Annotated in this window: 116 protein-coding genes and 2 tRNA genes (1 of these 118 running past the window's edge); 44 read left to right on the top strand and 74 right to left on the bottom strand. The window is 64.8% G+C overall.

Features of this window, described 5'->3' with window-relative positions; genetic code table 11:
- The 3 genes in view from H7F35_RS23510 to H7F35_RS23500 are tightly spaced (at most 14 nt apart) and all read right to left on the bottom strand, a layout consistent with a single transcriptional unit that may run on beyond the window.
- Window positions 1–18, bottom strand: the 5' portion of a protein-coding gene (locus H7F35_RS23510) for a homoserine dehydrogenase (RefSeq protein WP_187108971.1). 1,305 nt of this gene lie to the left of the window's left edge; the window shows 18 of its 1,323 coding nt (coding positions 1–18); the start codon lies at window positions 16–18; its stop codon lies beyond the left edge, outside the window.
- A 14-nt stretch (window positions 19–32) separates the two neighbouring features.
- Complete coding sequence (locus H7F35_RS23505; RefSeq protein ID WP_187108970.1) at window positions 33–1,061, bottom strand: DUF1176 domain-containing protein; 1,029 nt, start codon at window positions 1,059–1,061, stop codon at window positions 33–35.
- Window positions 1,058–2,290, bottom strand: a complete 1,233-nt coding sequence (locus H7F35_RS23500; protein WP_187108969.1) for a pyridoxal phosphate-dependent aminotransferase — start codon at window positions 2,288–2,290, stop codon at window positions 1,058–1,060. Before H7F35_RS23500 ends, H7F35_RS23505 begins: the two co-directional genes overlap by 4 nt.
- Window positions 2,291–2,402: 112 nt before the next feature.
- Here H7F35_RS23500 and H7F35_RS23495 point away from each other — a divergent pair, with 112 nt between their 5' ends.
- From H7F35_RS23495 to H7F35_RS23460, 8 genes are all read left to right on the top strand, one after another.
- Window positions 2,403–2,786, top strand: coding sequence for an Mth938-like domain-containing protein (locus tag H7F35_RS23495; RefSeq protein WP_187108968.1), 384 nt, complete (start codon window positions 2,403–2,405; stop codon window positions 2,784–2,786).
- Between the two features lie 143 nt (window positions 2,787–2,929).
- Entirely contained in the window at window positions 2,930–3,406 is a 477-nt protein-coding gene (locus H7F35_RS23490; protein WP_007830801.1) for a peroxiredoxin, read from the top strand.
- Window positions 3,407–3,618: 212 nt separating this feature from the next.
- Window positions 3,619–5,394, top strand: coding sequence for a PhoH family protein (locus H7F35_RS23485; protein ID WP_187108967.1), 1,776 nt, complete (start codon window positions 3,619–3,621; stop codon window positions 5,392–5,394).
- Window positions 5,395–5,543: 149 nt separating this feature from the next.
- Window positions 5,544–5,915, top strand: coding sequence for a VOC family protein (locus H7F35_RS23480; RefSeq protein ID WP_187108966.1), 372 nt, complete (start codon window positions 5,544–5,546; stop codon window positions 5,913–5,915).
- A gap of 6 nt (window positions 5,916–5,921) precedes the next feature.
- Window positions 5,922–6,371, top strand: a complete 450-nt coding sequence (locus H7F35_RS23475; RefSeq protein ID WP_187108965.1) for an EVE domain-containing protein — start codon at window positions 5,922–5,924, stop codon at window positions 6,369–6,371.
- A gap of 39 nt (window positions 6,372–6,410) precedes the next feature.
- On the top strand, window positions 6,411–6,860 hold the full coding sequence (locus H7F35_RS23470) for a GyrI-like domain-containing protein (RefSeq protein WP_187108964.1): 450 nt from the start codon (window positions 6,411–6,413) through the stop codon (window positions 6,858–6,860).
- Entirely contained in the window at window positions 6,857–7,324 is a 468-nt protein-coding gene (locus H7F35_RS23465) for an MGMT family protein (protein ID WP_187108963.1), read from the top strand. The genes H7F35_RS23470 and H7F35_RS23465 overlap by 4 nt, the downstream gene beginning before the upstream one ends.
- The gene (locus H7F35_RS23460) at window positions 7,324–8,037 is read left to right on the top strand and encodes a helix-turn-helix transcriptional regulator (protein WP_187108962.1); all 714 of its coding nucleotides are present in this window, start codon (window positions 7,324–7,326) and stop codon (window positions 8,035–8,037) included. Before H7F35_RS23465 ends, H7F35_RS23460 begins: the two co-directional genes overlap by 1 nt.
- 39 nt (window positions 8,038–8,076) lie before the next feature.
- Here H7F35_RS23460 and dnaB read toward each other — a convergent pair whose 3' ends face one another.
- The 7 genes from dnaB to ppsA all read right to left on the bottom strand — a co-directional run bounded on the left by dnaB (window position 8,077) and on the right by ppsA (window position 14,328).
- Window positions 8,077–9,483, bottom strand: coding sequence for a replicative DNA helicase (gene dnaB / locus H7F35_RS23455; protein ID WP_187108961.1), 1,407 nt, complete (start codon window positions 9,481–9,483; stop codon window positions 8,077–8,079).
- Between the two features lie 178 nt (window positions 9,484–9,661).
- Window positions 9,662–10,114 carry a 50S ribosomal protein L9 gene (gene rplI, locus H7F35_RS23450; protein WP_187108960.1) on the bottom strand — a complete coding sequence of 151 codons (453 nt, stop codon included), beginning with the start codon at window positions 10,112–10,114 and terminating at the stop codon, window positions 9,662–9,664.
- Window positions 10,115–10,126: 12 nt separating this feature from the next.
- Window positions 10,127–10,408 carry a 30S ribosomal protein S18 gene (rpsR, locus tag H7F35_RS23445; RefSeq protein ID WP_007830781.1) on the bottom strand — a complete coding sequence of 94 codons (282 nt, stop codon included), beginning with the start codon at window positions 10,406–10,408 and terminating at the stop codon, window positions 10,127–10,129.
- 21 nt (window positions 10,409–10,429) lie between these two features.
- Complete coding sequence (gene priB / locus H7F35_RS23440) at window positions 10,430–10,744, bottom strand: primosomal replication protein N (protein ID WP_187108959.1); 315 nt, start codon at window positions 10,742–10,744, stop codon at window positions 10,430–10,432.
- A 4-nt stretch (window positions 10,745–10,748) separates the two neighbouring features.
- A complete protein-coding gene (rpsF, locus tag H7F35_RS23435; protein WP_124458694.1) occupies window positions 10,749–11,123 on the bottom strand; it encodes a 30S ribosomal protein S6 in 375 nt (124 codons plus the stop codon).
- A 115-nt stretch (window positions 11,124–11,238) separates the two neighbouring features.
- The gene (locus H7F35_RS23430; RefSeq protein ID WP_187108958.1) at window positions 11,239–11,718 is read right to left on the bottom strand and encodes a hypothetical protein; all 480 of its coding nucleotides are present in this window, start codon (window positions 11,716–11,718) and stop codon (window positions 11,239–11,241) included.
- A 216-nt stretch (window positions 11,719–11,934) separates the two neighbouring features.
- The gene (ppsA, locus tag H7F35_RS23425) at window positions 11,935–14,328 is read right to left on the bottom strand and encodes a phosphoenolpyruvate synthase (RefSeq protein WP_187108957.1); all 2,394 of its coding nucleotides are present in this window, start codon (window positions 14,326–14,328) and stop codon (window positions 11,935–11,937) included.
- A gap of 190 nt (window positions 14,329–14,518) precedes the next feature.
- On the opposite strand from ppsA, the gene H7F35_RS23420 reads away from it, so the two are divergent.
- Window positions 14,519–15,340, top strand: coding sequence for a pyruvate, water dikinase regulatory protein (locus H7F35_RS23420; protein WP_093237002.1), 822 nt, complete (start codon window positions 14,519–14,521; stop codon window positions 15,338–15,340).
- 61 nt (window positions 15,341–15,401) lie between these two features.
- Here H7F35_RS23420 and H7F35_RS23415 read toward each other — a convergent pair whose 3' ends face one another.
- The 7 genes from H7F35_RS23415 to ahpC all read right to left on the bottom strand — a co-directional run bounded on the left by H7F35_RS23415 (window position 15,402) and on the right by ahpC (window position 23,882).
- The gene (locus H7F35_RS23415) at window positions 15,402–16,211 is read right to left on the bottom strand and encodes a heme ABC transporter ATP-binding protein (protein WP_261803323.1); all 810 of its coding nucleotides are present in this window, start codon (window positions 16,209–16,211) and stop codon (window positions 15,402–15,404) included.
- Window positions 16,208–17,245, bottom strand: a complete 1,038-nt coding sequence (locus tag H7F35_RS23410) for a FecCD family ABC transporter permease (RefSeq protein WP_187108956.1) — start codon at window positions 17,243–17,245, stop codon at window positions 16,208–16,210. The genes H7F35_RS23415 and H7F35_RS23410 overlap by 4 nt, the downstream gene beginning before the upstream one ends.
- A complete protein-coding gene (locus tag H7F35_RS23405; protein WP_187108955.1) occupies window positions 17,242–18,141 on the bottom strand; it encodes a hemin ABC transporter substrate-binding protein in 900 nt (299 codons plus the stop codon). Before H7F35_RS23405 ends, H7F35_RS23410 begins: the two co-directional genes overlap by 4 nt.
- 5 nt (window positions 18,142–18,146) lie before the next feature.
- A complete protein-coding gene (locus H7F35_RS23400) occupies window positions 18,147–19,244 on the bottom strand; it encodes a hemin-degrading factor (protein WP_187108954.1) in 1,098 nt (365 codons plus the stop codon).
- A 45-nt stretch (window positions 19,245–19,289) separates the two neighbouring features.
- Window positions 19,290–21,500 carry a TonB-dependent hemoglobin/transferrin/lactoferrin family receptor gene (locus H7F35_RS23395; RefSeq protein WP_187108953.1) on the bottom strand — a complete coding sequence of 737 codons (2,211 nt, stop codon included), beginning with the start codon at window positions 21,498–21,500 and terminating at the stop codon, window positions 19,290–19,292.
- Window positions 21,501–21,671: 171 nt separating this feature from the next.
- The gene (gene ahpF / locus H7F35_RS23390; RefSeq protein ID WP_187108952.1) at window positions 21,672–23,228 is read right to left on the bottom strand and encodes an alkyl hydroperoxide reductase subunit F; all 1,557 of its coding nucleotides are present in this window, start codon (window positions 23,226–23,228) and stop codon (window positions 21,672–21,674) included.
- A gap of 90 nt (window positions 23,229–23,318) precedes the next feature.
- On the bottom strand, window positions 23,319–23,882 hold the full coding sequence (gene ahpC / locus H7F35_RS23385; RefSeq protein ID WP_013540513.1) for an alkyl hydroperoxide reductase subunit C: 564 nt from the start codon (window positions 23,880–23,882) through the stop codon (window positions 23,319–23,321).
- 251 nt (window positions 23,883–24,133) lie between these two features.
- Here ahpC and bfr point away from each other — a divergent pair, with 251 nt between their 5' ends.
- The 12 genes from bfr to hemP all read left to right on the top strand — a co-directional run bounded on the left by bfr (window position 24,134) and on the right by hemP (window position 32,590).
- Window positions 24,134–24,610, top strand: coding sequence for a bacterioferritin (gene bfr, locus H7F35_RS23380; protein WP_081270476.1), 477 nt, complete (start codon window positions 24,134–24,136; stop codon window positions 24,608–24,610).
- Window positions 24,611–24,740: 130 nt separating this feature from the next.
- Window positions 24,741–25,385 (top strand): PepSY-associated TM helix domain-containing protein, encoded by a 645-nt coding sequence (locus H7F35_RS23375; protein WP_187108951.1) that lies wholly within the window; start codon window positions 24,741–24,743, stop codon window positions 25,383–25,385.
- Between the two features lie 64 nt (window positions 25,386–25,449).
- Complete coding sequence (locus tag H7F35_RS23370; RefSeq protein WP_187114384.1) at window positions 25,450–25,950, top strand: DUF2271 domain-containing protein; 501 nt, start codon at window positions 25,450–25,452, stop codon at window positions 25,948–25,950.
- Window positions 25,951–26,005: 55 nt separating this feature from the next.
- A complete protein-coding gene (locus H7F35_RS23365) occupies window positions 26,006–26,815 on the top strand; it encodes a DUF4198 domain-containing protein (RefSeq protein ID WP_187108950.1) in 810 nt (269 codons plus the stop codon).
- Window positions 26,816–26,829: 14 nt separating this feature from the next.
- The gene (locus H7F35_RS23360) at window positions 26,830–27,834 is read left to right on the top strand and encodes an FAD:protein FMN transferase (protein WP_187108949.1); all 1,005 of its coding nucleotides are present in this window, start codon (window positions 26,830–26,832) and stop codon (window positions 27,832–27,834) included.
- A complete protein-coding gene (locus H7F35_RS23355) occupies window positions 27,831–29,198 on the top strand; it encodes a sulfite reductase subunit alpha (RefSeq protein WP_187108948.1) in 1,368 nt (455 codons plus the stop codon). The genes H7F35_RS23360 and H7F35_RS23355 overlap by 4 nt, the downstream gene beginning before the upstream one ends.
- Window positions 29,199–29,273: 75 nt before the next feature.
- Window positions 29,274–29,954, top strand: coding sequence for a Fe2+-dependent dioxygenase (locus tag H7F35_RS23350; RefSeq protein ID WP_187108947.1), 681 nt, complete (start codon window positions 29,274–29,276; stop codon window positions 29,952–29,954).
- Window positions 29,955–30,068: 114 nt separating this feature from the next.
- On the top strand, window positions 30,069–30,341 hold the full coding sequence (locus H7F35_RS23345) for a bacterioferritin-associated ferredoxin (RefSeq protein WP_187108946.1): 273 nt from the start codon (window positions 30,069–30,071) through the stop codon (window positions 30,339–30,341).
- Window positions 30,342–30,445: 104 nt separating this feature from the next.
- On the top strand, window positions 30,446–31,129 hold the full coding sequence (locus H7F35_RS23340) for an energy transducer TonB (RefSeq protein ID WP_410010800.1): 684 nt from the start codon (window positions 30,446–30,448) through the stop codon (window positions 31,127–31,129).
- 22 nt (window positions 31,130–31,151) lie between these two features.
- Entirely contained in the window at window positions 31,152–31,868 is a 717-nt protein-coding gene (locus H7F35_RS23335; RefSeq protein WP_124458678.1) for a MotA/TolQ/ExbB proton channel family protein, read from the top strand.
- 2 nt (window positions 31,869–31,870) lie between these two features.
- A complete protein-coding gene (locus H7F35_RS23330; protein ID WP_187108944.1) occupies window positions 31,871–32,284 on the top strand; it encodes an ExbD/TolR family protein in 414 nt (137 codons plus the stop codon).
- A 93-nt stretch (window positions 32,285–32,377) separates the two neighbouring features.
- Complete coding sequence (gene hemP / locus H7F35_RS23325) at window positions 32,378–32,590, top strand: hemin uptake protein HemP (protein ID WP_056520696.1); 213 nt, start codon at window positions 32,378–32,380, stop codon at window positions 32,588–32,590.
- 178 nt (window positions 32,591–32,768) lie between these two features.
- On the opposite strand, the gene H7F35_RS23320 is transcribed toward hemP, so the two are convergent.
- Window positions 32,769–33,176: a GlcG/HbpS family heme-binding protein gene (locus H7F35_RS23320; protein WP_093236987.1), complete on the bottom strand. Its 408-nt coding sequence runs from the start codon at window positions 33,174–33,176 to the stop codon at window positions 32,769–32,771.
- A 165-nt stretch (window positions 33,177–33,341) separates the two neighbouring features.
- Between H7F35_RS23320 and H7F35_RS23315 the strand changes: the two genes are divergently transcribed.
- A complete protein-coding gene (locus H7F35_RS23315) occupies window positions 33,342–34,043 on the top strand; it encodes a Bax inhibitor-1/YccA family protein (RefSeq protein WP_187108943.1) in 702 nt (233 codons plus the stop codon).
- A gap of 48 nt (window positions 34,044–34,091) precedes the next feature.
- Here H7F35_RS23315 and rlmD read toward each other — a convergent pair whose 3' ends face one another.
- The 5 genes from rlmD to surE form a co-directional block, all read right to left on the bottom strand.
- Entirely contained in the window at window positions 34,092–35,528 is a 1,437-nt protein-coding gene (gene rlmD, locus H7F35_RS23310; RefSeq protein WP_187108942.1) for a 23S rRNA (uracil(1939)-C(5))-methyltransferase RlmD, read from the bottom strand.
- Window positions 35,529–35,591: 63 nt separating this feature from the next.
- The gene (locus tag H7F35_RS23305) at window positions 35,592–36,635 is read right to left on the bottom strand and encodes a sigma-70 family RNA polymerase sigma factor (RefSeq protein ID WP_187108941.1); all 1,044 of its coding nucleotides are present in this window, start codon (window positions 36,633–36,635) and stop codon (window positions 35,592–35,594) included.
- A gap of 4 nt (window positions 36,636–36,639) precedes the next feature.
- Window positions 36,640–37,542 carry a peptidoglycan DD-metalloendopeptidase family protein gene (locus tag H7F35_RS23300; protein ID WP_187108940.1) on the bottom strand — a complete coding sequence of 301 codons (903 nt, stop codon included), beginning with the start codon at window positions 37,540–37,542 and terminating at the stop codon, window positions 36,640–36,642.
- 11 nt (window positions 37,543–37,553) lie between these two features.
- Window positions 37,554–38,327 carry a protein-L-isoaspartate(D-aspartate) O-methyltransferase gene (locus H7F35_RS23295; RefSeq protein ID WP_187108939.1) on the bottom strand — a complete coding sequence of 258 codons (774 nt, stop codon included), beginning with the start codon at window positions 38,325–38,327 and terminating at the stop codon, window positions 37,554–37,556.
- Between the two features lies 1 nt (window position 38,328).
- Window positions 38,329–39,087 carry a 5'/3'-nucleotidase SurE gene (gene surE, locus H7F35_RS23290; protein WP_187108938.1) on the bottom strand — a complete coding sequence of 253 codons (759 nt, stop codon included), beginning with the start codon at window positions 39,085–39,087 and terminating at the stop codon, window positions 38,329–38,331.
- 128 nt (window positions 39,088–39,215) lie between these two features.
- On the opposite strand from surE, the gene H7F35_RS23285 reads away from it, so the two are divergent.
- Window positions 39,216–40,202, top strand: coding sequence for an NADPH:quinone oxidoreductase family protein (locus H7F35_RS23285; protein ID WP_187108937.1), 987 nt, complete (start codon window positions 39,216–39,218; stop codon window positions 40,200–40,202).
- A gap of 84 nt (window positions 40,203–40,286) precedes the next feature.
- On the opposite strand, the gene H7F35_RS23280 is transcribed toward H7F35_RS23285, so the two are convergent.
- Window positions 40,287–40,631 carry an H-NS family nucleoid-associated regulatory protein gene (locus H7F35_RS23280; RefSeq protein WP_187108936.1) on the bottom strand — a complete coding sequence of 115 codons (345 nt, stop codon included), beginning with the start codon at window positions 40,629–40,631 and terminating at the stop codon, window positions 40,287–40,289.
- Between the two features lie 468 nt (window positions 40,632–41,099).
- On the opposite strand from H7F35_RS23280, the gene H7F35_RS23275 reads away from it, so the two are divergent.
- Window positions 41,100–41,423, top strand: a complete 324-nt coding sequence (locus H7F35_RS23275) for a hypothetical protein (protein WP_187108935.1) — start codon at window positions 41,100–41,102, stop codon at window positions 41,421–41,423.
- Between the two features lie 76 nt (window positions 41,424–41,499).
- Window positions 41,500–42,018 carry a nucleoside 2-deoxyribosyltransferase gene (locus H7F35_RS23270; protein ID WP_187108934.1) on the top strand — a complete coding sequence of 173 codons (519 nt, stop codon included), beginning with the start codon at window positions 41,500–41,502 and terminating at the stop codon, window positions 42,016–42,018.
- Here H7F35_RS23270 and H7F35_RS23265 read toward each other — a convergent pair.
- From H7F35_RS23265 to H7F35_RS23160, 22 genes are all read right to left on the bottom strand, one after another.
- Entirely contained in the window at window positions 41,990–42,538 is a 549-nt protein-coding gene (locus H7F35_RS23265) for a DUF2514 family protein (RefSeq protein WP_187108933.1), read from the bottom strand. The genes H7F35_RS23270 and H7F35_RS23265 overlap by 29 nt on opposite strands.
- The gene (locus tag H7F35_RS23260) at window positions 42,538–43,053 is read right to left on the bottom strand and encodes a glycoside hydrolase family protein (protein WP_222621964.1); all 516 of its coding nucleotides are present in this window, start codon (window positions 43,051–43,053) and stop codon (window positions 42,538–42,540) included. The genes H7F35_RS23265 and H7F35_RS23260 overlap by 1 nt, the downstream gene beginning before the upstream one ends.
- Entirely contained in the window at window positions 43,050–43,346 is a 297-nt protein-coding gene (locus H7F35_RS23255; protein WP_187108932.1) for a holin, read from the bottom strand. Before H7F35_RS23255 ends, H7F35_RS23260 begins: the two co-directional genes overlap by 4 nt.
- A gap of 295 nt (window positions 43,347–43,641) precedes the next feature.
- Complete coding sequence (locus H7F35_RS23250; protein ID WP_187108931.1) at window positions 43,642–56,343, bottom strand: PLxRFG domain-containing protein; 12,702 nt, start codon at window positions 56,341–56,343, stop codon at window positions 43,642–43,644.
- On the bottom strand, window positions 56,340–57,020 hold the full coding sequence (locus tag H7F35_RS23245) for a hypothetical protein (RefSeq protein WP_187108930.1): 681 nt from the start codon (window positions 57,018–57,020) through the stop codon (window positions 56,340–56,342). The genes H7F35_RS23250 and H7F35_RS23245 overlap by 4 nt, the downstream gene beginning before the upstream one ends.
- A 7-nt stretch (window positions 57,021–57,027) precedes the next feature.
- Window positions 57,028–58,599 carry a hypothetical protein gene (locus H7F35_RS23240; RefSeq protein WP_187108929.1) on the bottom strand — a complete coding sequence of 524 codons (1,572 nt, stop codon included), beginning with the start codon at window positions 58,597–58,599 and terminating at the stop codon, window positions 57,028–57,030.
- Between the two features lies 1 nt (window position 58,600).
- The gene (locus H7F35_RS23235; RefSeq protein ID WP_187108928.1) at window positions 58,601–60,007 is read right to left on the bottom strand and encodes a methyltransferase domain-containing protein; all 1,407 of its coding nucleotides are present in this window, start codon (window positions 60,005–60,007) and stop codon (window positions 58,601–58,603) included.
- A complete protein-coding gene (locus H7F35_RS23230) occupies window positions 60,007–60,768 on the bottom strand; it encodes a hypothetical protein (RefSeq protein ID WP_187108927.1) in 762 nt (253 codons plus the stop codon). The genes H7F35_RS23235 and H7F35_RS23230 overlap by 1 nt, the downstream gene beginning before the upstream one ends.
- Window positions 60,769–60,850: 82 nt before the next feature.
- The gene (locus H7F35_RS23225) at window positions 60,851–61,504 is read right to left on the bottom strand and encodes a GNAT family N-acetyltransferase (protein ID WP_187108926.1); all 654 of its coding nucleotides are present in this window, start codon (window positions 61,502–61,504) and stop codon (window positions 60,851–60,853) included.
- A gap of 101 nt (window positions 61,505–61,605) precedes the next feature.
- The gene (locus H7F35_RS23220) at window positions 61,606–62,277 is read right to left on the bottom strand and encodes a hypothetical protein (RefSeq protein ID WP_187108925.1); all 672 of its coding nucleotides are present in this window, start codon (window positions 62,275–62,277) and stop codon (window positions 61,606–61,608) included.
- Window positions 62,277–62,432, bottom strand: a complete 156-nt coding sequence (locus H7F35_RS23215; protein WP_187108924.1) for a hypothetical protein — start codon at window positions 62,430–62,432, stop codon at window positions 62,277–62,279. Before H7F35_RS23215 ends, H7F35_RS23220 begins: the two co-directional genes overlap by 1 nt.
- A gap of 119 nt (window positions 62,433–62,551) precedes the next feature.
- Window positions 62,552–63,838, bottom strand: a complete 1,287-nt coding sequence (locus tag H7F35_RS23210; RefSeq protein WP_187108923.1) for a hypothetical protein — start codon at window positions 63,836–63,838, stop codon at window positions 62,552–62,554.
- A complete protein-coding gene (locus H7F35_RS23205; protein ID WP_187108922.1) occupies window positions 63,838–65,529 on the bottom strand; it encodes a hypothetical protein in 1,692 nt (563 codons plus the stop codon). The genes H7F35_RS23210 and H7F35_RS23205 overlap by 1 nt, the downstream gene beginning before the upstream one ends.
- A 3-nt stretch (window positions 65,530–65,532) precedes the next feature.
- Entirely contained in the window at window positions 65,533–66,069 is a 537-nt protein-coding gene (locus tag H7F35_RS23200) for a hypothetical protein (RefSeq protein ID WP_187108921.1), read from the bottom strand.
- A 9-nt stretch (window positions 66,070–66,078) separates the two neighbouring features.
- Window positions 66,079–66,963, bottom strand: a complete 885-nt coding sequence (locus H7F35_RS23195) for a hypothetical protein (RefSeq protein WP_187108920.1) — start codon at window positions 66,961–66,963, stop codon at window positions 66,079–66,081.
- A gap of 9 nt (window positions 66,964–66,972) precedes the next feature.
- Window positions 66,973–67,524, bottom strand: a complete 552-nt coding sequence (locus tag H7F35_RS23190; RefSeq protein ID WP_187108919.1) for a hypothetical protein — start codon at window positions 67,522–67,524, stop codon at window positions 66,973–66,975.
- 8 nt (window positions 67,525–67,532) lie between these two features.
- Window positions 67,533–69,068, bottom strand: a complete 1,536-nt coding sequence (locus H7F35_RS23185) for a hypothetical protein (protein WP_187108918.1) — start codon at window positions 69,066–69,068, stop codon at window positions 67,533–67,535.
- A 13-nt stretch (window positions 69,069–69,081) separates the two neighbouring features.
- On the bottom strand, window positions 69,082–69,642 hold the full coding sequence (locus tag H7F35_RS23180) for a hypothetical protein (protein ID WP_187108917.1): 561 nt from the start codon (window positions 69,640–69,642) through the stop codon (window positions 69,082–69,084).
- The gene (locus tag H7F35_RS23175; protein WP_187108916.1) at window positions 69,639–70,259 is read right to left on the bottom strand and encodes a DUF6682 family protein; all 621 of its coding nucleotides are present in this window, start codon (window positions 70,257–70,259) and stop codon (window positions 69,639–69,641) included. Before H7F35_RS23175 ends, H7F35_RS23180 begins: the two co-directional genes overlap by 4 nt.
- A 4-nt stretch (window positions 70,260–70,263) precedes the next feature.
- Complete coding sequence (locus H7F35_RS23170) at window positions 70,264–70,947, bottom strand: hypothetical protein (RefSeq protein WP_187108915.1); 684 nt, start codon at window positions 70,945–70,947, stop codon at window positions 70,264–70,266.
- Between the two features lie 83 nt (window positions 70,948–71,030).
- The gene (locus H7F35_RS23165; protein WP_187108914.1) at window positions 71,031–71,477 is read right to left on the bottom strand and encodes a hypothetical protein; all 447 of its coding nucleotides are present in this window, start codon (window positions 71,475–71,477) and stop codon (window positions 71,031–71,033) included.
- 70 nt (window positions 71,478–71,547) lie between these two features.
- A complete protein-coding gene (locus H7F35_RS23160; protein ID WP_222621963.1) occupies window positions 71,548–72,675 on the bottom strand; it encodes a N4-gp56 family major capsid protein in 1,128 nt (375 codons plus the stop codon).
- A gap of 161 nt (window positions 72,676–72,836) precedes the next feature.
- Between H7F35_RS23160 and H7F35_RS23155 the strand changes: the two genes are divergently transcribed.
- Window positions 72,837–73,421, top strand: a complete 585-nt coding sequence (locus tag H7F35_RS23155; RefSeq protein ID WP_187108913.1) for a hypothetical protein — start codon at window positions 72,837–72,839, stop codon at window positions 73,419–73,421.
- On the opposite strand, the gene H7F35_RS23150 is transcribed toward H7F35_RS23155, so the two are convergent.
- From H7F35_RS23150 to H7F35_RS23080, 15 genes are all read right to left on the bottom strand, one after another.
- Window positions 73,402–73,608: a hypothetical protein gene (locus H7F35_RS23150; RefSeq protein ID WP_187108912.1), complete on the bottom strand. Its 207-nt coding sequence runs from the start codon at window positions 73,606–73,608 to the stop codon at window positions 73,402–73,404. The genes H7F35_RS23155 and H7F35_RS23150 overlap by 20 nt on opposite strands.
- Entirely contained in the window at window positions 73,605–74,588 is a 984-nt protein-coding gene (locus tag H7F35_RS23145; protein ID WP_187108911.1) for a hypothetical protein, read from the bottom strand. The genes H7F35_RS23150 and H7F35_RS23145 overlap by 4 nt, the downstream gene beginning before the upstream one ends.
- Window positions 74,585–76,975: a portal protein gene (locus tag H7F35_RS23140; protein ID WP_187108910.1), complete on the bottom strand. Its 2,391-nt coding sequence runs from the start codon at window positions 76,973–76,975 to the stop codon at window positions 74,585–74,587. Before H7F35_RS23140 ends, H7F35_RS23145 begins: the two co-directional genes overlap by 4 nt.
- Window positions 76,975–77,463, bottom strand: coding sequence for a hypothetical protein (locus H7F35_RS23135; RefSeq protein ID WP_187108909.1), 489 nt, complete (start codon window positions 77,461–77,463; stop codon window positions 76,975–76,977). The genes H7F35_RS23140 and H7F35_RS23135 overlap by 1 nt, the downstream gene beginning before the upstream one ends.
- Window positions 77,460–77,867: a hypothetical protein gene (locus H7F35_RS23130; protein WP_187108908.1), complete on the bottom strand. Its 408-nt coding sequence runs from the start codon at window positions 77,865–77,867 to the stop codon at window positions 77,460–77,462. The genes H7F35_RS23135 and H7F35_RS23130 overlap by 4 nt, the downstream gene beginning before the upstream one ends.
- Window positions 77,864–79,342, bottom strand: a complete 1,479-nt coding sequence (locus H7F35_RS23125; RefSeq protein WP_187108907.1) for a terminase large subunit domain-containing protein — start codon at window positions 79,340–79,342, stop codon at window positions 77,864–77,866. Before H7F35_RS23125 ends, H7F35_RS23130 begins: the two co-directional genes overlap by 4 nt.
- Complete coding sequence (locus H7F35_RS23120) at window positions 79,335–80,096, bottom strand: hypothetical protein (RefSeq protein WP_187108906.1); 762 nt, start codon at window positions 80,094–80,096, stop codon at window positions 79,335–79,337. The genes H7F35_RS23125 and H7F35_RS23120 overlap by 8 nt, the downstream gene beginning before the upstream one ends.
- 235 nt (window positions 80,097–80,331) lie before the next feature.
- The gene (locus H7F35_RS23115; RefSeq protein ID WP_187108905.1) at window positions 80,332–81,048 is read right to left on the bottom strand and encodes a hypothetical protein; all 717 of its coding nucleotides are present in this window, start codon (window positions 81,046–81,048) and stop codon (window positions 80,332–80,334) included.
- A 103-nt stretch (window positions 81,049–81,151) separates the two neighbouring features.
- Entirely contained in the window at window positions 81,152–81,337 is a 186-nt protein-coding gene (locus H7F35_RS23110; RefSeq protein WP_187108904.1) for a hypothetical protein, read from the bottom strand.
- 10 nt (window positions 81,338–81,347) lie between these two features.
- Window positions 81,348–81,935: a hypothetical protein gene (locus tag H7F35_RS23105; RefSeq protein ID WP_187108903.1), complete on the bottom strand. Its 588-nt coding sequence runs from the start codon at window positions 81,933–81,935 to the stop codon at window positions 81,348–81,350.
- 2 nt (window positions 81,936–81,937) lie between these two features.
- On the bottom strand, window positions 81,938–82,414 hold the full coding sequence (locus H7F35_RS23100) for a hypothetical protein (protein ID WP_187108902.1): 477 nt from the start codon (window positions 82,412–82,414) through the stop codon (window positions 81,938–81,940).
- A gap of 14 nt (window positions 82,415–82,428) precedes the next feature.
- Entirely contained in the window at window positions 82,429–83,019 is a 591-nt protein-coding gene (locus H7F35_RS23095; protein WP_187108901.1) for a hypothetical protein, read from the bottom strand.
- Window positions 83,016–83,492, bottom strand: coding sequence for a hypothetical protein (locus H7F35_RS23090; RefSeq protein WP_187108900.1), 477 nt, complete (start codon window positions 83,490–83,492; stop codon window positions 83,016–83,018). The genes H7F35_RS23095 and H7F35_RS23090 overlap by 4 nt, the downstream gene beginning before the upstream one ends.
- Window positions 83,489–83,785, bottom strand: coding sequence for a hypothetical protein (locus H7F35_RS23085; protein WP_187108899.1), 297 nt, complete (start codon window positions 83,783–83,785; stop codon window positions 83,489–83,491). The genes H7F35_RS23090 and H7F35_RS23085 overlap by 4 nt, the downstream gene beginning before the upstream one ends.
- 59 nt (window positions 83,786–83,844) lie before the next feature.
- Complete coding sequence (locus tag H7F35_RS23080; protein ID WP_187108898.1) at window positions 83,845–84,177, bottom strand: hypothetical protein; 333 nt, start codon at window positions 84,175–84,177, stop codon at window positions 83,845–83,847.
- Window positions 84,178–84,197: 20 nt separating this feature from the next.
- Here H7F35_RS23080 and H7F35_RS23075 point away from each other — a divergent pair, with 20 nt between their 5' ends.
- From H7F35_RS23075 to xerC, 12 genes are all read left to right on the top strand, one after another.
- Window positions 84,198–85,205: a hypothetical protein gene (locus tag H7F35_RS23075; protein WP_187108897.1), complete on the top strand. Its 1,008-nt coding sequence runs from the start codon at window positions 84,198–84,200 to the stop codon at window positions 85,203–85,205.
- Window positions 85,206–85,227: 22 nt separating this feature from the next.
- Window positions 85,228–86,439, top strand: a complete 1,212-nt coding sequence (locus tag H7F35_RS23070; RefSeq protein ID WP_187108896.1) for a recombinase RecT — start codon at window positions 85,228–85,230, stop codon at window positions 86,437–86,439.
- Window positions 86,440–86,460: 21 nt separating this feature from the next.
- On the top strand, window positions 86,461–87,291 hold the full coding sequence (locus H7F35_RS23065) for a lambda exonuclease family protein (protein ID WP_187108895.1): 831 nt from the start codon (window positions 86,461–86,463) through the stop codon (window positions 87,289–87,291).
- 36 nt (window positions 87,292–87,327) lie between these two features.
- Entirely contained in the window at window positions 87,328–87,687 is a 360-nt protein-coding gene (locus H7F35_RS23060; protein ID WP_187108894.1) for a hypothetical protein, read from the top strand.
- Window positions 87,684–88,499 (top strand): DUF2303 family protein, encoded by an 816-nt coding sequence (locus H7F35_RS23055; RefSeq protein WP_187108893.1) that lies wholly within the window; start codon window positions 87,684–87,686, stop codon window positions 88,497–88,499. The genes H7F35_RS23060 and H7F35_RS23055 overlap by 4 nt, the downstream gene beginning before the upstream one ends.
- Window positions 88,500–88,502: 3 nt before the next feature.
- The gene (locus H7F35_RS23050; protein ID WP_187108892.1) at window positions 88,503–88,697 is read left to right on the top strand and encodes a hypothetical protein; all 195 of its coding nucleotides are present in this window, start codon (window positions 88,503–88,505) and stop codon (window positions 88,695–88,697) included.
- Window positions 88,694–89,620, top strand: a complete 927-nt coding sequence (locus H7F35_RS23045) for a phage Gp37/Gp68 family protein (protein WP_187108891.1) — start codon at window positions 88,694–88,696, stop codon at window positions 89,618–89,620. Before H7F35_RS23050 ends, H7F35_RS23045 begins: the two co-directional genes overlap by 4 nt.
- On the top strand, window positions 89,620–89,946 hold the full coding sequence (locus tag H7F35_RS23040; RefSeq protein ID WP_261803322.1) for a hypothetical protein: 327 nt from the start codon (window positions 89,620–89,622) through the stop codon (window positions 89,944–89,946). The genes H7F35_RS23045 and H7F35_RS23040 overlap by 1 nt, the downstream gene beginning before the upstream one ends.
- Entirely contained in the window at window positions 89,943–90,626 is a 684-nt protein-coding gene (locus H7F35_RS23035) for a zinc-finger-containing protein (RefSeq protein ID WP_187108890.1), read from the top strand. Before H7F35_RS23040 ends, H7F35_RS23035 begins: the two co-directional genes overlap by 4 nt.
- Window positions 90,623–91,285 carry a hypothetical protein gene (locus tag H7F35_RS23030; RefSeq protein ID WP_187108889.1) on the top strand — a complete coding sequence of 221 codons (663 nt, stop codon included), beginning with the start codon at window positions 90,623–90,625 and terminating at the stop codon, window positions 91,283–91,285. Before H7F35_RS23035 ends, H7F35_RS23030 begins: the two co-directional genes overlap by 4 nt.
- A gap of 101 nt (window positions 91,286–91,386) precedes the next feature.
- Window positions 91,387–91,635, top strand: a complete 249-nt coding sequence (locus H7F35_RS23025; RefSeq protein WP_187108888.1) for a DUF4224 domain-containing protein — start codon at window positions 91,387–91,389, stop codon at window positions 91,633–91,635.
- Between the two features lie 80 nt (window positions 91,636–91,715).
- Window positions 91,716–92,696, top strand: coding sequence for a tyrosine recombinase XerC (gene xerC, locus H7F35_RS23020; protein WP_261803321.1), 981 nt, complete (start codon window positions 91,716–91,718; stop codon window positions 92,694–92,696).
- Between the two features lie 82 nt (window positions 92,697–92,778).
- Here xerC and H7F35_RS23015 read toward each other — a convergent pair.
- Window positions 92,779–92,854, bottom strand: a tRNA-His gene (locus H7F35_RS23015).
- 80 nt (window positions 92,855–92,934) lie between these two features.
- Window positions 92,935–93,567 (bottom strand): YbhB/YbcL family Raf kinase inhibitor-like protein, encoded by a 633-nt coding sequence (locus H7F35_RS23010; protein WP_187108886.1) that lies wholly within the window; start codon window positions 93,565–93,567, stop codon window positions 92,935–92,937.
- 157 nt (window positions 93,568–93,724) lie between these two features.
- Between H7F35_RS23010 and H7F35_RS23005 the strand changes: the two genes are divergently transcribed.
- Window positions 93,725–93,973, top strand: a complete 249-nt coding sequence (locus H7F35_RS23005) for a GlsB/YeaQ/YmgE family stress response membrane protein (RefSeq protein ID WP_187108885.1) — start codon at window positions 93,725–93,727, stop codon at window positions 93,971–93,973.
- A 93-nt stretch (window positions 93,974–94,066) separates the two neighbouring features.
- Window positions 94,067–94,399, top strand: coding sequence for a hypothetical protein (locus H7F35_RS23000; RefSeq protein ID WP_187108884.1), 333 nt, complete (start codon window positions 94,067–94,069; stop codon window positions 94,397–94,399).
- A 15-nt stretch (window positions 94,400–94,414) separates the two neighbouring features.
- Here the strand turns inward: H7F35_RS23000 and H7F35_RS22995 are convergent, their stop codons facing one another.
- The 6 genes from H7F35_RS22995 to H7F35_RS22970 all read right to left on the bottom strand — a co-directional run bounded on the left by H7F35_RS22995 (window position 94,415) and on the right by H7F35_RS22970 (window position 99,803).
- On the bottom strand, window positions 94,415–95,089 hold the full coding sequence (locus H7F35_RS22995; RefSeq protein WP_187108883.1) for a histidine phosphatase family protein: 675 nt from the start codon (window positions 95,087–95,089) through the stop codon (window positions 94,415–94,417).
- A gap of 121 nt (window positions 95,090–95,210) precedes the next feature.
- Complete coding sequence (locus H7F35_RS22990; RefSeq protein WP_187108882.1) at window positions 95,211–97,127, bottom strand: SurA N-terminal domain-containing protein; 1,917 nt, start codon at window positions 97,125–97,127, stop codon at window positions 95,211–95,213.
- Window positions 97,128–97,203: 76 nt separating this feature from the next.
- Window positions 97,204–97,279 (bottom strand) — tRNA-Val (locus tag H7F35_RS22985).
- A gap of 29 nt (window positions 97,280–97,308) precedes the next feature.
- A complete protein-coding gene (locus tag H7F35_RS22980) occupies window positions 97,309–97,581 on the bottom strand; it encodes an HU family DNA-binding protein (RefSeq protein ID WP_099796196.1) in 273 nt (90 codons plus the stop codon).
- Window positions 97,582–97,791: 210 nt separating this feature from the next.
- On the bottom strand, window positions 97,792–98,877 hold the full coding sequence (locus H7F35_RS22975) for a tartrate dehydrogenase (protein WP_187108881.1): 1,086 nt from the start codon (window positions 98,875–98,877) through the stop codon (window positions 97,792–97,794).
- Window positions 98,874–99,803 carry an alpha/beta fold hydrolase gene (locus H7F35_RS22970; protein ID WP_187108880.1) on the bottom strand — a complete coding sequence of 310 codons (930 nt, stop codon included), beginning with the start codon at window positions 99,801–99,803 and terminating at the stop codon, window positions 98,874–98,876. The genes H7F35_RS22975 and H7F35_RS22970 overlap by 4 nt, the downstream gene beginning before the upstream one ends.
- 70 nt (window positions 99,804–99,873) lie before the next feature.
- On the opposite strand from H7F35_RS22970, the gene H7F35_RS22965 reads away from it, so the two are divergent.
- Window positions 99,874–100,833, top strand: coding sequence for a LysR substrate-binding domain-containing protein (locus H7F35_RS22965; protein WP_261803320.1), 960 nt, complete (start codon window positions 99,874–99,876; stop codon window positions 100,831–100,833).
- Window positions 100,834–100,847: 14 nt separating this feature from the next.
- Here H7F35_RS22965 and H7F35_RS22960 read toward each other — a convergent pair whose 3' ends face one another.
- From H7F35_RS22960 to uvrC, 3 genes are all read right to left on the bottom strand, one after another.
- Window positions 100,848–101,735: a DMT family transporter gene (locus H7F35_RS22960; protein WP_187108879.1), complete on the bottom strand. Its 888-nt coding sequence runs from the start codon at window positions 101,733–101,735 to the stop codon at window positions 100,848–100,850.
- Window positions 101,732–102,298, bottom strand: a complete 567-nt coding sequence (pgsA, locus tag H7F35_RS22955) for a CDP-diacylglycerol--glycerol-3-phosphate 3-phosphatidyltransferase (protein WP_187108878.1) — start codon at window positions 102,296–102,298, stop codon at window positions 101,732–101,734. The genes H7F35_RS22960 and pgsA overlap by 4 nt, the downstream gene beginning before the upstream one ends.
- Before the next feature lie 67 nt (window positions 102,299–102,365).
- Window positions 102,366–104,330: an excinuclease ABC subunit UvrC gene (gene uvrC / locus H7F35_RS22950; protein ID WP_187108877.1), complete on the bottom strand. Its 1,965-nt coding sequence runs from the start codon at window positions 104,328–104,330 to the stop codon at window positions 102,366–102,368.
- Window positions 104,331–104,476: 146 nt separating this feature from the next.
- Between uvrC and ggt the strand changes: the two genes are divergently transcribed.
- Entirely contained in the window at window positions 104,477–106,552 is a 2,076-nt protein-coding gene (gene ggt / locus H7F35_RS22945) for a gamma-glutamyltransferase (RefSeq protein ID WP_187108876.1), read from the top strand.
- Window positions 106,553–106,588: 36 nt separating this feature from the next.
- Here the strand turns inward: ggt and H7F35_RS22940 are convergent, their stop codons facing one another.
- Together H7F35_RS22940 and H7F35_RS22935 are read right to left on the bottom strand one after the other, a co-directional pair.
- On the bottom strand, window positions 106,589–107,473 hold the full coding sequence (locus H7F35_RS22940) for an alpha/beta fold hydrolase (protein WP_187108875.1): 885 nt from the start codon (window positions 107,471–107,473) through the stop codon (window positions 106,589–106,591).
- An 8-nt stretch (window positions 107,474–107,481) separates the two neighbouring features.
- A complete protein-coding gene (locus H7F35_RS22935) occupies window positions 107,482–108,936 on the bottom strand; it encodes a M20/M25/M40 family metallo-hydrolase (protein WP_187108874.1) in 1,455 nt (484 codons plus the stop codon).
- 86 nt (window positions 108,937–109,022) lie between these two features.
- On the opposite strand from H7F35_RS22935, the gene earP reads away from it, so the two are divergent.
- Complete coding sequence (gene earP / locus H7F35_RS22930; RefSeq protein ID WP_187108873.1) at window positions 109,023–110,120, top strand: elongation factor P maturation arginine rhamnosyltransferase EarP; 1,098 nt, start codon at window positions 109,023–109,025, stop codon at window positions 110,118–110,120.
- A 161-nt stretch (window positions 110,121–110,281) separates the two neighbouring features.
- Complete coding sequence (gene efp, locus H7F35_RS22925) at window positions 110,282–110,836, top strand: elongation factor P (protein WP_187108872.1); 555 nt, start codon at window positions 110,282–110,284, stop codon at window positions 110,834–110,836.
- Window positions 110,837–110,858 lie beyond the last annotated feature (22 nt).

The following is a 110,858-nucleotide window of genomic DNA, read 5'->3' as shown; positions in this document are numbered from 1 at the left end:
TACTTGGATGGGTTTCATTGGGAGAGTCGCGTTCATGGTTTGGATGGGGTGGTGGACGATGCGCCCACGATGCGGCTGACGTAGCGCGGCAAGGACCAGGCGCCGCCGGCGAAGCCACGGCACATGCCGTCGCCGATGGCACTGGTGCGCACGAATACACGGCCGTTGAAATGCCAGGTCTCGCTGGACCAGCAGTCGCCGATGCCACGGCCCTTCATGGCCGAGGTGACGCTGGCCTCTTTTTCGTCGAAGTCGCCGTTCGCTTCGAGGGACACAGGCGCATAGGGCGGCTTGTCGTTGGCGATCCAGAGCAGGCTCGAATAGTTGTACGCGCCCATGCCACAGCCCAGCGACAGCAGCACCTTGCTGCCGCTCAGGCGGACGACTTCCAGCGCCTTGGCACTGATGTCGCTGCTGTTGTTGCACTGCTCCTTCACTGCGGCGATGTCGAGCGACGGAAAGATGCGCGCGGGCAGCGCGGCGTCGCCGGGCTTCGCCTTGGGCGGCTTGACCACGTTGACGACGGGGGCCGGCACGGGAGGCAGCACGGAAGATTCGGGCTTCGCGCCGCGGCGCACCAGCGCGCCCGGCGTTCCGATGCGGCCCTGCGCTTCGTCCATCTTCAGCAGCACGGCGTTGAGGCCAGCGAGTGACAGCGTCCACTTCTTGCCACCGTTGGCGGTGACTGTCGCTTCATCGCTCTTGAGCAGCTCGGGAAGGATGGTGCGGACCTGTTCCGCGTCGAGGCTGGCGGTGTCGCCCTGGAGGCCGGAAACGGTGGCCTTGCCGACCTTGAACCGCAGCGGTCCCTTGACCTCGCCCTCGCCGCCAACCTGCAGCTGGACCTCAACGGCCTTGTCGGGCCCCGCGGCGCGGGTGAGGAGCATCGACACCGGCTCCGAGGGCCCGCTGTCCGCCTGGTAGCCTGCGGCGCGGCAGGTGCGCGTGTTGTCGCAGACCAGTTCCCAGTCGTTGTGCGAGAACGTCACCAGCGCCTTGTCGGCAGCACCGGCAGACAACACGACCAGCGACAGCGCCGCAGCGAAGCAGGCAGATTTCATGGCCCCGTCTTGTTGCGCAAGCGGTACTGCTCAAGGAACTTCGCGATGCGGTTGATGGCCTCGCGCAGGTCGTCTTCGTGGGGCAGGAACACGATGCGGAAATGGTCCGGCGTGGCCCAGTTGAAGCCGGTGCCCTGCACCAGCATCACACGGGTTTCCTTCAGCAGTTCGAGGAAGAACTGGCGGTCGTCCGCAATCGGATAGACCTCCGGGTCGAGCTTGGGGAACATGTAGAGCGCGGCACTGGGCTTGACGCAGCTCACGCCCGGAATGGCAGTGATCAACTCGTAGGCCAGGTCGCGCTGGCGGCGCAGGCGGCCGCCGTCGCACACGAGGTCGTTGATGCTCTGGTAGCCACCCAGCGCCGTCTGGATGGCCCACTGGCCCGGCACGTTGGCGCACAGGCGCATGTTCGAGAGCATGTTCAGGCCCTCGATGTAGTCCAGCGCGGAACGCTTGTCGCCCGACACCACGAGCCAGCCGGCGCGATAGCCACACGAACGGTAGCTCTTGGAGAGCGAATTGAAGGTCAGCGTGAGCACGTCGCTCGACAAGCTGGCAATGGCCGTGTGCTTGACGCCGTCGTACAGCACCTTGTCGTAGACCTCGTCGGCGAAGATCACGAGGCCATGCTCGCGCGCAATGGCCACGATGCTCTTGAGCAGGTCATCGGAGTAAAGCGCGCCGGTGGGGTTGTTCGGGTTGATGACCACGATGCCCTTGGTGCGCGGCGTGATCTTGGCGCGGATGTCGTCCAGGTTGGGCATCCAGCCATTGGCTTCGTCGCACAGGTAGTGCACCGGCGTGCCGCCAGACAGGCTCGTGGAGGCGGTCCACAGCGGGTAGTCGGGGGCTGGCAGCAGCAGCTCGTCGCCGTCGTTGAGCAGCGCGTTCGTGGACATGGCGATCAGCTCGCTGGCGCCGTTGCCCAGGTAGATGTCGTCGAGGGTGACGCCCGCAATGCCCTGCTTTTGCGTCTCGTGCATGACGGCCTTGCGCGCGGCAAAGACACCCTTGCTATCGGAATAGCCCGCCGAGTTCGGCAGGTTGCGGATCATGTCCTGCTGGATTTCCTCGGGTGCATCGAAGCCGAACACGGCCAGATTGCCGATGTTGAGCTTGATGATCTTCTGGCCGTCCTCTTCCATCTGCTTGGCGGCGTCCATGATGGGGCCGCGGATGTCATAGAGAACGTTGGCCAGCTTGGCCGATTTCTTGAGCTGCTTCAAAGGGCCCTCCCGGGCGCAGAGTTGGTGGGTTGCTTACTCGAAGTCAAAGGCCCTTGCGAGCCCCGTGGCACTAGGGAAAACCTATAATTTGACCACAGTTCCCAGTGCACCGATGAAGCTCCAGCCCGACAAATCCGACGTCCAGTCCCTCACCGCACACGGCCCCGGCTGGGTGGCGATCAACAACGAAAAGGTCGAGGGCAGCGTGGTGGTTGGCTCGCGCGGCGAACGCTTCGAATGGAATTGCACCCGCTTCGAGGAGCTGGGCCCCGAGCATTTCGCCCAGCTTGCGTCGCTGGGCGCGGAATTGATCATTTTCGGCAGCGGAAAGCGCATCCGTTTTCCCCAGCCCGCGTGGCTCCAGCCCCTGATGGCAAAACGCACCGGAGTTGAAACAATGGACACCCCTGCGGCCTGTCGGACCTACAACATCCTGGCCGGCGAAGGCAGGCATGTGATTGCCGCTCTGCTGGTCGAGAGCCCGGCGGCTGACTGATGAAGGTGTTTTCGGGGTAAAATACTGGGTTGCGAACAGGCCAGCTACCCAAGTTAGCAACGACCAATCCTCCATTCGTCGAGCAAGCCCGAAAAAGGCTGAGAGGGCTCGGAGAACGGAATCTAACGGAGAAAACAAGTTTCATGGCGATCGTTGTCAACAAACCCATTCCTGAATTCGACGCCAACGCCACGGGCGGCCTCAAGGTCTCGAATACCTCGCATCTCGGCCACGTGCTGGTCATGTATTTTTACCCGAAAGATAACACTCCGGGTTGCACCACCGAAGCCATGCAGTTTCGCGACCGCTACAAGGACTTCGAAAAAGCCGGCGCCACCGTTTTCGGCGTGTCCCGCGACAACATGAAGTCGCATGATGAATTCAAGGCCAAGCTCGAGCTGCCCTTCGAACTGATCGCTGACACAGAAGAAAAAATGTGTCACATGTTCGGCGTGGTCAAGAACAAGATCATGTACGGCAAGAAGGTCAAGGGCATCGAGCGCAGCACCTTCCTGATCGGCGCGGACGGCATCCTGAAGGCCGAATGGCGCGGCCTCAAGGTGCCGGGCCACGTCGACGACGTGCTCAAGGCTGTCAAGGCGCTCAAGAAGGCCGCCTGATAGTCACGCTGGCCGCCGGTTCTGCGCATTTGCGCCATTGCGTGGGTAATGCCCAACGCAGCGGGTTAATGAGCAGCCGGCGTGTCATCTGCGATGTGCATAATGGCCTCATGCCGTTGAGCTCCACGACCGCATCCCCCGAACAAAGCCGCCTTGGTCTTCAGGCGGCTTTTTCGTTTTCTGGTTCCCACTTCCTGCGAGCGATCTGACACATGCCATTGCCTCCCGCCCCCACGAAACGCGCCGCATTGCTCTCGCCGGACGCGCTTGATGCGCCTGCCCGGTCTTCGCACAGGGGTTCGCGCCGCTCCGGCGACCAGCGGGCCGACGAAACCACAGCGCGCAGCCCGCAGCCGCTGGAATTGTTCGACAGTCTCGGCACCGAAGGCGCCGGCGGCACCGATACCGCACGCCCACCGCGCCGGGCCAGGTCAAAACCCGCGCCCAAGCCCGTGGTGAGCACACCACAGCCGCAGGCCATGGTGCAAGTCGAAACGAAGGTCCAGCCGCCTGTCGCCGCCGCGCCCGCCCCGGCGCCGCAAGCACCCGCCGCGCGCCCCAAGCGCAAGTCCACCGGCCCGGCCAAGCTGTTCGTGCTCGACACGAATGTCCTGCTGCATGACCCGATGTGCCTGTTCCGCTTCGAAGAGCACGACATCTTCCTGCCGATGATCGTGCTGGAAGAGCTCGACGGCCACAAGAAAGGCACCACCGAGGTCGCGCGCAACGGTCGCCAGACCAGCCGCACACTCGACGCGTTGGCCGCTCCGCAAGGTGCCGACATCGCCAAGGGCCTGAAGCTCGACACCACCGGCCATCGCGAAGCCGGCGGCAAGCTGTTCTTCCAGACCGCCCCACTCGACTACTCGTTGCCGCTGAGCCTGCCGCAAGGCAAGGCCGACAATCAGATCCTCGGCGTGGTGCAGGCCCTGCGCGACCTCTACGCCACGGACCAACCCGGCCACCCGAAACAGGAAGTGGTGCTGGTGTCGAAGGACATCAACATGCGCGTCAAGGCGCGTGCGCTGGGCCTGGCCGCCGACGACTACCAGAACGACAAGACGCTGGAAGACGGTGACCTGCTCTACGCAGGCTCGCTCGCGCTGCCACCCGATTTCTGGACCCGCCAGAGCAAGACGGTCGAAAGCTGGCAGAGCGGCAGCAACACGTTCTATCGCATCAGCGGTCCGATCGTGCCCAACCTCTATATCAACCAGTTCGTCTACTTCGAGGCACCCGGCGAGCCGAGCATGTATGCACGCGTCACCGAAATCCGCGACAAGACCGCGGTGCTCAAGACGCTCAAGGACTACAGCTCGGGCAAGAACGCGGTGTGGGGCGTGAACACGCGCAACCGCGAGCAGAACTTCGCGATGAACCTGCTGATGGACCCGGACATCGACTTCGTCACGCTGACCGGCACCGCCGGCACCGGCAAGACCCTGATGGCGCTGGCCTCCGGCCTCACGCAGGTGCTCGACGATCGCCGCTACACCGAGATCATCATGACCCGCGCCACCGTGAGCGTGGGCGAAGACATCGGCTTCCTGCCCGGCACCGAGGAAGAAAAGATGGGCCCCTGGATGGGCGCGCTCGACGACAACCTCGAATTCCTGGCCAAGGGCGACGGCGGCGGTGCGGGCGAATGGGGCCGCGCGGCCACCAATGAGCTGATCCGTAGCCGCATCAAGGTCAAGAGCATGAACTTCATGCGCGGACGCACCTTCCTGAACAAGTACGTGATCATCGACGAGGCGCAGAACCTGACGCCCAAGCAGATGAAGACGCTGATCACCCGGGCCGGCCCGGGCACCAAGATCATCTGCATGGGCAACCTGGCGCAGATCGACACGCCATACCTGACAGAAGGCTCTTCGGGCCTGACTTTTGCGGTCGACAAGTTCAAGGGCTGGCCGCACGGTGGGCACATCACGCTGGCGCGCGGCGAACGCTCGCGCCTGGCCGACTTCGCGAGCGACGTGCTCTAAAGTCACCCTGCTGCCAAAAAGCCCGCACATGCTCCAAGGAGCATCGCGGGTTTTTTTTCGCCCGCCATGACAGGCTCCTGACAAGACGCTGTCAGGAGCCGGGTCGCACCATCACGGCTCCTTTCAACGACACCAAAGAGAGCCCCGAAATGCAAAACGCCATCACCTGGTTCGAAATCCCGGTTGCCGACATGGACCGCGCTCAGACCTTCTACGAAACCGTTCTGGCCCGCAAGCTGCGCCGCGAAAATTTCGGCGGAGAACCGCTGGCCGTGTTCCCCTATGACGACCCCGCCACCGGCGGCGCACTGAAGGCCGGAGCGAACACCAGCGCACGCGCCGGCAGCGGCATTCGCATCTACCTCGATTGCATGCCCAGCATCGATGCGGTGCTCGCACGGGTCGAAGCCGCGGGCGGACAGATCGTGGCGCCCAGGTCCGATTTGCCCCCAGGCATGGGCTTCATCGCCCATCTGCGCGACACCGAAGGCAACGAAGTCGGCCTGCACTCGCTGGGCTGATTCGCCATGGCACAACGCAACTGGATCGCCGTGGCAAGCGCCGAGCATGCGCGGCGCGGTCGCGACCACCGGCCGCTCGGCTTCATGCAGGTGGGCCACGGCAAGCATGCGCCGCTCAAGCGGGTCGCCGCGGGCGACCGCGTTGCCTATTACTCGCCTGCCACGGTGTTCGGCGGCACGGACAGGCTCCAGAGCTTCGTGTCGATCGGCGTCGTACAGCCTGGCGAGCCGTACGAATTCGACATGGGCAAAGGCTTTGTCCCATGGCGCCGCGACGTGGCTTACGCAACCGGCCACGAAGCGCCGATTGCCCCGCTGATCGAGCGCCTCGCCTTCATCGAGAACCCCAAGCAGTGGGGCTATAAATTCCGCTTCGGGCTGTTCGACGTCACGGACGCCGACATGACACTGATCGCCCGAACAATGCAGGCCGACCTCAGAGCGCTTGCTCTTTGAGATGCACCCTCACCCAACAAACAAAAGGAGAAGAACCCAATGGAACCCATTCGCCAACGCCACGACGCCTTCCGCGTCGCAGGCCCCACGGTCCGCACCACCAACCACGGAGAAAGCACCCCCGCCACCGCTCGCATCGGCGCGCTCTGGGGCCGCTTCTTCGGCGAGCAGATGGCCGAATTGATGCCCCGCCGCACCAGCGACGCCCGCATCTTCGGCGTCTACTCGGCCTACGAATCAGACGCCCACGGTGCTTTCGATGTGACGGCGGGCCTCGCCGTTGCGGACAGCGAAGACTGCGTGGCCATCGAGGCCGGCAACTACCTCGTGTTTGCCGACCAGGGCGAGATGCCGCACATGGTGATCGCCACCTGGCAGCGCATCTGGCAGTATTTCGAGGCGCATCCGGAAATCGCGCGCAGCTACCGCAGCGATTTCGAAGCCTACGAAGGGCCGGACAAGGTGGCGATCCACATCGGAGTTGCATGAGCACAAGGAAGAGCTGGCACGACCGGCTCACGAGCTACCCTCACCTGCCGAGCGTCAAGGAGATCCCCGCCGCCATGCGTGCCCGCCGTGGCGAAGGGACCATCGCCACGCCGTCGCCGCAAGAGGTCGAGGCCGCGATGCGCAGCATTCCGGAAGGTCGTCTCGTCACGGTCATGGGCATCGGCGAGGACATCGCCACGCGCCACAGCGCGACCATCGGCTGCACCGTGACCACGGCGATCTTTGCGCACATGGTCGCGCATGCGGCCGAAGAAGCACCCAAGGCGGAGGGCCAGACGCCCTGGTGGCGCACGCTCAAGATCGGCGGGGAGCTCAACACCAAATACCCCGGCGGCATTGAGGCGCAGATGTCGAAACTCGAAGCCGAAGGCCACACGGTCGTGCAGCGCGGCAAGCGCTACTTCGTCGAAGACTTCGCGAAGAAGCTCACCGGAACGCACTGATGCGCCGCGCCGACCGCCTGTTCCAACTCGTGCAGATCATCCGTGGGCGCCGGCTCACCACCGCGGCCTTCCTGGCGCAACGCCTCGAAGTGTCGGAGCGCACGGTGTACCGTGACGTGGCCGATCTGCAGCACCAGGGCGTGCCCATCGAGGGCGAAGCCGGTGTGGGTTACAGGCTGGGCGCAGGCTTCGAGCTGCCGCCGCTGATGTTCACTCAGGACGAAGCTTCGGCGCTCGTGGCCGCGGCGCGGCTCGCACAGAGCTGGGTCGATCCGGCGATGGCACGGGACATCGAAACCGGGCTGGGCAAGATCCTGTCCGTGCTGCCGCCGGCTGCGCGCGTTTCGGCCGAGGCACTGGCGCTCTATGCGCCTGCGATGGGCCTGGACGATGCCCTGCGCGCGCGGCTGCAGACGTTGAGGGAGGCAGTCCAATCGCACAACAAGCTGCGTCTTGACTACCGCGATGTGTCGGGCGACGCCAGCGCACGCACCGTGCGGCCGCTCGGCTGCTTCTACTGGGGCAAGGTCTGGACGCTGTCGACCTGGTGCGAGCTGCGCAATGACTTTCGCGGCTTTCGCCTCGACCGCATGAACGCCATCGAGTTGCTGCCCGAGCGTTTTCGCGACGAGCCCGGCAAGACGCTGGCCGACATGCTGCGACAGCTGAAGGCCGAGAAGGCCCAGGGCAAGGCGGCGCAGCCAAAGAAGTAACCCTTCTTCGCGCCGCGCGCCTTGCGCGGACCGATCGTGTCAGTACTGTTCGTTGTGGCTGTAGCTGGCCAGGTTCTCGAACTTGGTGATCGGCTTCAGGAAGGCCAACTTGATGGTGCCGGTGGGGCCGTTACGGTGCTTGCTGATGATCACCTCGGCCACGCCCGGCTCCTTGCTGTTCTTGTCGTAGTAGTCGTCGCGGTAGATGAACATGATGATGTCCGCGTCCTGCTCGATGGCGCCCGATTCGCGCAAGTCGCTCATCATGGGGCGCTTGTCGGTCCGGCTTTCCACGCCACGGCTGAGCTGCGACAGCGCGATCACCGGGCACTTGAGTTCCTTGGCCAGCATCTTCAGGCCCCGCGAGATTTCGCCCACGGCCGTGGCGCGGTTTTCGTCGCCCGAGCTGCTGGTCGACATCAGCTGCAGGTAGTCGACCACGATCAGGCCGAGGCGCCCGTATTGGCGCGCCAGCCGGCGCGCATTCGCACGCAGTTCGCTGGTAGACAGGCCCGGCGTTTCGTCGATGTGCAGCGACACGGTGCGCAGCTTCTCGATGGCTTCGGTCAGGCGCGGCCACTCTTCGTCGCTGAGCTTGCCGGTGCGCAGGTGGCCCTGGTCGATGCGGCCGATCGAGCCCACGATACGAACCGCCAACTGCGAGGCGCCCATTTCCATCGAGAATACCGCGACCGGCAGCCCCTCTTCGAGCGCCACGTGTTCGGCAATGTTGATCGCGAGCGAGGTCTTGCCCATCGATGGACGCGCAGCCAGCACGATCATGTCGCCCGCCTGCAGGCCGGAGGTCATCTTGTCGAAATCGTGGAAACCGGTGCGGATGCCCGTGATGTCGTTCGGGTTCTCGGCCATCTCGGTCACGCGGTCGAGCAGTTCGACCACCAGGGCATCCATGCTCTGGAAGCCCTGCTTCATCCGCGTGCCTTCTTCGCCGATGTTGAAGATCTTCTGCTCGGCTTCGTCGAGGATCTTGTCAACCTGCTTGCCCTGCGGGTTGAAGGCCTGCGTCGCGATTTCGTCGGCGGCGGACACGAGCTTTCGCAGGATGGAGCGCTCGCGCACGATCTCGGCGTAGCGCCGGATGTTGCTCGCGCTCGGCACGTACTGCGCCAGCGAGTTCAGGTAGACCAGCCCGCCGATCTCGTCGGCCTTGCCGAGGTTCTGCAGTTGCTCGTAGACCGTGATCACGTCGGCCGGCTTGGTGGCGTTGATCAGGCCGCCGATCGCAGCGTAGATCAGCTTGTGTTCGTGGCGATAGAAGTCGCCGTCGACCAGCAGGTCGCCCATGCGGTCCCAGGCGCCGTTGTCGAGCAGCAGGCCACCGAGCACACTCGATTCGGCCTCGATGGAGTGAGGCGGAATGCGCAGTTGGGCGATCTGGCGGTCGGCCGACGAATTACCGTCGGGATAGGAGAAAACGGCGGACATGGACTTCCCTTGCAACCCTGCATGCTAAGCCGCGCACAGCGCTGCGCGTGTGGACAAGGTTGTGAATAAACGGTGATCTTCCAGTGCACTACCACCGGAGAACTTCAACTTCGGTCGCGGAAAAACAAAAGCCGCCCGGAGGCGGCTTTTTCGACAGCGCACGAGACGCTGTTCGGGATCAGGCGGTTTCGCCGTAGACCGTGACAGTGATGTCGACCACCACGTCGGTGTGAAGCGCAACGCTCACGGTGGTGTCGCCGACGACCTTGATCGGGCCGTTGGGCAGACGCACTTGCGACTTGGCAACCTTGTAGCCTTGCTTGCCCAGTTCTTCGGCGATGTCGCCGTTGGTGACCGAACCGAACAGGCGACCGTCCACACCAGCCTTTTGCGTGAGCTTGACGGTCGAACCGCCGAGCTTCTCGCCTTGGGCTTGCGACTCGGCCAGCTTGGCGGCCGCAGCCTTTTCGAGTTCGACGCGCTTGGCTTCGAATTCGGCCTTGTTGGCAGCGGTGGCGCGGCGAGCGCGGCCCGAAGGGATCAGGAAGTTGCGTGCATAACCGTCCTTGACCTTGACGATATCGCCCAGGCCGCCGACGTTCAGAACCTTGTCCAGAAGAATGATTTGCATGGTGTCGACTCCTTAGACGCGGTGCTGGTCGCTGTACGGCACCATGGCCAGGAAGCGAGCGCGCTTGATCGCGGTGTTCAGCTGGCGTTGGTAGATCGCGCGCGTGCCGGTCAGGCGTGCGGGGATGATCTTGCCGTTTTCGCTGATGAAGTCACGCAGCGTGTCGATGTCCTTGTAGTCGATCTCTTCGACGCCAGCGACGGTGAAGCGGCAGAAGCGCTTGCGCTTGAACAGCAGCGACTGGGTGTTGCGCTTCGGGCGCTTGTCTTTGTTGAATTTCTTGAACGTGGCCATTTGAGGACCTCTTGTCGAAAATTAATCTTGCTGAAAATCCTGGATGTGCAGGACCGGATGCTTGCCGTTGCCCGGTGTCGCGAGAAACCCCTGGAAACGCCAGAGACTTCCCATCGACTGCTTTGCGAGCCGTTCGGCGATGGCGCCGAAGGCAACGGCCTTGAGGGCTGTCTTCACCTGCCTGGCTTTTCCTGCCTCTTGAAGCGTCGACTCATGGTCGAGCTTCAGGTCGATGGCGGGCAAGCCGGCTGGCGTGAATCGCAGGGCTCCGAGTTCGGCAACAGAGGCGGTCAGCAAAAGCTGGTTGACCCCGGTTGCCGCAGCGGCAGCAGTCACGCCATCAGTTGTTGTTGGCGGCGTATTCGGCCTGCTGGGCCTTGCGAGCCTCTTCGCGCTCGACCGTCTTCATCATCGACGAAGGACCGGTGTCGGCCTTCTTCTTCTGAACGGTCAGGTGGCGCAGCACGGCGTCGTTGAACTTGAACGCGTGTTCGAGTTCGCCCATCACGGTTTGCTCGGCTTCAATGTTGACGCACAGGTAGTGGGCCTTGTTGAGCTTGTTGATCTGATAGGCCAGCTGACGACGGCCCCAGTCTTCAACGCGGTGGATCTTGCCGCCGCCGGCCGTGATCAGGCCCTTGTAGCGCTCCAGCATTGCCGGAACTTGTTCGCTCTGATCCGGGTGGATCAGCAAAATGATTTCGTAGTGACGCATGGCACTCCTTGTGGATTCTTCCGTAGAAGAGGAAAAGCCACCTGCAGCGTCGGGCGCAGTGTGGCAAGGCAAAGCCGGCGATTATAGCCCTGGAATTTGCATTCCGGCAAGGCGCTCAGTCGTTCAGGGCCTTGTCGAGGGCGGCCGCCTTCTCGGCACCGACCGCCGCGCGGATCTTGGGCGCCAGCGCCAGCAGGTCTTCATAGCTCCCCGTGCCTTCGACCTGCAGGTTGAGCCGGAACCCCATGAGGCCCAGGCTGCCGGTCAGTTGGGTCGCGATGGGATAGGCATCCTTGTAGCGCTGCTGCTTGCTGCGGCCGGAAGGCGGCGCCGCTGCCAATTCAGCCGGTTTGGCGGCCTCGGCGTGCGTCTCGCCCGCCACGGGTGGCGCAGCCCTCCCGCCCACAGGCTCCAGCACACCCAACTCGATCATCTGGTCGATGTCTTCGCGGGCGATGCCCATGCCAGCGGCAAGCACGTCGTCCACCGAGCGCTTGCCGTCGAACAGGATGAATGCCGAACGCTGGCGCGGCGACAGCGGCACCGAGCGGTCCTTCAGGGCCTGGTGGCCCGCTTCCGTCTTGACAAGAATCATGGAGGTCTCCCCGCGAGGTGCTGGCAAGTCGCCGCGACGACCGAGGTCGCCTCAGGCAAGCTGCCGGGATGCGCCGCCCTGTGAATTGTCACAAGTCTGACACCAGAAACACACTTTGATTCAATGTCATGAAGCTGACACGGGGAATCCCCCGATGGGGATTTCCGCAGTCTGCCGCGCGACGGGCGCAGCGCGCACCCGCCGCCGGGCGATCAATCAGCGATTGGCGAGTTGCTGCCAGGTGTCGATCACGCTGTCGGGATTGAGGGAAATCGATTCAATCCCCTCCTCCGCCAGCCAGAGCGCAAAGTCCGGATGGTCGCTGGGGCCCTGGCCGCAGATGCCGACGTACTTGCCCTGCGCCTTGCAGGCCTTGATGGCGCGGCTGAGCAAAGCCTTGACGGCCGGATCGCGCTCGTCGAAGTCGGCTGCCAGCAGCTCGAGGCCCGAATCGCGGTCCAGGCCCAGGGTGAGCTGGGTCAGGTCGTTCGAGCCGATCGAGAAGCCATCGAAGAACTGCAGGAACTCGTCGGCCAGGATGGCGTTGCTGGGCACCTCGCACATCATGATCAGCTTGAGTTCGTTCTCGCCGCGCTTCAGGCCGTGCTCGCCCAACAGCGTGGTCACGCGCTCGGCCTGACCCAGGGTGCGCACGAAGGGCACCATGATCTGCACGTTGGTCAGGCCCATGTCGTTGCGCACGCGCTTCAGGGCTTCGCACTCCATCGCGAAAGCTTCGCCGAAATCGGCGCTCAGGTAGCGCGCGGCACCACGGAAGCCGAGCATCGGGTTTTCTTCTTCCGGCTCGTAGCGGCTGCCGCCGATCAGCTTGCGGTACTCGTTCGACTTGAAGTCCGACAGGCGCACGATCACCGGCTTGGGCCAGAAGGCCGCGCCGATGGTGGCGATGCCTTCGGCCACCTTGTCGACATAGAACGCACGGGGCGAAGCGTGGCCACGGGCCACCGACTCGACGGCCTTCTTCAGGTCGTTGTCGACGTTCGGGTAGTCGAGGATCGCCTTCGGGTGCACGCCGATGTTGTTGTTGATGATGAACTCGAGCCGGGCCAGGCCCACGCCGTGGTTCGGCAGTTGCGCGAAGTCGAAGGCGAGCTGCGGGTTGCCCACATTCATCATGATCTTCAGATCGATCTCGGGCATCACGCCGCGCTGCACTTCGGTCACTTCGGTTTCGAGCAAGCCGTCGTAGATGAAGCCGGTGTCGCCCTCGGCGCAGCTCACGGTGACCAGCGTGCCGTCTTTCAGCAGATCGGTCGCGTCGCCGCAGCCGACCACGGCCGGAATGCCGAGTTCGCGCGCAATGATGGCCGCGTGGCAGGTGCGCCCGCCACGGTTGGTGACGATGGCGGCGGCGCGCTTCATCACCGGTTCCCAGTTGGGGTCGGTCATGTCGGTGACGAGCACGTCGCCGGCCTGGACCTTGTCCATTTCGCTGATGTTGTGCACCAGGCGTACAGGGCCGGTGCCGATCTTCTGGCCGATGGCACGGCCTTCGGCGAGCACGGCCCCCTTGCCCAGCAGCTTGTAGCGCTGCTCGGCCTTGCCCTGCTGCTGGCTCTTCACCGTTTCCGGGCGCGCCTGCAGGATATAGAGGTGACCGTCGGTGCCGTCCTTGCCCCACTCGATGTCCATCGGGCGGCCATAGTGTTCTTCGATGACCAGCGCGTACCGGGCCAATTGCTCAACGTCGGCGTCGCTCAACGAGTAGCGGTTGCGCTGCTCGGCCTTGACGTCGGTGGTCTTCACGAGCTTGCCGCTGGCTTTTTTCTCTTCGGCCGTGGCGAACTCCATCTGGATCAGCTTGGAGCCCAGGTTGCGGCGGATCACCGCGCGCTTGCCGGCGCGCAGCGTGGGCTTGTGCACATAGAACTCGTCGGGGTTCACGGCGCCCTGCACCACGGTTTCACCCAGGCCATAGCTCGAAGTGATGAACACCACCTGGTCGAAACCCGATTCGGTGTCGATGGTGAACATCACGCCGGCAGCGCCGAGGTCGGAACGCACCATGCGCTGTACGCCGGCCGAGAGCGCGACCACGTCGTGCTCGAAACCCTTGTGCACGCGGTAGCTGATGGCGCGGTCGTTGTAGAGGGAGGCGAACACCTCCTTCATCTTGTGCAGCACGTCGTCGATGCCGACCACGTTCAGGAAGGTCTCTTGCTGGCCCGCAAAGGAGGCGTCGGGCAAGTCTTCGGCCGTCGCCGAGGAACGCACGGCGAACGAGGCGGCCGGGTTGCCGGCGCTCAGCGTGGCGTAGGCCTCGCCGATGGCTTTTTGCAGGTCGGCCGGGAAAGGCTGGGCCTCGACCATGGCGCGGATCTGGGCGCCGGCGGTGGCCAGCGCACGCACGTCTTCGGTGTCCAGCGCTGCGAGCAGCTTGCTGATCTTGTCGGCCAGGCCGTCGTGGGCCAGGAACTGGCGAAATGCGTGGGCCGTGGTCGCAAAACCGGTCGGCACGCGCACGCCCTGCGGCAGCTGCGAGATCATTTCGCCGAGGCTGGCGTTCTTGCCGCCAACCGCCTCGACGTCGGTCATTCTCAGGTTTTCAAACGGTACGACCAAGGCGGTCGCGTCGAAAAGTGCAGACATGGGGAAGCTCCAGAAGTTGAAACCGGTGCTGCATGCAGACGGCGCGGCACGATCGTTGTCGTTGCTTTGGGTGCGGTCGCGGTGTGCATGGAAAGAATGGGGGGTTGGGAAGCGGATTCCCGATAATGGCCCGGATTGTAGGCGTGGCAAGGTCGCGCGCGCCGCAGGACAAGGCCGCAAGAGCAACACCATGCATACACGCACTGTTTTCTTCATTTCCGACGGCACCGGCATCACCGCCGAGACTTTCGGCAACGCCGTGCTCGCCCAGTTCGAGATGAAACCGCGCCATGTCCGGCTGCCTTTCACCGACACGGTCGACAAGGCGCACCAGGCGGTGCGCCACATCAACCACACGGCCGAGCTGGAGGGCGTGCGCCCCATCGTCTTCACCACGCTGGCCAACATGGACGTGCTGGAAGTCATAGAAACCGGCTGCAAGGGCATGCTGCTGGATATGTTCGGCACCTTCGTGCGGCCGCTGGAAATCGAGCTGGCGGTGAAGTCGAACCACCGCATCGGCCGCTTCAGCGACGTCAGCAAGAGCAAGGAATACAACGCCCGCATTGCCGCGATCGACTTCAGCCTGGCGCACGACGACGGCCAGAGCAACCGCGACCTGCAGGGCGCCGACGTGATCCTGGTGGGCGTGAGCCGCAGCGGCAAGACGCCGACTTCGCTCTATCTGGCGATGCAGCACGGCCTGAAGGCGGCCAACTACCCGCTGATTCCCGAGGATTTCGACCGCCGCCAGTTGCCCCCGGCTCTGTTGCCGCACCGCAAGAAGATCTTCGGCCTGACGATCCAGCCCGAGCGGCTCAGCGAGATCCGCAACGAGCGCCGGCCCGATTCACGCTATGCCAGTCTCGAAAACTGCCGCCATGAGGTGAGCGAGGCCGAAGCCATGATGCGGCGCGCCGGCATCCGCTGGCTGTCGACCACCACCAAGTCGATCGAGGAAATCGCCACGACGATCCTGCAGGAGCTGCGGCCCGAGCGCCTGACCTACTGATTTGCTATCTTTTGAATAGCGCCTGACGACCATTTGACGGCCGTCAGGCGCTATTTTTCCTTCAGCCGAACAGGTACTGCACGGTGCCGTCGGCACTCGTCACGGGCTGGCACGGCGTTCCCCAGACCGATTCGATCAGGGCCGGTTCGAGCACTTCGGCCGCCGCGCCCTGCCGCACCCCGCCCGAATCGCCCCCCAGCACCACCACCTCGTCGGCATAGCGCCGCGCCAGGTTCAGGTCGTGCAGAACGGCCACCACGCCCACGCCGCGTTGCGCCCAGGCACGCAACAGTCGCATCGCCGAATGCTGGTGCGCCAGGTCCAGCGCCGCGGTGGGTTCGTCCAGCAGCAACCAGCGGGTCGCACCATCGGGCCGCGCATGCCAGAGCTGGGCCAGCGCCCGCGCCATGTGCGCCCGGGACTTTTCCCCGCCCGACAGCGTGTTGAGCACGCGCGACGCCAGTGCCGACACGTCGGTCAGCGCCATCGACTCGGCAATGATCGCGTCTTCGTCATGCCCCGGCGCCTTGCGATGCGGGTAGCGGCCCAACGCGACGATCTCTTGAGCGGTGAAATCGAAGGCGACCGCGCTTTCCTGTGGCATCAGCGCCCGGCGCAGTGCCAGCGCCGGCATGCCGTGGTCTCCGAGCGGACGGCCGTCGAGCATCACCCGGCCCTGCGTCGGCATGCGCTGGCCGGCCAGCACCGACAGCAACGTCGACTTGCCCGCGCCGTTGGGACCGAGGATGGCCGTCACCCGGCCCGGCGCCAGGCTGACCGAAGCGTTCGCCAGCAGCGTCTTCGCTCCGATGCGAACCTCGACGCCTTCACAGCGCAGCGCCATCGGATCGCGTTCCGTGCCCACCGTCATATGCGCCCCTTGAAGTGCCGCAGCATCAAAAGGAACATCGGCACGCCGATGAACGCGGTGAGCACGCCCAGCGGCAGTTCGGCCGGCGCCATCACGGTCCGCGCCACGGTGTCGGCCGCAAGCACCAGTGCCCCGCCCAACAGGGCCGAGGCCGGCAGCACCACGCGGTGATCGGGCCCGGCCATCATGCGCACCCAGTGCGGCGCGATCAGCCCGATGAAGCCGATGATCCCGGTCGTGGCCGTCACAGCCCCCACGGCCACGGCCGTGACGACGATCGCGCGCCGCTTGGTGCGCTCCACATCCACGCCGAGCAGCGCTGCCTGTGCCTCGCCGAGCGCGATGGCGTTCAGGGGCGAGGCAAGCGACCGCGCCGCAAGGCACGACAAAAGCACAGCCACGCTGACCAGCAACACCGCGCTCCAGCGCGCACCGCCCAGGCTGCCAAGCAGCCAGAACTGCAGGCTGCGCAGTTGCTCGTCCGTCGCCATCACGCTCAGGAAACCCAGCCCCGCGCCCGCAAGCGCATTGACCGCAATGCCGGCGAGCAGCATCAGCGCCATGCGCGTGCCGCCTTCGCTGCGCGAGAGGCCGTAGATCAGCAAGGTCACAGACAAGCCGCCACCGAAGGCCATGAGCACCAGCGTCCAGCTGCCGAGCGTGCGGGGCAACACCGGCCAGAGCCAGGCACCGAGCACGATCGTGACGCCCGCCGCCAGCGCCGCACCGCTGCTGATTCCCACCAGCCCCGGGTCAGCCAACGGATTGCGGAACAGCCCCTGCATCAGCGTGCCCGCCATGCCGAGCCCCGCGCCCGCCGCCACGCCGAGCACGAGGCGCGGCAGGCGGATATTGAGAAACACCAGGTGCTCGGGCGACTTGTCGGCGCCGCCCTGCCCCAATGATGTCAACACGTTCCAGAGTTGCGAAAGACTGATGGCGTAGGCCCCGGACACGGCCCCCACCATGAACGCCGCGACGAGCAGCAGCGCGCTGCCGCCCAGCACGGCGCGCGCCGTGAACCTCTGGCTCATGCCACGGCAGCCAGGAACTTGTCGTGCAGATCGGAAATGGACGCCGGTGTGCGCGGACCGAAGCCCAGCAGCAGCAAGGCGTCTTGCGTGATCAGCGCGCGCTTCTTGTAGGCCGGCGTGAGCGCCAGTTCGGGCCGCTGCCAGAACTTGTCGACGCCACCGTGCGCCTCGATGCTCTGCGTGCTGGTGAGGATGATGTCCGGCGCGGCGCTGGCCATGGCTTCGGCCGTCATCGGCCGGTAGCCCTGGAAGCCGCTCAGGGCATTGATGCCACCGGCATAGCCGATCACCGAGTGCGCAGCGGTCTTCTCGCCCGAGACCTGCGGGCTCGCGCTGTGCGACAGCACGAACAGCACCTTCGGCTTGCGCCCCTTGGCGGCGGCCACGCGCTGTTGTACGACGGCCCATTCGGTATCAAGCCGGGCCTGTAGTTCACGCGCCTGCGCTTCCTTGGCCGCAGCGCGGCCCACGGCCTGCACCTTGCGCTGCACTTCGCCCCAACTGTGGTCGGCCTCGATGATCTCGACCTTGACGCCCGCGCTGCGGATCTGGTCGAGCACCACGGGCGGGCCCGATTCGTTGGTCGCGATGATGGCATCGGGCTTCAGCGACAGCAGGCCTTCGGCCGACAACTGCCGCATGTAGCCGACCTTGGGCGTGTTGCGTGCCGCCGCCGGATACAGGCTGGTGGTGTCCGTGCCCACGAGCTGCCCTTCGGCGCCGAGCAGGTAGACGATCTCGGTGATCGCACCGCTCACCGTCACCAGCTTGGGCAGGCGCAGTGTCTGCGCGAATGCGGGTAGCGCGGCAACAGCGCCCAGCGAAGAGACGGACAGCAGCCGCAGCACGTCGCGGCGGCGCGGTGCCAGGGAGTCGATTCGTGCGAAGTCGCTCATGGGGTTCAAGCCTGCTGCATGGTTGCCAGACGCGGAAGACCACGCACGATGTGACGCCACTCCTCGCGCTCGGGCACACCGGGTTTGCGCGCGCCGAAGAACATGGCCATGAGTTCGCCCGTGCCATCGAAGGCCTCGACCGAGGTCACGATGCCGTCGCTGGTCGGCTTCTCGACGATCCAGATGCTGGCGATGCGGTCTTCGCGCAGGTGCAGGTTGAAGCCGGGGTCCAGCACGTTGAGCCAGCGGATCGGTGGCGCGTTCTCGTCGGGCCCGCGCATTTCCATCGGCTCGATGCGCTTCACCGGTCCGCTGTGAATCTGGATGCAGCCGGGGCTGCCGACGAACACCATGATCGGCGTGCCGTCGAACGCGGCTTCGTTCAACAGGTCGCGGATGGCGCTCAGCTCTGCGCGCTGCGTGAACTCGCCCTCGGTCAGGCGAAAGCTCTGCTGGCGCTCGACTTCGAACTTGTTCAACAGCCCGAAGAACTCGTGCGTGTCCTTCATGCCGCGCCAGGCGTCGGCGAGCCCGGCGGCATCGATGGCAGCGTCGTCGCGCGACGCGGCCTTGGCTTCGGCCGGCACGAACACGACCGGCTCGTCAGCGGCAGTGTGAGTGTCGATGACCGACTGCAGCGCATCGCGATCGGTGGCGTCGCGCGCAAAGATCTTGTGCACCGCCAGGCCGCTCGCATCGAAGAACTGCAGGCTCAGCGATGGCGGCACGCCCGGATTGGCCGCCGCTTCGCTCACCGCAAAGCCCGCGTTCCAGCGGCTGAAGAAAAGCCGCAGGTCGATCGCCTCGCCCAGTGCGAGCCCCATCTTGTCGCTGCCCGAGACCTTCTCGTAGATGCCGGTCTTCTCGTGCACCGTGGTCTCGTTGCGCGTCAGCGCGAGCACGGGGCCACAGAGTTCGAGCGACTGCAGCAGTTCGACCCACGGACCCTTCAGGCGCGTGGCCCGCAGGCCCTTGTCGTGCGTGCCGGTGTGGGCGGCAATGGCAGCGCCTTCAGGCAGGCCCATGGCCGCGGCGGCGTCCTTGTGGCGCATGCCCTTGGCGCGCAGTGCGGCAAAACGATCGCGGGATTCTTCGGCGTTCATCAGGTTTCCTTTTTTAAGGTGAAGTCTTCTTCCAGGGGGCGGGCGTCAGAAGTCCGCCACGAGCGAAACATTGAAGGCACGCCCCGGCTGGGTGTACGCATCGCGCAGGATCGACGTGGTGGTGATGCCGCGCACGTCGCTCCAGTTCCAGTAGCGCTTGTTGGTGAGGTTGGTCACCGATGCGTTCAGGCGCAGGTCCTTGCGGATGCGCCATTGCGCGCTCACGTCGAGGGTGGTGGCGGCCGGCGTCAGGAACTGCGAGCCAGTCGTGACCTCGGTACGGTCCACGTCGGACCACTTCTTGCGCGAGTGGTTCGTCGCGTCCAGGCGCACGCTCCACACCGGGGCCTGGTACTTGATGCCCACACTGGCCTTGCGCGGATCGATCGAATTGAGCGGCCGGTTGTTGGTGCGGTCGGTCCCACGCGTCTGGCCGTAGGCGAAGGGCACGGAGAAGCCGTTGCCGTTGTCGGTGAAGTCAAGCTCGCCCTTGAATTCGAAGCCGCTGATGCGCGCCCGCCCGACGTTCACCGATTGGTAGATCAGCGGGTCGATGCGCGGGATGCCGCGGCCGCCCACGAGACGGTCGTTCTCGATCAGGTTCTTGTAGTCACCGGTGAAGGCGGCCACGTCGAAGCTCAGCACGCCGGTCTTGCCGCGCACGCCGAATTCGATGTTCTGGCTCTTCTCGGGCTTGAGGTTCGGATTGGGGATGGTCTTGTACCCCTGGATCACGTTCTCGAAGAAGTTGTTGACCTGGAAGGCATTGGGCGCCTTGAAGCCCGAGGCGTAGTTGCCGTAGACGCTGAACTGCGGCGTTGCACGGAACAGCACGCCCAGCTTGGGCGACACCGCCGAGCCCGACAGCGACACGGCCTGCGCGTTGAAGCCCGTCTGCTTGGCATCAAGCGAGAAGCGGTCGAAGCGGATGCCCGGCGTGATGCTCCAGCGGTCGTGAATGAACTCGTCCTGCACGTAGATCGCCGACGAGGTCTCGCGGGTGTCGGGGAATCGCTTGAGCGGATAGGTTTCGCCGGTCGGCGGCACCAGGCCGGTCTGCAGGTTCTTGACGTTGGTGCGCGTGTAGTCGAAGCCGTAGGTGATCTTCTGCGCCCAGTCGCCCATGTGGACGGTCTTGTCGGCTTGCAGGCCGAGCTGCCAGGTGTTCTCGTCGTAGGTGACGTCGCGGGTGCGGTCGGCCGCAGTGAAGCGGTCTTCGAGGATGAACTCGCGCGACCGGGACTTCTGGTAGCTCACCACGCCGAGCAGGTTGTCGGCCACGGCACTGTTCAGGCGCAGGCGGCCTTCGTAGGTGAAGCGGTCGCGCTGCAGGTCGGTCCTGGCGTTCAGGCCGATCACCGAGGTCGAGACGAAAGGCGGCTTGGAAATGCCCGAGAGCAGGTCGTAGCGGCTCGTCTTCTCGACGTGCTCGAAAGTGAAGCTGTGGCGCTGGTCGGCATCGGGCGTGAGGATGACCTTGGCCAGCACGGCCGCGTTCTTGTCGCGCTGCGGGTTCGGCGTGGTGCGGTCGACGTTGGCCACGTTCAACCGGCCCATGTTCTCGAGTTCGTGCGCACGGCCGAGGCTGGCCGACACGAGCCACTGCATCGTGTCGTTGGGCTTGCCCGCCAGCGTGACGCCCGCGCGCTTGCCGCTGTCGTCACCGCTGTAGCCGACGCTCGCGCTGCCGCCGAAGGTCTTGCCATCGCGCAGGTACGACGAAGGCTCGCGCGTGATGAAGTTGACCAGGCCGGCAAGGCCGTCCGAGCCGTAGAGCGCCGACGCCGGGCCCTTGATGATCTCGATGCGCTCGATGAGGCTGATGTCGAAGTAGTCGCGCCCGAACGCGTTGGCACTGAACACATAGCTGCGCGGCGTGCGGATGCCATCGGTCAGCAGCAGCACGCGGTTGCCATCGAGGCCGCGGACGTTGAAGCCCGCATTGCCGTCGCGCCCGGTATTGCCCTGCGCCAAGCCGAAACGCGCCGGTGCTCGCTTGACCGACACGTTCGGCAGGTCGCGCACCGCATCGCGGATGTCGTTGATCTGCTTGGACTCGATGTCGTCGCGGGTGATGACCTCGACGCTCACGGGCAGGTCCTGGCGGGCCTGCTCCGAGCGCGAGCCGCTCACCACCACCTCATTGAGCGCGACCTGCTGGGACCAGGCAGGCGCGGCAATGCCGAAGCCGGAGGCAATCAGCAGTGGCAGGAGGGCAAGACGATGAGGACGGGAACGGAGGGTTTTAGCGGCCACGAAAAAGGTCCAGAAACAGTTGAACAACTGCTTGCTGGACCTTGGGCGCGGAGCTTTGCGCGTGTGACCTGGCTGGCGGTGACGGGCGTGTTTACCCGGTCCGCCTATTGTATGAGAACAATTCTCATTTGATACAACTTGTGCCTTACTTCAGCGGGGTCAAACAACGCGTCAGGCGGGAGCCGAGGAACGGATCAGATGGTCGAACGCACCGAGCGCCGCCTTCGCGCCGTCGCCGGCCGCGATGATGATCTGCTTGAACGGCACCGTGGTCGCATCACCGGCCGCGAACACACCGGGCACCGAGGTCTGGCCACGTGCGTCGACGATGATTTCGCCGTGCTTCGACAGCTCGACCGTGCCCTTGAGCCAGTCGGTGTTGGGCACGAGGCCGATCTGGATGAACACGCCTTCGAGCTCGACCTTTTTCAGCCCGCCCGTCGCGCGGTCCTTGTAGATCAGGCCATTGACCTTCTGGTCGCCGGTGATCTCGGTGGTCTGCGCGTTGGTGAACACGTCGACGTTCTTCAGGCTCTTGAGCTTGCGTTGCAGCACGGCGTCGGCGCGCAGTTGCGTGTCGAACTCGATCAGCGTGACGTGGCCCACGATGCCGGCCAGATCGATCGCCGCTTCGACGCCCGAATTGCCGCCGCCGATGACCGCGACACGCTTGCCCTTGAACAGCGGGCCGTCGCAATGCGGGCAGTAAGCCACGCCCTTGTTCTTGAACTCGTGCTCGCCGGGCACGTTGATGTTGCGCCAGCGGGCGCCGGTCGAAATGATGACCGTCTTGCTCTTGAGCGATGCGCCGCTTTCGAGCTGCACTTCGATCAGGTCCTTGCCCGGCACCAGCGCCTTGGCGCGCTGCAGATTCATGATGTCGACGTCGTAGTCGCGTACATGCTCTTCGAGGGCGTGGGCGAACTTCGGCCCTTCGGTTTCCTTGATCGAGATGAAGTTCTCGATGCCGAGCGTGTCGAGGACCTGGCCGCCGAAGCGCTCCGAGGCGACGCCGGTGCGGATGCCCTTGCGCGCGGCGTACACGGCGGCGGCGGCACCGGCGGGACCACCGCCGACGATCAGCACGTCGAACGCGTCCTTGCCGGCGATCTTCTTGGCTTCGCGCTCGACGCCGCTGGTGTCGATCTTGGCGAGGATTTCCTCGAGGCTCATGCGGCCCTGGCCGAACTCGGTGCCGTTGAGGAACACGGTAGGCACGGCCATGATCTGGCGCTCCTTCACCTCGTCCTGAAAGGTGCCGCCTTCGATCATCGTGGTGCGGATGCGCGGGTTCTGGATGGCCATCAGGTTCAGCGCCTGAACGACATCGGGGCAGTTGTGGCAGGTGAGCGAGACATAGATCTCGAACTCGAAGTCGCCGTCGAGTGCGCGGATCTGCTCCAGCACGGCCTCATCGACCTTCGGGGGATAGCCGCCGATCTGCAGCAGCGCAAGGATCAGCGACGTGAATTCATGACCCATCGGCAGGCCGGCAAAACGCGGGCCGTGGTTTTCGCTCGGGCGATTGACCGAGAACGAGGGCTTGCGATGGTTGTCGTCGCGGCTTTCGGTCAGCTTGACCAGCGGCGACGCTTCGGCGACGTCCTTCAGCAGCGACAACATTTCGCCCGAGGCCTTGCTGTCGTCGAGCGAGGCGACGATCTCGATCGGCTGCGTGGCGCGTTCGAGGTAACTCTTCAATTGGGCTTTGGTGCTGTCGTCGAGCATGGCGGACTCACTTTCGATATCTGAAAACTATCAACTGGGGACAAAAAAGCCCGGGGCCTTGCGAGCGCCCGGGCTTTCGCGCGTGGGCGCTTAGATCTTGCCGACGAGGTCGAACGACGGAGCGATGGTCTTGTCGCCTTCATTCCACTTGGCCGGGCAGACTTCGTTCGGGTGGGCGGCGGTGTAGACCGCTGCCTTGAGCTTGCGCAGAGTTTCCTTGACGTCGCGGGCGATTTCGTTGGAGTGCACTTCGGCGGTCTTGATGATGCCGTCGGGGTTGATCACGAAGGTGCCGCGCAGTGCCAGGCCTTCTTCGGGGATGTGCACGCCGAAAGCGTTGGTCAGCGTATGGGTCGGGTCGCCCACCAGCGGGAACTTGGCCTTGCCGACGGCCGGCGACGTGTCGTGCCAGACCTTGTGCGAGAAGTGCGTGTCGGTGGTCACGATGTAGACCTCGGCACCCAGCTTCTGGAACTCGGGGTAGTTGTCGGCCGCGTCTTCGACTTCGGTCGGGCAGTTGAAGGTGAAGGCCGCCGGCATGAAGATCAGCACGGACCACTTGCCCTTGAGCGTCTCGTCGGACACATCGATGAACTTGCCGTTGAGGTAAGCCTGGGTCTTGAAGGGTAGGACTTGGGTGTTGATCAGGGACATGTTGATTCCTTGGATGCTGCGGGTGGACAAAAATAAGTGCGAGCCATGAGTATAGCTACCAATCTCATATTCCCAATAGTTATGAGCTATTAAAAGTATTGGAAGTCGCTATGTTTGCGATGGGTTTGCTGCGCCTCAATGCGAACGTGTATCGCCATCACACGCATGCAGACCGCCGCAGCATGGGATTGCTTGCAAGTGCTCGTCCGCTCCTCTGACAATCACCGCTTTTAGAACAAGGAAAAAAAACCATGAAGGGCGACCCCAAGGTCATCGAACATCTGCAGGCGCAGCTCAAGAACGAGCTGACCGCGATCAACCAGTACTTTCTCCACTACCGCATGCTCAAGCACTGGGGTCTGGACAAGCTGGCAAAGAAGGAATACGAAGAATCGATCGGCGAAATGAAGCACGCCGACAAGCTGATGGACCGCATCTTCATGCTCGACGGCCTGCCGAATCTGCAGGATTTGGGCAAGCTGAACATCGGCGAAGACGTGCCCGAGCTGCTGCGTTGCGACCTGGGCGCCGAAACCGGCGCACAAGCGACGATCAAGGATGGCATCGCGCATTGCGAGTCGGTGCGTGACTATGTCTCGCGCGACCTGCTGCAGGAAATTCTCGACGACACCGAAGAACACATCGATTTCCTCGAAACGCAGATTGACCTGATCGACAAAGTCGGACTGCAGAACTACCTGCAATCGCAGATGGGCGAACTCGAATAAGGCGCTCTGGCCCTCAGGCCAATCGCAGATGACAAACGGGACTTCGGTCCCGTTTTTTATTGCTTTACGTAACTTAATACGCCGCAAATAGCAGTCATTCTCATTGGCGCAGATAGAATTCGCGCCTTCGATGACCGCTGCCCGCCCCGACAACCGCCGCCGTGCCTACTGGCTCAAGACCCTGCACGAATGGCACTGGGTAAGCTCCGCGATCTGCCTGATCGGCATGATCCTGTTCAGCGTCACCGGTTTCACGCTCAACCATGCAGCGCAGATCGAAGCCAAGCCAGCCATCACGAAGCTGAATGGCTCCGTCGATGAAGCCCTTCGCGCACAGCTCGAAAAGCAGTTGCCCGCCGCCAAGGCCCAAAAAGGCAGAGCGCCTTTGCCTGCCGAGCTTCAAGGCTGGATAAAGAAGAACTGGGACGTCGGCACCGCCGGCCGCGAGGCCGAATGGTCAGACGACGAGATCTATCTCTCGCTCCCTCGCCCTGGCGGCGATGCCTGGTTGCGGCTGAATCTGGCCGACGGCGAGATCGAATACGAGCGCACCGACCGCGGCTGGCTCTCCTATTTCAACGACCTGCACAAGGGTCGCAACACGGGCACGGCGTGGAGCTGGTTCATCGACATCTTCGCGGGCGCCGCGCTGATCTTCTCGATCACCGGCCTGTTCATTCTCAAGATGCACGCGGGCAACCGCCCCTTCACATGGCCGATGGTCGGCATGGGGCTCGTGATTCCTCTGCTGCTCGCGCTGCTGTTCATTCATTGATTGATCGATAGATTCAGGAAAGAGGTTTCAAGTGCACGTTCGCTATTCACTCGCGCCGATTGCCATGTCGGCACTGTTCGCCGCCCCCGCCTTTGCGGCAGGCCTGTCGGTCAACATCGAGATCCCGCGGCTGAACGCCTCTGAATACCACCGCCCCTATGTGGCGACCTGGATCGAACGCGCCGACAACACGGTCGCCGGCACGCTGGCCGTCTGGTACGACGTGCGCACCAAGACCAACAACCCCGAGGGCGAAGGCACCAAATGGCTCAAGGACATGCGCCAGTGGTGGCGCCGTGGCGGCCGCGAGCTGGCGGTGCCAGTCGACGGCGTGACCGGCGCGACCAAGCCCGCTGGCAAGCACCAGTTGAGCTTCACGGAAGGCACGGCCCCGATGCCCAAGCTCGCGCCCGGCGCCTACAAGCTGGTGGTCGAGGCTGCGCGTGAAGTCGGCGGACGCGAGGTCGTGAGCATTCCCTTCCAGTGGCCACCCACGGCCGCCACGCAACCGAGCGCCACCGGCAAGGAAGAGCTCGGCGAGATCAAGCTCGAACTCAAGCCCTGATCGGCACCGGACCGTTCCACTCTTCATCGACAGCCTGCCACTCCAAGGACTTCTCATGACCCGCATTACCCTGCGCGCTGCCAGCTTCGCCATTGCCCTGTCGGCCATCGCTTCCGTGTCCCAGGCGCACAACGCCTGGCTGCTGCCCTCTTCCACCGTGTTCTCCAAGGCCGACACGGTCACGGTCGACGCGGCAGTGTCGAACGACCTGTTCGTCGCCAACCACGCATCGCTGCGGCTCGACGGCCTGCAGATTACCGCGCCCGACGGCAGCACGGTCAAGCCCGAGATCGAGGCCAAGCTCAAGTTTCGCAACGTGTTCGACGTGAGCGTCGCGCAGACGGGCACCTACCGCATCGCGGTGGTCAACGGCGGTGCTTTCGCAAGCTGGAAGGACAAGGCCACGGGTCAGAACAAGCGTGCGCGCGGCACCCCGGAGAGCCTTGCCAAGGAAATTCCGGCCGATGCACAAGAACTGGCGATCACACAATCGTCCGGCCGCATCGAGACCTTCGTGACGGTCGGCAAGCCCTCGGCGCTCAAGCCGATCGGCCAAGGCCTGGAGTTGATTGCAACCGGCAGCCCGACCGACCTGGTCAAGGGCGAAAAAGCCACCTTCACGCTGCACCTGGACGGCCAGCCCGCCAAGGGCCTCGAAGTGAGCGTGACGGCTGGCAACACGCAGTACCGCGACAAGCTCGAAGAGACCAAGCTCAAGACCGACGACAAGGGCCAGTTCAGCGTGACCTGGCCGGCAGCCGGCATGTACTGGCTCGAAGCCACCACCAAGGACAACAAGACCACGGTGCCACAAGCCAAGGAACGCCGCCTGAGCTACGCGGCCACCCTTGAAGTGATGCCCTGACGCAGCAAGCAGCCTTGGGTCTTTCCTTCAGTTCCTGGCGCGCCGGCGGTTACGCCAACGCAGCCGTTCCACGTCGTGCCGATCCGGCCAGCCTGCAGCAGTTGGGCGGGCAGACCATGGGCACCACGTGGTCGCTGCGCTTTGACAACCCGAAAATGCTGCCGCTGACGCAAGTGCGCGAAGCGGTCGATGCGGCGCTCGCCCGCGTGGTCGCGCAGATGAGCCACTGGGAGCCGGAGTCGGACATCACTCGCTTCAACCGCGCGCAGGCCGGGTCGCGCCACGCGCTGCCTCGGGAGTTCGCCGAGGTCATGGCCTGTGCCCTTCGATGGGCGGCGGCCAGCGGCGGCGCAATCGATCCAACAGTCGGTCCGCTGATCACTTGCTGGGGCTTCGGCCCCGAGGCACAAGAGGCGGGCCTGCCCACTCCGAAAGCACTCGCCGATGCGCACGCGCGCGTCGGCTGGCAACTGCTGGCCTTCGATGTGGCCAAGGGTTCGCTGCTGCAACCGGGCGGCATCGCCCTCGATCTTTCCGGCATTGCCAAGGGCTTCGCGGTCGACCATGGCATCGAGGCCTTGCGTGCGCTCGACCTGGTCGATGTTCTGCTCGAAATCGGGGGTGAGCTGCGAGGCATGGGCCGGCGACCAGGCGGTCAACCGTGGCAAGTGCAGGTCGACAGCGAACCTGCAGCCGCGCGACGCATCCCGCTCGCCGACATGGCGGTCGCTACGTCGGGCGATCGTTGGCATCAGCGTACGCACGAAGGCCGTCGCTGGTCGCACACCATCGATCCGCGCACCAGCGAACCGACAAAGCACTCGTTGGCCAGCGTCACAGTGCTGCATGCCGAGTGCATGCAGGCCGACGCCCTGGCCACCGTGCTGACGGTACTGGGACCGGAAGAAGGGTTCGACTTCGCAGAGCAGCACGATGTGGCTGCGCTGCTCGTGAGTCGCGGCGAAGAACCACCTGTCGCGCAAACCACACGTGCCTGGCGCGCGCAGACCGAGGCATGAACGAGGCTGCATGGCGCGCGCTGGGCGCGGGCTCCACAGTGGCGGTCTATACCGCACTCTGCGCGGGAATCTACCTGCGCCAACTCAGGCAAAAGGCAGCCACGGCACGAGATGCCTCAGCACTTTCGAGCGATGGAGACAAGCCTTCCACGCTCGTGTTGTTCGCAAGCCAGACTGGCCAGGCCGAGGCGATCGCGTGGCAGACCGCCCGGCAGTTGCGCGCTGCCGGCACGTCTGCGCGAGTGATGGAGCTGAACGCGCTCGATGCCGCAACCTTGGTCACCGCGAGTCGCGCCCTCTTCGTGGCAAGCACGTACGGCGAAGGCGATGCGCCCGACGGCGCCAGCCTGTTCGCCGAACGCGTGATGGGATCGCCCCCGCCGCTGGGTTCGCTCCGCTACGCCGTGCTGGCCCTCGGCGACCGCCAATACGCCAACTTCTGCGGTTTCGGTCGCGCGCTCGATGACTGGCTGCAGGCCGCAGGCGCCGTCCGAGAATTCAAACGCATCGAAGTCGACAACAGCGACGCCGTGGCGCTGGCCGAATGGCAAACCCGCTGGGGTGATGTGGCGGACGTGGAACCTGGCAGCGGAGATCCGGCAGTGACGTTTGCGCAATGGCGGCTCACCACACGCAGATTGCTCAACCCCGGCAGCGCTGGCGCACCCGTCTTCCATCTGGGACTGGTGCCGCAAGCCGGTGCGATGCCACATTGGGCGTCCGGCGATCTGGCTCAGATTGCAGTTGCGAGCGACCCGACGCGTCCGCGCGACTACTCGATCGCATCGCTGCACACCGACGGCGAACTGCAATTGCTCGTTCGGCAGGAGCAACACCCCGACGGCACGCTGGGCAGCGCATCGGGCCTGCTCACCTCCACCCTCACAGTCGGCGATACCGTGGCCTTGCGCTTGCGACCGCACCGCGGATTCCGCCTCGATGGCAATGAAGCGCGGCCGCTGATCCTCGTCGGCAACGGCACCGGTCTGGCCGGCCTTCGCGCCCATTTGCGCGCCCGTGCCGCTGCGGGCAGGCACGACAACTGGCTGGTGTTTGGCGAACGCCAGGCAGCGAACGACTTCCTGCATCGAGAAGAAATCGAGACCTGGCAAGCCAACGGCGTGCTGCAGCGGCTGGACATGGTGTTTTCGCGCGACCAACCCGAGCGTGTCTACGTCCAACATCGGCTGCTGCAATCGGCCGACGCCCTGCTTGAATGGCTGCACAACGGCGCGGCCGTCTACGTCTGCGGAAGCCTGCAGGGTATGGCGTCGGGTGTGGATTCGGCATTGCGACAGATCGCCGGTGAGGCGCTTCTGGGCGAGATGCTGGCGAGCGGGCGCTACCGCCGCGACGTTTACTGAGCGCCGCCTCACGCGGTGCGACACTTTGAACCCCGGCGCGCGCCGGGGCTTTTCTCTTTGCGGAGTTCCTGACAAATGATGCTGCATGTGCCTGACGTGCTGAGTTCCACCCAGGTGCGCGAAATGCGCGCGGCGCTCGACGCCACGAACTGGGTCGATGGCCGGGAGACCGTCGGTGACCAGGGTGCGCAGGTCAAGCGCAATCGACAGTTGCCGGAGCAATCGGCCGTTGGACGCGAACTCGGCAACGCGGTACTCGCCGCGCTGGCCCAGCATGCACTGTTCTTTTCAGCGGCATTGCCCTCGCGTTTTGTTCCGCCGCTGTTCAACCGCTACGAAGGAGGCGAGCACTACGGGGTTCACATCGACGGCGCGGTGCGCTCGCTGCCCGGAAGTGCGCAGCAACTGAGAACCGACCTGTCTTGCACGCTGTTCCTGTGCGATCCGGACGAATACGAAGGCGGAGAACTGGAAGTGATCGACACCTACGGGTCGCACGAAGTGAAGCTTCCGGCCGGCGACCTCATTCTTTATCCAGCCAGCAGCCTGCATCGCGTCAACCCGGTGACCCGTGGGGCGCGTGTGTGCTCATTCTTCTGGCTGCAGAGCATGGTGCGCAACGACCAGCAGCGCAGCATGCTGTTCGAGCTCGACCAGAACATCCAGAAACTGCGCGCCCGCCTGGGTGAATGCGAGGAGACGGTGGCGCTGACGGGTCACTATCACAACCTCCTGCGGCTCTGGTCGGAGGTCTAGCGATCGGCGCTGGGGCCTGAATAAATCGGTAACACCATAGTTATTGCAAATGCGATGGATTCTTATTTATAATGAGTCACATCCAACAGCCAGCCAACTGCCGCTTTCACAGCCATGATCGTTTGCGTCTGCCGCCGAGTTTCCGACCGTGAAATCGCACGTCATGTGCGGGCCGGCATGACTTTCGACGAAGTGCAATTCGAACTCGGCGTGGCCACCCAGTGTGGTCAGTGTGAAGGTTGTGCGCGCGATATCGTCGCACAGTGCAGCGCTTTGCACCCGGTCGCCGCGTTGCATTGCGAAACGGGCCCGAGAGCGATCCAGCTTGCCAACTCCATCAAGGAAAGCAAGGCATGGAACTCGTCTCGGCACTCGGCGGCAGCCTGATCCTGGTCGCAGGTTCAGTCTGGTGGATTTTTCACAAGTGATGTTGTCGTAGCGGTTTTGCTGCAATCGGGGTACGTTTCGCCGTGCCCGCACTCGAATGGTTGATCGTGTCTGACCGCTTTGCCCCCCCTCCTTCCGTCCTGGGTCTCTCGCGCAATGTCGTCATTGCCGGCAGCGTCATCCTGTTTCACGGCGCCGCTCTCTGGGCGCTGCAGAGCGGATTGCTGCGCCGCGCCGCCGAAATTGTTATTCCAGTCGAGATACTGAGCCAGTTCGTCGAGCCGCCGAAGCCCAAGGTGGACCCGCCGCCTCCTCCGCCGCCCCAGCCCAAAGTGACCAAGGCGCCGCCGCCACCGCGGCCGCAGGCCATCCGCGAGCCGAAACCCACTCCAGCACCCCAGGCGCCCGTCGGAACCACGGAACCGCCGCCTCCGGCGGCACCGCCGTCGCCTCCTGCTCCGCCAGCACCTCCCGCACCGCCACCAGCGCCGCCGGCGCCGCCCGCAGTACAGCTGCCGTCGAGCAACGCCGACTACCTGCAAAACCCGAAGGCGACCTACCCCGCCATGAGCAAACGGCTCGGTGAGCAGGGCAAGGTGATCGTTCGGGTGCTGGTCGGTGTCGACGGGCTGCCCAAGAGCGCAGAGGTCAAGAAGTCCAGCGGCTTCGATCGCCTCGACGAGGCCGCTGTCGAATACATCCTCAAATGCCGGTTCGTGCCCGGCAAGGTCAACGGCGTGGTGCAGGCCATGTCCTATGACGCCCCCGTCAACTACGTTCTGAACTAATTTTTCTCTGGAGCAATTTCGTATGGATTCCCAATTTGGCTTGATGAACGTCTGGAATCAGGGCGACTTCGTCACCAAGGCCGTCGCGGTGCTGTTGATCGGCATGTCGCTCGCGTCGTGGATCGTGATCATCGTCAAGGCCCTCGACGTCATCAAGTACAAGCGTCTTGCCAAGCACTCGCAAGATTTCTGGCACAGCGAAGACTTCGCCACCGCGCTCAACAAGCTCGGCAAGGACGACAGCAACCCGTTCCGCGCACTGGCGCTCGAAGGCCGCGAAGCCGCGGCGCACCACCGCAACACCAAGGCCCATCTGCACGATGCGCTCGACGTGAGCGACTGGATCACGCGTTCACTGCGCAACGGCATCGACGCGTTCACTGCACGCCTGCAGACCGGGCTCGCGATCCTTGCGTCGGTAGGCTCAACCGCACCCTTCATCGGCCTGTTCGGCACGGTCTGGGGCATCTACCACGCACTCATGAGCATCGGTTCGGCCGGCCAGGCCACCATCGACAAGGTGGCGGGCCCGATCGGCGAGGCGCTGATCATGACGGCACTGGGTCTGGCAGTGGCCATCCCTGCGGTGCTGGGCTACAACGCCCTGGTTCGCGGCAACAAGTTCGTGCTGACCAAGCTCAACAGCTTTGCGCACGACCTGCACGCCTACTTCGTGACTGGCGCTCGGGTGCAAAGCGGTAGCGGCGAAGCTGTCGTGGTTCCGCTCAAGAAGGGCTGATCATGGCTTTCGGAACGCAAGACGAACCCGATGAGGTGATGAACGAGATCAACATGACGCCGCTGGTCGACGTCATGCTGGTACTCCTGATCATCTTCATCATCACCGTGCCGGTGATGAAACACGCCGTCAACATCGACCTGCCGCGTGCCACCAGCGAGCCCGAGCAGCCGAAGCCGCAGAACATCCTGTTCAGCGTCACGGCCGACGGCGCCTACTACTGGAACGAACAGAAGATCGACGACAGCGAATTGCCGGCCCGCCTTGCCGCAGAAGCCGCCAAGGAACCGCAGCCAGAGCTGCACATTCGCGGCGATAAAGCCGTTCGCTACGAGCGCGTGGCCAAGGCCATGTCAGAAGCCCGAGAAGCCGGCGTGCGCAAGATCGGGTTCATCACGGAGCCCGATACGAAGTGATCTGAACCGCGATTAAAAAAAGTTGATCGCGGCGATTGACTTTTTATTGCGAATCATTATCATTCACTCATCGCTTCGATAAGGGAACTCCAGATGCCAGCCACACCGAATGCCTTTTCTGTTCTGAACCATCCTTCGCTCGACCAATCGGGCGGCGGCCATGCGTCCATCCAGGCAACGCGTCCGGCGCCAATGGTTGAAAGCACGGAGCTTCTCAAGGGAAGCAAGACCGTGGGCATCATGCACAACGGCTCGCTTTACCGGCTTCAAGCCACCAAACTCGGCAAGCTGATCCTGACCAAGTAGGTCATTCAGCCCGCCCCTCGCGCAAGTTTCATCGTGGGGCGACTCAAGGAGATTTATCTCCGAAGGGTCGTTTTTTGCTAGCCAACGGTTCGCCGACTAGCCAAGCTTTTTTTCACGCTGAACGCCAAACAAAAACGCCGACTTCGAAGTCGGCGTTTTGCTTTGTGCGTGAGAAAGCTCAGAGGCCCAGAGCGGCGATGCCTGCCTTGGCGATCTGTGCGTCTTCGTTCGACTTCACGCCGCTCACGCCGACTGCACCAATCACGTGGCCGTCCTTCACGATCGGCACGCCGCCTTCGAGCAGCCCCTGCACTGCAGGTGCCGTCAGGAACGCTGTGCGGCCACCATTGATGATGTCTTCGTAGACCTTGCTTTCGCGCCGTCCCATGGCCGCCGTGTGAGCCTTGGCAGGGGCGATGTGCGAAGACAGCGCCGCGGCGCCGTCGAGGCGCTGCAGCCAGAGCAGGTTGCCCGCATCGTCCGAAATGGCGATGGTCACGGCCCAGTTGTTCTTCAGAGCCTCGGCTTCGGCCGCTGCGGCAATGGCCTTGACGTCGGCAAGTTCGAGGAATGATTTGGTCTTCATGGTGAGCTCAGGTTGCGTAAAAACCCGACAGCATAACGGCCATGTCGCCAGAGGTGCCTGCGGCGCCCGTGAACATCCCTCTTGCGATCTTTCCGATAACCTGCACTTGCAGCCCCCTAGAATGCGCCCAACTGCGTCATTGCAGCAACCACAGGAGCTCCGGCCATGAACGACCGCGTCACCAGTCTCGACACTTCCACCGGCTACGGCCAGGCGCTGCCGCAGGCTGAGCGCCAACGTGTGCTGCGCAACACCTACTGGCTGCTTGCGCTGAGCCTGCTGCCCACCGTGCTGGGCGCCTGGGTTGGCGTCAGCACCGGCATGACACGCTCGCTCACCGGCGGGCTGGGCCTCATGGTTTTCCTGGGCGGCGCCTTCGGCTTCATGTTCGCCATCGAGAAGACGAAGAATTCCGCCGCCGGCGTACCCGTGCTGCTGGCCTTCACCTTCTTCATGGGCCTGATGCTGTCGCGCCTGATCGCGATGGTTCTCGGCTTCAAGAACGGCTCGGAACTCATCATGACGGCCTTCGGCGGCACCGCTGGCGTGTTCTTCGTGATGGCCACGCTGGCCACGGTCATCAAGCGCGACTTGTCGGGCATGGGCAAGTTCCTGTTCGTCGGCGCGATGGTGTTGATGTTCGGCGCCATCATCAACATCTTCGTCGGCTCGAGCACCGGCATGCTGGTCATCTCGGTGGCTGCCATCGGCATCTTCTCGGCCTACATGCTCTATGACCTGAAGCAGATCATGGACGGCGGCGAAACCAACTACATCACCGCCACGCTGGCCCTGTACCTCGACCTGTTCAATGTCTTCCAGAGCCTGCTGGCGCTGTTGGGCATCTTCGGTGGCGAGCGCGACTGACACCGACACTCACCGACCAAGAGAAAGGGCCCCGCGAGGGGCCCTTTTTCATTCCAGCTCGAACACCGCAATCGACTCGACGTGCGCCGTGTGCGGAAACATGTTGACCACTCCCGTGAAAGTGCAGCGATAGCCCGCCTGATGCACCAGCAACCCTGCATCACGCGCCAGCGTCGACGGATTGCAGCTCACATACACGATGCGCTTTGGTGGCGTCCAGCCATCGGTGCGCAACTCAGGCTGCTGATGAAGATCGGCCATGGCCTTGGCGAGCGCGAAGGCGCCTTCGCGCGGCGGGTCGACCAGCCATTTGTCCGCGCTGCCGTCTGCCACCAGCATGGCCGGCGTCATCTCGAACAGGTCGCGCGCTACAAATTTAGTAGCAGATAGCGCACGGCGTGCGGCCGTTGCGGGCTGATTCTTCTTGAAGTTGTCGGCCGCGCGCGCCACCAGCGTGTCGCTACCCTCGATGCCCAGCACCTCGCGCGCCTTGCTCGCCAGAGGCAGCGTGAAGTTGCCGAGCCCGCAGAACCAGTCGATCACCCGTTCTTCAGGCTGCACGTCGAGCAGGCGCAACGCCTTGCCCACCAGCGCCCGGTTGATGTGCGGATTGACCTGCGTGAAATCGGTGGGCTTGAACGGCATCGTGACGCCGAACTCAGGCAGCCGGTACGCCAGTTGCGCGCCCCCCTCCTCCAGCAGCTTCACCGTGTCCGGCCCCTTGGCCTGCAGCCACCACTGAACGCCTTCGTTTGCCGCTGCAAAAGCCTTCAGCCGGCCGATGTCGGCCTGCGACAGCGGCTCCAGGTGCCGGAGCACCAACGCGATCGTGCCGAGCGCCGTGGAGCCCGGTGCGTCGCCGCAAGCCAGTTCGATCTGCGGACAGGTTTCGCGAGCGTCCATCGAGCCGATCAGCGCGCGCAAGGGCATCAGCATCTCGCTGATCTGCTTCGGCAACACCGGGCACACCTGCATGTCGGCAAGGTAGCGGCTCTTGCGCTCATGAAAGCCGATCAGCACCGTGCCCTTCTTGACCACATGGCGCACCGACAGCCGCGCGCGGTAGCGGTAGTGCCAAGCCGGTCCTTCGAGCGGCCGCAGGACGTTGTCCGGGCGCACCTTGCCCAGGTGCCACAGGTTGTCTTCCAGCGCACGCTGCTTCACGGCCACCTGCGCCGCCGCGTCCAGATGCTGCATCTTGCAACCGCCACAAGCGCCCGTGTGGAGGCCGAAATGCGGGCAGCCCGGGCGCACCCGCTGCGACGACTCGCGCCGGATGGCCGTGACCGTGCCTTGCTCCCAATTGTTCTTGCGGCGATGGACGCTGAACTGCACTTCCTCGAAAGGCAATGCGCCCTCGATGAAGACGACCATGCCGTCGGCCTTGTGCGCAACGCCCTGCGCGTCGAGGTCCAGCGACTCGACCTGCAGCCATTCTTCGCCGGGATTCGTGGGGGTTTTCTTTTCTTCGATGGGTTCCGTCATGCCCCGATTGTCTCAGCGCGGCCGGGTGGTCTTGCCGCGCAGCAGCGCGCACCTCTCGCGCGACTAGAACAGCGCATCCCGACCGATGCCCGAGCGCGCCAGTTGCCGTCGCATCTTGGCGAGGGCCTCGTTCTGGATCTGCCTGACGCGCTCGCGCGTGAGGCCCAGGCGAACGCTCAGCACCTCGAGTGTTTCGGGCTCCCGGTCATGCAGGCCGTAGCGTCCCTCCAGTACCTCACGCTCGCGCGCATCAAGGGCATGGACCCACTGGTCGAGCAGCCGCTCCACCTCGTGCGCCTGCGTCACGCCGGTCGGGTTGCCTTGCTCGTCATCGGAGGCCACGGTGTCGGCGAGTGTGAAGCCTTCGTCTCCACGCGCATCGCCCGCATCCAGCGAGCGCGGGGCCTCGGCGAGCGCCAACAGATCGGCCACGGCCTGCACTTCGCGGCCAAGCAGCGCGGCGATGTCTTCCACGCGCACGCCATCGGGACGATGGGCGAGAAATTCCGCGTCGCTTTCGAGCACGCGGCGAGCGCGCAGCACCTGTTGCAGCTCGCGCACCACATGAACCGGCAGTCGGATCGCACGCGCTTGCGTCATGACGGCGCGCTCGACGGATTGGCGAATCCACCAGGTCGCATACGTGGAAAAGCGAAAACCCCGCTCGGGCTCGAACTTGGTGATGGCGTGCATCAGCCCGAGGTTGCCCTCTTCGATGAGGTCCGACAGTGGCACACCGCGCCCGAGGTAGCTCTTGGCAATGTTGACCACGAGCCGCAGGTTGTGCTCGATCATCGACTGCCGTGCCGCGAAATCGCCGGCTCGTGCGGCACATGCGGCCTGGTATTCCTCGGCGGGCGTGAAGAGTTCGGTACGCCGGACCTGGCGCAGGTAGATGGTCAATGCGTCGGCACCTTCGCCACCGATCGAGTCGGCCATGACGCCTTGGGTCGGCGTGGTGTTCGTGGCCGAAAGGTCGACAACGCCCTCTACCGGGAGCGAGCCTTCGTCCTGGGGGGTCTTGTCGCGAGAAGAAGAAAGGGATGGACTGCCCCGACCCGCCAGCCCGCGCACTGGCAGCGTGCGACGGGGGCGCGGGGCAGCCATGGCATCACCGGCCGGGCAGGTAACGCGAAGGATCGACGGGCTTGCCTTGACGGCGAATCTCGAAATGCAGCTTCACGCGATCTGCATCGCTATTGCCCATTTCGGCGATCTTCTGGCCCTTCTGAACCGACTGGTCTTCCTTCACGAGCAGCGTCTGGTTGTGCGCATACGCTGTGAGGTAGGTGTTGTTGTGCTTCAGGATGATCAGGTTGCCATAGCCGCGCAGGCCGGCGCCGGCATAGACCACGCGGCCATCGGCGGCGGCCAGCACGGGGTCGCCCGCCTTGCCGCTGATGTCGTAGCCCTTGTTCTTGGCTTCATCGAAGCCCGCGATCAGCGAGCCGCTGGCAGGCCAGATCCAACCGAGGTCTTCATCACCCGAATTGCCGTTGCTGCCCGGACCCGCTGGAGAAGCGGTAACCGCAGCCGGTGGCTTGCTCGCACCGCTGGCGGGTGTAGAGGGCACGATGGCAGGCGGCGGTGCCACTGGTTTCGTGACCGCGCCTTCAGAGCCCGAAGGCGCCGCGGCGACAGCTGTTCCCGAGCCCGTCGGAGGAATCACGCGCAGCACCTGACCGACTTCGATCAGGTCCGGGTTCTCGATGTTGTTCCAGCGAACGATGTCTTGCCAGCGCTGGCCCGTCTCGTTGCCGATGCGGCGGATCGAATCGCCGGGGCGCACCGCGTAGTAGCCGGGCTTGCCGTAGTTCTCGATACCGGCGAGCGGCTTGCCGTTGGCGTCGGTGGTGATGGGCGGGCCACCAGGCACTGTCGCGCTCGGTGCGCGTGTCATGGTGCCGCGGTCTTCGACTGGCGCCGGCCCACGCGGTGCGGCGCAGCCCGCGATCACGAGCACAACGGCCAACGTGACGCCAGCGAACCAACTCCGATTGCCAAAACCCTGCATTTGTTATTCCTTCAAGCGATGCCTGATTTTAGGGGGACAAAGTGGACCGCCTCAAGAACGAGCCGCTCCAGCCCCCGGGGGGTCTTGTCGATGACGACAAGGGCTTGACCACCACTCGCTGAATGGGTCGGGGCCACGATGCGCCCGCCCACGGCAAGCTGCGTGATCCAGGCCTCCGGCACGGCTTCGCCGCCGGCGGCCGCAATGATGCCGGCATAAGGCGCGCCCTTGGCATAGCCGACCATGCCATCGCCCAGCATCAGGTGCACCGTGGCCAGCCTGAAATGCCGCAGATTGGCGCGAGCGCGCTCATGCAGGCCGCGCAAGCGCTCGATGCTGTAGACCTCTGTGGCCACCTGATTCAGCACGGCCGCCTGATAGCCGCAGCCGGTGCCGATTTCGAGCACGCGGCCCAACCGCTCCTGCGGCTTGCCGGCCAGCGCGGGCGCTCCCAGCAGCAACTCGATCATGCGAGCTACCACACTGGGCTTCGAGATGGTCTGCCCCAGGCCGATCGGCAGGCTCGTGTCTTCATACGCCTGGTTGACCAGCGCGCTGTCGACAAAGCGATGCCGGTCCACCGCGCTCATCGCACGCAGCACGCGCGGATCGGAAATGCCCTGGGCCGCGAGCTTCTGGACCATGCGTGCGCGCACGGCATCGGAAGCCATCGAAGGCGTGGTCGGCACCATGGGCTTGACCGGCACGGCAGGCATGCGCCCGCGCGTGGCGGCCGAAGCGGTGGGGGTCAGGCGAACCGGAAAGCTGGGCCGTTGCGTGGCCATGTCAGTTGCCGAGACGGGCCACGGTCTCGCGCCATTGCCCGAGGTTGGCATGGTCGGTCAGGTCAATTTGCAACGGTGTCAAGGCAATGTGGCCGGCTGCGGTGGCATGAAAGTCGGTGCCCTCGCCGCTGTCCTTGGCGCTGCCGGCGCCCGCGATCCAGTACATGGTCTCGCCACGCGGACTGTCCTGGGTGATCACTTTTTCCGCGGAGTGGCGACGGCCGAGCCTGCAGACCTTGACGGGCTTCAGCTCGTCGAAAGGCCGGTTCGGCACATTCACATTGAGCAGGAAGGCGGCGCCGCCGAGCATGCGCTCGCGTTCGATCTGCTGCACCAGCCGCCTCGCGACCTGGGCCGCCGCATCCACATGCGCCCAGCCCTTCTCTATTTGAGAGAACGCAATGGCGGGAATGCCGAACAGATAGGCCTCCATGGCCGCGCCGACCGTGCCTGAATAGATGGTGTCGTCGCCCATGTTGGCGCCGTTGTTGATGCCGGAGACCACCAGGTCGGGCCGATAGTCGAGCAGGCCCTTGAGCGCGATGTGCACGCAATCGGCCGGCGTGCCGGTCACATAGCGAAAGCCGTTGTGGGCTTCACGCACGTACAACGGCGCGGCCAGTGTCAGCGCATTCGACTTGGCGCTGTTGTTGTGCTCGGGTGCAACCACCTCGACATCGGCGATGTCCTTGAGCGCGTCATGCAGCGCGACGATGCCGGGCGCCTGAAAGCCATCGTCATTGGAAATAAGTATCTTCATGGTGCCTCTGGGTGCACCGGATTGTAGGCGTCGGGTGCGTCGCAGCAGGGACAAGGACACCCCGCCGCGCCCCCTATCATCGCCCGCAGTCATTGCCCCAACATTACCCACCCGAAGGAGACCCGAGCATGCACGCATGGCTTTGCGAAAACCCCATTGGCGTCGACGCGCTGACCTGGAAGGAACTGCCGACACCCAACCCGGGCCCGGGCCAGGTGCTGATCGAAATCAAGGCAGCCAGCCTGAATTTCCCCGATCTGCTGATCGTGCAGAACAAGTACCAGATGAAGCCGCCGCTGCCCTTCGTGCCGGGCTCCGAATATGCAGGCGTCGTTCAGGCAGTCGGTGAAGGCGTCACGCATCTCAAGGTCGGGCAGAACGTGGCCTGCCTGTCGGGCACGGGCGGCTTTGGCACCCACACGCTGGCGCCTGCCGCGCTGTGCATGCCGCTGCCCGAGGGCTTTGGCTACGTCGACGCGGCGGCATTCATCATGATTTACGCGACGTCATGGCACGCACTGATGGACCGCGCCCAACTCAAGGCCGGAGAAACAGTGCTGGTGCTCGGCGCGGCCGGCGGCGTGGGCACGGCAGCCATTCAGATTGCAAAGGCTGCCGGCGCCAAAGTCATTGCGGCCGCGTCCACCGATGAGAAATGCGAGCTTTGCCGCTCCATTGGCGCCGATGCCACCATCAACTACACGACACACGCCCTGCCCAACGGTTTTCGCGATGCCATCAAGGCCGCAACCGACGGCAAGGGGCCGGACGTGATTTACGACCCGGTGGGTGGCGATTTTGCAGAGCCGGCTTTTCGCTCGATCGGTTGGCGCGGCCGCTATTTGGTAGTGGGTTTTGCATCGGGGCCGATTCCGTCGCTGCCATTGAATCTGACGCTGTTGAAAGGCGCTTCGCTGGTGGGTGTGTTCTGGGGCGATTTCGCCAAGCGCGAACCCAAGGCCAATGCGCAGATGATGGCCGAATTGGCGCAGTGGTACGGTCAGGGAAAGATCAAGCCCGTGATCGACAGCACCATGCCGATGGCGGAATTGAAAGCAGCGTATGCCCACATGGGTTCGCGCGGCGTCAAAGGAAAACTTGTCATGGTGAACTGAGCGCACAGCACGCCGACACCCAATAAAAAAGCCCGCTCATGCGGGCTTTTTTATTGGGCACGTGCCCAGTTCCGGTCGAGGCACTTACTTGATCTCGTAATCGGAAAGCGACTTGCCGGCAGCCAATGCTTCGGTCACCCAGCGCGGCTTGCGGCCACGGCCACCTGACCAGGTTTCGCCTGTCGGGCCACGGTATTTGGCGGCCGCCTTGGCTGGCGCTGCGCTGGCGCTGCGTTTGACCGCGCCCACACGACCCGCGAGTTTCAGATCGGAGGCCGTCAAACCGTATTCGGCGATCTTCTTGCGCAACTCCTCGATCACGCCAGCGCGTTCATGGTTGCGCAGGTCTTCAGCCTGCTTGCGCAATTGCGCGATCAGCTCATCGTGCTTCTTGATCTGGGAATTGATATCGGCGAGGGTCGAAGCCATTTTTGGACTCCAGAAATTGAAAACGAGTGGATTTTAATTCAGTTTACATTTGCCACAAGCATGTCGCCCGGAGAAAAAATTGGCGATTCATTGGGTTAATGCAACAGCGCGCAACGTAAAGCGCACCAATTTGGGCATTTATATACGGGCGAGGGGAGAAAGAGAGTATGCGGCGCGCTGTCAGAAGCGATAGCCAGATATGACAACGCCGGGACAAGCCCGGCGGTGCAATCCTTTGAATGCTATTGAGCAATAGCGCAAAGGAGATATTTTGGGGTGGCTGATGGGACTCGAACCCACGACGACCAGAATCACAATCTGTGGCGTCAAGCCAACAACGACGCGGGCTGCAGCGGTGTTGATGGGAAGTTTAGCAGCTTTTCGACCTCGATCCGGCGCGGCCTGCAGGACTGCTGTTCCCACATCAGGCCACGCTACCATGCTCATTTTTCATCGAGTCGACGCCCAATGAAGATTGTTTCAGTAAATCGCGTGCACACAGCGAACTCGAACGAGGTAGCGTTCAACGTTCAAGATCCGATTTCGCCAGAGGTTCTGCGGACCGCAAAGCTCCCGAATGGGTTCAAAGTGAACTTTGTCGAAGCCACCGTGATTCGCTGCACGGTCACTTCCGGCATGGGCATGCGCTTCAATAAGAAAGCGATTTCCGAGCTGCATGACGCTTTTTCACTCGCAGACAAGGCAGCTAAAGATGCGGTTGAACGTGCCGCTAGGGAGAGACAAAACACGTTGGATCAAATCGCCAAGGATGCCGATCTCCCTCTCGATTGACCCCTGGAAACTGCGCTTCACTGGCGAAGCGCTTTTCTTTATTTGAGCGGCTTGGCTCGCGCTGCATACTTGCCTGATGCCTCTCCCTCTCTCCTGGCCGCGTGTCTACGTTGCCGGCCCGGATGTGTTCCGCGTCGATGCCGCTGCACACCTGCAGGAGCTGGTGCGGATCTGCGAGGCGCACGAGCTGCGCGCGGTACTGCCATCTGACGACCAGGCGCCGGTGGGCCAGCAGATGACGCCCGAAGAGCTTGCCCGACACATTTATCGCGAGAACATGAAGCGCCTGCGTAGCGCGCGCGGCGTGATCGCCAACCTCGCCCCATTTCGCGGGATCGAGCCCGACTCGGGCACCGTGTTCGAGGTTGGCGTTGCCGTGGCGCTGGGCCTGCCAGTGGTGGCCTACGGCGTGCCACCGCGCAGCTACGCCAGCCGCGTCCAGTCAGTGCGCGACACGCAAGGTGTGCTGCGGGACGCCAGCGGGGCAGCAATCGAGGACTTTGGCCTGTCGATGAACCTCATGCTGTCCTGCTCGACGCACACTGCGCCAACCGCAACTGAGGCGATCAAGGTGATGGCGACGTTGCTGCGGTAACGGCCGGCTCTACCGCGTCGGCGTACCGCTCGCAGATGCTGCCGGCGATGTGGGCACCATCAGCGAACTTTCCCAGCTCGACAAGAGCCGCTCCACTCCCGCCGAGCAGGTTGGCAAGCAGATCGAGGGCGGCTTCGGCTGGCGGGCTTCCGCCGGCAGGGCCGGCCTCTGCGCTGGCTGCACGAACGGCGGCGCGGAAGGTATCGAGTTGCTTGCGCACCCTGCGCTCAGCGTCAGCAGCGCGGACAGCATCAGCGCGGGCAGCTGCAATTTGTTGTTGGCCATCTTTAATCACTCCATCGACGCGCTTGCGCCAGGTCTGTTCTTGGGTGCGCTGCGCGCGCTCGGCCAGGCGGCCGGACTCGGCCACCGTGCTGCGGTATTCAGCCAGCTCCTGCCGAGCCTTGGCCGCATCGGTGCGCGCGCTGGCGCCGCGCGTGCGCTCGACACCTGCCGTCAGCAGCGCAGCGGCCAAGCCGAGGCACAAGGCCCAGAGCATCGGGGTGCGAAAGTCGGGCATCACTGCACCGCCTTGCATTGCTTCTGGGCCGCCTGCCGATCCGCCCAAACGCCGGCGCATCGCTTATTGCCAGGGGTCGAGCAGTCAAAGCCAGCCGCGTACTTCCAGTCGAGGATGGCATCGCAGGCGCCGCTGTAGTCGCCCGCGTTCAGCCGGCGCACGATGTTGGACGTACCGCCCGCCCGGCCACCCGAGCAGAAGTTGAACGCCCCGATGTTGTAGGCCAAGCTGACATAGAGGTCGTATTCCTCTTGGTACAGCGGCGCGGAGACGCATTGCTTCAGCGCCCCCTCGTACTTCTTCGAGTCGGCCAGGGCACGACGCATGGCCACCACGGGCGTCGTTGTGTCGCCGAGTTGCACGCCTTCAGTGGTGCCGAAACCTATCGTTGGCACATCACCCTTGGTGGGGATGACCGCGCGATCGGTATAGCCCTCGCGGCTGACAATGCCAACGAAGCCCGCAGCGCTCAACGTCAGCGCCAGGACGGCGATACGGACACGCTGCGCGCTCACGACAGATCCCCCGCGCCCGTGTCGCTGGATTCGCCGCGCTTCAGGCGGGCCACGCGCAATTCGTGCTCGACACGCGCGCGGTCATCTGCGCGGCGATCCGCTGCGGCGGTGCGGCGGTCGGCCTTCGCCTTGTAGTACCAGTTGACGCCCAGGCCGGCGAGCGCGACGACGATGCCGAAAATGACGGTGAACTCGCTCGAAAGCAGCCATCCGAGAAACGATGTGCCGGCACCGGCATAGGTGGACTTCGAGGCGACGGCAGCCACCCCGACTTCGATTGCTTCCCTGTCCATCAGCTGGCTCCCGCGCACTCGTGCGAGCGCAAGAAAACCGCAGCAGGCGCCGCAGTGATGGGGATGCCGGATACGGCCGGCGCCGTGGATTGAGTGGGCATGGGGTTCCTTGTGGAACCGCGCTACCCCGGTAGGTGTGCCCCGTGTTTATAGAGGGCCAGGCCGCTTCGCTGCAATGGGGGTCAGCTTCGCTTCCAGAGCCACCCCAGCGCAAGAAGCACGACGACGCCGGCGACGGGGTGCGCCGCAAAGGCGACGCCCACCGCGGAGATCGCCACCATCGCGCCGCCCCAGTTCAAACCGCGCCCTCCTGCAGCGCCGCGCGCACATCGCTGCGGATCGCCTTCGGCGCCGACTTCTCGATGCGCTCGGCCTTCGACTGCCGCATCGCAATGACGCGCCGGCGCACGCCCGCCATGTCGATGGTCACAGGGCTGTGCGGGTTCGCCTTGTTCCACGCCAACATGCGACCGCGCACGTCCTGTTGCCTCTCAGGATCGCGCTCGAAAACGGCTGCAGCCATCGAATCGGCAAGTTCAGTCTTCATCAACTTGTTTTGACCAATGAGGTCTTGTTGAGCGGCGTTCGCCTCCTGCACCTGCGCCACCGCGCTCGGCTGGAAGCCAATGGCTTTTACGAGCGCATCGTACCCGTCCGAGTCGATCACTTTGCGGCCTTTTTGGTCCCGGTACATGCCCGTTTGGTACATGTCGAAAGCCTTGGCGACATTGCGCACGGCCGTCGGCGCCGCCGTCGTCAGACCTTCGAGCGGCTTGCCTGACAGCGCTTGGCCCGCGCCTTGGAACGCGCGCTGCGCGAGATCGCCCGCCGGCCCAAGAATCTCAGCGACGTCGCGCCCATAGTCCTGCTTCTTCGTCAGCAAGCCGGTGCCGGGAATCAGGTTACCCATGCCAAGCCGCCCGGCAACATCGATGGGCACGCCTGGCAGGCCAGAGACACCACGCTCCACGAACTTCGCGGCGTCCGCGCCGAGCACGTCGATGAAGAACTGCCGGCGGGCCTGCTTCGACGAGAAGCTGTAGCCCAGACGCTGCATGATGCCGTCGAGCACGTCCTCCGCGTCGCCCATGAACGGCAGCCCGCCAGCACCGCCCATCAGGAACAGCATGGCGAGCGAGAACAGCGCAGCCTTCTTGCCCTCGGCGCCGCCGGTCGTGGCCATCCGATGAAGCAGCTCCATGTAGCTGATGCTGTACTGCTTGAACGTGAACAGCGTGCCTCCGATCGCTCCCCGCGCCCACTGCGGCTTGTTGCCCTTGTTGTAGACGAACTGGGTGTCACGAATCGCTTCTTCCGCGAAGCGCGCAGGGTTCTCGATGCCCTCCGCCACGGCCGTGCGGAAGGCGGCGATGAAGGTCACGCGGCGGTTGAATTGCTCGGCGGCCGCGAAGGGCTTGCCCCACGCCAGCGCGATCTTCGAGACCACGTTTTGAGCCTTGGCGCTCAGATTGCCGGCCACGGTCCCGTCGCCGGCACGCAGCGCGCCGCGCCCCTGTGCCTGCGCCATGAGTTGGTGCACCTCCTGCGGCGCAACGATGCCCTCTTCCTCGGCCTTCTTCAGCGCCGCGTCGAGTCGAGCGTCACCAGTGGACTTCTTCAACACGTCGGCCAGCGCACTGCGCATGCGGCCGGCGGCCTTGAGCGCGCCGCCCCACTGGCTCAGGTACGGCATGGTCACGGCCACCGGCTGTGTCATGTTGACCATCGCCGATGCCAGCGAGCCGCCCAGGTACTGGGTGAACAGCATGCCGCGAAGCGCCTGCGCTTCTTCCTGCGGGTTGCGCACGTAGTCAGCCAGCTTCACGGCCATGTCCTTCAGCTCGCCATCCGTCTTCGGGATGTCAGCGGCCGCCTGGTTGATCTCGCCCGTGTGCAGGTTGGTCGAGGTGAGCCGCGCATTGGAGTAGATGAAGCCCGCGAGCACACGGCCGGCGTCTTCGTTGTAGCCAGCGATGCCCTTGCGCTCGATGAGTCGCTTCATGGCCGAGCGGTTCGCCTTCGCCAGCTTCAGGTACTGCTGGAACATCTGGTGCTGGGCGTCTTCGCCCTGCGACTCCAAGCCGACCATTTCGCCGAACAGCTCAAGCGTCTCCGGCGTGATTCCGCTGAATAGCTTGTAGGCCTGCTGGGAAACTGTGCCCTGGGTGATCGTGCCGGTCGGGTAGTTCTCGCGCATGCGCCGCGCCATGCGGTTGGCCTCGGCCCGCGACTCAAACATGCCGAAGTAGGCGCGCTCGCCGGCTTCGTCCAGCACGTCGACCGTGTAGTTGCCGAAGCGCGAGAGCGGCGCGTAGCCGCGGTCAATCAGGCTCTTCGCCCGGTCGGCCTTCTCGATCATCTTGTTCGCGGTGTCGATCAGCACCTCGGCACGTGCAGGCGTTTCCTCGGCCATCGCCAGCAGGTGATCGCGCAGCAGCACGCCGGCGACATCGGCAGAGCCGGAGTCCATCGCGATGTCGCGCATGGCGGCCACGTCCTTGCCGCCGAAGCGCAGCATCTCGCTGATGGTCACGCGGTTGAGGCTTTGGTCGACCGCCGCACGGAACTCCCGGTACAGGCGGATCTGCTCCGGGGTGGAGCCGAATGTCGCCTTGAGTTCGGCATCGGTGAACACCGTGCCCGGCTGCAGGAAGGCCGCCTCGAAGCGGTTCCTCACCGCGCCCGTGTAGACGTCGAGCGCGGAGGCCTGCCAGCGCTGCAACTGCTCGGGCGACACGAGCCGCTTTCGCAGGAGCATCTGCGCCTTGTCCTCACTGCTCAGGGCTGCATAGCGGGCTTCGAGGTCGGCCATCTTGACGAGCTTGCCGTCGGCATCGCGCGCCCAGGTGAGCGTGCCCTCGAAGATCGGTGCCGCAATGGCCTTGGTGTCGTCGGCGGAAATCGGGCTCTTGCCGATGTCACGCCAGGTCTCCAGCTTCGGCAGCAACGAGGGAGCCAGATCGGCCGCCTCGGTGGCATAGGCCGACACGTCACTCAGGAAGGTTTGGACCGCATCGAACACGCGGCCGAACTGCGGCGAGCGCTTCGCGAGGTTGTGCATGGTGCCGACCGTCTTGTGCCACCACCCAACAGCGCCGGGGGCGTCGAACAAATCGGAAACGGCTTGAGTCGCCTTCGCGCGGAAATCGCGCGGATCGTTCAGGCCGTCTGGCTGAGCTGCCTTGGAGCGGCTGTAGAAGATTCGGTCGCTCGGCTCGGCGTCCCCAAGTTGGGGTGATTGCGCGAGTAACCCTCCCAGAAGGCCAGCGGATCGCCCGTCCGAGCTTCCGACTCCGCCGCCTGCTTCGCGAAGGAGGGACTTGAAGACAGCACTTCGCGCCACAGTGCGCCAACCCGCCTGTGCTCGGCCCGCCATGCTGCCAGGGCTCTTTCTTGCTCGCTTGAGAGATTCTCCAAGTCCAACAGCCAACTGCCCTCGGGAGAGGGGTCGGCCGTTGTCTGTGCGGAAGAATGTGCCATCTTGAGGATTGAACGCGACCACGCTGGCCGCCGGGAAAGCATTATCCATCGCGGCCACCGACGCGGCAATCATCCGCTCGATGTTGCCCGCATGGTCTCCGTAGACCCACTTCAGCGCTGGCACGCCCTGTCCGCCCTTCACCTGGTCGGGATGCGGCGCAAGGTGCGCGGTGGTGCCGTACTTCAAGGCACTCGAAATCATCTGCTCCAGCCGGCGGCGCAACGCCACGTCGCTCAGGCCGGCGGGGTCGCCGATGAAGATCCGGCCGGTGTTGTGCGCGAAAGCAGCCGCCATCGCGTAGACCTCGGCACCGTACACCCCTTCTTTCATCAGCGACACGTCGATCCACACGTCGCCCGTGGGAGGCACGTCCTCTGGGTTCTCGCCCGGCCGCTCGGTGAGCTGGCCGTTGAGTTCGCCATCCACCACGTCATAGCCGTACAACTGCTTGCCGTACGGGTTCGGGTCACGCACCATCAGGCGCGCGCTGCTGCCGTCGGGGGTGGTGATCTGGTAGTCGGTGCGCCCACCGAACGGCTTCATTTCGCGCACCTTGAACTTGTCGTTGATGTCGGCCGCAACACCGGCCACCGTCTTAGCTGCCGATCTCGGCAACGCAAACAGGTCGTCGGCCTTGCTCAGTTCACGCAGAGCGGCGGAGTCCTCCGATTCGCCCAGGCTGAATGCAGCAGCAAGGCTCGGCGCTTTGGCCGGCGACTTGCCCCGCTGCACCCACCCGCGGGCGGGCAGGATGAAATCGCGCACGATCTCGGCATCGCTCAGTTCCAAGCCCTTGTAGGCGGCAAGATTCCGGCGCAGCCAGGACCGGATGGCTGCGATTGCACGTTGCACGAAGCCGAGTTCAGGAGTGGTCTGAGCCAGCTCGGCCAGCACCTCTTCGGCTGCGATGAGACGGTGTTGCGGGTCGTTCATGTCCAACCCGTACTCGCGAGCCTTCGCCGCCACCTCCGCGCGCCGCAGGCTGGCCAGTTGTTGCAAGATTGGCAACAGGTCCGCACCGAAGGCGCCCCGCAACCCAAAGTGCCCCAGCGATTCGTGGAACAACACCCGGGCCACGTCCTCTTCGGTCGCAAGCTGGCCAGCGACGATGAACACGTCACCTTGGAAGAAGAAGCCTTCGGGTTCGCCGCCGGCCCCCTGCGAGCGCTGCGCCGTGTTGGCGTCGCGCACTTCGTTCGGCACGTTGGCATGCTGAAGGTCCGGCACGACCACCACACGCGGGGCGTTCTTCCACTTCGCCGTGATCGCATCGACAACGCGCTGCGCCGCGTCGACCGTCATGCCCGCCCCTGAGCCGCGGCTGAAAGCCGGCGCGTCCGGCACGGCGGGCGCGGCCGTAGGGCTGCCCTTTCCGTTCAGGCGGGCCAGCACCGCCTTGTGCTTGGCGCGCGCATCTTCCAGCTTCGGCTCGTCGGCCCAATCTCCTTGCGATTCCGTCGCTTCGAGGTCGGCCTGTTCCTTCTGCGCACGCTCGAGCTGCGCGCCAAGATACTGCTGCTCGCTGGCCATGCTGTTGAGCATGTTGTCGACCATGCGGATGACCTGATCGGGCGCCCTGCCGGTGTCGGCGATGCTGACGTCATTGGATGCGACGACCTTGCCCCCTTGGCTCAGGGTCACGTCCAACAGCACCAGACCGCCCTTGTCGAGCGAGCCCTCGACCGCCACGTCGAAGCCGGCGATGGCGCCGAGAGGTTTCTCCTGCTGATCGGCGATGGCGTCGATCACCCCTTGGCGAATCGCGGAACCGATACGGGTGCGCCGGCGGTATTCGTTGCTGCCCACGCGCCACACGATGGGGTCCATGTCACCACGGATGTCGGAGAAGGCCTCCGCCAGCGCCGCGCGCGCCGTGTATTGCTCGCCGTCGATGGTGACGTCAATCGGTGCTGCGCGCTTCGCGACGTTACCGTCCTTGTCGGCAGTCTCCACCGTCGCATCGGTCTTGTCGCGCAGGTAGCGCTGGGCCTCACGCCAATCGGTGTATTCGGTGCCGTCGATGGTGGCCTTGAAGTCCTCCAGCTGGGCAAGTGCATCAGCCTGGTAGGCCTCGACCTGCTGCGCCAGCGCTCGCCCCTTCTCCATCTTCTTCGGCAATTCGACCAACCGCTCGGCATTGCGTCGGCGCCGCGATTCAAGTTCGTTCTTGCTGGCATAGAAGGCCCGGCCACGCTGCTCCAGCTTCTTGACCTCCGTGCGCAACTGGATCTCGTGCAGCAGGTCGATGTTGCCGGTGGCCGCCGCCTGCATCTCGCCGGCCGACAGTTCCAGATCCTCGAAAGCGTTATCGACTTCGCGCCCGACCTTCCGCATGCGCAGCTGATTGATCATCTTCAGCTTCGTCTCTTGCGTCTGCCACATGCGCATGTCCAAGGTGTCCTTGGTGACGTAGGCCAGAATTTCCACCTCGAAGTCAGGGATCTCGTTCATGAGAACGTTGCCCTGCCGCAGGACGCGGCCCTCGCGTTGCTCGACGTCCGACGGTCGCCACGGCACATCGAGGTGATGCTCGGCAACCACGCGCTCCTGCACGTTGGTTCCAGCACCCATCTTCGCGGTCGAGCCCACCACCACCCGGATGTCGCCGGCGTTGACTTTGCGGAACAGCGCGGCCTTCTGGTCGTCGGTGTTGTAGTCGTGGATGAAGGCAATCTCGTTCTCGGGGATGCCCTTCTCCACCAGCGCGGCCTTCAAGTCGTCGTAGACGCTGAAGCCGCGCAGCGCTGCCTGCACCGCACCCAGCCAGTCGCCACCCTTCGAGTCGAGTTCTGCCTGTGCGGCTTCCGCATCCTCCATGATGGCGAGTGCGGATTCATTGCCCAGCGCGGCCGACGCCTGCACGTCCTCGTTGCCGAGCGCGACGCGCTGCTGCAGCGCCTCGTACTCCTTCAACTCCGTCTTGGCGTGCTTGATCGGCGTGCCCAGGTCGGAGAACACCAGCTGAGTGCCCTTCCAGGGCGCAAAGCGCTGGTAGCGCTCCAGAATTCGGTCCGACGCGGCATCGATGCGGCCACCGGGCTCGCGCTCGGTGACGGTCGGGTCGACAAGGCGAATGTCCATCGCGGCCTTGCGCCCGTCGCCCATGATGACGAGCACGTTGTCCTCGCCCTTCTTCGGCGGCCCGCGACGTTCCTCGACCTTCTTGGCGCGCGCAGCAAGCTCCTTCATGTAGGCCTCTTGCGCGGGCGTCTTGTTCAGGCTGACCGGCGTGCGCCGGTCGTTCTTCAGCTTCGGCAGTGGAAACTCGGCGCCGGCGTTTTCCTCACGATAGGCCGCCTTGATGTCGTCCATCGTCACGGTGTCGCACACCTGGTCGAACATCTTCAACAGCTCGGGGGTGTTGACGAAATTGCTCATCCGGCTGGAGGCCTTGAAGCCATCGCCCGACGGCTTTTGCATCCACACCTGCTCGACGCTGGCGAAGGTGTTGGCCCAGGCGTCGAACGACTCGAAGCCCAGCTCCTGCATCTTCCCGGGCATGAGGTATCGCATCATGTGATACATCTCGGCCAGCGAGTTGGACACAGGCGTGCCGGTCGCCGCAACGACACCCTGATCGCGCCCGTTCTTCGCGAAGATCTGGTTGATCTTCACGTACATGTCGTAGGCCCGCTGCGAGCCCGCCGGGTCGCCCAAGCCCTGCACGTTCTGCATCTTCGTGCTGAACATCAGGTTCTTGTACATGTGGAACTCGTCAACGAACAGCTGGTCGACGCCCAGCTGCTCAAAGTCGAGAAGGTCGTCCATCGGCTTGTCGCGCAGCGCCTTCACGCGATTCTCAAGACGCTCCTTCAACGCTTCCAACTGTTTGACGGTGCGCTTCTTCAGCGGCCCGTCGCCATCGCCCTCTCTCACGAGGTTGATGGTTGACACGATCTTTGCCACCTCGCGCTGGTTGAAGGCGGCCTCAAATTCGGGCGCGGGCTTGATGAAGCTGAACGACGAGTGCGCTATCACCACCGCATCCCAGTCGCCCGTGGCGATCTTGGCGAGGAATTTGCGCCGATTCGCCTTCTCGAAATCCTTCTTTGTCGCGGTCAGCACGTTGGCGCCGGGGTACAGGCGATAGAAGTCGGCAGCCCACTGCTTCACCAGATGGTTGGGCACGGCCACCATGTTCTTGTGCGCCAGGCCGGTGCGCTTAAGCTCCATCGCGCTAGACACCACCGTGAAGGTCTTGCCAGCACCCACCACATGATCGTAGAGCGCCGTGCGGTCCTGCACAGTGCGCGCGATCGCGTCGCGCTGGTGCCGGCGGAACTTGATAACGTCGTCCGGCACCTTGCCCGGGAAAGTCATCATCGAACCGTCATACACCCGAGTGACGTAGTTGTTGTTGGTGTCGTTGTAGGCACGCACCAAGGTGTCGGCGCGGTCGCTGTCTTTGAAGAGCCAATCGCTGAACTTGTCGCGCAGCTCGGTCGCCTTCACGTTGGCCGCCTCGGTGGCCTCGACATTGGTATGAGTCTTCCCTTCGGAATCCCGGTAGGTCACCTTGATGGCCCGGTTGTTCAATAGGGCCGAGAGGATGTCGCCGCCGCTCGTGTGCGGCGTGCCCCACGTGTTGTTCCAGGCCACGGTGTTGCCCGGCCGGACGTCGATCTGGTAGGAGCTGTTGAGCTTCAGGTACCGCACCTTTGCGGTCGTGCCCTCGCCAAAAAGCTCTGCGGCGAACGCCTCGTAGACGGCTTCCGGCACCCACGGCGAGCCCACGCGCGCCGAGATCTCGTGCGCACCGACGTCTGCCGGCTGCACTTCCTCAAGGGCCTTGGTGTTCGTGAACGCGCCGGCGGCCTTGGCCTGCGCCAGCTTCGCCCGCACGTTGCCAGAGAGGTAGGCGTCGCGGAGCACGTATTCGTCGGTTGCAGGGTCGCGGAACAGCATCGGCTTGTCGCCGGTGCTCAGCTCCTGCAGCACGTCGTCGGGCTCGCGGCCGAGCAGCTTCCCGATGTAGGCGGCATCCAGCCGCCCGCGCTCGGCCATCGACACGGCCAGCGCATCGGCGGGCGTGTCCACCTTGCGCACCGCCGTGCGTGCAGCCACCACGCGGCGCTCGAAGATGGGCGCCTTCTTCGCCGTGCTCTTCGTCGGCTTGACGCCCTGGCGCTTAGCCGCCACCGGCCCGATGCCTGGCGTGTAGCCGTGCTCCAGCGATGCCAGCAGCGGAAAGTCCGGGTCGTCGTCGAACACACGCAGCGTGCTGGGGTCGTTGATGAGCCCGTGATCCTTGCGGTAGGCGTCGTACTGCGCGTTGAGCGTGGTGCGCAGTCGCCCCATCGCCTTGTCGTCGGCCATTTCGGCGGCGATCAGGCCGCGCACTGTGGTGCGCATGCTGGCCAGCGCCTTGATGCGCGCGAAGCCGCTCTCGCCCAGCGTGGTCTTCTCGGTCCACTGAGTCGCCGGCGTAATCTCCACCGCGCGCGCCTCGCCGCCCAGGTCGGGCAGCCGCTGCATCAGCTTCTCGCCCTCGTGGAAATAGCCGCCTTCGCTCACCGTGGGGTTCTTGAGCGCGACAACGGCCGCCTGCGCCTGCGACGCACTGCCCGTGTCCGCGATGGACTTGTAGATGCCCTCCGGCAGCTTCTGCACCGCCTCGCGCAGCAGGGCGAGCGTGTCTTGTCCTTCACGCGCCACCAGCGCCGGGAAGTCGGGCCCGTACATGCTGCCGAAGGCGCCGTACTCGCCGAGCATCATCGAAGGGTTGTCGATGAAGTACTGATTGAGGGCAACCTGCTTGCCGCGGGAATCGGTGTAGGTGCCCGTCGCCATCCAGCGCTTGGCATCCGCGCGCGCGGCCTTGCCGCCGATCTCCGAGTCGGGGCGCTTCTGCAGGAACACGATGTCCGTGGTCACGTCGGTGCCGGCGTTCTTCGCGAAGGCGTTGTTCGGGAGACGGATGGCACCCAGGAACACCGTGCGGTCGCTGATGTAGCGCCGCGCAGCATCGGCCCGCGCATCGAGGAACGAATTCGTGACCACCTGCGCCAGCACTCCGCCCTCGCGCAGCATGTCGACGGCCTTGCCGAAGAAGTAGTTGTGCAGGCTCAAGCCGGACAGGTGCTTGCGGCCGCTGCGGTCGGTCTGAGTGTCGGACGCGAACGGGGGATTGCCCACGGCCGCGTCGAAATAGGCGTCAGTGCCCTTGAACTCGGTGAAGTCGCCACGTTGGACGTTCTGACGCGGATACAGCTGGCGCGCGATGGCGCTGGAGATCGGTTCACGCTCGATGGCAGTGAAGCGGCCGGCGCTGCGCATGTCGGCGGGCATGAGACCGATGAAGTTGCCGACACCTGCGCCGGCCTCCAACGTCTTACCACCAGTGAAGCCGAAGCGGCGCAGCGCCGCATAGATCCCGTCGACGATGATGGGCCGCGAGGTGTAGTGCGCATAGCGCGTGGAACGCCTGGCGTCCGCAAGGTCTTGCTCCGACAGCAGGGCCTTCAGTTCAGCGTGCTCGCGGGACCAATCCGCGTTGGCAGGGTCGAACGCCTGCGGCAGTCCACCCCAGCCCACATACTGCGCAAGCACGCGCTGCTCGGCGGGGGTTGCGAGTCGGCCGGTGGCATCCAGCTCGGCGACGAGGCGAATGGCCGCGACGTTGTTCTTGAACTTCGTCTTCTGACCACCCTCGCCCAGGCCGAGGTCGTCATCAATCGTGAAGTCCTTGGCTTCGACCTGTGGCGCCGCAATGGCCGGCGCGTTGGGGGCGGGGTTGGGCCCGCCCTCGAGGTTCAGTCCCGAAGATTCGGGTCGAAGTCGCTCAGCCCGCGCATCAGGTCGCGGTGCGCGCGGTACCCTTCGGTTTCCTTCATCTTTGGCAGTTGCTCGGGTTCCTCGGGCAGGAACAGGTAAGTCTCGCGTGTCTGCTCCCACGCTTCCTGATGCGTCGCGCCCTGCCCTGTCAGCACCCGCATCGCTTCGCTCGTCGCTTCCGCCGCTTCCGTCAGCGCGTGCTCCAGCGTCCCCGCCTTCTCCAGGCGGGCGTACATCTTCGGCAGGTGCTCTTTCCAGTGCTCCCGTGCCTGTGCGATCCAGGTTGCGTGTTGCATCTTGTCCATTCTCTTTGCCTCCAGTATCGGCGCTCGCTGGCGCCGCTTCAATGCTGTCCAGATTCACAGCTTCGACGGATGCCGCGCCGTCCATGCCGTCAAGCGCCGTGGCGCGCGGGTCGAACTTCACCGCCATGTACAGCTGCTTGAGGTAGGGGCGGATGCCCTCGCCCATGTCGTCCAGCATGGCGCGTGCGTAGGCCGCGAAGGTGCGAGCGCCCTTCTCGATGTGGTAGCCCGCCAGCGTGATGCCGTCCTGCAGCAGCTCGGGGTCGATGCCGCTCATCGGCGTGCTCAGCTTCGCCTTCATGCGGGCGCGTGCGGCGGCCGCTGCGCCCTCGGTGAAGATGGTGTTGCCCTTCGGCGTCTTCGGTGACTTCACGGGCTCGGGCGCCGAGCCCTTGCTCAATTCGGCCTGGCGGATTGGCGCGGCGAACGCCTGCATCTCGTTCTCGATGCCGTAGGTTGCCTGCACGCCGTCCGCATAGGTGATGTGCGCAGGCCAGAAGCTCTGGCTCATCCTGAACGAGGCCAGTTCCTTGCCGGTCTTGTCGTAGACGATGTAGGTGCCCTTGACCGCCTGCCGCACCGAAAGGCCGGGCGTGCGCTCGGCAACGTGCTCGCCCTTCGGATTCTTCGGCACCGGGCCGTCATCCGGTTGGATGCCGGTGGGGCGCGAGGCCGGCACGGCCGGCGCAGCGGCACCGTCGGAGGTCTCCGCGCTGGGGAACTGCTTGACCTCTTCGATGAGCTTCGAGATCGGCGCGTCCAGGCGGATGGCCTTCACCGGCTCGCCCGCATCGCGCTTGGCGAGCCACTGGTGGTGCCCGTCCAGCACATGCCCATCCGCCGACACGAGGATCGATCGGTCGCCCCCCTCGAAGGCCTTGGCCTTGTCCACGCGCGCGGGCGAAAACTCTGCCTGCGTTGGCTTCAAGTCCGTTGCGGGGATCTCGACCTGCTCGTGCGCGATGCCGCGCGCGTTCAGGAAATTGACCATTGCGCCACGATGTTCGGCTTTGATCTGCGGCATGTCGGCGCGCGGCACGCCCCGCGTGCCCGAGTCGGGCGCGAAGGCGGTCCACTCGCCATCGATCTTCTTGCCTGTGAGATCGCCCGCGGCGGCGGGGGCCGACGACTCGACGGACCCGACAGGCTCAGCGGAGGCGTGCTTCTCGCGAATGAACCAGCCGCCGTCCTTCTTGAAGGTATACGGGTCGATGGCCGACGCCTCTTCCTTGGAGAGGTCCGTGCGCACCACGCCGCGCAGCACCTTGCCACGGCCCGTGGTGTGCTCCACGATGGAAGCCTGCGGCACGGCTTCTGGCTCAGCCGCGGCGGCCGGCGCGGTAGCAACTGTTAAGGATTCCTGAACAGTTGGACGCACAACGAACCCGCCCTTCACGGCCACGACTTCATGGCCGTCGCCCGCCTTCTTCGCGGCATTGACCGCCGGCAGCTTGATCGTGAACGGCTTGCCCTGCTTATTCAGGATGTCGCCATCGAGAATGCCGGCTGCCGCGCGCTCCTTGGCGGTGCGGCGCTCGTCGCGCAGTGCCTCGCCGGCGGTGTATTCGGCGGTGCCCTTACGAGCCAGCACGAATCCACCATCGACGGGCGCGGGGAGCGCGTCGATGGTCGCGCCTCGCGCCTTCTGCTCTCGGCGAAAGTTGTTGGCGGCTTCGTAGGTCGGGAAGACTGCTGGCGCTACAGGTTCTGCGGCAGCGAGCTGTTCAACGGCAGGCGCATCAGCTTGCTCAAGGCCGACGGCCGCCCCTTCGCCCAGCACGCCCGGCGCCACGCTGCCAGCCACTGCGGGTTCGACAGCCGGGGCATCAGCATTCGATAGCTGCGCTCCACCCGCACCGGGAAGCTGTTGGCTGACTTCATCAGCCGGCGTTTGATCGATCGCACTTTCATTCGAGATTCCTTCGGGATTGACGGTGGCCGCAGCACGCGCAAGGGCACCTGCGGGTTTTGGTTGGACATCCAGCACATCGGCGTTCGCAGCGTTGGCCGCCTTCGTGAGGGGGCCGCGCTCCAAGATGGTCCCGACGCGCGCGGCGACGCTCTCGCGCAGCGCCTGCCGCTGATCGGTGGTCTGAGCGACGCCGGCCTGGTCGACGGTGATCGTCGGCGCCGGCAGGCCCAGCACTGGCGGGACCGGGGGCGGAGTCAGGAGCGGTTCGTTGGCGGCCGGGCCGCGATGCCTGCCGCCAAGCACATTGGCACCACCGCCCATCGCAGCGCCGCTCAAGAGGCCCAACACGGCGGCTTGATCCACGCCTTCATCGAGCGACTTGCCCAGTGCGGCGTTCTGGAGCACCTGCTCCTGAATAGACTGCGGCAGCTCTTCGAGCACGCCTTCGGACAAGGCGCCTTCCAGCACGCGACGAACGACACCCTTGGCAGTGGCCGGGTTCTGCACCGCGCCCACCAGCATCATGTCGACGTCATGGATCCCGAGTGCCTTGGCAACCTTGTTGCCCAGCGCACCGAAGGCGGCGGTACCAGCACCAGACAGCGCAGCAAGCCCAGATTGCGCCGGCGTGAGCAGCCCGTCGGGAGTCTCTTGCCGAATCTGCTCTGCGGCGCTGCCACCGCCCACCACACCTTCGCCGATTGCGGCGGAGCCGACGGCGCCAAGGCGCGGCGCGGCGCGGCGGCCATCACGCCACGACCCACCACACCGCCCGCCATCATCGACGGCAGCGACTCCACCACCGTATGGCCGATCACGGACGGGTTCTGTAGCGCGGCAACGAACTTGCCACCGAAGCCCTGGGCGTCGTTGACGTTCTTGAATGCCTGCTTCTGCTCGTCCGAGTACTGCTCGTCGAGGAAGGCCTTGGCTTCCTTCGGACGGAAGCCGATGTTCTCCAGCGTCTTGCCTACGCGGCCGCCGGTGGGGATGTCAGCCAGCCCGACAACGGACTCGGGCACGCTGATCGCGCCCTTGAGCGCCGTGATGCCGACATCGCCAGCAACGCGCGCCCAGGAACGCGGCTTCTGTTCTGGTTCGGGCGCCGCGTCGGGCTCGATCTGCTGGTACTGGACTCCCGAGCTGACGAGATCATCAAGCGTGGTTTCGCGGTAGGACGGCTTGGGCTTCTTCTTTGCCATGAGGACCTTATCTGGATGGGCGAACAAATGCGGCGGTTGCCTCGGGCGGCAGCGCGCTCTGGTATTCGGATTCCGCTTGAGCCACTGCGGCCCGCGCTTGATCGAGCTGTGCGGCGTATGCTTCGCGAGCCTGTTGGCCAGCGGCAAGCCCGGGGGCGGGTCGGCTGCGCAAGGCGGCCAGGTTGGCGCGCGCGGCGTCAACCCGACTACCGGCGTCATCAGCAGGAGACTGGGGTACAGGCTGCCGGATCGGCGCCTGTGCAGGCGGCGCGACAGGCCGGCCAGCTGCGGCCATCGGCGCCGAGGGCTTGGCGCCTGGCGCCGCGCCGGGAGGCTTGAACCCCCATGCATCCAGCGCCTCAGGCGTCAACCCGAGCTTCTGCGCCTTGTCGTAGCTCGCGGCGTATTGCGCAGGGTTGGATCCGGCAGTGCGAAGCTCCCTTGAGACCGTCTGTTGAACATGTCGATTGGAGTTCTCGCGGGAAGCCGCGTCTTCCATCTGTTGGTAGACATCCTGTGCGATCTTGGCTTGCTCTTTCGGGGACATGGGCTTGCCGGACACGGCCGAGTTCTCGGCCGCCTTGCTGGCCTGTTCCATCGCTACCGCACGTGCCTTCTTCACATCGAAATTGCCGAGCGGATTGAAGGGTTCTGCACCGTCCGCGCCAGCCGCTTTGCCACCACCGCCCGCGCCTCGCATGTCGATCTTTCGGCCCGCGAGCCCTTCCATAGCCATGTTGTGGCGCTTGGTTTCGTCGCGGTTCTCCTTCTTGTCGCCTCGGTCTTCTTCGCGGTTCTTCTCCGTGGTGTAGTGCGCCATGCGAGCTTCGGGCGTGATCGTCTGGTCGAGCATCCACGCGGCCTGCACAAGGCCGTTCTGATCGTTGGAGAAAGCCGGTAATCCGGGAATCGGACTGGCCTTGCCGTCCTTGTCCAGGGCTGCGTAGGTCACGGTCTTGCCGTCCGCGCTCGGCACCACGGACACCTTCATGCCCGCCATCGCGCCAGCCTCCGAGCCGGTCGCGAGCTGTGCCAAGCCAGCATGCCCACCGCGCATCGCCTTGCCGAGGTCGCGCTTCCAGCGCTGATCCGCGAGCTGCATGTTCTGCAGCTCGGCGGCACGAGTGCTCTGCTCCAACGCCATCGCCTTGTCGTGCTGTCCCAATCCTCGATAGGCCTGCACAGCGCGTTGGTTCACGGCCTCCGGGGAGTTCTGCCGTGTCACCTCGGCTTCGGCCGATCCGCGATCTCCGAAGGACTTGCCGGCAACGATGAAGCCTCCCTGCTGCAGGCCCTGATTCGGCAGCGCCGCGTTTTCCGGTAGCCCAACGTCGCGGTTGTCCATCTCCGGCGGCTTGACCGCCCCGCCCGCCCCTTCGACCAGCGCGATGGGCCGGCCGGCGTCCTTCAGCGCTGTGCGCTCCGCCTGCTGATCCTGCAGCTGCTGACGCATGGCTGCACGCTGCTCATCGCGCCACGCCTTCTCGTCCTTCCGGTCCTGAGCGTCCTCGGTCATTTGCGCGCCACGGAAGTAGCCGTTGACGCCTGCTTGAAGAGCAGCACCCCATCCATCAGCCATGTCAGGCCTCCAATTCGCTGTTGAGCCAGGCAAGCTGAGTGCCGATGGCGTTCTTGATGTCGGCCATCCGCAGCATCACCATGCGGTGCTGCTCTGGGTGGTGCTGGCGCATGTAGCGTGCGCGGCCCTCGTCCCACCACGCCGTGCATCCCATGCATTCGGGCGCGCGGCGCGTGCCGGCAGCGTAGAAGGCGGCCACGGGCAGCCGCTGCGACTGGAGGTAGTCATCGACTGCGGCGCTGTCCCACGACTGCACCGGGTAGAGGAACTCGAAGCCTTCCGCCTTCGCACCGCTGCGCAGCGGCGGTGTGGCGTATTCGTCGTCGCGCTGGCCGCGCACGATCAGCGTGATGCCGTCCTCGACCATGCGGGCGTGCATCGGCACCATGAGCGCTCTGGCGCAGCATTCGTAGCGGCCGGTGAGGTGGAGTGCGGCGCCGCTGACCAGCCGGCCGAAGTCGGTGTTGTCCACCGGAACTAGGTCGACGGGATACCCATGCGTCTCTCGCACCTGCTGGACATCCGAGACGATGCGCTGCAGCACCACGCCCGCGCGCAGCAGATCGGCCTCGACCTGGGCAACCACGGCGCGCGTTTCCGGGAACTGGTCGCCGGTGTCGAGGTGATAGATCACCATCTGCGCCCACCGGTCGCGCAGCAGGTAGAGCGCGGCCGTGGAGTCGCGCCCACCGCTGAACTGGAACGCGATGCGGCCCGCATGACGCGCCCACACCGCATCCGCCGGAGCAAGCGCAGTGAAGCGCCAGATCGTCGGAATGACGTCGACCATGAGGCTGCCATCGATCCCATCGGCGGCCAGCAGCTCGGCCATGCGATCAACCTGAACGCCGGGCGCGATGGCCACGTCCAGTCGGAAGCCGGCCACCCGAGCCCATGCCTCGATGGCTTCGGGCTCGTGCGCCCGCGCACCGAGCACTGCCTCGAAGCGCTCGTTGACGCCAGCGAGGCGGGCCATGTCGTTGATGAGCAGCACGCCATCGGTCTTCAGCACGCGGCGCGCCTCTGCCAGCGTCTTCGACCAGTCCGGCGAATGGCAGATCGCGAAGCTGAAGATGATCGCGTCGGCCGAACCGTCGGGGACACCGGCCAGGTCGTCGAAGTCGGCAACCAAGCGGTGAAACATTGGCGGGCACAGATCAAGCTGCGCCGCGCTCAGGTTCACCAGCAGAAAATCCAGATCGGGCCGACGCTCGCACATGAGCCGAGCCATCTCGCCCACGCCGCATCCGGCGTCGATCAGCATGGCGTTGGCTGGCGGGTCCAGCACTTCGAGCAGCACATCGACGTGCTCCCGCTCGTCGGCGCCGAACAATGCGCCGTTGAATACCTTGATGCCGCGCGCCAGCACCTCGGGGGTCGCAGCTTCCACCGCGGGGAGGTTCATCATCAGATCACCGCCCCTGCAATCGTCATGACCCCGCCAACACCTTGCTGCAGGTTGGAGTTGGCTCTGGCGGCCGCTGCGTTCTGTGACGAGGCGATGTTTCCGTACTGCTGACCGGAGCCCGCAAGGCCCTGCTGTGCACCAGCGTAAGCAGCGTTCATCCCCGCCACTCCCGCCTGACCCGCAGCAATGCCGGCGCCGCTTGCGGAGTTAGCGGCAGCGCCTGCCTGCAGGCCAAGCGCAGCGCTCGTGCCCTGCGCACTAGCGATGTTCCGGCCAAGGTTGGCCGCATCCATCTTGCGGGCGTAGCCGACAGTCTCGATAGCTTTCGAGGCTTGATTGGCTGCGCCGGCCTTCGCCTTCGCCGCCCCCAAGTCCATGCTCCCCGCCATCGCAACGACCTTGCCGCTCGCAGGGTTCACGCCGGCGCGCTCCATCTCGCGCGCGGTGGCTTCGCGCTGTGCGGAAACCCCGCGCTCGACGTCGGCGGATGCTGATGCTGCAGCCGCCGCGCGGCGCTCCGGTGTGTCGTATTCCTGAGCCTCCTTGACGAGACTCTGCTCCAGCGGCCGGTAGGTCTGGTTGTAGTCGTCCCACGACTGCTGCTGGATCTTGGTCTGCAGCCGCATCTGATCCATGCTCGCCGCAGATGTTTCGCTTGCGACGCGCTGCGCCGCTTCTCGCTCTGGCGCCTCCTGCGCGTACATCTGCTTCGCCCAGTTCAGCTGCTCCTGCGACATCTGAGCCTGCATCATGGCGGTCATGGCTTGGGCCTGACTGTTGGCGCCCCCACCTCCGCCCCCGCCACCCATGGGCGTGAGCTGATAGCCAGCACTGTGCCGGCGCTCAAGCGATGGAATCATCGAAGACCTCCTTGTGCCGCGTGGGCAGATCGGCAACGCAGTCGCCGATGTGGGTCTTCGTAACCCTGGTTGAAACGGGTCGGTAGCCGAGGAAGCGCGCCAGGCGCACAGCTCCGTTATCGAGTCGCGAATGGAAGACGGCTTCGCGCACGCCATAGGAGAACATCGCCTGTTCCGCGTAGCGCCACAGTCGGGCTGCCAGCATGCCGCCGCGGCTCGCAGGCACCACGTAGAACAAGTCATCGGTCGCCATGCATGCGCCGGTGTCGATGTTCCATTCGATGAACAGCCACAGACTCGCAACCAGCTTGGCGGAGTCGGTCTCCCGCGCAGTGAACGTGACATGCGCACCTCGGCGCTGGAGCACCAGCAACCTGCCCCAGTCGGTGTTCGCTGGCCTGCCGGCGTGAACCTCTCGAAGGAAGCTCTGCCGGTGCTCACGCAACGGCTCGCCGGCGGCGTGCAGCGTTTCGCATTGGAGCGTGTGGCCGCGCCACGCCTCGGGCTGAAACTGAGCCGGGTTCACGGTCAAATCCGGCTCGCTGTTCGCCTCTTGCGCAATGGCGCACGCAAGCTCCGGCGTGAGCTGAAGCCCAATCCGCCGTGCCAGCGCCACAGAGAGCAATTCGCGCGTCATCCCAAGGATTGGGCCTACCGCGATATGCCAAAACAAGGGGGGTCGGACTGCGCGTGGGCAGTCCCGAAACGGCTACAACGACCTGGCGGTTTTCTCGCGCATCAGAGGCCCGTCACGTCCATGACCATGTAGTTCGGGTGTGGCGTCGTGCGCGTGCCCATGAAGGGTGGCGCCTGCGTTCGCGCTTCCACGATCCGATAGTCGACGATCACGGTGGGATCGTTTGGCATGTATGCCGTATAGGCCCATCGCTGCACGCTTCCTGGTGCCCCTGGGCCTCCGATCAACATGCCCGCCGCGTTGTTCTGCACGACTGCAATCCTTTTCCCAGGGTAAACATGGGCACCACCATCAATGCCGAGAGGTGACTCGAACACGTCGAGCACCTTGGCGCAGACATCGCCTGAGTCGAAGACCAGAGCGCCAGCCGGATTGAAGACCTGGAGACCGTGGTTCGACGGCGCTGGCGGAGAGGTATCAAATCGCCACCACTCGACAGCAGCTGCAGACTCGGTAAAGAAGCCATATTGGGCGATGCCGGCGGAGGGGACGTATGTGATGAGCGTGCAGCGCGCGGCGCACCGCCAAGCCAACACAGAACTCACGAGGCTGACCCACAGGACGCCGCTGCCCCATATGAGCTGCGGCGGCGGAACTGGAGAAGGCGGCCCAGTCATGAGCACCCCCTTTTCCACGAGCCGCATGTTGCGGTATGTCGAGTCGATCTGAAGAATGCCGCTGTTGTTGAACACTTGGAGGCCAGCTTCAGCCATCAGTAGATCCCATAGTTCACGTAGGCGTCCTGGCACGGTGACCCCTCGGAGCTCCACGCCAGTCGCCCGAGTCCGTCGATGAAGAAGGTGGGGATGAAACGCGCAGTGACGGTGTTCAGCACGTAGGCGGAAAACCAGAGTCGTCCAGGCGGCATGATCACGGCCCCATTTGGTGCGCCGCCCGTGCTGAATGAGCCCACAAAACGCGAAAGCGAATCCGACCCGTCGAAGGCCAACGCCCCGTTGGGCCGCAAAACCTGAAGCCCGTATCCCATTACCAGCGCCCCACACGTACCAGCAGATTGCCGCCAGGCCCGTACACGCGCTCGCCGTTGCCGTCACGCTCAACCCAGCCGCCATCTGGCCATCGAGAAATCAGAAAGCCTATCTCCGCGCTGACGGCACCCAGGTTGGTCACGTTGATCTTGTCGGCCGTGACCGCGCCGGCCGCGAGCTTGGCCGTGGTAACCGTGCCCGAAGGCAGCACGAGCTGCCCATTGGCGCCCAGGTAGAACCCGTTGGTGCCATCGAAGTTGGGCGACGCGATGTAGCTGTTCGTGATGACGATGCCGCCGATCATCCCGCTCGTCGCGTGAATGGCGCCTCGAATGATCGCGTTGCTGGCTTCGATGGTGCCCAGGCCGTCGATCCGCCACCCGACACCGTTGGTGCCGCTCACGAACCCCGTGCTCTGCACGTACTCGCCCACCGCGATGGCGCCCGCCTTGATCTTCGACGCGCTCAGGTTCGCGATTTTGGCGTCATCGATGGCCGCGTTGCCGATCTTGGCGTTGGTGATGGTGCCGTTCATGATGAAGGCGTTCGCCATGTACACCCCGACCGGCACGGTCACGCCGTTGTTGGTGATGGGCGTGGTCACCACGCTGAAGAGGCCCGCGTTGGTGGGCCCAGCCTCGCTGGCGATGTAGAAGAGGTCTGCGCGGATCGCGAACTTCGAGTATGGCGAGTTGGGGTCTTCCGCCGCACCGGTGAGCGCGTCGATCAGCTTCCGTACGTCCTCGCCGGTTCGGACTTCGAGCCCGTTGACACCACCGGCCGGCAGCGAGGTCTGCCCGGCCGCACTCTGCCATTTGATCCACATCCGCCAGGTCGTCGCCGGCGCTGACGGATATGCGAACACCGTGCCGGAGAACTCGGTCAGCGGCAGGGCCTTGTCGAAGGTCGGCAATGGATCGCCGGGCGCTACAACGATGCCGAAGACGAGCGTGCGCCGATGGCCGCCGCCGGTCCTGTACTTCGGCTCGTCGTGGCTGATGAAGACGTTGCTGATGCCGCCTGCGAGATCGAAGCCAGTGGGAATCGGTGGCGGCGCACTGCCTCCGCCGGTGCCGGCGCCTGGGCCCGCAATCGGTGGCGTCAGGCCACCGTTCCAGTTCGGATTGAGGTGAACCACGCCAGCGTCGACAAGATCGCGCACGGTGACGGCACGGTCGAGCTTGTCGCCCTGCCGGCCCAACATGTTCATGATGGCTTCGCGTAGCCGCTGATCGAAGTTGGGCGTGCTCGGCTGTGGGAGGTCTTTGCGCTTGTCGGTCGCCATTACGGGGCCTCCGCCAGTTCCTTCATGCTGGTGGCCACCATCACCCACTGCACGGCCTTCTCGGTTTGCACTTCCACCTGGTGGGCACGCGCCACGAACTTACCGGGGAGCCTGAAGGGCTTGCGGTCGGTGACCACGCGCGTGTGCCGGAGCACCCCCGCCGCGGGCGATGTGAAAAGGGCTGGCGACTCCGCCAGTCGCCCGGCGATGGCCTGAGCATCCAGATCGAGGGCGTCGAACATCACGGTGACGGGGTAGGCCTCGGCCTCGACGCGCGCGGCGACGTAGTTACGGTCCACCGCCGTGAACACCTTGCTGCGAAAGCGCGCGGTCATCAGCGCGGCGCCGAAGTCCCATTTCTTGATCTTCGCGCCGTCGAGCACATAGAGCAGGCCCTGTGACTCATCGAAATACATGGTCTCGAAGCCCTGCTCGAGGAAAAACATGCCCGTCGGGTTTACCGGGTCGATGAAGAAGCCACGGCGCACGCCACCGGCGTCGAGATAGCTGCCGAAGTACGCGCCCTTATAGAACGCGCCCGTGACGCTGGCTGGGTTCATCTCCTTCCACTGGTCTTCCGTGAGGATGTTCGCGGTGAGCACTTTGCCACCCGCCTCACCGAAGTACGCCAGGCCATCGGGCGAGGCCCACACCACACCGTGGCCCACGCCCACGGCGCTGCGCGGTGCGACGCATGCCTGTGACATCTCCAGTGGCTGTTCGTCCAGCGCGTCCGGGCCCGAGCCCGACACGAGCATGGGCTTGCCATTGGTCAAGATCAAGAGCCGCTGGCCGTAGATCCCCAGCGCCACCGCCTTCGAGTTGGGCGTCAGCGTCTCGTAGGCGATGGGCCAAGCGTAGGGTTTGTAGGCGATGCAGTAGCGCACGCTGCCATCCTCCGCGACGATGCCGGCCGCCATGCCGTTCCACATCGCCGTGAGGCAGGTGAGCGACGCTGGCGTCGGGAGCCAGCCATCCGTTGGCAGCACCTCGCCCAATGCGCGGTTGTCGTCGACGGTCGACGTGACCGTCGCAACTTCTTCACGCAGGAAGTAGAACTCGGTGTCGCCCGCCGCGCCTGACTGCGTGCGATAGAAGCGGATGCGGTTGATACCGTAGCTCCCGGCCGGCGGCGCTGCGACGTTCGTGATGTCGAGCTTGTCATCGGTCTTGCAGGTGACCTGCGCCGAGACAGGCGCCGGCGCGCTCTCTTCACCCAATGTGGTCACGTAGGTGTAGGTGTAGTAGCGGATCTCGGTGTCCTTGGCCACGCCCGTGTTCTTGGGCGTGACCAGCAGCGCCTGAGCGGGCGCCGGCACGCCCAGCAGCGCCCAGGCGGTCGGGTAAGGCTTCGCGGCCAGCGCGATCGTGTTGTTGGTCTGCTTCGGCGGCCCGTCGCCGGTGTAGTAGGTGCGCTCTGTCGTGTCGCCGCTGATGAACCCGTGGATGGCGTTCACCGCCGTCGGCCAGGTCAACCAGTAGTTCACGTCGCTCGGTGTGGCGCGGCCCATGCGATAGATCGTCTTCGTGCCCACGGGCACGGTGTAGACCTCAAGCGGGGTGCGCCACGGTCGCAAGTCGCCGCGGCCGGGCTTCTGGTTGAAGGACTCCACCCCGATGGTGTCGGCGAGCAGCTTCGGCTCCAGCGCCTTCACGGCGCCGCTGAAACTGGCCAGTGCGATGCGGCTCATTGCTCAGGCCGCCGACTCGTAGGAGCCCGACACGTTCAACAAATGGTTGTTATTGAAGGGGTTGTCTGTTGCGATAAAAAGCGTGCTCGTTCCACTTTGCACCCAGGACAACGCCCCATACCCGACCTGTCGAGATTCACGGCCGACGCCGTTCCATTCGCGAAGCACACCAATCGTGGCAGCGACATACGGCAGGGGGATGGAAATTGTTCCGCTTGCAGTGCCTACGCTCGTGATGTCTACACTCAGTTGATACTGAACCGTCTTCCCTTGCTTCCGAAGCCGGAGGGCGGCCACCGCAGAGCCCAGAGCGCCAGCGGAAGGCGTTGGGGTCGGCGAAGAGGTGACCCACGGCGTCGGCAGGAAGTCAACGTAGCCGCTCGCATCGGCCGTCAGGATGTCCTGCGAGGTCACTGGCACCCCGACCACCAGAATGCCGCGAGACAGCTTGAAGCCACCCGCCGCATCGGTTTGCAAAACGAAGTTGTTGCCCGGCGTCGCGCTAAGGCCCACTTGATAGAAGTCGTTTTTCAATGCCATGTTCTTCTTTCAGGGCTCGCAAGAGGCGAAAAAGTGGGCCGAGCAAACGGTGCTTGCGGTCGGCGCGGTCGCCGCCTGGAACTGGCCGCCCCGTGGGCTCGTGTTATTGGGGCCAACGTTCGCCACCGCGTAGACGGCGCCGTTGGCTTCGTTGTAGATCGAATCAATCTCGCCACCCGCGTAGCTGTAGAGGTTGAACGTCGTCGGCTTCTTCCACATCCGGCGCGTAAAAACGATGTCGAATTCGACATACGACGAGGTCGAAGACGAGAGGCGCGTGAGCCGCCCCTCGGCGGCAGCAGGCGTGCCAGGAGCGACGCCGACGTAGCTGGTATCAAGGAAATAGCCGAGGTCGTGAACCTCTTCGGCCACGTCCTTGCGGTCGTACTCGTTGACCACCTTTCCCTCTTCGAGCTGCACAAGGCCGAGCGTTCCAACACCGAACTCGATGCTCAAATTCGTGGCGGCGGCAACATTGGTGGCAGCCGCCACGGATGCCGTCGGAGACCCCGCGCCGATCTTCCCCAGGCTGGTGCCGAGCCACGACATCACGTAGTTCCCGCCCACCACGTTCTCGCCGATGATGACTTGAACGAGCGAGCCCACCGTGATGTTGATGGTGGTGTCGAGCCCTGTGGTCGAGAAGGTGAAAGTGCAGCCGGCCGCGCCGGCCTTCCACATATCGAAGCCGTAGGCGCCGGCGCCCAGCACCACGGTACCGGTCTTCTTGCGCGTGTTCCTGCAGAAGTTGCTGTTCAACGCGCGATTTCGTCGACTGCGCCGGTTGAGTCCCGGCAGCACGAGCTTGCCACCGGCATCGATCTTCAGGACTACGGTGCCGTCCTCGTTGAGGATCGAGCCGCCTACAGCATCCGACTGAAGTTTGAGGGTCATGTCGATCCTTTAGAGCTTCACGCACGCCAGGCCGGCCAGGCTTACTGGCGCGGTCTCGGCAGCACCAACCGCCTCAGACAGCTTGTTGCGGCCAACATTGGGGGCGTATTCCGCCGAGCCACCCACGGAAAAAGTGCCCGGCCCGGCGATACCGTGATCGTGCGAGCGGAATGTGTCGGCATAGGCCGTGCCGTTGACGAATGTCAACGTGTTGATGGTTCCCGCCGCGCGCAGGAAGCGCCCCGCGATGTTGAACACGCTCAAGCGCTTGCCGGCAAGCCAGTCGGCCTGCGCGCTGGCGCCGCGTGTCGAAGCGCCGCCCGCGTTCGTGAAGATGGGCAACTGCGCGTCGGTATACCTCCACCACTCGGTGAACAGGGCAAGCGTGTCGGCATTCGCGCGCGCTGCGCCGCTGCCGACGTTGCCGATGGTCGCCACGGTGCCGTTTGCCGCTATCCACCCTGGCGGGACGGTCGTTCGCAAGAAGATGTGCGGCATGCCGGTCGGCACGGTATTCGTGGCGCCGATGATTTCGCCGTTGCCGTCGATTTTTACGGACATATCGCTCCTTAGACGATGGTGAGCGTTGAGCCCGCAGAGATTTCAAGGACCGCACCTGGCGCGATGGTGAGCGGCCCGAATACCCCCTCGTTGGTCCCCGCAGCAACGGTATGGTCGGCCGTCATCACGGCATCGCTCACGTAGAAGATGGCGTCTGTGCCACCGCCCGAGGCGCCGCCAAGCGAACCCCAAGCTGCGCCGGTATTGCCTTCCCATCGGCCAAGCGATGAGTTGAAGCGCAGTTTTCCCGCCCCGTTCACTGGCCGCTGTGCAGTGGTGCCGACCGGAATGTTGGCCGCCCCCGTCGCCATGTCTTTCGTTACGGTCGTCGCGGCGTCTGCCTTCAACCCCACGGCCGCAATGAGGTCCGTGACCTGCTTCTGCAGTTTCCCCAATGCCGACACCACCGTGTCGGAAGCCGTGATGGCTGCGTTGGCGACGAGGCTCAGGCCGGCCAGCACCGTGTCACGGACGCGCGCAGCCGTGAAGTAAAGGTTGCCGCTCCCTTCGATCAGCGCATCGGTGGTGCCAGGCGAAGGATTGATTTCGGCGTAGGTTGTTCCGGCCCATCGGTACTGCCGCGTTGGGTTCGCAGGCGTCGCATCGTTCACCGCAAGGTAGATGCGCTCCTTCACGCCGACAGCGGGAAAGTCGGCCCGCGTCGGAAACTCGTCCATGTTGTCGACACTGCTCGGAAGCTGCGAAGCAGGGATCAAGCCTCCCACCAGATCGGCCTTCTTGGCAAGAAGATCCGTCGCGGCTGTGATGTCGAGCTTCAGATTGAGCGCGTCCCGCGTGGGCGTGCTGACAACCTTGTCGATGTCAGCCGTGTTCTGGACATTCCCGATGTTCAGCGCCGTGCGCGCCTGCGCCTGCGTGATGATGCCGAACAGGCCGATCCACGAGTAGACCGGACCATCCGCAATGCTGGCGGCCGACTCTGCAGCTTTGAGGGCGTGGTACTTGGCGCTGTATTCGCCGCCCTCGACCGGCATGCCAAGTTGGATGGCCCAGGCTTGAGCGCGATTTCTCGAGGCCAGTGCACTCGTCTCGCTCGTGGCCGCATTGGCCATGCTCGCGGCCGCGTTCGTCTCGCTGTTGGCGGCGTTAGTCGCCGAAATGCCGGCCTCGCCGGCCTTCGTGATCGCGACGTCGCGCGCGGCCTGCGCAGCAGTCAAGGCCGCCAACACCTGGCCAATGATGAGGGAACCGTCGTTCAGGCCGTCGTAGGGTGGCAGCTCCGCGATGTCGCTGAGTTCCGCTGCTGGTGCGCTTGGCACCACGCAGAAGGTTTTGAGCGACTTGCCGAGTGCCAGGATTGTGACCGCGTAGTTCGACTCCACGGCCCCAAGCTGGTTGGGCCAGAGGTTCAGGATGCACTCGCCGTTCACGTCGGTGACGCCTTGCACCAGATGCGGCACCACGTAGCCTTGATACACCTCGTAGCTCGACAGACGTGCACTGACCTTGGCCCCTTCGACGGGCTGGCCACCTACCGAATCGCGCACGACGGCCCGGACGGCGCAAGTTGGGATGTTGCTCATGGTCGGGATCTCGCTAGAAGAAGCTGGGTTCGGTGCGCTGCCGCGTGGCGGCATTGCCCTTCCAGAGCTGGAAAACGATGTCGTCGCACTTGGCCTCGAAGCGGCCCTGCTTCGCCGCATCGCCGGTGATGCCTGCCACCGCGCCAAGCGCGATGACCGTGACGTAGCGAGCGAACACCACGTCATCGATACCCTTGGCGCCCTCCCCTGGCTTCACGCTGCAAGTGAGCACGAGGCTCTGGCCATCGGTCGACCGCTGCGAGAAGCGCAACGTTCGGCCATCGGGCGTGAAGACATACCGGCCGGAGGCCTTGGCGTCACGCCTCCACACGGCGAACGGGTGACCATCAAGGCTGGCGCTCTCGATGCGCACAAGCTCTGTGCCGGCTGGCAACTCCATGTCGTACTCGGTCGCGTCGGCCGATGTGATCGTCGGGTCAAACTCCACCACCCACGCGCGCGTGCGCTGGCAAAACTCCTGTGCCGCGCGCAGGATGGCGTGCTCGAGCACCGGCTCGGGCGTGGTGGGCGCCGACGGGCGCACATCGCGGAGGAAGGCATTCCAGAGCTTCATTTGCGCGCGGGCCGGGTGGCCTGGTCAGATTGGGTCTTGCCGGTCAGGGCCTGCATGAACGTCGAAATGGCGTTCGCTGCGTTGCCGGCGTCGCCAGGGTTGTCGCTGTCCTGCGCCCAAGCGCGGTAGCACACGAAGTCGATCAGCGGCCCCTCGTAGATGGCATCGAGATCGATCGCGCTGTCCACGTCGGCGCAGTCGGTGGGGATGGCCGCATACAGCAGCCGCACTTTCGCCCCGGCCGCCGCTGGCGGAAACACCTCGAAGGACTTGGGATCGCTCTCGTCGAAGGTGTAGTGCTTGGTGGTCGCACTGGGAGCCGACGTGTACCAGTCCGGGTCGTAGGAGCTGAGCTGGTCGCGGCTGATGAGCGTCACCGCGCGGCCCGAGGTGTTGCGGATGACGTCCAGCAGCTTGGTGCCATTGGCAGGGATGACCTGCTCGACACCGAGGGCCAGCGGGTGATCTACCTTCGTGGCCTTCGCATCGGGTCGCACTGCGACGATCTGGAGCTGCGCGCTGTTGAGCCAGCCGAGCAGATCCGGGTCCGACCAGCGCACCGCATCGGGGTCGCTCAGGAGGAAACGCGCTTTGCGGAGGATCTGCTTGGCGAGCATGGGATCAGGCCTTGGTCAGTGCCTGCACGACCATCAGCCGCAGGTCGGCGACTTTCGTGCTGTTGCCGCTGGGCAGCTCCACGCCGTTCTGCGCGGCGAAGGCGCGCACGTCCTTCGCCGACATGGCGCCCACATCGACCGTGGTGCCGTCTTCAGCTTTCAGCACCAACGAAATGGCCGGCACCGGCGTTGCGGCGCCTTCAGGCGTCGCGGCGGGGGCAGCGGCTTGCACCTGCAGGTCGATCTCGGCCTCGATCAGCGTGTCGCGGTCTTCCACGTCGTTGAGGTTCCATTCCTCGACGTCGAGCCCGCTGCGCGCCTGGGCGGCAGCCAGAATCTCGGCGATGGTCACGGTCTTGCCTTCTGCGATCTCGAAGGTGAGCGGGAAAGCGTCGGAGCTGTGGCCCTTCGGCACTTCGGGCTCCGGGTCGGGCTCGACCGAAATTGGCGCGACTGGGGCGGGCGCCGGCGCGGGGGTGGCAACAGGAGCCGCTGCAGCAACCACAGCATCGGCGGTGCTCGGGTGGTACTCGCGGTAGGCCTCCTTGATGGAGAGCAGCCGCTCGGCTGCCCTCGCGTCCGTTACCTCGGCGACGGCATGGCCGACGGCATTGAGCTTGAACAGCACATCGATGCCGAAGAGGTTGACGGGCGTTTCGGTGCTGCGGGTGAAGGCGTGGATATGCATCTTGCTTCCTTGAATGAGGGAAAGAGAACGAAAAAGGGGGCCACACCGCTGCGGCCCCCTGCACACAAACCGGGGTGGCGCGATCAGCTCTTGACGTGGAAGATGGCGAGCAGGGACTTCCCCGCGCCGGCGTACGTGGCGAATGCGGCGGTCACCTTGAGCGACACCTTGCGAGCGGTGTTGCGGTCGGAAGCCAGCTGGGCGGCAACGGTGCAGCGCGACACCGACCCGGTAGCAGTACGGCCGGCGGTCAGGCCGGTCTCGTAGACCACTGCGAGGTCGGTGCCCGCTGCATTCTCGGAACCGATGGAGTAGGTGTTGGTCGGCGCAGCATTCGAGTCGAGCTGCGGCGCGAAGATGTCGTAGTCGACGAGATCCACGCCGGGCGGCAGCTCGATGAGCGAAAGCAGATCGTTCACAGCCAGTGCGGCCGGAAGCACGATGGCCACGGACACCTGAATGACGGTGGCGTCGTAGGGTTGCGGGACCGACCGTTTGCCGGTCATCACGTCGGAAAGAATCTTTGCCATTTCGGGCTCCTGAATGAGGGGATGGGCGGAAAGCCTTGAGCAACGCCCCGGCTTGCACCGGGGCATCAGGTCAGGGGGCGTTCGGGTCGGCGTTGTAGGTGTCCATCGCGATGACACCGAAGTCGCGAACGGTCTGGCCGTCCTTGGACTTGTAGGTGGACTTCTTCACGCCCATGATTGCGTGCGTGCCGATGGCGACGCTGTTGCCGTGGTCCTTCGTTTCCTCGGTCCAGCGGAAGCGCGTGCCGGTTTCGTTGTCGCCGTAGGCAACCAACGCGGCCTGCGAGCCCAGGAACAGCGCACGTGCGGCCGGCAGGTTCGCGCCCGCGCCGTAGTCGTTGAAGCGAATCACGTTGCGGTGCTTGTGCAGCACCACGTCGTTGTACATGCCCATCGCGCCGGTGAAGATCGGGTTCTTCGCGCCTTCAGCAGCAGCCGCAGCCTTCTGGATGTCGAGCCAGCCGCCGGTGCCCGCGTCTTGGCGCATGGCGTCGGCCTGGTAGGTGTGCATCAGCGCGATGTAGTGGTCGCCGCCATCGATGGACACAGGGATCATCGAGAGTTCATCGGTACCGTCGCCACCCATCGTCTCGGCCTTGGCCACCGCCTTGTCGATCAGCCGCAGCTTGAACGTGTCGGTCGCGGCCAGCGATGCCTTCGAGGTCGCCGCGCCGGCGTACATCATGTGCATCGAGTCAGGCGCGGTCAGCGAGTTGATGTCGAACATCGGGTTCGCCGCGCTCCACAGCATGCCGCCCCCGGTGCCACGCGTGCCCGACAGGTAGATGAAGTACAGCTCGTCCATCAGGCGCTTCCACCAGTCGGTGCTGGCGCGCTTGGCGTCCTGGCGAAGGTTGCGCAGGGTGCGCTTCTTCGTCATGCGCGAGCCGAGGTCCGCGCCACCGCGCACCTGGTCGATGCGCAGGCGGTCGGTGAAGTACTTGAGCTTTTGCTCCTTGCCGTCGAGCGTCTCGTCGCCGATCAGCGGCTCCATGCTCAGGGGCATGAGCAGGTCGACGGTTACTTCGTCGCCAGCGCCGGATTCGAGGTCATCGATGCGCTGGATGGGGAGGCGAGCGTCTTTGCCCTCGCCGACGAATTTCTTTGCCCAGTAGGACGCCTTGTTGATGGCCACAGCCATCAGCGATGCCCACTTTTTGACCGCTTGAGGGTCGTTGACACCGATCAGGGTACGCACAGTACACGCTCCTTTGCCGACTTCGGCGAGGTAGCGCGTCTTGCGCAGAAAACCGGGAATAGCCCCCGGCGGCGGTGATCGCGCTCCCGACGTGATGCGTCTGCGGGATCAGTGGTTAGTAGCCTATAACCTAAAACTCAAAAAACAACACCCCTCCTCCCATGCCGTTTCTCATCGATAAGGCCGACAAGCCAAATTTCCTCCGTCTCACAAAGCACGAGGCCGGTCACTACATCGTGGCAAAAGCCCTTGGCTTCAGCGTCAAGACCATCTTTCTGGAAATGCGCAATCCTCACGGGCACCATAGCGGTGGAAGCGAACTGGATCTTTGGATGCCCGTGGCGGGGCAGCAGCAGACAGAGGACTATCTGGCAAAGCGAATCGCGATCCTGCTGGCGGGAGCGGTGGGAGAAGCGTGGATAGACGGAGAGGTGAAGCAAGACGCCTTTGCGGCATGCTTGCAAGTCAACGGCGCACAAGACCGGCTCAAAACACACGAGCTGCTTCAGCTCCTGCGAAATCTTCGGCACCCAGGAACTACGGTCGAGGCGCAAACCGAAAAGGAGCTGGCCGATCTAGAAACCCAATGCATCAACATTGCTGTAGACGAGATCCGCAAGCACCAAGCGGCGTTCGACGAACTCGCGCAAAGCTTGCTCGCCCGCCTGACGACCTATGGCATTCGCGAAACCATGACCAAGGGCGATGTTGACGCACTGCCAGCGATCAAGGCGTGCTTCCCCTAATCGCACTCTCTGCGCCGTCGTTCGCTGCGACGCGCGGCTTGTCCACCACCACCGTCTCGCCAAGGGTCAGCCGCAGGCGCGCCGTGCGCCCGGATTTTTCCTCCAGCTCGACCTTGATGCGGCCCTGGTCGAAGGACAGGCTCTCGCCCACCCGCAGCATGCGGATCAATGTGGTGGAGCTGGTCATACGCCGAGATACCTTTCCTGTTGGTCGGGGGTGAGCTTCGCAAGCTCGCGTTCCAGCGCGGCCGGATTGCTGATGCCGTCGAGGTGAGCAAACTCCGTGGTGATGGCCGCGTCCGATGCTGCTGGCACACCGGCCAGCGTCACGCCGAGCTTCGAGCGATCGGGCGCGGGCCGTTCTTTCGCTGCGGCCGGAGCAGCTGCGGCAGCCGGTGCAGGCGCAGGTGCCGCTGCAGCCGGCGCCGCCTTGCCATGCCGGCGGAACATCAAGGCCTGCGCTTCAGCAAGGGCGAATTTCGATGCGGCCAAGTTGCCCGGCAGATCCTGCAAGCCCTGCTCGGCGGCGTCGCCCGCGAACATGCGCACCGCACGGTCGAACTCAGCGCCGATCTTCGCGTCCTTGTAGTCGAGGCCCACGGCCTTGGCTTCCTTCATCGTGGCCTTCAAGTCCACGTCGTAGCTGGCCAGCATCTGCCGCTGCACGATGGCGTCACTCGCGCGGTCGGTGGCCTGGGCCACCAGCAGATCATCCAGCTTCGCCCGAACCTCGTTCTTCACCTTGGAGTGCTCTTCCTGGGTGATCTCGCCGTCCAGCAGCTTCTGCATGGACTCGTCCTCCTTGGCGTTCAGCGTCTTGCGCTGGTCGTCGATGTCGGCAGGCGTGGCGCGCGCGGGCTGGGCCGGCGGCGTGTCGTCTTCTTCATCGGCTGCTGGTGCCGGCGGCGCGGCGGCTGGTGCTGGCGCAGCAGCAGGGGCGGCGGCCGGCGCAGGAGCTGCAGCAGCGACGCCGGCTTCGTCGTCTTCCTCGCCCTCACCACCCTTCGGGTGCTCGAGGTCGCGCGCACTCGGCGCGGCAGGTGCGGCAGCAGGCGCCGCGGCGCCGCCGAGCTGTAGCGCGATCTCGCCGTCCTCGTCGGGGTCGTTCATGAGGGCTTCGCGTTCGACGGCGCTCAGGCCGCGAAGGTCATCTTCGGAAATGGTCATTGCATGGGCTCCTGGGGTAGGTTGGAAACGGAGGGATCAACGGGCGGCGCAACGTTGTCGGCGCCATCGGGGGTTTGGATGCCGGCCTGCATGCCTTCCAGCGGGCCGGGGGCGGTGTCGGCAACGCTGGGTGGCGCGGGAACGGAGGGGGCGATTGGCGGGGTGTTCGCGGCCACAGCTGCAGCCATCGCCGTTGGCGCGGGCACGCCGCCCGGGTTCTCGTCACGCAGCCCGGCGGATTTGGCGATCTCGTCGGCCGCCGGCGTCACGCCCGGCACCGTGGCCACGATCTGGGCTGCCTGCAGCGCCGAGTACATGGTCTCGACCTTCTGCAAAGTGCCCTCGGTGTCCAGCTTCGCGATCTGCGCGCGGACCAGATCCACCTTGGTCTGGATCTCCGACAGCGCGGCCTTGGCCGTATCGGTGGCAAGTTGCTCTTGCTCCTGCTGCTTGGCGATGGTGGCCTGCTCGACCTGTTGCTCTTCTGGCGTCATCGGCTTGCTCGGGTCGCGCTGGCCGGTGAGCTTGCGGATGCGCGCAACCCATTCGTCCTTGTCCTTGAGGTCCGCGGACTCCACCACCAGGTCGAGCACGTTGAGCACCACCTGGGGCGCGAACACCGCGATCTTTCCGAGCAGGTCGAACATCTGTTCCAGCGCGGACTGGGCCAGCGAGGCGCGGTAGTCCTGCGTGTCCACGATGAAGTCGGCTTCGCGGGCCGTGACGTCGTTCAGCATCTCGCCGGTGGCCGGGTCGATGGTGTTCACCTTCAGCCACTCGATGGGCTTGCGGCCACCGACGATGCGGATAGCCTTCGGCTCGGTCCAGAACTGCTCGATGTGAGAGAGGCGCAGCTTGCCGGCCTGGCGAATGGCCAGCAGATAGTTGTCGAACAGCTCCGACGTGGTGAGCGAGCCCTGATCCTGCTTGCGCTCGATGGCGATGCCGCTCTGCGCGGATGTGTTGCGGCCCAGGTTCTCGTTGGTCACGCCGCCGGCATTGCGCAGCAGCTCGCTGTCTTGCGCGGCCAGTTCAAGGTTGCCCTGGAAGTCGGCCATCGGTTTCTCGAAGCGGACCTCCCGGCCGATGTTCTTCACCAGCACCATGTCCGGGCGTGCGGCTTCCTTGCGGGCCTCTTCGATGTCGTCGACGGCGCCCTTTTCCATCACCATGCGGTTGGACGACAGGGCGAACAGCGCCTTGCTGCGCCGCTTGTTCATGTCGTCCTGAATGTCCCGCATGCCGCGCATGGCGCCGTAGGCCATGCCGTCGCGCGCACGGCGGTAGCCGTAGATCGGGGTCAGCAGGAAGCGGCCGTGGCGGTACGGGCTCGCCATGTCCTCCATCGGGGCCTGCTTCGTGGCGATCTGCAGCCGCATGCGCAGCTTCACGGCCTCGTACATCGGCACGCGCTCGACAAGCGCCTGCGCGTGCGTCGGGTCTTGAGGGTTGACGATCTTCCCCTGCATGGCGGAAGCGGCGAACACCTTCACGCGCTCGGGCACGCGGTACCAGCACTCCAGCAGCTCGACCGACTGCCGGCGGCTCGTGTCGCGGTACCCGTTGCGGCTCATGTAGGCCGCGCGCTCGCCGAAGCCAGCGAGGCTGTTCATCGTCCACTCGGTCTCGCTGGCGCCGGTGAGCTTCTGGCCCAGGTACCAGATGCCATCGCCCTCTTCGTCGGCATCGTGGCGGCCCGACATCGCACGCAGGTGCGCGGCGTGGCCGGGCAGCAGCGCAATCGCATAGTCGAGGTCGATCACGCGGCGGCGGAACAGGTAGCGGGCATCGACGTTCATGTCGAGGTTGCGCGAGTGGCTGTCGCGGTACACGTTGCGCCAGTCCTCCATGCCCGAGTAGATGATCTCCTGCTCGGGGTCGGGGTTCACGCCCTCTTCGATCCACGATAGGCCTGCGGTGGCCGCCTGCTTGAAGGCCTTCGAGCGGTGCCACTGCGTGAGGTTCACGTCGTCGAGGTACTTCACGATCTTGGTCTTCAGCTCGGCGCCCTGCTCGTCGTCGGGCTCGCGCGGCAGGATCTTGTAGTCCTTGCGCATGCGCTTCTCGGTGCCGCTGATCCAGTCGATGGACTGGCGGGATTCGTTGAACACCAGCGGCGCCTGGCCGCGCTCCATCAGCTCGCGGGCATCGTCCGGCCGCCATTGCAGGTGGTCGTAGTAGTCCTCATCGATCTGCATCTGGATGCGCTCTTCGGCCTGGCGCTCGGCCTCGTACTCCAACAAGTCCATGAGGACGTGGTGCCGGTGCTTGGTCACCTCGTTCGCGGACGCATCGCCTGGTTTGTCCGGGCCACTGAGTTCGCGCGTGGTGGTATCGGCCGCGAGGTCGGGCGGCGCGTTGGTGGTGGCAGCAGCTACGTCGAACATCAGATCACCTCGCTATGCAGGGTCTTGCCGCCGGCCCGGGCTGTGACCTCGATGCCCATGCGGTGCCGCTGCACTTCGAGTGCATTGGGCTGGTCGGTGGGCATGCGGATCAGGTCGGGCATGGCCTCGACAACCAGGTCCATCATTCGGTGCTGCGCGGCCTTGTCGTTGCGGTCGAAGCCCAGCGTCTCGCAGGCATCGGCCACGCCTCGGAAGAAGTGGAAGGTCGGCTTGCCCTCTCGCGCACCGTAGAGGTAGGCGTAGCGCTGCGGGATGACGTGCGCGGCGGTGTTGAGGCGCCGGAACGCATGGAACAGCACCATGCAGGGGATGGGGCCGTCTTCGGGGAAAGCGGGGTCCTGGGCCTGCAGGTCGAGCCATTGCAGGCTGCACACGATCTCGCCCTTGGTGTACTGGCGCCATGCGCGCTCGCCCCCGAGTTCGACCATCGGTGTGCCGCGTGGGCCAAGCAGTGAAAAGTCCGTCATGCGGGCTCCTTGGTGGTGTTGGTGATGGGATCGCGCGCGCCGAACATCAGCACGCCGCAACTGATGGCCAGCAATCGACGTCCGGGTTTAAGCGCACGAGCGAATCGCTCGGCTCTCTCGCGGTCGGCTTGGTGTGGAAGCCAATCCAGACCATTCGCGGATGCGGTCGACGCCATCAGGTCGCCGAATTCAGCACCTCGAAGCTCCACTGCGAAAACCTCAGCGCCTTCGCCATCGACGCCCAGGCAAAGCAGACGGTCGAGGAAGGCGTGCAGCGGGAACGCCGCCCCGTAGGCGCGCAAATCCTTGCGCTCTTCCTCGGCCTTGAGCCACCAGTACTTCGCGGCCGATACCCGAAGCAAGCAGTCGTCGCGGGTGGGGTGCGGGATGCTGTAGAAGGTCATGCGGTTCTCCATGAGCCCGAGCGGGCGCGCGAGGTCGGGCGTGGTCGCACAGTGGCGAGGCCAAGCCCGGTTTTCACGAAGTAGCGGGTGGCATCCATCAAGTGGTCCTTCTCCTTGACGATCCGGCCCTTGTCGTCGCGCCGGTAGATGCGGTACTCGTCGACCCAGTTGCGGCACGAGGCGAAGACCTTGAGGCGGCCGGTGGACATGCGCTCCCACACGTCGTACAGGCCCGACTCCACGCCGTTGTCAGCCATCGCGAGCTGCAGGCCCAGGTCGATGTAGCTCTGAAGCAGTTGCTCGCCGTCCTTCTGGCTGCGGCCACGGCTGGCTGGATCGATCGCACCCTGCATCCAGTCGCCGCGCGCCTTCACGGCGGCGGCGTGCACGCTGGGCTCGGCTTGGCCGCGGTAGTGCTCGCTGTAGAGGTAGGCGGTGTCGGTCTCGCGGTTCAGCGCGCCCCAGATGACGGCCGTGCGGTTCCAACCCACGTCCATGCCGTAGCCGCGCGGCCAGTGATCGGGGATCGCGAAGTCGGGGATCACGATGTCGGTCTCGGGCACCGGATAGATGGCACCCGAACCCAGCGCAGGGATGCCCTTCGTGCGGGCATCGCGCTGGTGCGGCATCAGCTTCGAGAGCAGCTTTGCCTTCGCGATCTCGGAGAGGTGGGGGACGTCATCCCAGCCGCACTGGATCACGTCGCGGCTCAGGACCGGCTTGTCCGGGTCATTGCTGGTCAGCGCCTGCACCAACGTCGTCAGGCCGTTGAGCGGCGTGAACGTCAGCATGCTGATGCCGCCCGTCGTCAGCAGGCGCACCTGGCCTTCTTCGTAGACGTCCTCCGGGCATTCCTCGTCGGGCCAGAACACATCGAGCTCAAAGCCCTGGAAGATCTTGCGGCCCTGCTCATAGCTGCGCAGCCAGAGTTCGCTGTCCTGCCCGCTGACGTGCCGAACGGTGATCTTCTCGACCGCGCCTGGCACGCCCATGCGCTTCGTCCAGTTCACGATGCAGTCGCCCGGGATCAAACCGGTGCCGTACAACGTCTCGTCGGTCGTGCCGCCGAGCATCTTGTCTTGGATGATGTCCCGGGTCGTGACCGTTGTGTCGCCGCTGGCCAGCGCACGGATGGCGCGCTTGAAGCGGCGCCCCTGCCACCAGTCTGGGTACTGACCCGTCAGGTGGTATGTCAGCTCGGTGCCGGCCGCGACGGTCTTCCCGACCCGGTTGCCGGCCATGAAGACGCGCTCGTCGTTGATCGCGCCCGACAGGAAGAACTCGAGGTGGCGCGGGTACAGCTCGCGCCGCAATGGCCCCGTGTCGGGGAACATCGTTCCGATCAGCCGCGTGCGACGCCGGCGCTCCAGCTCGTCGATCAGGCCGGTCAGTTCCAGGCGCTGCTCGTGAGACAGCGTGGTGAGGTCGAACACCGGCGAGACCGGCGTGCTCTGTGGTGCGGCAAGCTCAAGCATCGTCGCTCGCCCCCTCCTGCCTCGGCGTGATCGCGGGCAGCTTCACGCCCAACGATGCAAGGCGATCCAGCAACTGGGTGTCGGTGAGCGTCTTGTGGTTCACCGTGCCGCCCAGCTCCAGCTTCTCGCCGTAGGTGCGTGGCTTCAACTTCGAGGCTGCCCATTTCCGAGCATCCACGCGCAGCTTGTTGCGCTGCACGGCCGTCGGGTTCAGCTCCAGTACGGTCTGCCCATTCGCCAGCGTCTTCGTGACCAACTCGACTTCATCGCTGATGGCAATGATCTCGTCGGCCAGAACGTCGGCCCGGTCTTCCCTCGCACGCGCGTACATCTCGGAACGGTGCGAGTCAACGTTGATCCAGGTGAGCATCGTGGTGTACGGGATTCCCCGTTCGGTCACGAACTGCGCAAGGTGCCCCCCTGCTGCGATGAACCCGATGAACTCGTCGAACGACGCGGGCATGCCGGCCTTGAACGCTCCCCACGGGGTCAGGGGCTCAGGCTGCGGAATCACCATCAACGCGCGGGATGGCGCCGGTTGGGTGATCTCCGCAGGCCCGCCAGCCCCCTTGGTCGGGGTTGCAGGTTCAGGAGAAGCGATGCGCCACTTCGATGCGGCAGGGACCTTGGGAGCTGCTGCCGCCTTCTTGCGGGGCGCCTTCTTCGCGGGGGTTGTCTTCTTGGGGGTCGGCTTCGCCTTGGCCTTCGTGGGCTTGGCGGCGTTTTGAGCAGGCGACGGTTTCTTCGAGGGCAAGAAAAGCCCGCCGGGGATTAGCCGGCGGGTGAAGGTGGCCGGAACTTCCCAGAACAAGCCACGGAGACAACAAGCAGCGGGGAGTTAGCCCGCGCCTGTGATTGCATCGGTTCGTGGTGCGGGATTCAAGGGGGGTCGTGTGTGCCCCCTGAAACGACAAACGGACCTCAAAGGGTCCGTCTGTTGCAAAGTCAAATGTGAGGCAGTACTAATCCTGCGGTCCACCCAGCAGAAGCTACCAAGTACGTACGGTCTTGTAGACCGAGGCAAGAAGCGCCAGTCCTGCGAGCGACCATGGCAGTAGAACCTGCATGCTCCCCTTCGAGTAGAGCAACAACCAGCCGAGCGCGTTGCACTGAATCCGGAGCCTTGCGCCTAAGGGCACATCGAACCCAATTGGTACACCTGTGCCGGACTGCCCCAGATCCCACTTGAACGAGAGCATTAGATCTGCTTGGATGAAATTCAAGCTCACTGGGCCGTTCGCAGGGTATGAAGTCGAGGATCGCACGACCTTTGCGACTCGAATCCCGGCAAGCACGGGCTCGATCTGCCCACCTTGGGATTGAACAATCCCGCGCCGTTGAGCCTCCACGATCATGCCAAAGCCATTGACATTCAGTGACCCAGCCCTTTGCGTCCGAACGTAGTTCTTCATCTTCTTCGCGAGCCAAAGTCTAAGAACTCTCTGCTCGACCTCAAGGTATTCGGCGTTCAGCGGCCCGATTGCCTTCAGGTTCTCGTCTGAGAAGCGAAAGCGCAGGCCAAAGTAAATCAGCACAGCGCCCGCGGCCAGCCAAACGCGAAACGCGAATTTTGGATCGACGGGCTTAACTTTAAAAAGGCTCTCGGCTAGGCCCTCAACTGGAGCCCGCAGCCACACTGCCAGCAAAATCACCATGCTGGCCACAACCAAGTTGCGCCTGCCCTTCGAGTCTTCATCTTCAATCAATTTCTTCTCCGAATCTGGCGGCGACTACCGCCCTGGCCACGGCGATACGCGGGGAGGCGCCTTCCTTCCATGTCCCGCGTGACTCCGGCAGCCGCCCACCGGGTCACCCTACGACGATAGCGCACCACTGGTAGTTCTTGCCGACCATCGGCGCGACGTGGATGGCCTCGCGCTCGAGCAGGCGGGCGAAGCCTGGCCATGCTGTCGTGTAGGCCGTGTCGGGTTCCTCGCCCAGGGCCTTGGCCACCCACAATTCGAGCGCTTCGCCCACGAGTTGCGCGGTTTTCATACGGTGGATTTCACTGCAGTGGCAAGGGCTGTTCGGTGGACATCTTGAGTTGCTCGCCTTCGCCAACAGTGAGGCCGGGCAGCGCGACCGCCTTCACGATGATGTCGCCAGCCCCAAAAATGTTCGCCCAACTGTCTTGCACAGGTTTCGCATTTCCGGTTCCTCGATTGGCATCCACGATCATCGCGTGGTCTGGCGCAGTCGCCATCGCAATTCGGAACGCCTCGCGGGCCGAGGGCTCGAGATAGAGGCAGTTGCTAAGCCACCATTCCCAGCATTCAGTGACGAGTTGCTTCATTGCTTCTTGATCAAACACGACGGTAAGCAACCTTGACCAATGGCGAAAGGCCTCCTGATGTGCTTGCAGCCGCTTGTCGATCGCTGCAACTCGAAGCTGATTCTGTGACTTCAGGCTCTCCAGCAGCATGGCGTTCTGCTGCTTTATCTCCTCTACGATTTGCGTAAGCCTCGGCAGATCCTCAATGTCGGCAGCGTTGTTGCCCTTCTTCGTGCCGTAGCCAATGCCGAAGCTGCGGAGCACCAGATATGCCATCCCGACGGCGTTCAAAATGATGAGGGTGATTGCGGTCTCGACCATGTTCAATGCTCTCCTGTTGCTACATTGTCCAGCAGCGGCAACCCTGCCGGCCAGTCGCCGGCGGCAATGATCTTGGCGCGGGTCTGCGCGGCGTAGCGGCTCTCCAGCTCCCTGCGGTCCTCCCGCGTCAGCGTGCCCGTGCTGCCAACCAGGTGGTGGCAGCCAGCGCTGTTCCCATGTGGACCGCAACCCGGCCAGCCGCGGCGGGAATCGGTCTTGATTCCCATGCCCTTCCCTTCGTCCGAGTGGCAGAACTGGGTGTAGCCCTCGATGCCGCAATGCGCGCACGGCAGCAGGCGCACGAGGCGTTTGTAGCCCTCGTGCTCGATCACGGCCTCCTTCGGCTGCGCGAACACCGGCTCGTTCGCCGGCGCGGCGTATCGCACGGGCCGCTCCAGCGGCTTGGCCACGGGCTTGACGCGCTCGGGCGGCGTGCCAGGCTCCGGCTGACCGCGGCGTGGCCACGCGGCTCGCTTCATCGGAGTGCGCCGCATCACGCGCGCGCCTCCGGCCACCAGCCGATCGCGTCGCTCTCGTCGATGGCGTACTTCCCGTGGTAGATCACGATGCCGTCGCGGTCGTCGACCACGATGCGCGTGGCGCGGCATGCGTGCCGGATCAGGCCGGCCCGAGTGTGGACCGCGAAGCGCTGGCCAGGCCTGGGGCGCTTGTGCATGGGGTGAAGCATCGGGGCGGCTCCCGGCGGCGCTTGCGTGGTGGTGGCGTCGGCATGGTGGGCAGGCTGGCGCGTGGTGCGGCGCCGTACCTGCGATTGCGCGGCCGGCGCCGGCGTGGGGTTCAGGTTCGGGCCCGGCGCATCGCCCGGCCGCACAGCCCAGTCGGGACAGCCGATGCGGTAGAAGCCCCACGCCTCCCCATCGGGGTAGTCCAGGGGCATGCGGAACTGCATCGCGTGGCCCTTCGTGCAGTTGGACTCCGGGTCATCGTCGCGCATGCTGAATCGCCAGTGCTCGCAGCCGTCGCAATAGTGTTCGATGCTGCGGCCCAGCTCTTCCTCGTCGGCGCGCCGCTTGATCTCGGCCAGCAACTGGCCGGTGGAGAACGCGAACAGGCCGCCGTTCATCGCTTCTCGAACTCCAGCCGCCAGCAGTCCACCGCCCAATAGCTACGCTCGTCGCCCAGGTGCGGCCACAGCACGCGGCGGGCCCGCGGCTCCCACATAAAGGCGTCGACGCGGCGGTGCACTTCGAGGAAGTCCGCCTCTTCCAGCGTCACCCAGTCCATCGACTGCGGCACGGCCACCAGTTGCCCGTCAGTACCGGGGATGAAGTGGCAGTAGCCCGCGCCCACCAGCAGCCACATGCGCAGGTCGTCTTCGGTGTCGAAGGTCTCCTGGCGTGCGTGCAGTTCGCGCAGCTTGGCGAAGAACAGACGGTGGTGCTTCGGGCTGCGCGGCAACCGGTAGTCGAACTGCAGCGTGGCGCCGACGGGCAGGGCCTCGATGGCGCGCTTGAACTTCGAGAACTGGCGTTGGCCCCTGTCGCCCATGCCCGCGAGCTTGCCGTCTTCGGCTCGGTAGAGAACGACGCTGCTCATGGTGTCGGCACCACGTGGATCTCGCACGCCCAGTCGGTGCCGCGCCGTTGCCCGTACTCCCATTGAATCGTGCCGCCGTCAGCATCGTCGCGGCCCAGCCACGCCGCAACCTGGTCGCGCACAGCCTTCATGCTGCCCTGCAGGTTGTCGCCGTCCAACTGGATCCAGCGGGTTGCCGACGGCACGGACACGCGCACCAGCAGCACGCGCACCGCGCCGGCGGGCGGCTTCTTACCGTTGAGTTGCCATTGCACGGCACCGCGCTCGGACTGCACGCGGCGGTGCCGGGCCATGTGGTGCTCGCGATCATTGAGCCCGCGGCCGAGACGGAGCGGGACGGAAATGTGAAGGGTCATGGGGTGTCGTGGAAATACTTGCGTTTGGGGAGGCCCCTGCGCCCCTTCTGGAGCGCGGGCACCTTGCATTCGGGTTCACGGAACGGCGGCGGGTGCTTGATGCCGCGCACGGCCAAGTCGGCATCGAGGCGGTCGAGCACATCGCCATGCCAGTCGGGGCAGCTCTTCGCCAGTTCGCCGGCGGCCCAGCGGGCGTAGCCAACATTGATGGCGGCGATGCGCACGTAGTGCTGGAACATCGCTTCGCGGTGCGCAGACGGGTCCGGCGCGCGGGCGCCGGGGAAGAACATCGCGCGGCCTTGCTCGTCGAGCGGGTTGGCGACAGCCATCCGTCGCTGCGCACTGCCTGATGCTGCGCCGCCCTGCCATCGACTTCGGCAAGAAGGTGATCGATGCCGAAGCTCCCCTGATCGCGGAGATCAAGGCCATCGAGAAGGTCTCCGACGAACTCATCAAAGCTGACGAGAAGCGCCGTGCCGACGAGAAGGCGAAGGCGGCGCGCGAGGAAGCTGCCCGCAAAGCGCTGATCGACGAAGCCGTCGAAGAGATCCGCTCGCGCATCGAGGTCTGCATCAACCAGCCGGCTTCGTTCATCGCCGACACCATCCAGTGGATCGACGATTCGGAGGTCACGGAAGAGGACTATGGCGACCGCACTGGCGAAGTGCTCGCGTTGAAGCTTGCCACGCGCGCCAAGCTGGTGAACATGCGCGAAGCGGCCGAGGTGCAGGAGCGCACCGCCGCCGAGCAGAAGGCCCGCGACGATCAACTCGCGGCCGACCGCGCCGCCCTTGAGCAGCGTGAAACTGCCCTTGCCCATCGCGAAGCCGTTGCCGCGCGCATCGACGAGATCCGCAAGCTGTCAGGCCAGCACGTCGAAAGCGACTCGGCCACGCTGGAGCAGGCCATCAGCACGTTGGTGGTGGATGCCGAGTGGTTCGGCGACCGCTTCGACGAAGCCGCCGCCGCCGCTGTGACCGCGCTGCAGGAGCTGCGAGAACTGCATGGCGCCGCGCTCGAAGACGAGACTGCGGCAGCCGAGGCCGATGCGCTGGCACTGGCCGAAGCACCGCCACCCGCTCCACCGGCTCCGCCGCCGCCGGCCGTGGCCACGCCAGCACCGGAGCCAGATCCTGAGCCCGACTTCTCGTCCCCTGCGCCGGCGCCAGCCCCGGCCGCCCGCGGCACCTACACGCGCGTCCGCACCCAACGCCCCAGCGACGACGCCCTGATAGGCGCCCTCGCCCTGCACTACCGCGTGCACGAATCCACCGTCATCCAGTGGCTGCAGGACATGGACCTGACCGCAGCCGCCCGGCGCATCACCCAGTTGGCCGACGAAGGCCTGCCGTTCTAACCCCCTATTGAAAGGAAACCCAATGGCAGCCGCCCTGGCCACAGTTGATGAGCTGGTGCTCATCGCACGCCCGCGCTTCGAGTCGATGCTTGTCGACAAGTCGATGAACTTCGCCGCCGAAGCGGAGTTCGCCATCCAGCAGATTTGCAGGAACAAGTACTCCGTCGATCTGGCCCGCCAGAACCCACAGGCCGTGCATGACGCCATGGTCAACGTGTCAGGCATGGGCCTCACGTTGAACCCCGCACTGGCCCTGGCTTATCTCGCGCCGCGCGACAAGAAGATTCAGCTGCTAGTGAGCTACCGCGGCCTGCTCCATGTCGCGGTGTCGAGCGGTTCGATCCGCATGGCGAAGGCCGAGCTGGTCCATGCCAACGACCGGTTCGTACCGCAAGGCCTCGACGAGCAGCCGTTGCACGAGTTCAGTCCGTTCGCCAAACCTGATGTGCGCGGCGAGCTGGTGGGCGTCTACGTCTCCGCCAAGACGGTCCACGGTGATTGGGTGACCGAGTGGATGACCACCGAGCAAGTGCATGCAGTGCGCGAACGCAGCGATAGCTGGAAGGCCTATTGGGCAACGCGCGACGAAGCCAAGCCGAAGAGCACGCCCTGGAACACCGACGAAGGCGAGATGTTCAAGAAGACCGTCATCCGGCGTGCCTACAAGTCGTGGCCTATCAGCGAGCGCTTGGGAAAAGTCATGGAGCACCTGAACGCATCGGGCGAGGGCGTCACGCTGAGCAACAAGCCTGTGCAGGACGAAGAACCCTCCGAATTGCTCCTGGCAGCCCGCGCCGCCGCCGACAAAGGGCGCGATGCCTTTTCGACCTACTGGAAGGCGCTGAAGCCGGCCGAGCGCAGCGCTCTGCGTGGCGATATAGAGGATCTGGCCCAACGCACAGCCGAGGCCGACGAGAAGCGCACGGTCCCTAGCGGTGCTGAGCCCGCAGCGCAGACACCAACGCCTGCGCCGGCAGCAACGACACCCGATGCCGTCACCGACGTGGAAGCAAGGCCAGTGCGCAAGCGCGCGCCGGCGCCCGTTCCAACGTCTACCGGCACGCCCAGCTTCACCGCAGAGCGGATCGCGCAACGCCTGCGCGACGCAGCGGATCTCGACGCGCTGCAGATCGCGGCCGACCTCATCCGCCACGTGCCTGACAAGGGCGCCGTGGCGCAACTCGAAGCCTTCTGCGAAGAGCGCCAAGCCGAGCTTCTGCAGCAACCCGCCTGATTTACCCCAAAGGAGCACAACATGAGTTTTCAAATCATCAACTGCGAGCAAGGTTCCGAGGACTGGCACAAGGCCCGCGCCGGTGTCATCACCGCCAGCATGTTCAGCGTGGCGCGCAGCCGCACCGGCGGCCTGCCGGACATGCAGCAGAAGTTTGCCGACGCATATCGCGGTGAAGCCGCCGGCGACGCGCTCGCAGCCGCCACGCTCGCCGGCTACAAGAACGCCGCGGCCAAGGCCGACGAGCTGATGCTCAACGAGAAGATGCTCAAGGTGCTGGCCGGCCAGTCCGTGGGCGAATTCAGCACCGCCGCGTTGGAGTACTCCTTTCGCGTCGCCTTCGAGCGCATCAGCGGCGAACCACTCGACGAAGGCTTCGAGACCTGGCAGATGCAGCGTGGGCACGAACTGGAGCCCGCCGCGCGCGCCGAACATCAGATTCAAGAAGGTGTGTTCGTCGAGCGAGCTGGTTTTGTGGTCACTGACGACTGGCGTTTCGGCGCCAGCGCCGACGGGCTGATCGACCTCGACGGCGGCAGTGAATACAAGTGCTTGGTGTCGCCCGCGCGGCTGCGCGCCGTGCTGCTCGATGGCAACACCGACGACTTCAAAGACCAGGTGCAGGGCTGCATGTGGGTCACTGGCCGCAAGTGGTGGCACCTCGGCTTCTATTGCCCGCAGCTGAAAAAGATCGACTACCCGCTGCACCTCGTGAAGGTCGCCCGAGACGACGACTACATCAACGCGATGGAGCAGGACCTGCTTGAGTTCAAGGAGCAGGTCGACCGCGACGAGCGCCGCCTGCGCGCTCTGTCCGTCGCCAACAACGCCCGCTTCGCCCAGGCCGCCTGACGCGGCCCCCTCTTTCCCTCAACCACCAAGGAAACCATGAGAGCTTTCTCCCTTCAACTGCAAGAGCTGAACGACGGCAGCACGCATGCCGCCGCCACAGCAGCGTTTGCCGACCTGCTGCGCGCCGTTCAGCACAGCGGCAAAGCCGGCGCACTGACCCTGAAGTTCAAGGTGGCACCCGCCACCAAGGGCGCCACGGGTTACGTCGACAAAGTGACCATCACGGCCGAGCAAAAGCTGGACCTGCCGAAGGCCGAGCAGCCGACCGACTTCTACTTTCTCACCGACGAAGGTGAGACCTCCCGCAACCACCCACGTCAGCAGACTCTCGAGCTGCGCGACGTCGCCTCCAACCCTCCCCTCTCCACTGGCCTCAAGGAAGTCAACGCATCATGAGCGACGCAATCAACAACGAAACCGCCCAATTCATCTCCGCCCTCACTGCAGGGAGCATGGCTCCAACGCAGATCGGCGAGAGCTACCACGCGGTGGTGCCGCAGAGCTTCCGCCACGTCGACCTCACCGACATGGTGGAGAAGACGCGCCCGGCGCCGAGTCGCAAGCGCGGCGAAGTGGTGCTCGGCGACGTTGCCAGCCTGCTGGCCTACTGCGCCGATCAGGGTGCACAGGCCAGCGGCTACATCTACGCCGATACCGACACTCGCAAGATCGTGGCCGTCTTCAACGACGCCAAGGACGGCGCCGGCTGGCGCGACCACCGCGCAGTCTTCGAGGCCGAGCTGACGCCCGAGGCAAAGCGCTGGCTGGCGTCCAACAGCAAGGCGATGCCGCAGGACGAGTTCGCTACGTTCATCGAAGACAACCAGCCTGATCTGCAGGGCGAAGATGCCACCAACCTGCTGACGGTGGCCACCACCATGCAAGCGAAGAGCGACATCAGCTTCGCGTCGGCGAAGCGCCTGCAGGATGGCCAGACCCAGCTGGTCTACAACGAAATGGTGAACGCCACGGCCGGCGCCAGTGGCGAACTCAAGATCCCGAAGACCTTCGCCCTGGGCCTGCGCATCTTCAAGAACGGCGACGGCTACAAGCTCACCGCCCGCCTCAAGTACCGCCTGCACAGCGGCTCTGTGAAGTTCTGGTACGAGCTGGAGCGCCCCGAGCGCGCCATCGAAGACGCCTTCAAGGGCTACGTCGCGGACGTCGCCGGCAAGAGCGGCTACACGGTTCTGACGGGCCGCCCGTAACCCATGGCCGAGCGCACACCAGAAAGCAAGCGCGCTCGGCGCCTGGGGATGCTCCGCCGCCGCGCGGAGCACCTCCAGCGTCGGATCGTCGAGAACCCTTCGCGCAACCTGACCTACGACGTGGCCGAACTTGGCGCGCTCCGCTGGGCGCTCGGCGAACTTGACCCGCAACCCAAATCGAAAGGCGGTGCCACATGAGCGCCAACAGCAAAATCGAATGGACCGACCACACCTTCAATCCATGGGAGGGCTGCCAGAAGGTCGGGCCCGGCTGTGACCACTGCTATGCGGAGACACGCAATGCGCGCTTCAACGGCGGTCAGCCGATCAACTGGGGGCCGGGTGCGCCGCGCCGTCGCACCAGCGTCTCGAACTGGTCGCTGCCGAAGCGCTGGAACGACCAGCATGAGGCCTTCTTCGCGCAGCACGGCCGCCGACAACGCGTGTTTTGCGCCAGCCTGGCCGACGTGTTCGACAACGCCGTGCCGCTCGAATGGCGTGACGAGCTGTTCACGTTGATTCGCGCAACGCCCCATCTGGATTGGCTGCTACTGACGAAGCGGATCGGCAACGTCGCGGCCATGGTGTCGATCATCCCCGGCTGGCTTCCCGCCAACGTCCGCATCGGCGCCACCATCGTTAACCAGGCCGAAGCCGACCGCGACATACCGAAGCTGTTGGCGCTGCCGTGCCCCAATTTCCTGAGCATGGAACCGCTGTTGGGCCCGATCAGCTTCGAGGGTTTCTTCGCGAATCCCGCGAACCCCGCAGACGGCACGAACGCGCTGGAAGACATCCACTGGGTGATCGTCGGCGGTGAGAGCGGCCCCGGCGCGCGGCCGATGAATCCGGACTGGGCCCGGAGCCTGCGCGATCAATGCGAGGCGGTAGGTACACCGTTCCTGTTCAAGCAGTGGGGCGAATGGGCACCGCCCGCCACGCGCGATGACCTCCGTAGCCTCGGAGACATGATGCGCGCGGGCAAGGCGATCCACATCTACGGCGATGGCCGTGAGCCAGACGGGCATTTCCGCAAAGGAGACGAGCACCTGCTGCACGTGGGCAAGAAGGCCGCCGGCCGCCTGCTGGATGGCCGCACCTGGGACGGAGTGCCTGCTTGATGGGCTACATCAACCCCCTGCTCGACCTGCCCGCCGGCCGCGCACTGATGGCGCTGCCCGCCGAGGACCGCAAGCGAATCGAAGCAGTCATGCGCGAGCTTCGCGCTGAGGCGGCCGTGAACGCGGAAACGGCTTACCGGCGCCACAAGGGTCCGATGTACGCCTACTGGCGCGCCGTCAGCACCTACGCCCGTCACCTCGCGCACGCACTTTCTGCTGCACCGATCTGCGGCCGCAATTCTGGCGGCGTGGCCTGCACCCTGCCCAAGGGCCACCGCTGCCCGGACTGCTCCAGCGTGGGCATCGATGCTGGAGACCCGTCGTGACCGAAGCGCGCGCCCCTATCACCCCGTGGAATCCGTCGCGCAGCGCCACCGCGCGCGTGAAGAACCCGCTTCCGGTGCCGGACTGCTGCCCGAATTGCGGTTCGCCAGTCTTCATCGACTCGAACAGTTGCATCTACGGGCGCGAGCACGGCGAATGGCCCTGGGCGGTGATGTGCACCGGCTGCGACTCGTATGTCGGCCTGCATCCCTTCACCGGCATTCCGCTCGGCACCTTGGCAACGCCCGAGATCCGCGCCGCGCGAAAGACGGCGAAGGCTGCTTTCAACCCGCTGTGGGAGGGCGACGGTGCGCAGATGACGCGCACGGCCGCCTATGGCTGGCTCGCCGCCGCGCTCGGCATCGCGAACGTCGAGGAATGCCACATCGCGTGGTTCGGCGTCGACCAGTGCCGGGCAGTCGTCGCTGCCATCAAAGCCCGCGGCGCCGCGCCGGCGCACCGCCATACCTGCCACTGGCCCGGCTGCGAGCGCGCGGTGCCACCAGCCATGTGGGGCTGCAGCCCCCACTGGTTTGCTATCCCCAAGCCGTTGCGCGACGACATCTGGCGCACGTACCGGCCTGGCCAAGAAATCTCGAAGACCCCCAGCGAAGCCTATGTCGCCGCCGCGCGCGCGGTGCAGCACTGGATTGCTCAACAGCAGAAGGGAAAGACAGCATGACGCACACACACGCACTGATGGAGGTCAGCCCGACCGTCTACGCCGAGGTCGAGCAACTTCTCCGCGCCGCCGGCTACGACCACGCGATCTATCACGAGCAGCTCGACATGAAGGGCTTCGCCCTGATCGCCGGGCCGGGCGCCGCGGCCATCCAGCCCGCAGCCGTAGTGCTTGGCGACGGGAACTGCCTGCGACTGCTTCGCCGCATGGCGGCGGGCACCAAGCTCTACGAAGGCGCGCCCCCGCCAGCGCCGGCCGACCATTCCGGAGATGCCAACGAATTGGCCGCGCCGTGGGCCGGCAAGGATGGCGAGGCCCGAGAGTTTGCTGTGCTCATGAACCGTGAAGCCTGCCGCTTGTATCCCGACAGCCAGGACGACCGAATCGTTTTCGGCGCCGGTGCGCGTTGGGCCGCCACCCTCGTCACCAAGGATGGCGCTGGGGAGACGGCGACTCCGGACTGGGGGAATCGGAAAACAGACAGTCTCGCCGGGTGGATCAACGAGCTTTCCACCCTGGCGGAGCATTCTCAATCGATGCCGGGCTTTGTGCGCAGCGCCATGAAGACCATCGTTCAGGGTCTGACCGCTCACGCGCCTCGTCAGAACGCAAGCAGCGATGGAGCGGAAGTCTTCCGAGCGCGGGACCTGTACCGATGACATTCGACCGACGAACGCATCCTGCCGCGCGAAGCGCTGGTCTGGATCTGTGACGAACCCGAGCGCGCCGCGTTGACCACTGAAGTTTTGAGTACTGACCAATGACGACCGACCCCAACCGCCCGGACATGAGCGACGAAGAAATCGACCAAATCTGCCTCGGCCTCTCGCAGAACCTGGCCAAGGTCCGATACCTGCGCCGACTCGGCTTGCGCGTCGACCGGCGGCCAAACGGGCGCCCCTTGGTGGCGCGCATCGAGTGGGCGCGGCTGTACGGGCCCGAAGCTCAGTCGGCACCGCCGGCGGCGAGCAACGGCCCTCGCTGGAAAACCCCTGCGGGAGCAAGGTAATGGGTAGGAACAGAGATCGTGCCTCCGCCGCCGGCCTGCTGCCGCGCATGGAAGCTCGGCCGTGGTCCAACGGGAAGACCGTGACCTACCGGTTCCACCCCGTGGGCCGCAAGCCGATCAACTTGGGAACCGACCTCGCGGCCGCGCTGCGCAAAGTGTTGGACATGAACGGCGGCACACCGGGCGACGGCATGGGCACGCTCAGTTGGGTCTGGGAGCGTTTCCAGGAATCGCCGCGTTGGAAAAAACTGACACAAGGCACCCGCGATGACTACGGGCTGGCGTGGAAGCAGATCAACGACCGGCTCGGGCACATGCACATGACCGAGGTCACCACCACCGTGGTGGCGCAGTACGTGCACATCGAGCGGGCCGGCTCGCCCCGGCGTGCTGACATCGAAAAGAGCCTGCTGTCCCGAATCTTCGGCCACGCCATCAAGCTGGGCGTTTGCACGGTCAACAGCACCTTTGGAGTCGAGCCGCACGGCAGCGAGGCGCGCACCGAGGCGCCAGACATCGCTGTCCTGGCCCGATTCCTTCAGTGGCTCACCGAGCAGACACCCCAGCGGCGCATCATCGGCATGGCCGCGGAATACGCCAGCCTGGCCGGCAATCGCAAAGTCGAGTTTCTTCCCCTCACCTGGCCGCAGGTGGACCGTAAAGCTGCCGAAATCCGTGTTTTTCGCGCGAAGCAGCGCGGCAAGAAGCGCGAGCGCATCGTTGAAATCATCGCGATCACGCCGGCGCTGGGCGCCCTGCTGGACCGCCTGCAGGAGCTTCACCAGCAGCGCGGCGTGGACTGCCTTTACGTCTTTCCGACCCGCGACAACAACGCCTACACGGCGCGCGGATTTAAAACGCTTTGGCAGCGGTGCGTGATTCTCGCAATTGAAAAGAAGGTGTTGGCCGAGAGCGACAGATTCACTTTTCATGACCTGCGCGCCTATTACGCGACGCTACACAAGCAACGGCACGGCGAATTGCCGGATTTGCACACCAACCCCGCAACCACTGCAAAGGTCTACGACCGCAATAGGGAGGTAAAGCGCTCGGCGCTGTAATTGAGAGCACCGGATATTCCCACGGTGGGAATAAAACGAGAAAGGCGCTACAACTTTGATAGCTGTAGCGCCTTGAATTACTTGGGGTGGCTGATGGGACTCGAACCCACGACGACCAGAATCACAATCTGGGACTCTACCAGCTGAGCTACAGCCACCGCAGAGCCCACGATTGTAGCGTTAAAAATCCCGCTTTTGACGACCTCGATCCATTGAGAGGCCTGAAAGTCACATTTTTTCAACCCGCTACCAGCGGTCCCGGCGCGGTGACGCCGTCCTGAGTCTTGATCGAACCGTCCGCCCTTTCGCAAGTCCCGATCAGCAGCCCACTGGCAATGGCATGTTCGCGCAGCGCATCGAATATCTCGTCACGACCGGGCGTCTCAGAAAACTCCGGCGCACTGTCCAGTGCAAACAGCTGGAACGCGTAGCGATGCATCCCGTGGCCCGGAGGTGGGTCGGGCGGCAGCCAGGAAGCCTGCAACGCGGAATTGCGTCCGACATGCAGGCCGATGCCCTCGTTGTCCTGGCTCGGAATCGCGGCCTCGGCCAGAGAATCGCTCTTCGCGATCAAGCCCACCACGATCGCGTGCACCAGCGGGTTCGGCGTCGGGGAATCAGCGTCTTCAACGATCAGCAGCAACGACACCGTGCCAGCAGGCAATCCAGCCCACTGCAGCGGCGGTGAAAGGCCCTCACCATCAGCGGTATGGCGCGAGCGCATCGGCGCATGGTCTGCAAAAGCCACGCTGGTGAGCGCGATCGAAGCCATGCCCTGGCGCATGCCGAGGGTGTTGAAAACGATGTGGTCCAGACCGGCACGCACGCCCTGCAGGGCGTGACCGATGACTTCAGGCAGTTTTTCGAGCATGCGCCGGTATAACTCTGCGCTGCGCGCCATCCTGTAGGACGCCACGCGCCCTCTTCGTCACGATGCCGGCTCCACATATGGCTCCGCTATCATGGCCGCGGCCCGCGCAGACGGGCATGGCACTTCGCCACTTCCACTTCACCAAAGGAATTTCTTCATGAGCATCGTCTGGACTATTCTGATCGGTTTCGTCGTGGGTCTGGTGGCGCGCGCCGTCAAGCCGGGCGACGACTCCGCAGGCTTTATCGTGACCACTGTGATCGGTATTGCAGGTTCGCTGATCGTGACCTACGTCGGCCAATCGCTGGGCTGGTACACCGCCGGCCAGGGCGCTGGTTTCATCGCATCCGTGCTGGGCGCGATCGTGCTGCTGATCCTCTACGGCCTCATCAAACGCAAGAGCTGATGCGCCTTATGTGGTCGCCCGCCACGCGCGGGCGACCACGGTTTGATTTGCCATGCATGACCTGAAGCGCCGAGCCATGAGGCAGAGAAGCTGATGCCCCGCAAACCGCGCGCCAAGCATCATGTCTATGTGGTCGAACTCGACGACCGCGTCTGGAACAACGGCCGCTTCAGGCGCACCAACCCCGATTACCAGCTCGGCAAGCCCTTTGTCTACGTGGGAATGACCGGGCTGGACCCCGACATCCGTTTCGACAAGCACAAGGCCGGCATCCAGGCCAACAGCTTCGTGCAGGAATTCGGCTTGCGACTGCTGCCCGCGCTCTACGAGCGCTACAACCCCATGCCCTACGAGGATGCGCGCTCGATGGAAGTCGAGCTCGGCATCATCCTGCGCAAGGCCGGCTACGGCGTCTGGCAGGCTTGAGCCGCAACGCGCCGCTCAGGAGTAGGTGATCCAGTCTTCATAGGCCGGACCGTCCAGGTGCGGCAACGTGTTGTACGTCACCAGCATGTGCCGCTTGGGCGTGAAGGCGAACTCCGTCACCGACGTGTTGCGGATGCGCAGGTTCAGTTCGATCGTCGTCTCGGCGCTCGTTCCCAATACATGGCCAACCGCCGTGCTGATCGGTCCACCGCTCGACACCACCAGCACCTTTGCGCCGTGATGCCGGTCGCGCACATGGTCGAGCGCAGTGGTCACGCCGGCCAGAAAGTCGACGTAGCTCGGCATCCCGACCGGCTGGGTCTTGCCTTGCATCCAGGCACCCAGCCCTTCGCGCAGCAGGCGAAAGTGATGGCGATACATCTCGGGTGAATCGGGCTTCTCGAGCTTGCCTTCGTGGATCGTTGCAATGACGGCTTCGCTGTCGTACTCGTTGAGGCCAGGCCATGGCAGCACATCGTCGCGCTCAAGCCCCAGGCCCTTGGCGATGCCCTCCCAGGTCTGGCGATGGCGCTTCAGGGTGCCGGTGATGACGGCGTCGAACTTCATGCCGCGCTCGCGCCAGTATTCGCCAAGGCGAACAGACTGCCGGTGTCCGAGCTCGCTCAGGTTGTCATAGTCGGCAGCACCAAAACTGGCCTGCCCGTGGCGCACGAGGTAGAGGGTTCCCATGCCCGGGATTCTGGCAAGAAGCGCGGGCACCGCTTGTCCCTCGTGCGACCAACTCAATCTGCGCCGTGCATAAAAAAGCCCGAGTCGTCGACCCGGGCTGTGGCTTGCGGAAAGCCTTGTATCAGCGGCCTGGTGCGGCCGGCAGCGTGTCTGCTGGCTTCGGCACCAGGATCTCGGCCTTGAAGCGATCCTTGAGCATGCTGTAGTAGGCGGCATCCTCGGCCGCGGCCACGGACTGCCCGACCTGCATGTTTTCCTGTTGCGCTACTTCGGGTGTCGGCGCCGTGCGCGGAACGACCTTGAGCACACGCACCACCGCATAACCCTGTGCACCCAGATCCACGCCCACGATCGCGGGCAACTTGGCGGCGTCGGCACGCAGCGCGGCGTCGATCACCGGCAGCGGCTGGGACTGCGCCTCGCGACGCGAGACGGTGATCGGCGCACCGAAGGTCGCGCCATCGGCCTTGGCAGTCCATGCCGCGAGCTTGGCTTCACCCTCGGTCTTGGCCAGCACCGCTGCGCGCTCGTTGACGAGCTGCGCGCGGATCTTGTCCTTGACCTCGGCCAGCGGCACTGGATGCGCTGGCGTGTATTGCGTCACGCGGCCCGATGCGAGCTGGCTGGAGCCGACTTCGATGGCTTCGGTGTTCTGCTTGCGATCGAGCGAGTCGGAGGCAAACAGCGCGCTCAAAAAGTTACGGCTGGCCAGGGGGCCCGTGGCGCCAAGCGCAGGCGTGCGCGCAACGTTGCTGGCCGTCTGGATCGTGAGCTTCAGCTTTTCAGCCGCAGGCTTGAGGCTGTCGGGCGACTGATACACCGCGTCGGTGAAGATTTCGGCGGCCTTCGCGAATTCCTGCGTGGCCTGTTGACCGCGGACTTCGTTCTCGATGGTGGCGCGCACCTGCTCGAAGGGCGGCACCACCGCAGGCTTGATGTCGATCAGATGGATGATGTGATAGCCGAACTCGGTCTCGACGATGCCGCTGATCTCGCCCTTCTTGAGCGCGAACATCGCGTCCTCGAAAGGCTTGACCATCGCGCCGCGGGTGACGAAATCAAGATCGCCGCCCTTCTCTGCCGAACCCGGGTCCTGCGAATTCTTGCGGGCCACATCGGCAAAAGTGTTCGGCGCCTTCTTCACTTCGGCCAGCAGCTCTTCCGCCTTGGCCTTGGCCTTTGCGCGGTCGCCGGCGGACATGCTCGTCGGTGCGGTGATCAGGATGTGGCTCGCGCGCCGCTCTTCCTTCGTGCCGAAGCGCGAGGTGTTCTGCTCGTAGTAGGACTTGAGATCGGCCTCGCTCACGACGATGTTCTTCTTGGCCGCTTCCAGGTCCAGCACGAGGTACTCGATGCTGGCCTGTTCCGGGGCCTGGAACTGCGCCATGTGGTCCTTGTAGTAGGCCTCGATGTCGGCATCGCTCACCGTGACCTTCGACGCGAAGCTCTCGGGGCCGAAGCGGGCCACCTGGATCTGGCGGCTGTCATAGAAGGCATTGATCGTGGTCGCGGCCAGTGCTGGCGGCGTGAAGGTCGTGCCCGAGATGCCCAGCAGCACCTGCTGCGTTGCCATGTCCGAACGCACCGCAGCCTCGTATTGCTGGGGCGTGCGGCCCGTCACGCGCTGGAAGGTCTCGGTGTCGAAACTGCCATCCGGCTTGCGAAACGCTGCCAGACCTGGGTCCTGCGCGAAGATGCGCGAAAGGCGCTCTTCGGACACCGTCATGTTCGCCTTCGCCGCCGCAGCGGCCAGCACGCGGTCGCGCACCATGCGCTCCAGCGTGGCATAGCGCAAAGCGTCGGACTCAAGCACCGTCGGATCGACGTTCGGCGATTGCTGGCGAATGCGGTCGGTCTCAATGCGATGCTGCGCATCCCACTCGGGCTTCGTGATGTCGTGGCCTTCGATGCGGGCCACCTTCTCGTCGCGACCGGAGCCCTGGTAGCGCTCGACACCGAAGAGCACGAACGAGGGAATGATCAGCAAGAACAAGAAAATCATGACGATCTTGTTGTACTTGCGGAAGAAATCAAACATGCTTGAACACTCTTTTTCGACGGATGTCGGACGGCAATAAAAAAGGCGAACTGGTGTTCGCCTTTGCATCTGGTGGTGGTGGGTGCTGAGGGGCTCGAACCCCCGACCTACGCCTTGTAAGGGCGCCGCTCTACCAACTGAGCTAAGCACCCCACCGGGAATACTCTCCGAGTCTAACGTCTTAGTTCAGCGCGTCTTTCAGCGCCTTGCCTGGACGGAACTTCGGGATCTTGGCGGCCTTGATTTTAATCGCCTCGCCGGTGCGCGGATTGCGGCCGGTGCGGGCGGCACGTTTACCTACTGCGAAAGTACCGAAACCGACGAGCGAAACGGAGCCGCCCTTTTTGAGCGTGGTGCGAATGGCGCCAATGGTGGACTCGAGCGCGCGGGTCGCTGCAGCTTTGGAAATATCGGCGTTTTTTGCGATGTGCTCAATCAGTTCGGTCTTGTTCACAAGGGCCCCTTGTAGAAAAAAAGTTGGTCGGCTCCCGTCAGCTGCGACCTGGCCGCAAACGGTGCGACTCAAGAGCCTGGCAGGCCTGACGCCTCGGCAGCGCGCTGCCAGCGAGGATTACAACCACTGGTCTGCAGGGTGTCAATAAGACACGAGGCCATGCAGATCAGCGGAGCGCGCGATTTTAGGGGCGTTTGACGAAGGACCTTTTCAAAGCGCCTCGGCAATCGCTTTGCCCAGGTCGCTGGTGCTTGCGTTCCCACCGATATCCGGGGTGCGCGGTGCGCCGCTTTGGGGCGCGAGCACCTTCTCGATGGTGGAAAGGATGGCGTCATGCGCCTGCTTGTGGCCCAGAAACTCCAGCATCATCGCGCCGCACCAGATCTGCCCGATCGGGTTCGCGATGCCTTTGCCGGCGATGTCGGGGGCCGAGCCGTGCACCGGCTCGAACAGCGAAGGTGTGGTGCGCTCGGGGTTGAGGTTGGCGCTGGGCGCGATGCCGATGGTGCCGGTGCAGGCCGGGCCGAGGTCGGACAGGATGTCGCCGAACAGGTTGCTCGCCACCACCACGTCGAAGACGTCGGGCCGCTGCACGAAGTGCGCGGTGAGGATGTCGATGTGGAACTTGTCGAGCTTCACGCCCGCGTAGTTCTTCGCCATCTCGACCACGCGCTCGTCCCAGTAGGGCATGGTGATCGAAATGCCGTTCGACTTGGTGGCGCTGGTCAGGTGCTTCTTCGGCCGCGACTGCGCAAGCTCGAAAGCGAACTTGAGCACACGGTCGACGCCCACGCGCGACATCACCGTCTCCTGCACCACGATTTCGCGCGGCGTGCCTTCGTACATGCGCCCACCGATGCTCGAGTACTCGCCTTCGGTGTTCTCGCGCACGATGTACATATCGATCTCGCCGGGCTCGCGCGGGCTTCCGTCGCGCCGCACCACGGGCGCAATGATGCCGGGCATCAGGCGCGCGGGACGCAGGTTGATGTACTGGTCGAACTCGCGGCGAAACAGCAGCAGCGAGCCCCACAGCGAGATGTGATCGGGAATTTTCTCGGGCCAGCCGACCGCGCCGAAGAAGATGGCGTCATGGCCGCCGATCTGGTCCTTCCAGTTGTCGGGCAGCATCTTGCCGTGCTTCTCGCAGTAGTCCCAGCTTGAAAAATCGAAGTGATCGAACTTCAGGTCGATACCGAATTTGCGCGAGGCCGCTTCGAGCACGCGCAGGCCCTCGGGCATGGTTTCCTTGCCGATGCCGTCGCCGGCGATGACTGCAACTCTCTGGGTGCTCATGGTGTGGCTCCTGGGTGACCTGGGTGATCTGAATGAGGGGGAGATGAAAAGAATGCGAGCGCCTCGACGAGCAATTCGTCCGGGGCTTCTTCGGGAACATAGTGGCCGCACGGCAAGGCGCGGCCCGACACATCGGCGGCGCGCTCGCGCCACAGCGCCAGCACATCGAAGGCCTTGCCCACAGCACCGTGCTCGCCCCACAGCACGCGCAGCGGCTGCACAAGACGCTGGCCGGCGGCAAGGTCGATCCGGTCGTGCGCAAGATCGATGGTGGCGGAGGCGCGGTAATCCTCGCAGATGGATTCGGCCGTGCCCGCTATGGCGGCGCAACGCTCGTACTCGGCCAGCACCTCGGGTGCGAAGGGCGCGAGGCCCGCATGCCGCCCGCCCATCACGCCGCGCACATAGCGCACCGGATCTGAAGCAATCAGCGCTTCGGGCAACGGCGGCGGCTGGATCAGAAAGAACCAGTGCCAATAAGCCTTGGCAAATGCCTCGGAGGTGTTCTCGTACATCGCAAGCGTGGGCGCGATGTCGAGCAGCAGCATCCGCTCGACGACCGCGGAATGATCCGCCGCCAGCCGATGCGCCACGCGCGCGCCACGGTCATGGGCCAGCACGCCGAAGCGCTCGAAGCCGTGGTGCTGCATCGCGGCGAGCGCATCGAGCGCCATTTCCCGCTTGCTGTAGGCGAGGTGATCTGCGTCGGCCGCCGGGCGACCCGAGTCGCCATAGCCACGCAGGTCTACCGCAACCACGGTGAACCGATCGGCCAGCGCCGGCGCCACGCGGTGCCAGATCGCATGCGTTTGCGGATGCCCATGCAACAGCAGCAAGGGAGCACCGCGACCGCCGATGCGACCGTGGATGCGCACGCCGCTGCGCTCGATGTCGAAGGTCGGAAAGGTGAGAAAGGAAGCAGTCACGCGGCGATTGTGCGTTGCGCCTCCGCGATCATCAAGCAACAATCAGCCAATTCATACTTTCCAATCTGGCATGAATTCTCCGTCGATGGACCGTGGCGATCTGGCACTGGTGCTGGCCATTCGCGACCAGGGCAGCCTTGCAGGCGCGGCCGCCACGCTCGATGTCGTGCCCTCGGTCATCACCAAGCGGCTCGGTGCGCTCGAAGCGCGCCTGGGGCAGCGCCTGTTCGATCGCACCACGCGGCGGCTCAGCGTCACCGCCGAGGGCGAGGCGGTCTGCCTGCATGCCCGCACGCTGCTCGACGGCTTCGCCGCGCTCGAAAGCGAACTCGGCGAGCGGCAGAACGCGCTGGTCGGCACGATCCGCCTGGCGGCCACTTTCGGCTTCGGTCGACGCTGGCTCGGGCCGGCGCTCGCGGCGTTCCAGTCGCAGCATCCGGCCCTGCAGATCGAACTGATGCTGACCGAGCAGTTGCCCGATCTAGGCGCCGAAGGCTACGACGGTGCGCTCTGGCTCTGGGCCGTGCAGCAGCGCCGTGCGGCCGACTGGGTCACGCGGCGCATCGCGCGCAACCAGCGCGTGCTGGCCGCCGCGCCGGACTACCTGAAGCGCCGCGGCACGCCGGCAACGGCCGATTCGCTGGCTTCGCACGATTGCCTGGTCGCGCGCGAGAACGGCGATGCCAGCCAGCGCCAGTACGCGCTGTGGACGCTTCGCCACGCGCGCGACGGCAGCACGGCGCGTGTGCGGGTCCAAGGTCCGCTGACCAGCAATTCAGGAGAGATGGTGCGCGACTGGTGCCTGGCGGGCCACGGAATCATGCTGCGCAGCCTGTGGGACATCGCCCCGCAATTGGCCAGCAGCGAGCTGGTGCGCGTGCTGCCGCAGTACGCGATGCCCGATGCCGACATCCATTGGGTCGCGCCCTGGCGCCCGAGAACGCCGCGCCGCGTGCGTCTGTTGGTCGATCATCTGGCGGAGCAGTTTCGCGGCGAGCCCTGGAAGCCGGGCAAGACCGTCTTGCGCTGAAGCGTTCGGCCCGCTCAACGTTCGCCGCGCACCACGAGACTCACGCCAGCGGCGGTCAGCGCAATGCCCAGCACCGTCGTGAGCGTGATCGGCTCGGCGAACAGAAGCCAGGCCATGACCGCCGTGCAAGGCGGCACCAGGTACAGCAGACTGGTGACGGCAGTCGCGGTGCCGCGCTGGATCAACATATAGAGCAGCGAACTGCCGCCCAGCGACAACGCCAGCACCGACCAGGCCATCGCGCCACCCGACTGCAGGTTCCACGCGATGCTCTGCGACTCCATTGCCGCGAAGGGCAAAGTCACGAGCAGCGCCGCCGCCATCTGCACCGCGCTCGCGCTGCGCACGTCGCAAGGCGCGACAAAGCGCTTCTGGTACAGCGTGCCCGCCGTGATCGAAAGCAGCGCCATCACCGCGAGCCCCATGGTCAGCGCATTGACCTCCGTGCCCTGCCCCAGCTTGCGCGACACCACGAGCACCAGCCCCGCGAAGCCCAGCGCCAACCCGACCCATTGCTGCTTCGAAATGCGCCCGCCGTTGAAAGACAGCCAGACCGCAGTGAGCACCGGTTGCACCCCGACCAGCAGCGCCACGAGCCCGGCCCCCATGCCCGCGTGCACCGCCGCCCAGACACCGCCCAGGTAGCCGGCCTGCATCAGGATGCCGGTGACGGCCAGATGCCCCCACTGTGCGCGCTCCTTCGGCCACGCAACCCGCGCCAGCACGACCCACACGCCGAAGCAGACGAGCGACAGCGCATAACGAACAGCCAGGAACTTGAGGGGTGGCGCATAGGGCATGCCATAGCGCGCAACGATGAAACCCGTGCTCCAGATCAGCACGAAGACGCCCGGCATCGCCCGCAACCAGCCCGTGTTGCGGGCCGAGGCGGCCAAGGTCATTTGGTCCGTGCCCGGATCTCGGGGATGGCTTTCTGCAGGTAATAGACCATCGACCAGATCGTCAGCACGGCCGAGATCCAGATCAGCCACTGGCCCCAGAGCCCGGTGTCGATCACCTTGAAGAGGAACCCGTCATAGAGCAGGAAGGGAATGGCGACCATCTGCACGGTCGTCTTGACCTTGCCGATCATGTGAACCGCCACGCTCTTGCTCGCGCCGATCTGCGCCATCCATTCGCGCAATGCCGAGATCGCGATCTCGCGGCCGATGATGATCAGCGCCACGAACACGTCGGCCCGGTTCAGGTGCACCAGCACCAGCAGCGAGGCGCACACCAGGAACTTGTCGGCCACCGGATCGAGGAAGGCGCCGAAGGCCGAGGTCTGGTTGAGCTTGCGCGCCAGGTAGCCGTCGAGCCAGTCGGTGGCCGCGAAGACGATGAACATGACCGTGGCGATCAGGTTGCGCATCGGCTCGGCAATGGGCAGGTAGAACACGCCGACGATCAAAGGGATCGCGACGATGCGCGTCCAGGTCATGATGGTCGGTAGGGTCCAGAACATCGCTTGATTGTGTCACGGCAGGAGTACCCCCCAGGCTTGCTCGTTTCGAGCGGCCACGGGGCTCCCCTCAGTGCAGGGCCTTGTAGATTTCTTCCGCCAGATCGGCGGCGATGCCTTCCACCGAAGCGATGTCTTCCATGCTCGCCGCCGCCACGCCGCGAATTCCGCCGAAGCGTTGAAGCAGTCGCGCCCGGCGCTTCGGCCCGATGCCCGGAATGTCTTCGAGCTGGCTGCCGCCCACGCGCACCTTCGCGCGCTTGGCGCGCATGCCGGTGATGGCGAAGCGGTGCGCCTCGTCGCGGATCTGCGCGACCAGCATCAGCGCGGCCGAGTCCTTGCCCAGGTAGACCTTCTCGCGGCCGTCGGCAAACACCAGTTCTTCAAGCCCGACCTTGCGGCCCTCGCCTTTTTCGACCCCGACGATCAGCGACAGCGACAGGCCCAGTTCGCTGAAGACTTCACGCGCCATCGACACCTGCCCCTTGCCGCCGTCCACCAGCACCAGGTCGGGCATGCGCGCGGCCTTGGTCTTGGGTGGCGCATCGCTGCCGGCGCCTTCGGCATCGCCCGCGGGCGGCGCATCCGTCTCGGCCGCCATGGCCTCGGCCAGCTTGCCGTAGCGCCGCAGCAGCACCTGGCGCATGGCCGCGTAGTCGTCGCCGGGCGTGATGCCCTCGATGTTGTAGCGGCGGTATTCGCGGTTCTGCATCGCGTGGTGCTCGAACACCACGCACGAAGCCTGCGTCGCCTCGCCCGCGGTGTGCGAGATGTCGAAGCACTCGACGCGAAAGTTGTCGAGGTCGTCGGGCGCCAGTTCGAGCGCGTCGACCAGCGCACGGGTGCGCGCCTGCTGCGAGCCCTCTTCGGCCAGCAAGCGGGCCAGTTGCAGGGCGGCATTCGTCTCGGCCATTTCGAGCCAATGGCGGCGCTGCTCGTGCGGCTGGAACACGGCCGTCACACGCGAACCGGCCTGCAGAGAAATCGCCTCGATCAACTCGCGGCTCACCAACTGGCTCAGCACCAGCGTGGACGGCACCGGCACGTCGATGTAGTGCTGAGCGATGAAGGCTTCGAGCACCTGCACCTCGATCGAATCGGCCACGGCGGGGCTGGCGCCCTCTTCTTCGTCGTCCAGCTCGCCATGATGGATCTGCGCCGCGTCGTCCACATGCACGGGGAAGTACGGCCGGTCGCCCAGGTGCCGCCCGCCGCGCACCATCGCAAGGTTCACGCAGGCCTTGCCGCCCTGCACCTTGACCGCGAGGATGTCGACGTCCTTGTCCGAGGCAATCTCGATCGACTGCTGGTGCAGCACGCGCGAGATGGCCGACATCTGGTTGCGCAGCTCGGCCGCCTGCTCGAATTCGAGCTTCTCGGCGTGCGTGGTCATGCGCTGCTCCAACTTGGACAGCACGAGCTGCGTGTCGCCCATCAGGAAGGCTTCGGCGCTGGCCACGTCCTGTGCATACGCCTCGGGCTCGATGTAGCCGACACACGGCCCGCTGCAGCGCTTGATCTGATAGAGCAGACACGGCCGCGTGCGGTTGGCGTACACCGTGTCCTCGCAGGTGCGCAGGCGAAACACTTTTTGCAGCAGCAGGATCGATTCCTTGACCGCCCACGCGCTCGGGTACGGACCGAAGTAGCGATGCTTCTTGTCGACCGCGCCACGGTAGTAGGCCAGCCGCGGAAATGCGTGCGAGGCGATCTTCAGATACGGGTAGCTCTTGTCGTCGCGAAACAGGATGTTGTAGCGCGGCTTGAGCGTCTTGATCAGGTTGTTTTCAAGCAGCAGCGCCTCGGCCTCGGAGCGCACCACGGTGGTCTCCATGCGCACGATCTTCGAGATCATGTGGCCGATGCGGGTGCCGCCGTGGCTCTTCTGGAAGTAGTTGGCCACCCGCTTCTTGAGGTTGCGCGCCTTGCCCACGTAGAGCACTGCGCCGGCTGCATCGAAATAGCGGTAGACGCCCGGCAGTTGCGGCAGGGCCGCGACTTCGCTGAGCAGTTGATCGGAATGCACGTCTGACATGGCGGCTATTGTGGCGCGCGGCGCCAGACCCGGCCGCGACACCAGCGCAAACCCCGACAGAGGGTGGAATGAAATGTGCTGAAGATGGCAACGGGCGCGAGGAGCGCCCGTCGTCTTTCAAACATAGCTATTCGGGAAAAATCTCCATGAAGAAAAACTCCGCACGCGTGTGGTGGGGGCTGACGCCCCTTGCGCTTTCGTTGACCGTGGCCGGCTGCGGCGGCGGCGCCAACACCAGCGCGCAGGACACCGCGGCGCTGCTCGCGACCGTCGCCGCGATCAACGCAGCCAACCAGCCTGCCCCGCCCGTCGCCGACAACGGTTGCCAGATCCCGACCGTCAGCACATCGGTGGTCGTTGGCTCCGGTGATCCGGGCGATCCGGCCGCACCGGAACCGGCCTCGGGCTACGTGCCGGGCCACAAGCTGGTCTACGCCAAGAACTACATGGTGGTGGCGAACCACCCGTTGGCCACGCGCGCCGGCTGCGATGTGCTCAAGGCCGGCGGCAGCGCGGTCGACGCGGCGGTGGCGGTGCAGGCGGTGCTCGGCCTGGTCGAGCCGCAGTCGAGCGGACTGGGTGGCGGCGCCTTCATGCTCTATTACGACGCTGCTGCCAAGAAGGTACAGGCCTATGACGGCCGCGAGACCGCGCCCGCCGCGGCCACCGAGAACTACCTGCTCTATGTGGACGATGTCAACGACAAGACGCCACCCAAGCCGGCGTCACCACTGCGGGCCAGCGGCCGTTCCATCGGCACGCCGGGCGCGGTGCGCATGCTCGACCTGGCCTACCAGGACCACGGCAAGCTGCCCTGGAAAGACCTGTTCGGCTACGGCATCACGCTGGCCTCCGACGGCTTCCTGATCGGCGGTCGCATGGCAACGGCCATTGCCACCTCCAAAACCGACCTGATGCGCGACGCCGAAGCCACGGCCTATTTCTTCAACGCCGACGGCACGCCCAAGGCGCTGGGCACCCGACTCACGAACCCGGCCTATGCCAAGACGCTGAACACCATCGCCACCCAGGGCGCCAACGCCTTCTACACCGGCGACATCGCCAAGGGCATCGTCGCCAAGATTGGCGTCACCACCGCCGTCGACGGCTCGGCCATCACCCCCGGCAAGACCACGCTGGCCGACATGGCCAACTACAAGGCCAAGCGCCGTGATCCGGTGTGCGGCACCTACCGCGACTACTACGTGTGCAGCATGTCGCCGCCGTCCTCGGGCGGCATCGCGGTGGTGGCAACCCTGGGCATCCTGGAGACCTTCAACCTGGGCCTGTACAAGCCGACCGCCATCGACCTCGAAGGCGGCAAGCCGACCGTGATGGGCGTGCACCTGGTGAGCGAGGCCGAGCGCCTGGCCTACGCCGACCGCGACAAATACGTGGCCGACACCGACTTCGTTCCCCTGCCCGGGGGAAGCCCCGACTCGCTGATCAACAAGCCCTACCTGCAAGGCCGCGCCAGCCTGATCAGCCTGACGAAGAGCATGGGCCTGGCCAAGGCCGGCGACCGGGGCGACGTGCCGCTGGGCATCGACAAGACCGAAGAGCACGGCACCACGCACTTCACCGTCGTCGACAAGCAAGGCAACGTGGTTGTGATGACGACCACGGTGGAAAGCACGCTGGGCTCGTTCCACATGACACAAGGCTTCGTGCTGAACAACCAGTTGACCGACTTTGCGCGCAACCCCATCGACACTTCCGTGACCCCGAACGTCAAGTTCGCCAACCGCGTCGCCCCAGGCAAGCGCCCGCGCAGCACGATGGCACCGACGCTGGTGTTCAAGAAGAACGTCGACGGCAGCATGGGCGAGTTCGTGATGGGCACCGGCTCGCCGGGCGGCGGCACGATCATCCAGTACGTGGTGAAGACGCTGGTCGGTGCGCTGGACTGGGGCCTTGATGCCCAGCAAGCCACGTCGCTGGTCGACTTCGGCGCCACCAACACCCCGATACCCGACTCCAACCCCAGCGTCTCGGCGACCAACGTGGGCGGCGAACATCCGAGCATCGATGCGACCAACGCAGGCGCCAACGATCCGCTGGTGAAGGGGCTGATCGCGATGGGCCACACGGTGTCGGTAACCCCGCAATCGAGCGGCGTGAGCACCATCATCCGTACCAACGTGGGCGGCAAGTCGGTGTTGACCGGCGGCGCAGACCCGCGCCGTGAAGGCATCGTGCTGGGCGACACCTTCACGCCTTGAGATTCACAGGGCCGGCGCCGGCCCTGCCTTTCCCCTTCAGTGCTGCGCGAGCACCTCGGCGGCCGGGCCGAGGAAAGCCCGGATCCGCCGGCTCACGTCCTCGCCCTCTTCGTGCAGCACCCAGTGCCCCGCACCTTCGATGCGCTGCAGCTCACCCTGGTCGCACAGGTCGATGCTGGGCTGGGCCATCGCCTGGCCAAGGGCCTGGTCCTGCACGCCCCAGAGCAGCAGCGTGGGCATCGGTATGCGCCCGTCGGCGCGAATGCGCGGGCGATCGCGCATCAGCGCGCGATACCAGTTGAGCATCGCGGTCAGCGCGCCCGGCCGGGCCCAGGCCTCGCGGTACAGCACCAGCTCCGCATCGGAAAAGGCGCCGGGCCGGCTGCTCTGCGTCAGCACCTTGCCGAGTCCGCGAAAGCCGTTGCGGCTCAACAGCAGTTCGGGCAGGCGCGGGATGCGAAAGAAGTGCATGTACCAGCTGCGCAGGCGCTGCCGTCCGGTTGCCATGTGCACAAGCATCACGGCCGGCTGCGGCGCGTTGACGACCACGAGGCGGCTCACCAGCGCCGGCTCGCGCGCAGCCACGCGCCAGGCCACGACACCGCCCCAGTCGTGGCCCATCAGCGTCACCGCCTCACGGCCGGTGCTGCGGATCAGTGCGCAGATGTCGTCCACCAGCGTTTCAAGGCCGTAGGCATCGACGCCCACGGGCTTGTCGCTTTCCCCGTAGCCGCGCTGGTCGGGCACCCAGACGCGGTAGCCGGCGGCGGCCAGCGCGTCGATCTGGCTGGCCCAGCCGCGCCAGAACTCCGGAAAGCCATGCAGCAGCAAGGCCACCGGCCCATCGACCGGGCCGGCCTGCACCACATGAAGACGGATGCCGTTGACCTGGACGAAATGATGTTCACAGGCGTCGCTCATGAGCGCGCTTACTTGGCCAGTTCCGACACCAGCCGGTAGAGGAACTCGCGGCCGTCGTACAGGCGCTGGATCTCGATGCGCTCGTCGAGCCCGTGGGCACGCGCATCCGCCGGCTCCAGGAACATGCCGGTCACGCCGTACATCGGAATGCCCGCGTTGCGCATGAAGCGGCTGTCGGTCGCGCCGGTGCTCATGGCCGGCACCACCGGCACGCCGGGCCACATCTGCTGCGTGAGCGACTCCACCGTCTTCACGAGGTCGCCGTTCAGCGGCGACGCCGGGCTGCGCAGCGGCCGACCGACATTGCGCACCACGATCTTGTCGTTGCCGACCGCCTGGGTCAGCAGGCGCTCGACCTCGTCCGGATCGTCGTGCGGCAGGATGCGGCAGTTGACCGTGGCCTTGGCCGATTGCGGCAGCGCGTTCTCGGCATGGCCGGCCTGCACCATCGTCGCCACGCAGGTGGTGCGGAACTGGGCGTTGTACGCCGGGTTGGCCGACATGCGCTCAATCACCGAGGGATCGGGGTTGCCGGTGCCGATGGCGCGCATGTCGTCAGCCAGCTGGCCGGTGGCAAAAGGCGCACTGCGCGCAAAGTAGGTCTTGGTGACATCCGCCAGCTTGACCGGAAAGGCGTAGTTGCCCAGTCGCTCCAGCCCGGCGGACAGCGCATAGATCGGGTTGCTCTTGGTCGGCACCGAGCTGTGGCCGCCCACGTCGCGCGCTTCGAGCATGTAGGTGGTGTACATCTTCTCGGCCACCTGCATGCGGTGCAGGTTCGGCTTGCCACCGCGCAGTTCACCGCCGCCGCCTTCGTTGATGCCGAACTCGGCCTGCAGCAATTCGGGCTTGTTGCTGATGAGCCAGAAGGCGCCATTGCTGAGTGCATCGCCGCGCTCTTCGTCGGCGGTCAGCGCCAGGATGATGTCGCGCTTGGGCTTGAAGCCTTCCTGCTTCAGTTGCCCCACCACCGAGACCAACGCCGAGGCCATCGCCTTGTCGTCGATGGAGCCGCGTGCCGTGAAGAAGCCACCCGTTTCCTGCAGCTTGAAGGGGTCGGTCTTCCAGTCTTCGCGCCGGGCCTCGACCACGTCGATGTGGGCCAGCAAGAGCAGCGGCTTCTTGCTGCCGTCGCCCTTGAAGCGCAGCACCAGGTTGCCCTTCTTCGGGAAGGGCTCGAAGATCTGGATGTCGCCGGGCGCGAAGCCCGATTCGATCAAGCGCTTTTCCATGGCACGCGCGGCCACGGTGTTGTCACCCACCGAGTGGGTGGTGTTGATCTCGACCAATTCCTTGTAGATATCGTGAAAGCGCTGCTGCTGCGGTGTCAGCGACGGGGGCGGCGTTTGCTGGGCCAACGCACCGGTCGTGCCGGTCATGCCGCCAAGGGCCAGCGACAGGGCGAGCACGGTTCTCGCGGAACGAAAGGAAAACGGCGAACGGGGGCGGGTCTGCATCCTCATGGTCTCTCTCTCCGGTGGTTGTTGTGCCGTCCAGCATAGCAAGCGCCCCGGCCAGCGGGGTGCCGAAGACGGGCACACTCGCGGCCATGCAATGGGACATCTTCTGCAAGGTCATCGACAACCACGGCGACCTCGGCGTCTGCTGGCGACTGGCTTGCCAACTGGCCGCGACCGGCGAGCGCGTGCGCCTGTGGATCGACGACGCGACGGCGCTGGACTGGATGGCGCCTTCGGGCTGCGATGGCGTGCGCGTGATCGACTGGCTCGATAGCGCTGCCGTACAAAGCGCTGCTGCAGAGCCGGCGCCCGATGTGCTGATCGAGGCCTTCGGCTGCGAGCCGGCGCCGGAACTGATCGCGAGGTTCGCCGAAGCCTCGGTTCCCCAAGGGCCGCAGCGGGCCTGGATCAACCTCGAATACCTTTCGGCCGAGCCTTATGTCGAGCGTCTGCACAGACTGCCATCGCCGGTGTTCAAGGGGCCGGGCGCCGGGTTGACCAAGCGGTTTTTCTACCCCGGCTTCACCCCCGCCACCGGCGGCTTGCCAAGGGAGCCTGACCTGATGGAACGACAGGCGCGCTTCGACCGTGCGCAGTGGCTTCAGGCGCAACAGATTCCATGGCAGAACGGCGAGCGCCTTGTCTCGCTGTTCTGCTATGAGCCTCGCGCGCTGGCGGCGCTGCTCGAACAGCTCGCAGCCGGCCCGACACCGACGCGGCTGCTCGTGACCGCGGGCCGTGCTGCGCGGGCCGTCGAAGCCTGCGTTTCAGGTCAAAAAGGGCTGGCACCAACATCCAGCGGCCGCAATGCGCTATCAATTTCATACCTGCCCTACCTCAGCCAACCGGATTTCGACCATCTGCTCTGGGCCTGCGATCTGAATTTCGTGCGCGGTGAAGACTCACTGGTGCGCGCCCACTGGGCCGGTGCGCCGCTGGTCTGGCAGATCTATCCGCAGGGCGACGACGCGCACCACACCAAGCTCAATGCCTGGCTCGACTGGCTCGGCGCCCCGCCCTCGCTGCGGCTTTTTCACCACGCCTGGAACGGCGTCGGCGACAGCCCCCTGCCCATGCTCGAAACACAAGGCGCATGGTGCGAAATTGCCCTGGCCGCCCGCGAACGGCTGCGTGCGCAAGACGATCTGCTCACGCAACTGCGGCATCTGGTCGCCGGAAAAAGCTAAAATAGCGGGCTTTGCGGATTTCGGCCCGGGTCTTTTCGACCCGAGATGCTCTCCGCCAAACCTGCAAAACCGCCGCAAGACATGTACAGCAGGGCCAAACACGCCGGCAAACTTTGCCGATGGCCCTGTGCACCGAGCGGCCAACATCCAGAGAACCTGTTATGAAAATCGCTCAAGAAATCCGCGCCGGCAACGTCATCATGCACGGCAAGGACCCGATGGTCGTGCTCAAGACCGAATACAGCCGCGGCGGCCGCAACTCCGCCACAGTGCGCATGAAGCTCAAGAGCCTGATCGCCAACTTCAACACCGAAGTGGTCTTCAAGGCCGACGACAAGATCGACCAGATCGTGCTCGAGAAGAAGGACTGCACCTATTCCTACTTCGCCGACCCGATGTATGTCTGCATGGACACCGAGTACAACCAGTACGAAGTCGAAGCCGAGAACATGGGCGACGCCCTGAACTACCTTGAAGACGGCATGGCTGTCGAAGTGGTGTTCTACGACGGCAAGGCCATCTCGGTCGAACTGCCGACCAGCGTCGAGCGCGAAATCACCTGGACCGAGCCGGCCGTCAAGGGCGACACGTCGGGCAAGGTCATGAAGCCCGCCAAGATCGCCACCGGCTTCGAAGTGCCGGTGCCGCTCTTCGTCGCGCAAGGCGACAAGATCGAAATCGACACGCGCACCGGCGAGTACCGCAAGCGCGTCTGAGCCTTTACCGGCTTGCCGGTTT

The sequence above is a fragment of the Variovorax sp. PAMC26660 genome (assembly GCF_014302995.1).
GTDB lineage: Bacteria > Pseudomonadota > Gammaproteobacteria > Burkholderiales > Burkholderiaceae_C > Variovorax.
This window is presented reverse-complemented; position numbering and strand designations above follow the sequence as displayed.

Excerpts from the sequence above, each read along its gene's own strand:
- H7F35_RS23505 (WP_187108970.1), bottom strand. The coding sequence starts at position 1,061 with ATGAAATCTGCCTGCTTCGCTGCGGCGCTGTCGCTGGTCGTGTTGTCT.
- H7F35_RS23495 (WP_187108968.1), top strand. The coding sequence starts at position 2,403 with ATGAAGCTCCAGCCCGACAAATCCGACGTCCAGTCCCTCACCGCACAC.
- H7F35_RS23490 (WP_007830801.1), top strand. The coding sequence starts at position 2,930 with ATGGCGATCGTTGTCAACAAACCCATTCCTGAATTCGACGCCAACGCC.
- H7F35_RS23485 (WP_187108967.1), top strand. The coding sequence starts at position 3,619 with ATGCCATTGCCTCCCGCCCCCACGAAACGCGCCGCATTGCTCTCGCCG.
- H7F35_RS23480 (WP_187108966.1), top strand. The coding sequence starts at position 5,544 with ATGCAAAACGCCATCACCTGGTTCGAAATCCCGGTTGCCGACATGGAC.
- H7F35_RS23475 (WP_187108965.1), top strand. The coding sequence starts at position 5,922 with ATGGCACAACGCAACTGGATCGCCGTGGCAAGCGCCGAGCATGCGCGG.
- H7F35_RS23470 (WP_187108964.1), top strand. The coding sequence starts at position 6,411 with ATGGAACCCATTCGCCAACGCCACGACGCCTTCCGCGTCGCAGGCCCC.
- H7F35_RS23465 (WP_187108963.1), top strand. The coding sequence starts at position 6,857 with ATGAGCACAAGGAAGAGCTGGCACGACCGGCTCACGAGCTACCCTCAC.
- H7F35_RS23460 (WP_187108962.1), top strand. The coding sequence starts at position 7,324 with ATGCGCCGCGCCGACCGCCTGTTCCAACTCGTGCAGATCATCCGTGGG.
- dnaB (WP_187108961.1), bottom strand. The coding sequence starts at position 9,483 with ATGTCCGCCGTTTTCTCCTATCCCGACGGTAATTCGTCGGCCGACCGC.
- rplI (WP_187108960.1), bottom strand. The coding sequence starts at position 10,114 with ATGCAAATCATTCTTCTGGACAAGGTTCTGAACGTCGGCGGCCTGGGC.
- rpsR (WP_007830781.1), bottom strand. The coding sequence starts at position 10,408 with ATGGCCACGTTCAAGAAATTCAACAAAGACAAGCGCCCGAAGCGCAAC.
- rpsF (WP_124458694.1), bottom strand. The coding sequence starts at position 11,123 with ATGCGTCACTACGAAATCATTTTGCTGATCCACCCGGATCAGAGCGAA.
- H7F35_RS23430 (WP_187108958.1), bottom strand. The coding sequence starts at position 11,718 with ATGATTCTTGTCAAGACGGAAGCGGGCCACCAGGCCCTGAAGGACCGC.
- ppsA (WP_187108957.1), bottom strand. The coding sequence starts at position 14,328 with ATGTCTGCACTTTTCGACGCGACCGCCTTGGTCGTACCGTTTGAAAAC.
- H7F35_RS23420 (WP_093237002.1), top strand. The coding sequence starts at position 14,519 with ATGCATACACGCACTGTTTTCTTCATTTCCGACGGCACCGGCATCACC.
- H7F35_RS23415 (WP_261803323.1), bottom strand. The coding sequence starts at position 16,211 with ATGACGGTGGGCACGGAACGCGATCCGATGGCGCTGCGCTGTGAAGGC.
- H7F35_RS23410 (WP_187108956.1), bottom strand. The coding sequence starts at position 17,245 with ATGAGCCAGAGGTTCACGGCGCGCGCCGTGCTGGGCGGCAGCGCGCTG.
- H7F35_RS23405 (WP_187108955.1), bottom strand. The coding sequence starts at position 18,141 with ATGAGCGACTTCGCACGAATCGACTCCCTGGCACCGCGCCGCCGCGAC.
- H7F35_RS23400 (WP_187108954.1), bottom strand. The coding sequence starts at position 19,244 with ATGAACGCCGAAGAATCCCGCGATCGTTTTGCCGCACTGCGCGCCAAG.
- ahpF (WP_187108952.1), bottom strand. The coding sequence starts at position 23,228 with ATGCTCGACGACAGCACCAAAGCCCAATTGAAGAGTTACCTCGAACGC.
- ahpC (WP_013540513.1), bottom strand. The coding sequence starts at position 23,882 with ATGTCCCTGATCAACACCCAAGTCCTACCCTTCAAGACCCAGGCTTAC.
- bfr (WP_081270476.1), top strand. The coding sequence starts at position 24,134 with ATGAAGGGCGACCCCAAGGTCATCGAACATCTGCAGGCGCAGCTCAAG.
- H7F35_RS23375 (WP_187108951.1), top strand. The coding sequence starts at position 24,741 with ATGACCGCTGCCCGCCCCGACAACCGCCGCCGTGCCTACTGGCTCAAG.
- H7F35_RS23370 (WP_187114384.1), top strand. The coding sequence starts at position 25,450 with ATGTCGGCACTGTTCGCCGCCCCCGCCTTTGCGGCAGGCCTGTCGGTC.
- H7F35_RS23365 (WP_187108950.1), top strand. The coding sequence starts at position 26,006 with ATGACCCGCATTACCCTGCGCGCTGCCAGCTTCGCCATTGCCCTGTCG.
- H7F35_RS23355 (WP_187108948.1), top strand. The coding sequence starts at position 27,831 with ATGAACGAGGCTGCATGGCGCGCGCTGGGCGCGGGCTCCACAGTGGCG.
- H7F35_RS23350 (WP_187108947.1), top strand. The coding sequence starts at position 29,274 with ATGATGCTGCATGTGCCTGACGTGCTGAGTTCCACCCAGGTGCGCGAA.
- H7F35_RS23345 (WP_187108946.1), top strand. The coding sequence starts at position 30,069 with ATGATCGTTTGCGTCTGCCGCCGAGTTTCCGACCGTGAAATCGCACGT.
- H7F35_RS23335 (WP_124458678.1), top strand. The coding sequence starts at position 31,152 with ATGGATTCCCAATTTGGCTTGATGAACGTCTGGAATCAGGGCGACTTC.
- H7F35_RS23330 (WP_187108944.1), top strand. The coding sequence starts at position 31,871 with ATGGCTTTCGGAACGCAAGACGAACCCGATGAGGTGATGAACGAGATC.
- hemP (WP_056520696.1), top strand. The coding sequence starts at position 32,378 with ATGCCAGCCACACCGAATGCCTTTTCTGTTCTGAACCATCCTTCGCTC.
- H7F35_RS23320 (WP_093236987.1), bottom strand. The coding sequence starts at position 33,176 with ATGAAGACCAAATCATTCCTCGAACTTGCCGACGTCAAGGCCATTGCC.
- H7F35_RS23315 (WP_187108943.1), top strand. The coding sequence starts at position 33,342 with ATGAACGACCGCGTCACCAGTCTCGACACTTCCACCGGCTACGGCCAG.
- rlmD (WP_187108942.1), bottom strand. The coding sequence starts at position 35,528 with ATGACGGAACCCATCGAAGAAAAGAAAACCCCCACGAATCCCGGCGAA.
- H7F35_RS23305 (WP_187108941.1), bottom strand. The coding sequence starts at position 36,635 with ATGGCTGCCCCGCGCCCCCGTCGCACGCTGCCAGTGCGCGGGCTGGCG.
- H7F35_RS23300 (WP_187108940.1), bottom strand. The coding sequence starts at position 37,542 with ATGCAGGGTTTTGGCAATCGGAGTTGGTTCGCTGGCGTCACGTTGGCC.
- H7F35_RS23295 (WP_187108939.1), bottom strand. The coding sequence starts at position 38,327 with ATGGCCACGCAACGGCCCAGCTTTCCGGTTCGCCTGACCCCCACCGCT.
- surE (WP_187108938.1), bottom strand. The coding sequence starts at position 39,087 with ATGAAGATACTTATTTCCAATGACGATGGCTTTCAGGCGCCCGGCATC.
- H7F35_RS23285 (WP_187108937.1), top strand. The coding sequence starts at position 39,216 with ATGCACGCATGGCTTTGCGAAAACCCCATTGGCGTCGACGCGCTGACC.
- H7F35_RS23280 (WP_187108936.1), bottom strand. The coding sequence starts at position 40,631 with ATGGCTTCGACCCTCGCCGATATCAATTCCCAGATCAAGAAGCACGAT.
- H7F35_RS23275 (WP_187108935.1), top strand. The coding sequence starts at position 41,100 with ATGAAGATTGTTTCAGTAAATCGCGTGCACACAGCGAACTCGAACGAG.
- H7F35_RS23270 (WP_187108934.1), top strand. The coding sequence starts at position 41,500 with ATGCCTCTCCCTCTCTCCTGGCCGCGTGTCTACGTTGCCGGCCCGGAT.
- H7F35_RS23265 (WP_187108933.1), bottom strand. The coding sequence starts at position 42,538 with ATGCCCGACTTTCGCACCCCGATGCTCTGGGCCTTGTGCCTCGGCTTG.
- H7F35_RS23255 (WP_187108932.1), bottom strand. The coding sequence starts at position 43,346 with ATGGACAGGGAAGCAATCGAAGTCGGGGTGGCTGCCGTCGCCTCGAAG.
- H7F35_RS23250 (WP_187108931.1), bottom strand. The coding sequence starts at position 56,343 with ATGATGCTGGTGGGCGCGGTGCAGAACCCGGCCACTGCCAAGGGTGTC.
- H7F35_RS23245 (WP_187108930.1), bottom strand. The coding sequence starts at position 57,020 with ATGGCAAAGAAGAAGCCCAAGCCGTCCTACCGCGAAACCACGCTTGAT.
- H7F35_RS23240 (WP_187108929.1), bottom strand. The coding sequence starts at position 58,599 with ATGGCTGATGGATGGGGTGCTGCTCTTCAAGCAGGCGTCAACGGCTAC.
- H7F35_RS23235 (WP_187108928.1), bottom strand. The coding sequence starts at position 60,007 with ATGATGAACCTCCCCGCGGTGGAAGCTGCGACCCCCGAGGTGCTGGCG.
- H7F35_RS23230 (WP_187108927.1), bottom strand. The coding sequence starts at position 60,768 with ATGACCGCCATGATGCAGGCTCAGATGTCGCAGGAGCAGCTGAACTGG.
- H7F35_RS23225 (WP_187108926.1), bottom strand. The coding sequence starts at position 61,504 with ATGACGCGCGAATTGCTCTCTGTGGCGCTGGCACGGCGGATTGGGCTT.
- H7F35_RS23220 (WP_187108925.1), bottom strand. The coding sequence starts at position 62,277 with ATGGCTGAAGCTGGCCTCCAAGTGTTCAACAACAGCGGCATTCTTCAG.
- H7F35_RS23215 (WP_187108924.1), bottom strand. The coding sequence starts at position 62,432 with ATGCCGCCTGGACGACTCTGGTTTTCCGCCTACGTGCTGAACACCGTC.
- H7F35_RS23210 (WP_187108923.1), bottom strand. The coding sequence starts at position 63,838 with ATGGCGACCGACAAGCGCAAAGACCTCCCACAGCCGAGCACGCCCAAC.
- H7F35_RS23205 (WP_187108922.1), bottom strand. The coding sequence starts at position 65,529 with ATGAGCCGCATCGCACTGGCCAGTTTCAGCGGCGCCGTGAAGGCGCTG.
- H7F35_RS23200 (WP_187108921.1), bottom strand. The coding sequence starts at position 66,069 with ATGGCATTGAAAAACGACTTCTATCAAGTGGGCCTTAGCGCGACGCCG.
- H7F35_RS23195 (WP_187108920.1), bottom strand. The coding sequence starts at position 66,963 with ATGACCCTCAAACTTCAGTCGGATGCTGTAGGCGGCTCGATCCTCAAC.
- H7F35_RS23190 (WP_187108919.1), bottom strand. The coding sequence starts at position 67,524 with ATGTCCGTAAAAATCGACGGCAACGGCGAAATCATCGGCGCCACGAAT.
- H7F35_RS23185 (WP_187108918.1), bottom strand. The coding sequence starts at position 69,068 with ATGAGCAACATCCCAACTTGCGCCGTCCGGGCCGTCGTGCGCGATTCG.
- H7F35_RS23180 (WP_187108917.1), bottom strand. The coding sequence starts at position 69,642 with ATGAAGCTCTGGAATGCCTTCCTCCGCGATGTGCGCCCGTCGGCGCCC.
- H7F35_RS23175 (WP_187108916.1), bottom strand. The coding sequence starts at position 70,259 with ATGCTCGCCAAGCAGATCCTCCGCAAAGCGCGTTTCCTCCTGAGCGAC.
- H7F35_RS23170 (WP_187108915.1), bottom strand. The coding sequence starts at position 70,947 with ATGCATATCCACGCCTTCACCCGCAGCACCGAAACGCCCGTCAACCTC.
- H7F35_RS23165 (WP_187108914.1), bottom strand. The coding sequence starts at position 71,477 with ATGGCAAAGATTCTTTCCGACGTGATGACCGGCAAACGGTCGGTCCCG.
- H7F35_RS23155 (WP_187108913.1), top strand. The coding sequence starts at position 72,837 with ATGCCGTTTCTCATCGATAAGGCCGACAAGCCAAATTTCCTCCGTCTC.
- H7F35_RS23150 (WP_187108912.1), bottom strand. The coding sequence starts at position 73,608 with ATGACCAGCTCCACCACATTGATCCGCATGCTGCGGGTGGGCGAGAGC.
- H7F35_RS23145 (WP_187108911.1), bottom strand. The coding sequence starts at position 74,588 with ATGACCATTTCCGAAGATGACCTTCGCGGCCTGAGCGCCGTCGAACGC.
- H7F35_RS23140 (WP_187108910.1), bottom strand. The coding sequence starts at position 76,975 with ATGTTCGACGTAGCTGCTGCCACCACCAACGCGCCGCCCGACCTCGCG.
- H7F35_RS23135 (WP_187108909.1), bottom strand. The coding sequence starts at position 77,463 with ATGACGGACTTTTCACTGCTTGGCCCACGCGGCACACCGATGGTCGAA.
- H7F35_RS23130 (WP_187108908.1), bottom strand. The coding sequence starts at position 77,867 with ATGACCTTCTACAGCATCCCGCACCCCACCCGCGACGACTGCTTGCTT.
- H7F35_RS23125 (WP_187108907.1), bottom strand. The coding sequence starts at position 79,342 with ATGCTTGAGCTTGCCGCACCACAGAGCACGCCGGTCTCGCCGGTGTTC.
- H7F35_RS23110 (WP_187108904.1), bottom strand. The coding sequence starts at position 81,337 with ATGAAAACCGCGCAACTCGTGGGCGAAGCGCTCGAATTGTGGGTGGCC.
- H7F35_RS23105 (WP_187108903.1), bottom strand. The coding sequence starts at position 81,935 with ATGGTCGAGACCGCAATCACCCTCATCATTTTGAACGCCGTCGGGATG.
- H7F35_RS23100 (WP_187108902.1), bottom strand. The coding sequence starts at position 82,414 with ATGAAGCGAGCCGCGTGGCCACGCCGCGGTCAGCCGGAGCCTGGCACG.
- H7F35_RS23095 (WP_187108901.1), bottom strand. The coding sequence starts at position 83,019 with ATGAACGGCGGCCTGTTCGCGTTCTCCACCGGCCAGTTGCTGGCCGAG.
- H7F35_RS23090 (WP_187108900.1), bottom strand. The coding sequence starts at position 83,492 with ATGAGCAGCGTCGTTCTCTACCGAGCCGAAGACGGCAAGCTCGCGGGC.
- H7F35_RS23085 (WP_187108899.1), bottom strand. The coding sequence starts at position 83,785 with ATGGCCCGGCACCGCCGCGTGCAGTCCGAGCGCGGTGCCGTGCAATGG.
- H7F35_RS23080 (WP_187108898.1), bottom strand. The coding sequence starts at position 84,177 with ATGGCTGTCGCCAACCCGCTCGACGAGCAAGGCCGCGCGATGTTCTTC.
- H7F35_RS23075 (WP_187108897.1), top strand. The coding sequence starts at position 84,198 with ATGCTGCGCCGCCCTGCCATCGACTTCGGCAAGAAGGTGATCGATGCC.
- H7F35_RS23070 (WP_187108896.1), top strand. The coding sequence starts at position 85,228 with ATGGCAGCCGCCCTGGCCACAGTTGATGAGCTGGTGCTCATCGCACGC.
- H7F35_RS23065 (WP_187108895.1), top strand. The coding sequence starts at position 86,461 with ATGAGTTTTCAAATCATCAACTGCGAGCAAGGTTCCGAGGACTGGCAC.
- H7F35_RS23060 (WP_187108894.1), top strand. The coding sequence starts at position 87,328 with ATGAGAGCTTTCTCCCTTCAACTGCAAGAGCTGAACGACGGCAGCACG.
- H7F35_RS23055 (WP_187108893.1), top strand. The coding sequence starts at position 87,684 with ATGAGCGACGCAATCAACAACGAAACCGCCCAATTCATCTCCGCCCTC.
- H7F35_RS23050 (WP_187108892.1), top strand. The coding sequence starts at position 88,503 with ATGGCCGAGCGCACACCAGAAAGCAAGCGCGCTCGGCGCCTGGGGATG.
- H7F35_RS23045 (WP_187108891.1), top strand. The coding sequence starts at position 88,694 with ATGAGCGCCAACAGCAAAATCGAATGGACCGACCACACCTTCAATCCA.
- H7F35_RS23040 (WP_261803322.1), top strand. The coding sequence starts at position 89,620 with ATGGGCTACATCAACCCCCTGCTCGACCTGCCCGCCGGCCGCGCACTG.
- H7F35_RS23030 (WP_187108889.1), top strand. The coding sequence starts at position 90,623 with ATGACGCACACACACGCACTGATGGAGGTCAGCCCGACCGTCTACGCC.
- H7F35_RS23025 (WP_187108888.1), top strand. The coding sequence starts at position 91,387 with ATGACGACCGACCCCAACCGCCCGGACATGAGCGACGAAGAAATCGAC.
- H7F35_RS23010 (WP_187108886.1), bottom strand. The coding sequence starts at position 93,567 with ATGCTCGAAAAACTGCCTGAAGTCATCGGTCACGCCCTGCAGGGCGTG.
- H7F35_RS23005 (WP_187108885.1), top strand. The coding sequence starts at position 93,725 with ATGAGCATCGTCTGGACTATTCTGATCGGTTTCGTCGTGGGTCTGGTG.
- H7F35_RS23000 (WP_187108884.1), top strand. The coding sequence starts at position 94,067 with ATGCCCCGCAAACCGCGCGCCAAGCATCATGTCTATGTGGTCGAACTC.
- H7F35_RS22995 (WP_187108883.1), bottom strand. The coding sequence starts at position 95,089 with ATGGGAACCCTCTACCTCGTGCGCCACGGGCAGGCCAGTTTTGGTGCT.
- H7F35_RS22990 (WP_187108882.1), bottom strand. The coding sequence starts at position 97,127 with ATGTTTGATTTCTTCCGCAAGTACAACAAGATCGTCATGATTTTCTTG.
- H7F35_RS22975 (WP_187108881.1), bottom strand. The coding sequence starts at position 98,877 with ATGAGCACCCAGAGAGTTGCAGTCATCGCCGGCGACGGCATCGGCAAG.
- H7F35_RS22965 (WP_261803320.1), top strand. The coding sequence starts at position 99,874 with ATGAATTCTCCGTCGATGGACCGTGGCGATCTGGCACTGGTGCTGGCC.
- H7F35_RS22960 (WP_187108879.1), bottom strand. The coding sequence starts at position 101,735 with ATGACCTTGGCCGCCTCGGCCCGCAACACGGGCTGGTTGCGGGCGATG.
- pgsA (WP_187108878.1), bottom strand. The coding sequence starts at position 102,298 with ATGTTCTGGACCCTACCGACCATCATGACCTGGACGCGCATCGTCGCG.
- uvrC (WP_187108877.1), bottom strand. The coding sequence starts at position 104,330 with ATGTCAGACGTGCATTCCGATCAACTGCTCAGCGAAGTCGCGGCCCTG.
- ggt (WP_187108876.1), top strand. The coding sequence starts at position 104,477 with ATGAAGAAAAACTCCGCACGCGTGTGGTGGGGGCTGACGCCCCTTGCG.
- H7F35_RS22940 (WP_187108875.1), bottom strand. The coding sequence starts at position 107,473 with ATGAGCGACGCCTGTGAACATCATTTCGTCCAGGTCAACGGCATCCGT.
- H7F35_RS22935 (WP_187108874.1), bottom strand. The coding sequence starts at position 108,936 with ATGAGGATGCAGACCCGCCCCCGTTCGCCGTTTTCCTTTCGTTCCGCG.
- earP (WP_187108873.1), top strand. The coding sequence starts at position 109,023 with ATGCAATGGGACATCTTCTGCAAGGTCATCGACAACCACGGCGACCTC.
- efp (WP_187108872.1), top strand. The coding sequence starts at position 110,282 with ATGAAAATCGCTCAAGAAATCCGCGCCGGCAACGTCATCATGCACGGC.